General features: G+C 50.5%; 96 protein-coding genes, 2 tRNA genes and 1 pseudogene (1 of these 99 running past the window's edge). 46 read left to right on the top strand and 53 right to left on the bottom strand.

The annotated features are described in order from the left end of the window. The 3 genes from H6F94_RS05630 to H6F94_RS05620 form a co-directional block, all read left to right on the top strand. Nucleotides 1-2,405, top strand: partial view of a two-partner secretion domain-containing protein gene (locus H6F94_RS05630; protein WP_190801247.1) — the 3' portion only. It extends 97 nt beyond the left edge of the window; 2,405 of the gene's 2,502 nt are visible here — the last part of the coding sequence; its start codon lies off the left edge, out of view; the stop codon is at nucleotides 2,403-2,405. A 213-nt stretch (nucleotides 2,406-2,618) separates the two neighbouring features. Continuing rightward, nucleotides 2,619-5,822 (top strand): two-partner secretion domain-containing protein, encoded by a 3,204-nt coding sequence (locus tag H6F94_RS05625; RefSeq protein WP_190801246.1) that lies wholly within the window; start codon nucleotides 2,619-2,621, stop codon nucleotides 5,820-5,822. A 388-nt stretch (nucleotides 5,823-6,210) separates the two neighbouring features. After that, nucleotides 6,211-8,682, top strand: a complete 2,472-nt coding sequence (locus H6F94_RS05620; protein WP_313949228.1) for a CHAT domain-containing protein — start codon at nucleotides 6,211-6,213, stop codon at nucleotides 8,680-8,682. 533 nt (nucleotides 8,683-9,215) lie between these two features. Here H6F94_RS05620 and H6F94_RS05615 read toward each other — a convergent pair. Further along, nucleotides 9,216-9,755: an HAD-IIIA family hydrolase gene (locus H6F94_RS05615; protein ID WP_190801244.1), complete on the bottom strand. Its 540-nt coding sequence runs from the start codon at nucleotides 9,753-9,755 to the stop codon at nucleotides 9,216-9,218. Between the two features lie 456 nt (nucleotides 9,756-10,211). Here H6F94_RS05615 and H6F94_RS33490 point away from each other — a divergent pair, with 456 nt between their 5' ends. Beyond that, nucleotides 10,212-10,925, top strand: a complete 714-nt coding sequence (locus tag H6F94_RS33490; protein WP_190801243.1) for a pentapeptide repeat-containing protein — start codon at nucleotides 10,212-10,214, stop codon at nucleotides 10,923-10,925. Nucleotides 10,926-11,551: 626 nt separating this feature from the next. On the opposite strand, the gene H6F94_RS05605 is transcribed toward H6F94_RS33490, so the two are convergent. Further along, nucleotides 11,552-13,099, bottom strand: coding sequence for an FAD-dependent oxidoreductase (locus tag H6F94_RS05605; RefSeq protein ID WP_190801242.1), 1,548 nt, complete (start codon nucleotides 13,097-13,099; stop codon nucleotides 11,552-11,554). Nucleotides 13,100-13,505: 406 nt separating this feature from the next. On the opposite strand from H6F94_RS05605, the gene H6F94_RS05600 reads away from it, so the two are divergent. Both H6F94_RS05600 and H6F94_RS05595 read left to right on the top strand, forming a co-directional pair. Continuing rightward, a complete protein-coding gene (locus tag H6F94_RS05600; RefSeq protein WP_190801241.1) occupies nucleotides 13,506-14,399 on the top strand; it encodes an AraC family transcriptional regulator in 894 nt (297 codons plus the stop codon). Between the two features lie 161 nt (nucleotides 14,400-14,560). After that, nucleotides 14,561-15,133 carry a hypothetical protein gene (locus H6F94_RS05595; RefSeq protein ID WP_242041019.1) on the top strand — a complete coding sequence of 191 codons (573 nt, stop codon included), beginning with the start codon at nucleotides 14,561-14,563 and terminating at the stop codon, nucleotides 15,131-15,133. A gap of 364 nt (nucleotides 15,134-15,497) precedes the next feature. On the opposite strand, the gene H6F94_RS05590 is transcribed toward H6F94_RS05595, so the two are convergent. From H6F94_RS05590 to H6F94_RS05575, 4 genes are all read right to left on the bottom strand, one after another. Beyond that, on the bottom strand, nucleotides 15,498-15,845 hold the full coding sequence (locus H6F94_RS05590) for a hypothetical protein (RefSeq protein WP_190801240.1): 348 nt from the start codon (nucleotides 15,843-15,845) through the stop codon (nucleotides 15,498-15,500). Between the two features lie 114 nt (nucleotides 15,846-15,959). Beyond that, complete coding sequence (locus H6F94_RS05585; protein WP_190801239.1) at nucleotides 15,960-16,514, bottom strand: hypothetical protein; 555 nt, start codon at nucleotides 16,512-16,514, stop codon at nucleotides 15,960-15,962. Nucleotides 16,515-16,912: 398 nt separating this feature from the next. Then, a complete protein-coding gene (locus H6F94_RS05580; RefSeq protein ID WP_190801238.1) occupies nucleotides 16,913-17,278 on the bottom strand; it encodes a catalase family protein in 366 nt (121 codons plus the stop codon). Between the two features lie 483 nt (nucleotides 17,279-17,761). Continuing rightward, nucleotides 17,762-21,565: a two-partner secretion domain-containing protein gene (locus tag H6F94_RS05575; RefSeq protein ID WP_190801237.1), complete on the bottom strand. Its 3,804-nt coding sequence runs from the start codon at nucleotides 21,563-21,565 to the stop codon at nucleotides 17,762-17,764. A 663-nt stretch (nucleotides 21,566-22,228) separates the two neighbouring features. Between H6F94_RS05575 and H6F94_RS05570 the strand changes: the two genes are divergently transcribed. Together H6F94_RS05570 and H6F94_RS05565 are read left to right on the top strand one after the other, a co-directional pair. Then, nucleotides 22,229-23,572, top strand: a complete 1,344-nt coding sequence (locus tag H6F94_RS05570; protein ID WP_190801236.1) for a glycosyltransferase family 4 protein — start codon at nucleotides 22,229-22,231, stop codon at nucleotides 23,570-23,572. 41 nt (nucleotides 23,573-23,613) lie between these two features. Continuing rightward, a complete protein-coding gene (locus H6F94_RS05565; protein ID WP_190801235.1) occupies nucleotides 23,614-24,012 on the top strand; it encodes a hypothetical protein in 399 nt (132 codons plus the stop codon). A 104-nt stretch (nucleotides 24,013-24,116) separates the two neighbouring features. On the opposite strand, the gene H6F94_RS05560 is transcribed toward H6F94_RS05565, so the two are convergent. Next, nucleotides 24,117-24,362, bottom strand: coding sequence for a hypothetical protein (locus tag H6F94_RS05560; RefSeq protein WP_190801234.1), 246 nt, complete (start codon nucleotides 24,360-24,362; stop codon nucleotides 24,117-24,119). A 212-nt stretch (nucleotides 24,363-24,574) separates the two neighbouring features. Here H6F94_RS05560 and H6F94_RS05555 point away from each other — a divergent pair, with 212 nt between their 5' ends. The 3 genes from H6F94_RS05555 to H6F94_RS05545 all read left to right on the top strand — a co-directional run bounded on the left by H6F94_RS05555 (nucleotide 24,575) and on the right by H6F94_RS05545 (nucleotide 27,975). Continuing rightward, nucleotides 24,575-24,874 (top strand): hypothetical protein, encoded by a 300-nt coding sequence (locus H6F94_RS05555; protein ID WP_190801233.1) that lies wholly within the window; start codon nucleotides 24,575-24,577, stop codon nucleotides 24,872-24,874. A 71-nt stretch (nucleotides 24,875-24,945) separates the two neighbouring features. After that, nucleotides 24,946-25,152, top strand: coding sequence for a hypothetical protein (locus H6F94_RS05550; protein WP_190801232.1), 207 nt, complete (start codon nucleotides 24,946-24,948; stop codon nucleotides 25,150-25,152). Nucleotides 25,153-25,521: 369 nt separating this feature from the next. Continuing rightward, on the top strand, nucleotides 25,522-27,975 hold the full coding sequence (locus H6F94_RS05545; RefSeq protein ID WP_190801231.1) for a hybrid sensor histidine kinase/response regulator: 2,454 nt from the start codon (nucleotides 25,522-25,524) through the stop codon (nucleotides 27,973-27,975). A gap of 36 nt (nucleotides 27,976-28,011) precedes the next feature. Here the strand turns inward: H6F94_RS05545 and ppsA are convergent, their stop codons facing one another. Continuing rightward, nucleotides 28,012-30,537, bottom strand: coding sequence for a phosphoenolpyruvate synthase (ppsA, locus tag H6F94_RS05540; protein ID WP_190801230.1), 2,526 nt, complete (start codon nucleotides 30,535-30,537; stop codon nucleotides 28,012-28,014). Between the two features lie 496 nt (nucleotides 30,538-31,033). Between ppsA and ptsP the strand changes: the two genes are divergently transcribed. The 3 genes from ptsP (at nucleotide 31,034) to H6F94_RS05525 (ending at nucleotide 36,436) form a co-directional block, all read left to right on the top strand. Next, nucleotides 31,034-33,502: a phosphoenolpyruvate--protein phosphotransferase gene (gene ptsP, locus H6F94_RS05535; protein ID WP_190801229.1), complete on the top strand. Its 2,469-nt coding sequence runs from the start codon at nucleotides 31,034-31,036 to the stop codon at nucleotides 33,500-33,502. Between the two features lie 82 nt (nucleotides 33,503-33,584). After that, the gene (gene pfkB / locus H6F94_RS05530) at nucleotides 33,585-34,523 is read left to right on the top strand and encodes a 1-phosphofructokinase (protein ID WP_190801228.1); all 939 of its coding nucleotides are present in this window, start codon (nucleotides 33,585-33,587) and stop codon (nucleotides 34,521-34,523) included. 104 nt (nucleotides 34,524-34,627) lie between these two features. Further along, entirely contained in the window at nucleotides 34,628-36,436 is a 1,809-nt protein-coding gene (locus H6F94_RS05525; protein WP_199320229.1) for a PTS fructose-like transporter subunit IIB, read from the top strand. Here the strand turns inward: H6F94_RS05525 and H6F94_RS05520 are convergent. Continuing rightward, a complete protein-coding gene (locus H6F94_RS05520) occupies nucleotides 36,433-36,663 on the bottom strand; it encodes a hypothetical protein (RefSeq protein ID WP_190801227.1) in 231 nt (76 codons plus the stop codon). The genes H6F94_RS05525 and H6F94_RS05520 overlap by 4 nt on opposite strands. Before the next feature lie 811 nt (nucleotides 36,664-37,474). Between H6F94_RS05520 and H6F94_RS05515 the strand changes: the two genes are divergently transcribed. The 3 genes from H6F94_RS05515 (at nucleotide 37,475) to H6F94_RS05505 (ending at nucleotide 38,428) form a co-directional block, all read left to right on the top strand. Then, nucleotides 37,475-37,678, top strand: coding sequence for a DUF2949 domain-containing protein (locus H6F94_RS05515; RefSeq protein ID WP_190801226.1), 204 nt, complete (start codon nucleotides 37,475-37,477; stop codon nucleotides 37,676-37,678). 107 nt (nucleotides 37,679-37,785) lie between these two features. Next, entirely contained in the window at nucleotides 37,786-38,049 is a 264-nt protein-coding gene (locus H6F94_RS05510; protein ID WP_190801225.1) for a hypothetical protein, read from the top strand. Between the two features lie 232 nt (nucleotides 38,050-38,281). Beyond that, nucleotides 38,282-38,428, top strand: coding sequence for a MarC family protein (locus tag H6F94_RS05505; RefSeq protein ID WP_190801224.1), 147 nt, complete (start codon nucleotides 38,282-38,284; stop codon nucleotides 38,426-38,428). Nucleotides 38,429-38,447: 19 nt separating this feature from the next. Here the strand turns inward: H6F94_RS05505 and H6F94_RS05500 are convergent, their stop codons facing one another. The 12 genes from H6F94_RS05500 to rppA all read right to left on the bottom strand — a co-directional run bounded on the left by H6F94_RS05500 (nucleotide 38,448) and on the right by rppA (nucleotide 49,282). Beyond that, a complete protein-coding gene (locus tag H6F94_RS05500) occupies nucleotides 38,448-38,825 on the bottom strand; it encodes a hypothetical protein (RefSeq protein WP_190801223.1) in 378 nt (125 codons plus the stop codon). Nucleotides 38,826-38,838: 13 nt separating this feature from the next. Next, entirely contained in the window at nucleotides 38,839-39,885 is a 1,047-nt protein-coding gene (locus H6F94_RS05495; protein ID WP_190801222.1) for a ParM/StbA family protein, read from the bottom strand. Between the two features lie 396 nt (nucleotides 39,886-40,281). Next, a complete protein-coding gene (locus H6F94_RS05490) occupies nucleotides 40,282-41,016 on the bottom strand; it encodes a glutathione peroxidase (RefSeq protein WP_190801221.1) in 735 nt (244 codons plus the stop codon). Between the two features lie 107 nt (nucleotides 41,017-41,123). Further along, entirely contained in the window at nucleotides 41,124-42,617 is a 1,494-nt protein-coding gene (locus tag H6F94_RS05485) for an alpha/beta fold hydrolase (RefSeq protein ID WP_242041018.1), read from the bottom strand. Nucleotides 42,618-42,709: 92 nt separating this feature from the next. Beyond that, nucleotides 42,710-43,411 (bottom strand): J domain-containing protein, encoded by a 702-nt coding sequence (locus H6F94_RS05480; protein WP_190801220.1) that lies wholly within the window; start codon nucleotides 43,409-43,411, stop codon nucleotides 42,710-42,712. 85 nt (nucleotides 43,412-43,496) lie between these two features. Continuing rightward, entirely contained in the window at nucleotides 43,497-44,315 is an 819-nt protein-coding gene (locus H6F94_RS05475) for a trypsin-like peptidase domain-containing protein (RefSeq protein WP_190801219.1), read from the bottom strand. 29 nt (nucleotides 44,316-44,344) lie between these two features. Further along, the gene (locus H6F94_RS05470; RefSeq protein ID WP_199320228.1) at nucleotides 44,345-45,631 is read right to left on the bottom strand and encodes a M28 family peptidase; all 1,287 of its coding nucleotides are present in this window, start codon (nucleotides 45,629-45,631) and stop codon (nucleotides 44,345-44,347) included. 73 nt (nucleotides 45,632-45,704) lie between these two features. Then, nucleotides 45,705-45,941 carry a DUF2949 domain-containing protein gene (locus H6F94_RS05465; protein ID WP_190801218.1) on the bottom strand — a complete coding sequence of 79 codons (237 nt, stop codon included), beginning with the start codon at nucleotides 45,939-45,941 and terminating at the stop codon, nucleotides 45,705-45,707. Between the two features lie 156 nt (nucleotides 45,942-46,097). Then, nucleotides 46,098-46,589, bottom strand: coding sequence for a hypothetical protein (locus H6F94_RS05460; RefSeq protein ID WP_190801217.1), 492 nt, complete (start codon nucleotides 46,587-46,589; stop codon nucleotides 46,098-46,100). Beyond that, a complete protein-coding gene (locus H6F94_RS05455) occupies nucleotides 46,589-46,987 on the bottom strand; it encodes a DUF6152 family protein (RefSeq protein WP_190801216.1) in 399 nt (132 codons plus the stop codon). Before H6F94_RS05455 ends, H6F94_RS05460 begins: the two co-directional genes overlap by 1 nt. Nucleotides 46,988-47,240: 253 nt before the next feature. Beyond that, nucleotides 47,241-48,572, bottom strand: coding sequence for a sensor histidine kinase (locus H6F94_RS05450; protein WP_190801215.1), 1,332 nt, complete (start codon nucleotides 48,570-48,572; stop codon nucleotides 47,241-47,243). Between the two features lie 29 nt (nucleotides 48,573-48,601). Then, nucleotides 48,602-49,282 (bottom strand): two-component system response regulator RppA, encoded by a 681-nt coding sequence (gene rppA, locus H6F94_RS05445; RefSeq protein ID WP_190801214.1) that lies wholly within the window; start codon nucleotides 49,280-49,282, stop codon nucleotides 48,602-48,604. A 139-nt stretch (nucleotides 49,283-49,421) separates the two neighbouring features. Here rppA and H6F94_RS05440 point away from each other — a divergent pair, with 139 nt between their 5' ends. Further along, the gene (locus tag H6F94_RS05440) at nucleotides 49,422-49,820 is read left to right on the top strand and encodes a hypothetical protein (RefSeq protein WP_190801213.1); all 399 of its coding nucleotides are present in this window, start codon (nucleotides 49,422-49,424) and stop codon (nucleotides 49,818-49,820) included. Between the two features lie 93 nt (nucleotides 49,821-49,913). On the opposite strand, the gene H6F94_RS05435 is transcribed toward H6F94_RS05440, so the two are convergent. The 5 genes from H6F94_RS05435 to H6F94_RS05415 all read right to left on the bottom strand — a co-directional run bounded on the left by H6F94_RS05435 (nucleotide 49,914) and on the right by H6F94_RS05415 (nucleotide 55,540). After that, complete coding sequence (locus H6F94_RS05435; protein ID WP_190801212.1) at nucleotides 49,914-50,558, bottom strand: exopolysaccharide biosynthesis protein; 645 nt, start codon at nucleotides 50,556-50,558, stop codon at nucleotides 49,914-49,916. A 606-nt stretch (nucleotides 50,559-51,164) separates the two neighbouring features. Further along, nucleotides 51,165-51,329, bottom strand: coding sequence for a hypothetical protein (locus H6F94_RS05430; RefSeq protein WP_190801211.1), 165 nt, complete (start codon nucleotides 51,327-51,329; stop codon nucleotides 51,165-51,167). Between the two features lie 133 nt (nucleotides 51,330-51,462). Further along, on the bottom strand, nucleotides 51,463-52,692 hold the full coding sequence (locus tag H6F94_RS05425; protein ID WP_190801210.1) for a DUF790 family protein: 1,230 nt from the start codon (nucleotides 52,690-52,692) through the stop codon (nucleotides 51,463-51,465). 360 nt (nucleotides 52,693-53,052) lie between these two features. Next, complete coding sequence (locus H6F94_RS05420) at nucleotides 53,053-53,496, bottom strand: bactofilin family protein (protein WP_190801209.1); 444 nt, start codon at nucleotides 53,494-53,496, stop codon at nucleotides 53,053-53,055. Between the two features lie 127 nt (nucleotides 53,497-53,623). Next, a complete protein-coding gene (locus H6F94_RS05415; protein ID WP_190801208.1) occupies nucleotides 53,624-55,540 on the bottom strand; it encodes a WD40 repeat domain-containing serine/threonine-protein kinase in 1,917 nt (638 codons plus the stop codon). Between the two features lie 72 nt (nucleotides 55,541-55,612). On the opposite strand from H6F94_RS05415, the gene H6F94_RS32835 reads away from it, so the two are divergent. The 3 genes from H6F94_RS32835 (at nucleotide 55,613) to glgX (ending at nucleotide 58,681) form a co-directional block, all read left to right on the top strand. Further along, on the top strand, nucleotides 55,613-55,747 hold the full coding sequence (locus H6F94_RS32835) for a hypothetical protein (protein WP_277877998.1): 135 nt from the start codon (nucleotides 55,613-55,615) through the stop codon (nucleotides 55,745-55,747). Next, the gene (locus H6F94_RS05410; RefSeq protein ID WP_190801207.1) at nucleotides 55,747-55,920 is read left to right on the top strand and encodes a hypothetical protein; all 174 of its coding nucleotides are present in this window, start codon (nucleotides 55,747-55,749) and stop codon (nucleotides 55,918-55,920) included. Before H6F94_RS32835 ends, H6F94_RS05410 begins: the two co-directional genes overlap by 1 nt. Nucleotides 55,921-56,554: 634 nt before the next feature. Then, nucleotides 56,555-58,681 carry a glycogen debranching protein GlgX gene (gene glgX, locus H6F94_RS05405; RefSeq protein WP_190801206.1) on the top strand — a complete coding sequence of 709 codons (2,127 nt, stop codon included), beginning with the start codon at nucleotides 56,555-56,557 and terminating at the stop codon, nucleotides 58,679-58,681. A 157-nt stretch (nucleotides 58,682-58,838) separates the two neighbouring features. On the opposite strand, the gene H6F94_RS05400 is transcribed toward glgX, so the two are convergent. Beyond that, nucleotides 58,839-58,923: transfer RNA gene (locus tag H6F94_RS05400), tRNA-Ser, on the bottom strand. Nucleotides 58,924-59,049: 126 nt separating this feature from the next. Here H6F94_RS05400 and murD point away from each other — a divergent pair. Beyond that, nucleotides 59,050-60,429, top strand: coding sequence for a UDP-N-acetylmuramoyl-L-alanine--D-glutamate ligase (murD, locus tag H6F94_RS05395; RefSeq protein WP_190801205.1), 1,380 nt, complete (start codon nucleotides 59,050-59,052; stop codon nucleotides 60,427-60,429). Nucleotides 60,430-60,472: 43 nt separating this feature from the next. On the opposite strand, the gene H6F94_RS05390 is transcribed toward murD, so the two are convergent. The 4 genes from H6F94_RS05390 to H6F94_RS05375 all read right to left on the bottom strand — a co-directional run bounded on the left by H6F94_RS05390 (nucleotide 60,473) and on the right by H6F94_RS05375 (nucleotide 65,007). Then, nucleotides 60,473-61,516 (bottom strand): DnaJ C-terminal domain-containing protein, encoded by a 1,044-nt coding sequence (locus tag H6F94_RS05390; protein ID WP_190801204.1) that lies wholly within the window; start codon nucleotides 61,514-61,516, stop codon nucleotides 60,473-60,475. Between the two features lie 103 nt (nucleotides 61,517-61,619). Beyond that, entirely contained in the window at nucleotides 61,620-61,967 is a 348-nt protein-coding gene (locus H6F94_RS05385; RefSeq protein WP_396426418.1) for a DUF760 domain-containing protein, read from the bottom strand. A 236-nt stretch (nucleotides 61,968-62,203) separates the two neighbouring features. Next, nucleotides 62,204-64,624, bottom strand: a complete 2,421-nt coding sequence (locus H6F94_RS05380; RefSeq protein WP_199320227.1) for a glycoside hydrolase family 31 protein — start codon at nucleotides 64,622-64,624, stop codon at nucleotides 62,204-62,206. A 224-nt stretch (nucleotides 64,625-64,848) separates the two neighbouring features. Then, the gene (locus H6F94_RS05375; protein ID WP_190801202.1) at nucleotides 64,849-65,007 is read right to left on the bottom strand and encodes a hypothetical protein; all 159 of its coding nucleotides are present in this window, start codon (nucleotides 65,005-65,007) and stop codon (nucleotides 64,849-64,851) included. A 177-nt stretch (nucleotides 65,008-65,184) separates the two neighbouring features. Between H6F94_RS05375 and H6F94_RS05370 the strand changes: the two genes are divergently transcribed. Further along, nucleotides 65,185-66,654: a SpoIID/LytB domain-containing protein gene (locus H6F94_RS05370; protein ID WP_190801201.1), complete on the top strand. Its 1,470-nt coding sequence runs from the start codon at nucleotides 65,185-65,187 to the stop codon at nucleotides 66,652-66,654. Nucleotides 66,655-66,811: 157 nt separating this feature from the next. Then, on the top strand, nucleotides 66,812-67,249 hold the full coding sequence (locus tag H6F94_RS05365; RefSeq protein ID WP_190801200.1) for a hypothetical protein: 438 nt from the start codon (nucleotides 66,812-66,814) through the stop codon (nucleotides 67,247-67,249). 298 nt (nucleotides 67,250-67,547) lie between these two features. On the opposite strand, the gene H6F94_RS05360 is transcribed toward H6F94_RS05365, so the two are convergent. After that, nucleotides 67,548-67,826 (bottom strand): YiaA/YiaB family inner membrane protein, encoded by a 279-nt coding sequence (locus H6F94_RS05360; protein ID WP_190801199.1) that lies wholly within the window; start codon nucleotides 67,824-67,826, stop codon nucleotides 67,548-67,550. A gap of 448 nt (nucleotides 67,827-68,274) precedes the next feature. Here H6F94_RS05360 and atpD point away from each other — a divergent pair, with 448 nt between their 5' ends. Next, nucleotides 68,275-69,732 carry a F0F1 ATP synthase subunit beta gene (gene atpD, locus H6F94_RS05355; RefSeq protein WP_190801198.1) on the top strand — a complete coding sequence of 486 codons (1,458 nt, stop codon included), beginning with the start codon at nucleotides 68,275-68,277 and terminating at the stop codon, nucleotides 69,730-69,732. 1 nt (nucleotide 69,733) lies between these two features. Then, nucleotides 69,734-70,141: an ATP synthase F1 subunit epsilon gene (gene atpC, locus H6F94_RS05350; RefSeq protein ID WP_190801197.1), complete on the top strand. Its 408-nt coding sequence runs from the start codon at nucleotides 69,734-69,736 to the stop codon at nucleotides 70,139-70,141. 167 nt (nucleotides 70,142-70,308) lie between these two features. On the opposite strand, the gene hflX is transcribed toward atpC, so the two are convergent. From hflX to H6F94_RS05320, 6 genes are all read right to left on the bottom strand, one after another. After that, nucleotides 70,309-72,150: a GTPase HflX gene (hflX, locus tag H6F94_RS05345; RefSeq protein WP_190801196.1), complete on the bottom strand. Its 1,842-nt coding sequence runs from the start codon at nucleotides 72,148-72,150 to the stop codon at nucleotides 70,309-70,311. Between the two features lie 701 nt (nucleotides 72,151-72,851). Beyond that, nucleotides 72,852-75,755: a response regulator gene (locus tag H6F94_RS05340; RefSeq protein WP_190801195.1), complete on the bottom strand. Its 2,904-nt coding sequence runs from the start codon at nucleotides 75,753-75,755 to the stop codon at nucleotides 72,852-72,854. 192 nt (nucleotides 75,756-75,947) lie between these two features. Continuing rightward, on the bottom strand, nucleotides 75,948-78,794 hold the full coding sequence (locus H6F94_RS05335) for a hybrid sensor histidine kinase/response regulator (protein ID WP_190801194.1): 2,847 nt from the start codon (nucleotides 78,792-78,794) through the stop codon (nucleotides 75,948-75,950). 415 nt (nucleotides 78,795-79,209) lie between these two features. Next, nucleotides 79,210-80,289, bottom strand: a complete 1,080-nt coding sequence (rtcA, locus tag H6F94_RS05330) for an RNA 3'-terminal phosphate cyclase (RefSeq protein WP_190801193.1) — start codon at nucleotides 80,287-80,289, stop codon at nucleotides 79,210-79,212. Between the two features lie 25 nt (nucleotides 80,290-80,314). Then, on the bottom strand, nucleotides 80,315-81,766 hold the full coding sequence (locus H6F94_RS05325) for an RtcB family protein (RefSeq protein WP_190801192.1): 1,452 nt from the start codon (nucleotides 81,764-81,766) through the stop codon (nucleotides 80,315-80,317). Nucleotides 81,767-81,828: 62 nt separating this feature from the next. Continuing rightward, nucleotides 81,829-82,257 (bottom strand): archease, encoded by a 429-nt coding sequence (locus H6F94_RS05320; protein ID WP_190801191.1) that lies wholly within the window; start codon nucleotides 82,255-82,257, stop codon nucleotides 81,829-81,831. A gap of 409 nt (nucleotides 82,258-82,666) precedes the next feature. Between H6F94_RS05320 and H6F94_RS05315 the strand changes: the two genes are divergently transcribed. Together H6F94_RS05315 and H6F94_RS05310 are read left to right on the top strand one after the other, a co-directional pair. Then, on the top strand, nucleotides 82,667-83,356 hold the full coding sequence (locus tag H6F94_RS05315) for a class I SAM-dependent methyltransferase (protein WP_190801190.1): 690 nt from the start codon (nucleotides 82,667-82,669) through the stop codon (nucleotides 83,354-83,356). Between the two features lie 113 nt (nucleotides 83,357-83,469). After that, the gene (locus H6F94_RS05310; RefSeq protein ID WP_199320226.1) at nucleotides 83,470-83,688 is read left to right on the top strand and encodes a hypothetical protein; all 219 of its coding nucleotides are present in this window, start codon (nucleotides 83,470-83,472) and stop codon (nucleotides 83,686-83,688) included. Nucleotides 83,689-83,780: 92 nt separating this feature from the next. On the opposite strand, the gene H6F94_RS32145 is transcribed toward H6F94_RS05310, so the two are convergent. From H6F94_RS32145 to H6F94_RS05285, 7 genes are all read right to left on the bottom strand, one after another. After that, nucleotides 83,781-84,428 (bottom strand): hypothetical protein, encoded by a 648-nt coding sequence (locus H6F94_RS32145; protein WP_242041017.1) that lies wholly within the window; start codon nucleotides 84,426-84,428, stop codon nucleotides 83,781-83,783. Nucleotides 84,429-84,436: 8 nt separating this feature from the next. Beyond that, nucleotides 84,437-85,228, bottom strand: a complete 792-nt coding sequence (locus H6F94_RS32140) for a hypothetical protein (protein ID WP_242041016.1) — start codon at nucleotides 85,226-85,228, stop codon at nucleotides 84,437-84,439. A gap of 18 nt (nucleotides 85,229-85,246) precedes the next feature. Then, entirely contained in the window at nucleotides 85,247-85,708 is a 462-nt protein-coding gene (locus tag H6F94_RS32135) for a hypothetical protein (RefSeq protein ID WP_242041015.1), read from the bottom strand. A gap of 425 nt (nucleotides 85,709-86,133) precedes the next feature. After that, nucleotides 86,134-87,018: a TauD/TfdA dioxygenase family protein gene (locus H6F94_RS05300; RefSeq protein WP_190801189.1), complete on the bottom strand. Its 885-nt coding sequence runs from the start codon at nucleotides 87,016-87,018 to the stop codon at nucleotides 86,134-86,136. 50 nt (nucleotides 87,019-87,068) lie between these two features. Then, complete coding sequence (locus H6F94_RS05295; protein WP_190801188.1) at nucleotides 87,069-87,914, bottom strand: ABC transporter ATP-binding protein; 846 nt, start codon at nucleotides 87,912-87,914, stop codon at nucleotides 87,069-87,071. Between the two features lie 61 nt (nucleotides 87,915-87,975). Beyond that, complete coding sequence (locus H6F94_RS05290) at nucleotides 87,976-89,040, bottom strand: taurine ABC transporter substrate-binding protein (protein ID WP_190801187.1); 1,065 nt, start codon at nucleotides 89,038-89,040, stop codon at nucleotides 87,976-87,978. A gap of 71 nt (nucleotides 89,041-89,111) precedes the next feature. Further along, nucleotides 89,112-89,834 carry an ABC transporter permease subunit gene (locus H6F94_RS05285; protein WP_199320225.1) on the bottom strand — a complete coding sequence of 241 codons (723 nt, stop codon included), beginning with the start codon at nucleotides 89,832-89,834 and terminating at the stop codon, nucleotides 89,112-89,114. A 410-nt stretch (nucleotides 89,835-90,244) separates the two neighbouring features. On the opposite strand from H6F94_RS05285, the gene H6F94_RS05280 reads away from it, so the two are divergent. Continuing rightward, nucleotides 90,245-91,615: an amidohydrolase gene (locus H6F94_RS05280; protein ID WP_190801185.1), complete on the top strand. Its 1,371-nt coding sequence runs from the start codon at nucleotides 90,245-90,247 to the stop codon at nucleotides 91,613-91,615. 219 nt (nucleotides 91,616-91,834) lie between these two features. Here the strand turns inward: H6F94_RS05280 and H6F94_RS05275 are convergent. From H6F94_RS05275 to H6F94_RS05265, 3 genes are all read right to left on the bottom strand, one after another. Next, nucleotides 91,835-91,929 (bottom strand) — tRNA-Ser (locus H6F94_RS05275). Between the two features lie 337 nt (nucleotides 91,930-92,266). Continuing rightward, nucleotides 92,267-92,482, bottom strand: coding sequence for a hypothetical protein (locus H6F94_RS05270; protein WP_190801184.1), 216 nt, complete (start codon nucleotides 92,480-92,482; stop codon nucleotides 92,267-92,269). Next, the gene (locus tag H6F94_RS05265) at nucleotides 92,479-92,727 is read right to left on the bottom strand and encodes a hypothetical protein (protein WP_190801183.1); all 249 of its coding nucleotides are present in this window, start codon (nucleotides 92,725-92,727) and stop codon (nucleotides 92,479-92,481) included. Before H6F94_RS05265 ends, H6F94_RS05270 begins: the two co-directional genes overlap by 4 nt. 207 nt (nucleotides 92,728-92,934) lie before the next feature. Here H6F94_RS05265 and H6F94_RS05260 point away from each other — a divergent pair, with 207 nt between their 5' ends. Both H6F94_RS05260 and H6F94_RS05255 read left to right on the top strand, forming a co-directional pair. Further along, nucleotides 92,935-93,372: a hypothetical protein gene (locus H6F94_RS05260; RefSeq protein ID WP_190801182.1), complete on the top strand. Its 438-nt coding sequence runs from the start codon at nucleotides 92,935-92,937 to the stop codon at nucleotides 93,370-93,372. Between the two features lie 330 nt (nucleotides 93,373-93,702). Beyond that, complete coding sequence (locus H6F94_RS05255; RefSeq protein WP_190801181.1) at nucleotides 93,703-96,393, top strand: AAA family ATPase; 2,691 nt, start codon at nucleotides 93,703-93,705, stop codon at nucleotides 96,391-96,393. A gap of 278 nt (nucleotides 96,394-96,671) precedes the next feature. Here the strand turns inward: H6F94_RS05255 and H6F94_RS05250 are convergent, their stop codons facing one another. The 3 genes from H6F94_RS05250 to hsdR all read right to left on the bottom strand — a co-directional run bounded on the left by H6F94_RS05250 (nucleotide 96,672) and on the right by hsdR (nucleotide 102,381). Next, entirely contained in the window at nucleotides 96,672-98,381 is a 1,710-nt protein-coding gene (locus H6F94_RS05250; RefSeq protein WP_190801180.1) for a restriction endonuclease subunit S, read from the bottom strand. Between the two features lie 122 nt (nucleotides 98,382-98,503). Next, nucleotides 98,504-99,976, bottom strand: coding sequence for a type I restriction-modification system subunit M (locus H6F94_RS05245; protein WP_190801179.1), 1,473 nt, complete (start codon nucleotides 99,974-99,976; stop codon nucleotides 98,504-98,506). Nucleotides 99,977-100,032: 56 nt separating this feature from the next. After that, nucleotides 100,033-102,381 carry an EcoAI/FtnUII family type I restriction enzme subunit R gene (hsdR, locus tag H6F94_RS05240; protein WP_190801178.1) on the bottom strand — a complete coding sequence of 783 codons (2,349 nt, stop codon included), beginning with the start codon at nucleotides 102,379-102,381 and terminating at the stop codon, nucleotides 100,033-100,035. Nucleotides 102,382-102,553: 172 nt separating this feature from the next. Here hsdR and H6F94_RS33485 point away from each other — a divergent pair. The 10 genes and pseudogenes from H6F94_RS33485 to H6F94_RS05190 form a co-directional block, all read left to right on the top strand. After that, a pseudogene (locus H6F94_RS33485) lies at nucleotides 102,554-102,697 on the top strand (hypothetical protein); the annotation flags it as partial. Nucleotides 102,698-103,033: 336 nt separating this feature from the next. Further along, nucleotides 103,034-104,281 (top strand): ParA family protein, encoded by a 1,248-nt coding sequence (locus H6F94_RS05230; protein WP_190801177.1) that lies wholly within the window; start codon nucleotides 103,034-103,036, stop codon nucleotides 104,279-104,281. 293 nt (nucleotides 104,282-104,574) lie between these two features. Then, nucleotides 104,575-105,483, top strand: a complete 909-nt coding sequence (locus tag H6F94_RS05225; RefSeq protein ID WP_190801176.1) for a TIR domain-containing protein — start codon at nucleotides 104,575-104,577, stop codon at nucleotides 105,481-105,483. Between the two features lie 29 nt (nucleotides 105,484-105,512). After that, nucleotides 105,513-106,232 (top strand): adenylate/guanylate cyclase domain-containing protein, encoded by a 720-nt coding sequence (locus H6F94_RS05220; protein ID WP_190801175.1) that lies wholly within the window; start codon nucleotides 105,513-105,515, stop codon nucleotides 106,230-106,232. A gap of 137 nt (nucleotides 106,233-106,369) precedes the next feature. Beyond that, the gene (locus tag H6F94_RS05215) at nucleotides 106,370-106,756 is read left to right on the top strand and encodes a hypothetical protein (protein WP_190801174.1); all 387 of its coding nucleotides are present in this window, start codon (nucleotides 106,370-106,372) and stop codon (nucleotides 106,754-106,756) included. Nucleotides 106,757-106,764: 8 nt separating this feature from the next. Beyond that, on the top strand, nucleotides 106,765-107,130 hold the full coding sequence (locus tag H6F94_RS05210) for a hypothetical protein (protein ID WP_190801173.1): 366 nt from the start codon (nucleotides 106,765-106,767) through the stop codon (nucleotides 107,128-107,130). 10 nt (nucleotides 107,131-107,140) lie between these two features. Then, nucleotides 107,141-107,938, top strand: coding sequence for a LamG-like jellyroll fold domain-containing protein (locus H6F94_RS05205; protein WP_190801172.1), 798 nt, complete (start codon nucleotides 107,141-107,143; stop codon nucleotides 107,936-107,938). Nucleotides 107,939-108,031: 93 nt separating this feature from the next. Then, nucleotides 108,032-108,490 carry a hypothetical protein gene (locus tag H6F94_RS05200; RefSeq protein ID WP_190801171.1) on the top strand — a complete coding sequence of 153 codons (459 nt, stop codon included), beginning with the start codon at nucleotides 108,032-108,034 and terminating at the stop codon, nucleotides 108,488-108,490. Further along, the gene (locus H6F94_RS05195; protein WP_190801170.1) at nucleotides 108,490-110,775 is read left to right on the top strand and encodes a collagen-like protein; all 2,286 of its coding nucleotides are present in this window, start codon (nucleotides 108,490-108,492) and stop codon (nucleotides 110,773-110,775) included. The genes H6F94_RS05200 and H6F94_RS05195 overlap by 1 nt, the downstream gene beginning before the upstream one ends. After that, nucleotides 110,775-112,322 (top strand): hypothetical protein, encoded by a 1,548-nt coding sequence (locus tag H6F94_RS05190; protein ID WP_190801169.1) that lies wholly within the window; start codon nucleotides 110,775-110,777, stop codon nucleotides 112,320-112,322. The genes H6F94_RS05195 and H6F94_RS05190 overlap by 1 nt, the downstream gene beginning before the upstream one ends. Nucleotides 112,323-112,328: 6 nt before the next feature. Here H6F94_RS05190 and H6F94_RS05185 read toward each other — a convergent pair whose 3' ends face one another. After that, entirely contained in the window at nucleotides 112,329-112,607 is a 279-nt protein-coding gene (locus H6F94_RS05185) for a hypothetical protein (protein WP_190801168.1), read from the bottom strand. A gap of 226 nt (nucleotides 112,608-112,833) precedes the next feature. Here H6F94_RS05185 and H6F94_RS05180 point away from each other — a divergent pair, with 226 nt between their 5' ends. The 5 genes from H6F94_RS05180 to H6F94_RS05160 are packed head-to-tail and all read left to right on the top strand — an operon-like array spanning nucleotide 112,834 to nucleotide 114,827. Beyond that, entirely contained in the window at nucleotides 112,834-113,085 is a 252-nt protein-coding gene (locus H6F94_RS05180; protein WP_190801167.1) for a hypothetical protein, read from the top strand. Between the two features lie 31 nt (nucleotides 113,086-113,116). Then, on the top strand, nucleotides 113,117-113,791 hold the full coding sequence (locus tag H6F94_RS05175) for a hypothetical protein (RefSeq protein ID WP_190801166.1): 675 nt from the start codon (nucleotides 113,117-113,119) through the stop codon (nucleotides 113,789-113,791). Beyond that, nucleotides 113,757-114,023, top strand: coding sequence for a hypothetical protein (locus tag H6F94_RS05170; RefSeq protein ID WP_190801165.1), 267 nt, complete (start codon nucleotides 113,757-113,759; stop codon nucleotides 114,021-114,023). Before H6F94_RS05175 ends, H6F94_RS05170 begins: the two co-directional genes overlap by 35 nt. Further along, nucleotides 114,004-114,414 carry a hypothetical protein gene (locus H6F94_RS05165; RefSeq protein WP_190801164.1) on the top strand — a complete coding sequence of 137 codons (411 nt, stop codon included), beginning with the start codon at nucleotides 114,004-114,006 and terminating at the stop codon, nucleotides 114,412-114,414. Before H6F94_RS05170 ends, H6F94_RS05165 begins: the two co-directional genes overlap by 20 nt. Next, on the top strand, nucleotides 114,411-114,827 hold the full coding sequence (locus H6F94_RS05160; protein ID WP_190801163.1) for a hypothetical protein: 417 nt from the start codon (nucleotides 114,411-114,413) through the stop codon (nucleotides 114,825-114,827). The genes H6F94_RS05165 and H6F94_RS05160 overlap by 4 nt, the downstream gene beginning before the upstream one ends. 199 nt (nucleotides 114,828-115,026) lie before the next feature. On the opposite strand, the gene H6F94_RS05155 is transcribed toward H6F94_RS05160, so the two are convergent. Next, a partial coding sequence (locus H6F94_RS05155; protein ID WP_396426417.1) for a WD40 repeat domain-containing protein occupies nucleotides 115,027-115,343 on the bottom strand: 317 nt, incomplete at its 5' end.

Raw genomic sequence — 115,343 nt, 5'->3', positions numbered from 1 at the left:
ATACGCTGCTTGGGGGAGAGCGATCGCAAGTCACGGGCAATCTTAATTTCCAGATTAATGGCGGAGCAAGGCAGGGTGGCAATCTATTCCACAGCTTTAGACAGTTTTCTGTGCCGACTGGAGGCTCTGCCTACTTCAACAATGCACCCAGCATCACCACCATTTTCACTCGCGTCACAGGTGGGTTGATTTCTAATATTGATGGTTTGATTCGGGCAAATGGGGCGGCGAATCTGTTTTTGCTTAACCCGAATGGCATTTTGTTTGGTCCGAATGCCCGACTTAACATTGGTGGTTCGTTTGTAGCGACGACTGCCAACAGCATCAGCTTTGCCGATAATTTTCAGTACAGCGCCACGAATCCTCAAAGGACACCGTTGTTAACTGTTAGTGTTCCATCTGGGTTGCAGATGGGAGCAAATCCAGGTCCGATTGTGGTGCAGGGGAATGGATACGATTTATCCGTTACAGTGCCTATTTTTTCACCTCTGATTAGAGGTGGTAGTGGAGCAGGGTTGCAAGTGCCAGCCGCTCAGACCCTTGCTTTGATTGGTGGAGATATAGCCATTGATGGCGGCACGCTGACAGCAGAACAAGGGCGGATTGAGTTAGGTAGTGTGCGCGATGGGCAAGTGAACCTCAGTTCTACGACCTCTGGTTTTGCGTTTGATTATCAGGGAAGCCAACGCTTTGGTGATATTCGCCTCTCGCAACAGGCACTAGCCGATGCTAGTGGAGGTGGGTTGATTCAAGTACAGGGTAATAATGTATCGCTCACTGATGGCTCAATTCTTTTGATTCAGAACCAGGGGACTCAAGCAGGCGGGAGCGTCAGGGTTAATGCTGCACGGTCTTTAGAAGTGAGTGGAAGCAACGCAGATGTTGAATTTCGCGGCTTGGAAAGTGAAACTGTGGGAGTTGGACGTGGAGCAGATATTACAGTTTCAACTCAGCAGTTGATTGTACAGAATGGGGCGGCAGCCTTTGCTCGCTCCCACAGTTCTGGGGATGCTGGCAATATAACTGTAAATGCTTCTGATTCTGTTCAATTGACTGGAACTTCACCTACAAATCCTAGTGTAAGCAGCGCCATCAGTACTATTGCTTTCAGCTCTGGAGATGCAGGAGATGTCATCGTGTCAACACAGGAGATAACTGTTCTTGATGGAGGAGTCATCGCATCGCCAACTTTTGGAGTTGGTCGCAGCGGAGATATCACCGTCAATGTGCTCGACTCGATAAGACTGATTGGACAGGGTAATGTTTCCAATCCAAGTACTCTAGCTGCTACTACTAATAGTCCTGGAGATGCTGGTCAGATCACAGTCAATACTGCAAAGTTAGTGATTCAGGATGGGGGATCCCTTTCGACTTCTACTCTAGGAACTGGTCGTGCAGGTAATATCACTGTCAATGCCAGAGAGTCTGTCGAGATCAGTGGTCGCCCCCTCACACCTGGTGCACCCAGTGCAGTGAGGTCGGCTGCTGCGATTGCGCCTGAAGCCTTACGACAAGCTTTTGGATTACCTGATAGACCTAGTGGAAGTTCAGGTAGCTTGACCATTAACACGCCCCGTTTGAGCATCAGCAATGGGGCAAACGCCACTGTCAGTAATGAGGGAACTGGAAGTGCTGGCACTTTGCGGGTGAATGCCGACTCGATCGTTATCGACTGTGGTAGTGCGATTACTGCGGCTACTGCATCTGGAGAGGGAGGCAACCTTGACCTGAATGTAAAGGACGTTTTGTTGCTGCGAAGCAATAGTCAAATTACAACCTCGGCGGGTGGTACTGGCAATGGCGGCAACATGCGGATTGATGCAGGCTCGATTGTTGCTGTACCCACTGAAAATAGCGACATTCGTGCCAATTCTGTCAGCGCTCGTGGCGGTAGTGTCTTGATTAATACCTCTGGCATCTTCGGCATCCAGTTTCGTTCTCAAGACACGACTTCGAGCGACATCACCACTACCGGAGCCAGCTCTGCTGAGAGTGGCACCGTCCAACTCAATATCAATCAACTTGACCCCACCTCTGGCTTAGTCGAACTGTCCACCACTGTTGCTGATCCAGCTCGTTTCATTGCCCAAGGTTGTCCTGCTACGCAAGGTAACTCGTTTGTGATCACCGGTCGAGGGGGATTACCTCCCACCCCTGAGCAACAGTTGGATGATGATGCCGAGTGGCAAGACCGCCGTAGGCTAACCGTGGCTAGTCAGACTACTGGTGGAGAAGTCAGAAGTCAGGGCTCAGCAGTCAGGAGCCGAAAGTTAGATAGCCCAATCCTCGAAGCAACGGGCTGGCAGGTGAGTCCGACCGGAGAAGTCATCCTGGTTGCGGCCACCCCTGAGCCAATTGTGCAGAATCCATTGAACCAGTCAGGGGTTTGTAAAGGCAGGCAGTAAACCGCTTAAAGTGAAATTAACTCCCTTATCTTGCCTGCTTATCTTGCCTGGTGTAATTCTGATAATCCTTTTATCTTGTTGCTGTCTAGACGTTGATGCTGGGTCTATAGAAGTTTGAGAGAGGCAACTCAAACTAAGTAACTTGAAGTCCCTCCTTTAACTAAGCTCCAGCAACTATCCTGCCTGTACCACTCCAGGAGGCTAAGACAGCAAATGAACCACTGGCCTTTGCAAGCATGGTTTTTGACTGGTAGCACCCTGGGGGCGCTGCTCTGTACTCAACCTATCACTGCCCAAGTCGTGCCTGATAATACGCTGCCTGGGGGAGAGCGATCGCAAGTCACAGGTAATCCCAATTTTCAGATTGATGGCGGAGCAAGGCGGGGTAGCAACCTATTCCACAGCTTTCAGCAGTTTTCGGTGCCGACTGGCGGCTCTGCCTACTTCAACAATGCTGCTGGTATTCGAAACATTCTCACACGAGTCACAGGCGGGTCGATTTCTAATATTGATGGTTTGATTCGGGCAAATGGTGCTGCCAATCTGTTTCTGCTTAATCCCAATGGCATTATCTTTGGTCCCAATGCCTCGCTCAATATTGGCGGTTCCTTTATTGGCACGACTGCCAACAGCATTAACTTTGCTGATGGATTTCAGTACAGTGCCACGAATCCTCAAACTCCACCACTGTTGACAGTGAGCGTTCCAGTTGGCTTGCAGATGGGAACCAATCCAGGGCAAATTAGCCTTCAGGGGAATGGATACGATTTATCGGTTGCAGTGCCTTTTTTCTCCCCAATTGTCAGACGTAACAGTGCAGCAGGATTATGGGTGCCAGTCGGTCAAACCCTTGCCTTAATTGGCGGGGATATAGCCATTAATGGCGGTACTCTAACAGCAGAGCAAGGACGAATTGAATTGGGAAGCGTCCGGAGTGGGCAAGTCAGCCTTAGTGACGGCTTTGCCTTGAGCTACTCAGGAGCGCAGACCTTGGGCGACATTCATTTATCGCGGCAGGCATTAGCCGATGCGAGTGGTGGCGGTTCAATTCAGGTGCAGGGAAATCAAGTCTCGCTGGCAGACGGTTCAATTATGTTAATTCAAAACCAGGGAGCTCAGGCAGGGGGGAGCATTAGAGTGAATGCTGCTCAGTCTTTAAAACTAAGCGGGAGTAGCCCAGATGGTGGGACTTATGGCGGCTTAACCAGTGAAACTGTGGGAGTTGGACGTGGAGCAGATATTACAGTTTCAACTCAGCAGTTAATAGCACAACGTGGGGCGGCAACCCTTACCCGCTCCTACGGCTCTGGTGATGCTGGCAATGTAACTATAAGTGCTTCTGACTTTATCCAACTGATTGGGCGCTCACCTATAAATCGTGTTCTTGGCAGTGTTATCGGTAGCGGTTCGTTCAACTCTGGAGACGGAGGAGCAGTAACGGTATCAACAGGGCAATTAAGTGTTTTAAGAGGAGCAACGGTATCAACTGCCGCTTTTAGGAATGGCAACGCCGGCAATGTGACGGTGAACGCAACTAGGGCAGTAGAAGTAATAGGAGTGTCAGATCCCTCACTTCAAAGCGCTATAGCTTCTACCGCTGTCACTGCTGGAGTTGGAGATGCTGGGGAAGTCACTATCAACACGGCGAAGTTAGTGCTTCAGAACGGCAACATTAATTCTTCCACCGTAGGAACTGGAAATGGTGGCAGTGTCACGGTTAATGCCAGTGAGTATGTCGAGATCAGTGGTGCAGCCGAACCTGTATTCAGTTATATAGGTTCGGCTGCACCTGTTGTGGCTGAATCTGTACAACAAGCCTTTCAGCTACCTGATAGATCAAGCGGAAATTCTGGTAGCTTGACCATTAATACCCCTCGTTTGAGCATTAGTGATGGGGCAAATATCACTGTCAGCAATAATGGAACTGGAAATGCTGGCACATTGCGGGTGAACGCTAATTCAATTGTTGTAAATCGCGGTGGCTCGATTACTGCAGCTACTGTCTCTGGAGAGGGGGGCAACATCAACCTCAATGTGCGAGATTTTGTGCTGCTGCGAAACAATAGTTCGATTACCGCATCGGCAGCTGGCACAGGCAATGGCGGCAACATTCAGATTAATGCAAGTAGACTCTCACTTCTTGATGGCTCTCGACTCTTGGCTACGGTTTCTGGAGTTGGAGACGCAGGTGACATCACCGTGAGTGCCGATGCAGTGCAATTGAGCGGTGCGGCTCAACTGCGTACCAGCACCTCAAGCCGGGGTCAGGCAGGCAATATCACCATCAATACGCCCAACCTTCAGCTATCGGGAAGAACCAGTGGTCTATTTGCGGGCACGACCAGTACTGGAGATGCAGGTAACTTAACGATTCAACCGCGTGGCAGTGGGCAAGATGTGCGGGTAGAGCTCGACTCTGGTGCCCAAATCTCTGCCTCTACCGCCAGCAGTGGTCGGGGTGGCAGGCTCACCATTACGGCTCCTGAGTCCATCACCCTCACTGGCAATGGCTCCATCATCTCTGCTGAAACAAGCGGTGAAGGAGTAGGCGGTAACTTAACGCTGCAAGCAGGAGACCTCAACATCCAAAATCAGGCAGAAGTGAGCGTCAGCAGTGTGGGTACAGGCAGTGCTGGTTCCTTGTTTGTGGAGGCCAATCGCATCTTCCTCAACAACCAGGGCAGAGTTCGGGCTGACACTTCAGGCGGTGGCGGCAATATCAACCTGCGCTCTGGGGACATCATCTTGCGTCGTGGCAGTAACATCACAACTAATGCGACGGGCATCAACATTCCCGGGGGCGACATTGCGATTGATACCCGTTTTCTGGTGGCAGTTCCTAACGAGGACAGCAACATTAGTGCTGATTCTGAGGACTTTCGCGGCGGCAATGTCAGCATCAATGCCTTCGCAATCTTTGGTCTTCAGTCCCGTCTTAGCCCTACTGACTTCAGCGACATTACCGCGACTGGAGCCAACTCTGCTTTAAGTGGCACTGTTAATGTCACCACTGCCGGTATCGACCCCACTTCGGGTTTAGTGGAATTATCGACTGACCTGGTAGACCCATCAGGGTTGATTGCTCAAGCCTGTCCTGCCAACCAGGGCAACTCGTTTGTGGTCACGGGTCGAGGGGGATTACCTCCCACGCCTGAGCAACAGTTAGACGATGATTCTGAGTGGCAGGACCGACGCAGGCTAACCGTGGCTCAGCAGACCAATCCGGCCAGAGAAATCAGAAGCCAAAAGTTGGATGGCAGCACTCAGACTCTACGCCCAACTGCTGACATGCCCATCATCGAAGCAACCGGTTGGCAGGTGGGGCCGACCGGAGAAGTCATCCTGGTTGCGGCCACCCCTGAGCCAACCATGCAGAATATGCTGAATCAGTCCGTTATCTGCAAAGGTAGGCAGTAAACTACCTAAAGTAAAATCAACTCACTGATCTGGCCTAGTCGTAATTCTGCAAAACTTGAGTTTGAGATAACGATAAGCACTAGACCGAGAAGACATCCACTGGTATCAGCACTGTAAGTAGCCGCACAAGCAGATGAGTGAGCGTCACCGGAACAGGCGAATCAATCAGGGAAAGCCCATAATGCATCGCCTCTTTTCTAAGAGAGGATGGCTCCGATTCTTTTGCTTCGCTTTGTTGGGGCTCCTTATTACCATTGGCCTTAATGCAAAGATTGCGGTTGCAATCGATGGACCTGACAACTCGGCTAGGACTGAGAATAGAGAGCAACCGACAAACGCTACATCAAACTCCCTTCAACCCTCCGCAACTTCTCCTGCGGCTCAACTCGTGCAGCAGGCAGAAAACCGCTATCAGGCAGGGCAAATTTCAGAAGCGGCTGCCCTTTGGCAACAGGCCGCGGCTCGTTACGAGCGCGAAGGTGATCGCCTCAATCAGGCACTCGTTCTCAGTTTCCTCGGCAATGCCTTTGAAGACCTCGGACAATGGACCCAAGCGAATGGCGCCATCGAGCAGGCAATCTTACTGCTAAACGCTCAAAATCTAGCATCCAATCCAGATGCCTCATCAGTTCTTGCCCAAGTTCTCACTACTCAAGGAAAGCTGCAACTGGCTCAAGGTAAAGCATCAGAAGCGTTGGAAACCTGGCAGCAGGCTGAGACTGCTTACCGAAAAGCAGAAGATACCAGTGGTATATTGGGCAGCCAGATCAACCAAGCAAGGGCTTTACAATCAGAAGGACTTTACAGACGATCTACAGCTCTTCTCACACAGGTAGAAAAGTTCCTACAAGACCAGCCCGATTCACGGCTTAAGGTAACAGGCTTGAGAAATCTGGGCAAGATTCTGAGGTTGGTTGGCAATCTGGCTCAATCTCGTACTGTCTTGCAGCAGAGCTTGACGATTGCCGAAAAACTCCGAGACGAAACACCTCAATCTGCATCAGATCTTAGCGGTATTTTGTTTAGCCTAGGCAACACTACTCGTGCCCAAGAAGAAACCGATAAGGCCCTAGCGTTCTACCAGCAGGCAGCAACTACCGCTCCCTCATTAACAGCAAAAACTCAAGTTCAACTTGTTCAGTTAAGCCTACTGGTTGAAGCCGATAGGCGAGCAGAAGCCCAACGTTTGTTGCCTCAAATTCAAGCCCAGCTTGTCGAGTTACCTCCGGGTCGATTGGCAGCTTACGCTCGAATTAATCTGGCTCAAAGCTTAACGAAGATGAAAAGCAGGGGCTGGGAAGCTATGTCTCCCAATCTTCTCACCACCTCAGCTAAGGAGCTAGCTACTGCTGTTCAGCAGGTTCGGGCTTTAGGTGATCGTCGTGCCGAATCCCATGCCCTGGGCACCCTAGGCGGCCTTTATGAGACTACCCACCAGTGGGACAACGCTAAAACCCTGACTCAACAAGCTCTCAGCTTGGCTCAGTCGATTGATGCACCCGATATCGCTTATCAGTGGCAGTGGCAGCTAGGACGGATTTTCTGTAGAGGCACTCAGCCCTGCTCTGCCACCGGCAACCAGCAAAATGCAACCTTTGCATATTCAGAGGCCGTTAAGACGCTGCAATCCCTGCGCAGCGACCTGGTCGCCGTTAACCAAGATGTGCAATTCTCATTTCGAGAAAGCGTTGAACCTGTCTACCGGCAGTTCGTGGAACTGTTGTTGCAATCTGAAAGCAGTGCCCCCAGTCAGGAAAGCCTTAGGCAAGCTCGGGAGGGCATTGAAGCATTGCAGTTGGCAGAACTCGACAACTTCTTCCGAGAAGCTTGTGTGAATGCTCGTCCTGTAAAAATTGATGAGATTGATCCTAAAGCGGCCGTTGTCTACCCGATTATCCTGCCCAACCAGTTCTCTGTGATTGTGTCCTTGCCCAATCAGCCTTTGCACTATCACAAGTCGTCTCTTAACCAGGCGGAAGTAGAGCAACTCCTCACCCAAACGCGTCAATCTCTGAGACCTACTGCCTTTGCAAAAGATTGGTTGCCCCTTGCTCAACAGATCTATGATCTGCTCCTGCGACCTGTAGAGGCTGAGTTAGCAGCAAGTAACATCAAAACGCTCGTGTTTGTACCAGATGGATTGCTCCGCAGTCTGCCAATGTCAGTGCTCCATGATCGCCAGCAGTATCTGATTGAAAAGTACAGCGTTGTACTAACCCCCGGCCTGCAACTACTTCAACCTCAACCACTTGAACGCCTGAACCTCAATGGATTACTAGCGGGGCTGAGTCAAGCACGGGAGGGTTTTTCGGCTTTGCCTAATGTTGTAGCTGAAATCAACCAAATTGAAGCAGAAATCCCGGCTCAAGTGCTTCTCAATGGCTCATTTACTAATCAAGCCTTTCAGAACCAGATCGATTCCACTCCGTCACCAATCGTTCATTTGGCAACGCATGGACAGTTTAGTTCCAACGCTGACGATACTTTTATCTTGGCCTGGGATGGACGCATCAACGTTAAACAATTGGACCAACTGCTCCGCTCTAGAGAGGGTAAACTCAATCCAATCGAATTGCTGGTACTCAGTGCCTGTCAAACGGCAACAGGCGATAAGCGGTCTGCCTTGGGCATGGCAGGAGTGGCTGTACGCTCCGGCGCACGAAGCACTCTTGCCTCGTTATGGTCAGTTAGCGATCGTTCTACATCATTGCTCATGATTAACTTTTATCGTGAGTTGGGTCAGCCTGGCATTACGAAAGCCGAAGCCCTCCGTCGTGCTCAGGTGGCTTTGTTGCAAGAAGACGATTACGCAGCCCCCTATTACTGGGCACCGTTTGTTCTCTTAGGAAATTGGCTGTAATAGAGTTGTTGCAGGCCAAAAACAACTCCTGAGTTGTTGAGCAACAGGTCTACTGCCCAGGTGAGTTTGCTTTTCCACAACAGTGGCGCTGATAGTGACGTGGAAGTTGTGAGCTCACCGATGACTGCGATTGCCATTGGACTGCGGACTTCTGTGCTAGCGCCAAGGCCTAGGCACCAGACCAATCAGCAAGACAATACCAATGAGCGCGAACAAGCCAAGTTCTTTATGGGTTCTTAGCAAGCTCAAAATCGCGCCACCAATAGAAAAAGGTAGTGGCACCCTGATCGTTTACATGCTCCTAAGTTTTAGACAAAAGAAGTCATGTTACTAGAAAGCCTTGGGAAAACAACCTAAGACTCTCACCTAGCAGTCAGAATTAATTGAGGGCGGCTAGGCCGAGGGCTACAGATCTGAATTAGGCGGCTCCACCACTTGATTTGCTCTCTGAGAGCCGCTGGCGAGATCCTCATTAAAATAGTCGTCCTGCTGGCCCTGATTGACATGGTTTTTTCACGGAGCATTTGAGTTAGTTATGGTGTAGTCTCCTCCAGTTTTAAACTCGTTGCCTCTTGATGTTGCTCAATCCAGTTCGATGCCCATTGAAACCTCACCCCTACCCTATGAGCTGCTTGTTCATCTTCAGTTCGGTCACCCACATATACTGAAGTAGCTGGGCTGTGGTGATGCTTTGCCATTGCCAGTTGCAGCATGCCTGCCCCAGGCTTACGGTATTGCCCTGACCACTGAGTTTTGCTCAGGTTGTGTGCATTGTGTAACGTTACCCGAAAACATTTCTTGCCCGCAAAGTCTGGACAAAAATAGATCTCGCGCAGCATAGGCAAAAGATGAAGGGTGTGTTGCTGCTCCTGAATGCAAGCTTGCATCGATTTGTACCCAGCTTCTACTCCACCTTGATTAGTGATGCCCACAATCATCCAGTCGTCGTTGTAAGCACTCAGTGCCACATTGACGCCTTCAATTAGACCTTGGTCTTTGGGGTGCTGAATGTGAATTTGCCCGCTTAGGGGTTTCCGAACTGTGCCATCAAGATCAACCATCAGTAGACTCATTGTCTCTGCCTTTCCCTGGAAGCTGATTTGAATCTGTGCTTATTGTTATTAACTATGAACTTAACAACACCACCACAGAAATTTCAGCCTACTTCCGATAGTGATCAAGAGAATCCACCAGCAGTATGACCTTGCTGCCTCATCGAATGCTACTCAGAGTGCATCAGCAACCATAAAGTGTAATCGTTGTCACCCCAGAGGCACTTGCGTATTAATGCAGTTCCTTAGGGTTGGAGTATCAATTTGTTCGGCACCTGTAATTAAACTCAGGTAGCAGACGAGTTCAAGGTGCTCGACCTGAGATTGCCCTTCTACAATCATGAGATCCAAAGGGAAGGCTGGAGAGGCCTCTACCCACTGATGATCTTGCCATTCAGGCTGCTTTATCCATCTTTAAGGGCTACCCGAAGGCGCTGAGCGATTCTAGGGTAGAGTGAGCGCTTCCTCCCCTGAGCTATGAAAGACGTGCTGCAAATAAGGTTTTCTGAACTGCTCAATCGACTAACAGGTGCGAAGCTTGAGTCGGACCGCACACCCCACCTTCTGTTGTTTGATTCCACAGTTGCCGCCTCTGAAGTTGCCTTAATGCTCGGCGGGCAGTGGGATGGCTGCAATGGAGTGAGCTTGGGATCTGTTGACAAAGTCGCTGTTGACACCGCGGCTGCTTTGATGGAAGCTTCCTGGTGTGCTAGCGGGGAGGCAAGAACCCTGCTGATTAGATTGACGACAGATGAGCTATTGAGGCGGTATGCAGCGGGCGAGAGAAATTTCAGCAACGCTAACTTGAGGTCCGCAAGGCTAAGTCAGTGCTCTTTGGTTGGGGTGAATTTGAGCTACGCCAAGCTCGGTTGGGCCAACCTTAGCCAAGCTTGTTTGAGAGGAGCTGACTTAACGGCAGCAGACCTGAGTGAGGCCTGCTTGAGTGGCGCCTATTTGCATCAAGCATGCTTAACGAGGACGAACCTGAGCCGTAGTAATTTCAGTGAAGCTGACCTAAGCGGAGCAGATTTAAGCAAGGCCACCTTAAGTGGGGCTTTGCTCGAGAAGACCAATTTGAGCGGGGCTAATCTTAGCTTTGCTGACCTGAGAGGGATAAGGCTTGATGAAGCTATCCTGAGTGGAGCCAACCTAACTGGAGCCAAACTAACACAGGGACAGTTGCTCTCTTAAGATCTAGTTACCTAGGCAAGTCTGCTGAAAATAAAATGCTTAGGTAATATTAGCAACTGCGAGTAGTCGATCCAGACAAGCATTATCAGCGACCACTGTAGTGACGGCCCACTCTAGCACCGCGTCTGAACTTTTGTGATTCCCTTGATTCGTAGCTCTCTTTTAGAGAACTTGGTCTTACACCATCGGAATCTTCAACTTCAGAGAGGCTAGAGAGAGGCTGTTCGTACCCTTTCTAGGGTGAGGGTATGAGTGGGAGTCGTCCCGAATAGAGGCAGAACTTGGACCTGACAGCCCTACCTACTCCTCGGCGTCGAGATGGTGTTTGGGTAAAGCTTAGGCTGTGAGAGCCGTGAAACCTAGCATTAACAGTTGTGAGATTTATCAGAGAGGATGCTTGTTTCGTTTGCCCCTACCCTGCTAGTAATCAGGTTGAAATCTGTTCCGAGCAGTTTTCTGTTTGTTATGACCAACACACATTTGAGAAACAAATAGTAGGCCCAAATCCCCAACTTCTTGATTGAGTTCAATTAATAGTGATGAAGGGTCTCAACTTAGAAGTTGGGGATCTGCTGGGCATCACGCAATTGCTTCTGACGCTCTCAGCACTACCTTAATCTGTAGTGTTATTTTGTCGAGCTGACATTAGCAGGACTCAACCCTTTGATCGCTGGTGCATTCAAAACTTCGCCTTCCGCACTAAAGCGCGAGCCGTGACAGGGGCAATCAAAGGATTTTTCAGAAGAGTTCCAGGCTACGATGCAGCCTAAGTGTGGGCAGACTGCCGAACACTCATGTAGTTCACCGGCTTCGTCGCGGTAAGCAGCGACTTTTGTGAGCCCGCGTCGGACGATAGCCCCTGTGCCTGGAGTTAACTGCTCAGCATGATCAATGTCACCCCCTGTGACCCAGTCTTTGTACTGAGCTGCAACATTCAGCCCTTCTGTGATTAGGTCGGAAGCAGCACCTACGGGCACCCGTCCTGGATTGTACAAGTCTTTCCAAGGATTCTCGTGCCCCAGAATTAGATCGGTCAGGAGCATTCCGGCGATTGTGCCGTGAGTCATACCCATGCCCGAATCGCCTGTTGCGATGTAGACATTCTCTGCCTGGTCAGGGCTTTGCCCAATGTATGCCAGCCCATCCGCTGATTCCATCACCTCACCAGACCAGCTAAATTCAATACTTTCCACCATTGGAAACCGCTCTTTTGTCCAGGTTTCTAGTGCAGCATAACGCGCATCAGCATCGTTTGCCTGCCCGGTTTTATGGTCTTCTCCTCCCACAATTAGCAAGTCGTAAGTTTGCCCATCCGCCTGCATTGTTTGTAAGCGGACGTAGTGGTAGGGGTCGAGTGTATCCCAATATAGGCCTTTGGCAATCGAACCGCTTGGCACCTTCGCTGCAATCACATAGGTCTGATAAGGGGCCTGCTTCAAGTGTGTAAAGATGCGGTCATTGATGGGAGAGTTGGTTGCAATCACGAGTGCATTAGCGGTGACCACTAACCCTTCCCTCGTCTGCACCTGAGCTGGAGAACCGCCCTTCACCTCACTGATGTGCGTATGGGTGTAGATGCGTCCGCCGAGACGGGTGATCGCTTCTGCCAGCCCTGCCATGTATTTCTGTGGGTCAAACTGGGCTTGTTGAGGAAAACGTAAGCAAGGCCCCGTATCAAAGCTGGTGATGGGCGACCGCGCTAGCTTTTCTACAGGCGTTAAACCTGCTCGATGGGTCGCTGCCAACTCTTTGTCTAATTCTTTGGCTTCATCCAGTGTGGCAGCAAACAAATAGCCATCCAGACGCTCAAAATCGCAGTCGATTTTCTCAGTAGTGACAATAGATTCGACGCGGGCAATCGCTGCGGTAAAACTGTCAGCGACTAACTTTGCCGCTTCCTGATCATGGATATCCTCAATCTCATAATAGCGATCATCTAGGGCTGTCGAGATGTGGGCTGTTGTCCGAACCGTTTGGCCACCGCCAATTTCTCTGCCCTCTAACACCACTACAGACTTCTTCTGCTTAGCCAACAGATATGCGGTGGTTAATCCTGCAATCCCCGCCCCAACCACACAAACATCAGCATGAAGGGTTTCTGCTAAGGACGGTCGCTCAGGGACTGTTGCCGTTTTCATCCAAACCGAAGTACTTTGTCCAGAGTCTTTACGCATCACTTCTCGGCCTTGTTATTTCCGGTCTCTAAGAATCTTTACATAAATTTACAAATATCATGTTCTCTCGAAAGAAGGAGAGATCGGCAAGAGAGCCTTGCAATAGATAGCTAAGGCGAATTATTGAGTATCTTCTGCTTTGTTAGAGTGGGTAGCAGCGAAGCTTCAATTCAGCGCTTTTACCCCTTTTTTAAGTTGTCTTTTATTCAGCTTGAGACCAAGAAGGATTTATAGCACTCAATTACACCATCCTGGTTTTTCTATCTCGTTGGTCTCCTAGTAGTTATGAGGTTACCGAGAAGATTTCTATCAGGAAAGTCGGGTGGCGTGGTGTGATAAAGCAACTCAAGCGATTAACATTAAACTCTAAAGATTAACGATACTTGCTTCTTCTGCTATGACAACAATGGATAGACTGCCGCAGGTTGATATGACTAGACACACCCACCCTGCACTGGCTGATTGTCCAATCTTGTCGAGTAAACGATCAGGGTGGAATGGTATATTTTTCGAACATTATGACCATCCTGCTTATGAAAGCCCAGAGCATCAGTGGACGCAGCACATCATTGGTATTACAGGGCGCGGTGGACATCCGGTTAAGTCAGAACATCGGTTGAAGGGTCAGCTCCAGAACCTTTACTGCAAACCGGGTGAAATGCTGTTTATCCCTGCGGGGATTCGGTACTCATCAAATTGGCTCCAGGCAGGTGAGTTTTCCTTGCTTGGCTTTTCCCACAAGTTCTTTGAGCAAATCGCCTATGAATCAGTCCAAGTGAAACAGGTCGAACTAATTCCGCACATTGGCATTAGTGATCCGTTCGTGCAGCAAATCGGGCTTGCTTTAAAAGATGATGTTGAGGCAAAGCATCCTGTAGGTCGAATATTTGGTGAGTCTTTAGCGACTGGTCTAGTGATTCATCTACTCAAGCAGTACTCAGTTTGGCAACCTCAGCCATCTTCTGGCAAGACAGGCCATTTATCTGAGCAGCAGTTGCGGCAAGTATTCGATTACATTCATACTCATCTCCATCAAGACATTGCCTTGTCAGATATTGCTAGTGTACTAAGCCTGAGCCAATATCACTTCTGCCGTCTATTTAAACAAGCAACCGGCGCTACTCCACATCAGTATTTGACCCCGTGCCGAATTTCTCAAGCAAAACGGCTGTTGTCAACGACTAAACTGACCATTACCGAAGTTGCCTTTGAAGTAGGTTTAACCAATCACAGTTCATTTACCAGGCTTTTTCGCCAATATGTTGGTGTGACACCCAAGGTGTTTAGAGTGTCGCAATAGAGATTGCGGCAAGATCTGCACAGTTTGAGCAAATTTGGTCAAGCTCCTAATGGAGGGCATTGCTAAACTCAGCGCATTCCCATACAGAGAAACAATCTACAGAAACATCTGTACTGTCTCTTCGTATGGTAATTCATGACGCCAACCACAAGGAGTATTCAATGACAACACTCGAAGCAGGCGAAAAGACACCAACACCTGACACAAAGCAAAAAAATAAGAAGCTATTTAAACTTAGCCTTCAGCAAAAGAACTGGATTTTGTCGTTTCACATCGGATTTGCAGCACTCTGGACTGGAGCGGTCCTGAGCATGTTCCTCATTGCCCTCAGAAACAAGGATACAACTGACTCTGACGTTCTCTTTGCGCTCAATTCAGCGATTAATCTACTCGATGATTTTATTGTGATTCCTGCTGCAATTGGCTCAGTGATTACAGCCACGCTACTTTGCTGGCAGACTAACTACGGTTTTTTCAAATTCTATTGGGTAATCACAAAATGGATTCTAACCACTGGGCTGATTGTTTTCGGTACCTTTTGGTTGTTTCCCTGGGGGAATGCTGCTGAACGCATCGCATCAACAGAGGGATTGGATGCATTCAAGAATCCTGTCTACTTGTTTGATGCAAAAGGGGTGCTAATCGGCTCATTAATTCAAATTTCATTTCTCTTTGTTATTATCGGTATTTCTGCGCTAAAGCCGTGGGGAAAGCGCAAGGAAAAGAATCATTAGTATTGCAAGGGATTGCTTTTCTATTGTCTGAGCAATTTAACTAGGTAGCTGAATTAATCTAGGATAACTTCTGATTGTGTTGCCAACGCCTAGTTTCTCAAGAAATTCTAATTGTTAATTTGGCAAAATCAGTCAATTGGGCTTGCGAGTGAAGTCTAGCTAGGCAACAGGAGTAAAAAGGGCAGGAACAGATAAAATGCCTGCCCTAGATGTTTGCTCTCTTCGACATTTGCCTTAAAGTGGTAGCTAAATGTCACCACTTGATACTCTGCTCCCACCCTGTTTTGTTCTTCTGACAGCTAGATTCAAGGGAGGAGTCTATTTGATCAGTGCCCTAATTGGCATTGATCGCACAGCACCGCTTCTATGCAGAAGGACGGCAGGTCATGACCCCTTCTCTCGGTGTGTTGGCATTGGAATTACTACCCATCGCTTGAACTGTTATCGCTGGCTCATAGCCGGGATAACAGCGTACCAGGACAGTATCTTCGGATCGGGTCACGTACAGAACATAAACTGGTTTACCTCCTAACACCGCAGGTACGAGATTAGGGGGAAGGGGGGCCGTTGCAACAATTGTTGGCTGGTCAGGAAAGTGTATATCTGAGGTTTCAGATAGAGCAGGTTTTGCCTCAAAGGACTGCAAACAGACCAATACTAACGCTGTAATAAAGACCAGCACGACAGACAATTTAGCGGATACTTTGAACATGGTTTAGACTCTACCTTTTTTACTTGTGTAATTGAGATTGCACGCGAAAGATGAAAGCTTGTTGCTGAGATAGCTGTGATTTTCATCCTGCTAATGCACAAGTTCTGCAACGAGCTAATTAACCTGAGTAATATTCGCCGAGTGCAGATGCCATCTACGCTGCTCTGAAGTTGAGCCAGGAATATCATTGACTCGTCGCAAAATATAGCTACCGCGAAATCGTTGCCGAGTTCCATTCGTGGTGATGGCTGTAATGGTAACCGGAATCTGAATGTAGACGGACCCTGCTGCTCCGTCTAGCCTATCGGCTTCTCCAACCTCTACAGCAGTGGATGCGGTGCTGGCAAAACCCTGCCGGAATTGCTCAAATGACTGCTGGCCAGCAGCAGTATCTCGCTCCCAAGCTGAGTAGGCCTGTTGATAGTCTCGACGATTGATCGCACTGTAATAGTCACGAATGACTTGGACTGCTTCCTGTTGCAGCTTCTTAGCACTGGCAGCACTTTGTGAGAGAGAAACTGGCGGTGAGGTCGAACCGGAAGTGCTTTGAGTAGCAGATGTTGGCGGCAGTGTCGGGCTGGACGCGACCAAGGAACTTGCAGTTGATGGGGTATGCGCGAACGATGGTTGTGATTTGGCGGAGGCATCGCAGGCTGTTAGGACGGCCACAAGCAGCGCTCCTCCAACAACCATACAGTGCCGTTTCAACCAGATACCGAAAGAAAAATTGATCATTGAAAAAGATGTCTCCTTATAGAGCTGCTTTAGCTTCAGTGGTTAAAATTCATTGAGAGAAGTCATACGGCCTTCTCTGGTTGCTGAATCATTTTCAATAGTCCACCTGTTGCCTAGTAGGTGTGTACATTGCAGTGAAATTTGAATCTCTGACTTCGTATCTGGATTGCCCGCTTCGAGCAACAGCCACAGTAGTGTCTAGGTCTGCTGTCAGGCAGTTGGCAACTACACAGCTTGCTGAACCGGCACCAATGACAATTACGACTAAATCTGACACTTCCGAGATATTACTTCCGCCAACAACTCATGACGGAAGTAGTTTGCAAGAAGGATTATTCAGGATTGTCCAAGACTGAACTATAGGCTTGCGGCTTCTCACCCTCTACCTGTAGGAGTTTGATAGCGAGTGCGCGCACATCAGGATCAAGATCCGACTTGATCCTACCGCGCTTCTCCACTGAGGAAGCATTGGAGAACCTCGCCCAAATTGGATAGGTCTTAGGCTGGGCAAAGATACCCACCTTTAATGCTTCAGGAATACTGTCCTCAACCTTGAATTCTCCCCAAACTAAGCCGTGACTTTTAGGATGGTCTTTTCGCAGGTCCGGACCCTTCTCGGCTTGAACGTTGAGATCAATGTCCAGGATGGTATCAGTCGCCGCTTCCTGAGCAACAGCGGACAGATTAGATGGGCTCATGGCTCAACTCCTTCAGGGTTAACTTTAGAACTTACGAAAATGAGGTTTGCAGGTGGGCTTCTAAAAACCACAGCTCTCTGCCAATACCCTACGAAATCTCAATAAAGAAACCGTTGGTCTCCATATCATCCAGCCCATTTGTCTGGCCAATATTTTTACGGAGGCCAATATTCTTGCGGAGAAATTCAGCTTAAATCACTAAATGATCGGCAAGCGCAGCAATATAAGCCACGACATAAACCGCATCAAAGGGGTATTCAGGCAGTTCCAATCTCTCAGCAGCAATTCGGACAGCTTCCAGCGCTTCTCCCCTGAACGAACTATGCCCATTCTTCAGTGTTTGCCTAAATTGAACCAGGCAAGTTATGGCAGATAAATCCTAAGTTAAGTTCAACTTAAGCATCCCAATCACTCAGTAGCTTTGATGCCACTGCAAAAGACTAGATGCCACCAGACTAGTGAGTTAATTCCACTTTAGGCGATCTACTGTCTGCTTTTGCAGGTAACAGGTTGATTCAGCCTATTCTGCACTGTTGGCTCAGGGGTGGTAGCAACTAGGACGACCTCTCCGGTCGGACTCATCTGCCAGCCCGTTGCTTCGGTGATGGGCTTATCAGCATCCGGGTGTAGGGTCTGGGCGCTACCATCCAACTTTTGGCTCCCGACTTCTCTAGCCGGATTGGTCTGCTGAGCCACGGTTAGCCTGCGTCGGTCCTGCCACTCAGAATCATCGTCTAACTGTTGTTCTGGTGTAGGCGGTAATCCCCCTCGACCGGTGACCACAAACGAGTTGCCCTGGTCGGCAGGACAGCCTTGAGCAATCAACCCTGATGGGTCTACTAGGTCAGTCGATAATTCCACTAGACCCGAAGTTGGGTCGATACCGGCAGTGGTGACATTAACAGTGCCACTTAAAGCAGAGTTGGCTCCAGTCGCGGTGATGTCGCTGAAGTCAGTAGGGCTAAGACGGGACTGAAGACCAAAGATCGCAAAGGCATTGATGCTGACATTGCCGCCGCGAAAGTCCTCAGAGTCAGCACTAATGTTGCTGTCTTCGTTAGGAACCGCCACTAGAAATTGAGTATCAATCGCAATGTCGCCCCCGGGAATATTGCTGCCCGTGGCATTGGTTGTGATGTTACTGCCACGACGCAAAATGATATCCCCAGAACGCAGGTTGATATTGCCCCCACCGCCTGAAGTGTCTGCCCGAACTCTGCCCTGGTTGTTGAGGAAAATGCGATTGGCCTCCACGAACAAGGAGCCTGCCGGTCCCGTGCTCGAACTGCTAACGCTCACTTCCGCCTGGTTTTGAAGGTTGAGGGTGCCGGTTGTCAGCCTTAAATTGCCCCCTGCGCCTCTGCCCTCCGTCCCAGCAGCAATGATCGAACCATTGCCAGTGAGCGTAATAGACTCCGGGGCAGTAATGGTCAGCTGTCCTCCCCGCCCACTGCTGGAAGTGGAGGCAGAGATTTGTGCCCCGCCTTGCAGGTTCACCCGCACCCTTTGGCCGTTGCCTCGGGGCTGGATGGTGAGATTGCCGGCATTGGCAGCAGTGGTGGTCTGAGCAAATAGACCACTGGCCGCACCCGAGAGTTGGATATCAGGAGCACTCACCCTGATGTCTCCTGCCCGTCCACTTCCAGAGGTGCTAGTAATGAGTCGAGCTCCCTCTTGAACGGTGAAGCGTCCGGTCGTGATTTGGATATTGCCACCACGCCCGGTGGAGTTCGGCTCAGTGTTGGCGAAAAAACCGCTAGCGGGACCTGTTTCAATGATGGCGTTGGCCACTAAGGGATCGATGGGATTGGGAAACTTGGCTAAGCGAACGGTGTAAGTCGGGTCGCTGCCTGCAATCATGATTTGCTCTGCTGCATTGACGGTGATCGTGCCCGCTTGTCCCCGTCTGAAGGTGGTGGTGATGAGTTGTCCACCGTTGACAGCCTCAAAGGTGCGGGTGGTATTGACAGTGATGTCTCCCCCCTGCCCATCGCCTCGGCTGCGGGCGCTCAAGGCAGCTCCGTCGGCAATGCGAAAGGTCTGAGTCTGAAGGGTAATATCGCCTGCATTGCCAGCGGTATCGCTACTAGTAAACAAGCCACTGGGCAAGCCACTGCTGGGAACACTGCCAGAGATATCGACTCTATCCGCCTGGATGTCGAGATTACCTGCATCTGCCTGACCTTGAGTGCTGGCTTTGAGCAGACCGCCATTGTTCAGCACTAGAGAGCCCGCATTGATGCGAAGGTTGCCGCCAGAAGCGCTCCCTCCGGGCTGCACCCCTAGGGTAATGCGGCTCGATTCTCCCGTTGGTGCCGCCCTGCCGCCACCACTAAGCAGGAGGGTGCCTTGGACATCGAGATTGATATTGCCCCCTCGTCCTTGTCCATTGGTATCGGCAGCGATAGCACCATCCCCGATGAGAGACAGGGAGCCAGCGCTGAGGTTGATGGTGCCCCCATTGCCCACGCCGGTCTCTCCTACCGTAGCGAAGATGCCAGTACCCCCCCTAGCGATGCCTTCTATCAAGACGGCATCGCGGACAGTAATGTTGATATTGCCCGCACTTCCTTTCGCCAAGGTGTTAGCACTCAGTGCTGCCCCGTTAGTCAACCTCAGAGAACCTGCCGTGATGCTCAGGTCGCCCCCCTCCCCCACCGCGCCCTCGACCACCCCGGTGAGGACACCACTAGGCGCGTCATTGATGCCTGCTCCATCAAAGACGGCGGCATCGCGAACCATAATGTTGACATTCCCCGCTCTTCCCTGTCCGTAGGTGAGAGCATTCAATTGCCCTCCACTAGTCACCGAGAGGGAGCCCGTTGAGATCGTTATATTCCCAGCATCTCCTTGTCCAGCCGTCCTGGAAAGCAATAGAGCACCCCCTGTGACAGAAAGCGACCCTGATGTGATGTTGATACTGCTAGCGTTACCAACACCAGCTGCTTGCACGGCAGTCACTAAAACACTCCTAAAACCATTACTGATACCATCCACAAGAACGGTATCGCGGGTAGTGATGTTTACACTACCTGCGTCTCCTTGTCCAGCCGTGGCGGAACCTACTTGAGAACCTCTTACGAGAGAAAGCGACCCTGATGTGATATTGATACTGCCAGCGTTACCAACACCAGTTGGTCCCACGGTATTGAAGACAGCAATGTCATCGAAAGAGACGGTGTCGCGAGCACTGATATTTACATTGCCTGCATTCCCCCATCCAAAAGTGCTGGAACTCAGTTGAGCGCCCTCTGTAAGAGAAAGTAATCCTGTTGTGATGTCGATGTTACCGGCATTACCCGTACTTCCAGCCTGCACACCGTTGCTGATTGCGCTGCTATTAGTTAGGTTTATTGCTTCTGTTGCATTGAGCTGAATGTCTCCTGCTTGCGCACCAGCAAAGCCTAACCTGTCGTTGATTCCCGCTCGAAGTCTACTTGCCTCACTCAGGGATAAGTTTCGAGCTGTGATGGTAATACTCCCGCCACCCCCAGCAAGAACGTTTACTTGAGCACTGTTGTTGAGGGAAACATCTGCTCGCGCCACACTATCTGGAAAACTCAACTGCCAATCACTCGACGTTTCACTCAGCCCTACGTTTCCCTGTCCGGCAACAGCACCCAACTCCACTCGGCTACCCGGGCTCACGATTTGCCCGCCTTCTAATCGGACATCACCACCCACTAGCAATAGGCTCTGTCCCGCTGGCACCTGCAGCCCGATTCCATTGTTTGCGGTCGAGCGATTGACGATCGATTGTGCTGCTAGTTGGTTGAAAAACAAGGCATTAGGACTGACGTTCAGGAGTTGATTGGGCAGAGGTTGCGTTGCATTACTACTGAACAATTCGCCATTGGGAAAGCCGATTTCATTGGCAGTCGTGCCCACAAAGGAACCGCCAATATTGAGTGACGCATTGGGACCAAACAGAATGCCATTGGGATTGAGTAAAAACAGGTTGGCTGTGCCATTGGCTCGAATCAAGCCATCAATATTCGAGGCTGACCCACCTGTAACGCGAGTGAAAATGGTGGTGATGGTGGGGGCGTTGTTAAAGTAGGCAGACCCTCCTGTAGGGACAGAAAACTGCTGAAAGCTGTGGAATAAATTGCCACCCCGCTTTGCCCCGCCATCAATCTGAAAATTGGGATTGCCCGTGACTTGTGAGCGCTCTCCGCCAGGCAGCGTATTATCAGGCACGACTTGAGCGGCGATGGGTTGGGCACAAAGTAAAGCACCCAGGGTGCTACCAGTCAAAAACCATACGCTCGAAGGCCACTGGTTCATTTCGCTGTCTTAGCCCCTGTAGTGATACAGACAGGATATAACTACTTTGGGCTTAGTTATAGAGACAGTGCTGATGTGTGATTGGAAGTTTACCCTTAACGATTTTTTAATTGAGTTTGGTAATCGCTTTTCTGCTTAGCTTTTATTCTTGATCCAATATGCAAAGGTTCAAGCAGGCTTGATCTACCCTTAGCTTAGGCTGTACCTCGCGACAAAGCTGAGGCCACAATCTCGTTAGTCTGAGTTGCCTGATCGCTGTATTTTGGAAGCTTAGGCTTACTTATTGTTAGGGCTTGTGGCTCTCATCTGGAAATTTCTGCATTCGTATAGAGTCTTGAATACCTTTGTATTACTCTAGCTGAGACGGGGGATTAGGGAGACTGCAGCTGGCTACGCTTTGTGGATGCACCATCCCTGCTCCTACCCCAAGTTTAGGGATTGCTGCTTGACCTCAAGGCGTCCAGGTATCTGTTACCTGGATCCAAGTAGGAAATACCTAGGATACAACTTTTCGGCTGCGCACTTTAGCCTACTGGTTGACAGAAATGGGAAATGAGAGTGCGTACACTTTTGTTTACACACTCTGTACTTGTGCTGAGGAGCCCCCTCGGCCCAAGTACAGAGTGATCTGTTCAATCAAGGTGTCAACTAAAGGTGTCAAGCATGCTTAGTCGCAGCAGACAGGCGATCGCCCTCATCTCTGATCACGGCGACCCCGCAGCCGAAATTGGCAAAGAAGAGGCTGGTGGACAGAACGTTTACGTTCGCCGAGCTGGAGAGGCTCTTGCTGCTTTGGGTTGGCAAGTCGATATGTTCACGCGTAAGGTCAATCCGAACGATGCCGCGATTGTGCAGCATTCCCCGCACTGCCGGACCATTCGCTTGGTAGCGGGTCCGGAGCAGTTCATTCCACGCGATGCGCTATTTGAGTACATGCCCCAATTTGTGGAGGCGTTTCAAGCTTTCCAAGCCAAGCAAGGCGCCTATTATCCACTTGTACATACGCACTACTGGCTCTCGGCTTGGATCGGTTTGCAACTGCGGGAGTTGAACAATGTCCAGCTCATTCACACCTATCACTCATTAGGGGCTGTGAAGTATTTATCTGTGGCTTCCCCATCGAACGCAGAGATACGTCTAAGTGTCGAGAAACAGATTTTAGAGCAAGCGGATTGTGTAGTAGCAACCAGTCCACAGGAACAAGAACATCTGCGGACGTTGGTTTCCCAAACGGGCTGTGTGAAGGTTATTCCCTGCGGCACAGATGTGGATAACTTCCAGGTTGTGACTCAAGCTGAAGCTCGGACGAAATTGGGGTTAAATCTCAATGAGCAGATTGTGTTTTATGTCGGACGCTTTGACCCCCGCAAAGGGATTGAAACCCTGGTTCGTGCTTGTGCTTTATCTAAGGCCCGCAATCAAGGCAAACTTCGTCTAGTCATTGCGGGTGGCAGTAGCCCTGGCCAAGCAGATGGTCTAGAACGGGCGCGTATTAAACAGATTGTGCAAGCGGAGGGTCTGATAGAACAGACCCTTTTTGTTGGGCGTTTGGGCCATGATCAACTGCCGCTCTATTACGCAGCAGCGGATGTATGTGTGGTGCCAAGTCACTATGAGCCGTTTGGATTAGTGGCAATCGAGGCTATGGCCTGCGGCACGCCAGTGGTGGCTTCTAATGTGGGCGGGCTGCAATTTACAGTCGTCCCAGAAGAGACCGGGCTATTGGCACCGCCGCAGGATGCTGAGGCGTTTTCTATCGCAATTGATCGCATCCTGGCCGACCAGAAATGGGCTAGCCTCTTGGGCAGTCAGGCAGCAGCACGGGTGCGGGAGCAGTTTAGCTGGTGTGGCGTTGCGGCTCAATTGAGCGAACTTTACCGATGCTTACTCGCTCGGTCGATCATGCATGATTTACCCCGTCGTAGCCCTTGGCCATCCGGTTCTGTTAAGGCTCACCTGTCAAGGTCTACAAAGGTGGCCCCTGCGAAAATGCTAGGTCGAGCCTAGTTCCCTGATCCAGAGGGATTAATATAAGGTCCAGGGTTGGAGTGACCAACCTTCCCTTCAACCCTGCTCAACAACAAACACAGTTTTCAGAACTATCAAGCAATATGTCCAGCAGTGCGGCACATCGAGCTAAGCAGAAAAGTTCTGCGCTCATTCGTGTGATCAAATTTCTAGACTCCGAGTGGTTTTTGGGGCAGGCTGCTCGATGGTCAGCATTAGCTCTGCAATTTGGCACAGGTCCAGTACTCATTGTTCGCGGCTTCACAACGAGTACTGGCATGCCTCTGCTCATGACTCTGCCAACCGTGTGTGTGTTCCTATTTCGTAGCCGTTACTCCTGGAAAAAGGGGTTGTTAACCGTGAACTCTGAGCTAGTCGGTCTTCTGGTCTGGGGAACCTTATTAGTTCAATCATTTGTTTTCAAAGGCGGTTTATTTTAATGAATTTCAACCAACCCATAGCGAACAGGGAGAATGATGAATAATTTGGTTTTAGTCATTGAAGTGATATCCAGAAAGCCTATGCTACAGGAGCCAGTTCTTCCTTAGTCAAGCCGACGGATCCTGCTATCTTGATTGAAATGGTACAGCCCCTTTACCTGTACTGGCTTTCCTTCAGCAAGGTGCCACAGGATCCCCAAAATATCCATTTCGATATATTCTACTGATTGAAAGGCTTGTGACTGTCTAGCAGCTTTGCGAGAGCTAAAACCAATGGCTGCTAAAGCGACCAAGCCTTTCAATTCTAGAATTTTTATGGTTGGAAAAAGAGCAAGAGATAGCCTATCCAAACCGTGCAGGCTCTAAATAAGTTTGGTTTTCTTTACTCTCAGAAATATTCTTGAGAGTAACTGATTCTGAGATTTTAATGTAAATTCATGAAACTATCGTAAAGTTTTGAGCTTTGCTGCGTCGTGTTTAGATGTATATGACAACGTAAAGCCTTAAGCATAGAAAAGTTACCTGAGTTCATCTATAGAGCTCCATAAGCAAAAGGAGACTGATGAAAGGAATCACGTTACTGCGAGAGGAAGTTAGGGCTCTCCAAGGCAACTTAGAACAGCTTTATTCCCAATGGGAAACGCTCATTCAAGAACCTCTACCCTGCATCGGCAATTCGGAGCAGAGAGTCCAGTTAAGGCCAATGATCTTTGCCAAAGCTTTAGGCAGAATGGCCTTGCTGGAGAAGTTAAACAAGTCTATCGCATCTCTCGAAGCCAGCCTTTTAGACAAGCAGTCTGAGCTAGCCCAAGCTCAGGATGAGCTGGCAAGTGTTTCAGGTAATCACGCTGGCAAAGCCTAGCTGAAGCCAGTACGCTTGCTCAAAGTGACAGCGGTTATCAATGATTTTGTGTTGAAGGAGGAATTGTTTTCATGTCAGAAGAATCGTCTGATTTATGTGGATTTCTCAAAAACCTAGTGGAGACTCACGGTCTGTCCCGAGCCGTGACGCAGCTATCCTGGCTCTACTCAGATAAGCTAATCGAGTGCCCTCAGCTGACTAGTGGTAACTTGTGTCCCATGCATTTATTGGTCTTAGAAACTAACCTCAATAATCAGGGCTCTAGCGAGGGTCGCTAAGCTTGTAAGGATCAGCCGAGTGTTGCCTGCTTAAACTAAAGGGCTAGCAGGCTCAAGTGTAAATCTCTAGAGCCTGCTACGCCTTGTTAACCCTCTTGCTTATAGCCATCTCCTTATAGCTATCCAAGTCTCTACCACTCATGCTTTTATTCTGAGAGGAAATTAAGAAGGGGTACATTGGCCTGACGCAATTTAGCAAGCTCACTTTAATCCAGAAGACTTTACTTGACAGCCCATCTGGAACTGCTCCTGATGATCAGCTTGTCGATCGACCTGAACTTAGAAATATTAAGAAATGCATCAGTTTTTTATCCCTGATTGATATCATTACAGGACGGTAACGTCCAATGGTTCGAGAGACCTAGAGATATGAGTCGCGGGAAAGCCAAAAAAGGCAAGCAAGAGGCTCAGCGGGGGCTTACCCAGGAAGCGCTGCTCAACCGGATGACTAACCGCATTCGTCAGTCTCTAGAATTGCAGGAAATCTTGACGGCCACAGTCGTTGAGATCCGCTCCTTTTTGCAGACGGACCGGGTTCAAATCTATCGGTTTCGAGCTGATGGCAGTGGTGAGGTCATTGCGCAATCTGCGAATCAGGAGCGTTTGCCCTCGTTGATGGGCTTGAGTTTTCCTGCTGATGATATTCCTCCGATCTCCCGAGAGCTGTTCGTCAAAGCTCGTCAACGGGTCATTGTCGATGTTCAAGCGCAACTCAGCATCATTAGTCATCTCGATTCTCCAGAAACTGGTGAAACTCTGGTGGTCGAGGACGTTCGTTACTGCCCCGCCGACCCTTGCCATCTCGAATACCTGGCAGCCATGGGGGTTCAGTCATGTCTGGTTGTGCCCATCCTGTATCACAAGCAGCTTTGGGGATTACTAATTTCCCATCACTCTAGGACCCGAGAGTATTCAGAACGGGAGCTTCAAATTGTTCAACTGCTGGCAAATCAGGTCTCAATTGCGATTTCCCAATCCAAGCTACTGAGTCAGGCACGAGAGCAGGCCCGCCAGGAAGCCACGATTAGCAAAATTGCCACCCTCCTGCATGCCTCTACTAAACTCCAGGAAGTTCTCCCAGTTGTTCTGCGGGAAACGGTGCAAGCGCTAGAGGGCACCAGTGGCAGACTTTATATCACCGCTGATGGTCTAAGTCAGATCAGTAGGCTCTACACCTATGGGCAACAGCCAATTCCCCAGCCCGAGACGGAAAATGAACTGATCGAAGACAGCGTTTGCTGGCAGCGATTTATGCATTTGAGCAGGGTATTGGGACAAGAGCAGCTCCTGTGGAGTCAGCCGGTTAACGATAGGGAAACCTTATCTCTGCAAGCAGTTAATGACCTTTACCATGAGCCTGAACTCCGTGCTCTGGGGCCAGCCTTTGCGCCGACTGAAATCCGAGGTCTACTCAGTGTTCCCTTGCAATACCGACAGAAACTGCTGGGATACCTGAGCATTTTTCGCAACGAAATTGAGGTTGAGACTCTGTGGGCTGGCCATCGAGATAGTGACGAGCGTCAACGGCTGCCACGCCGCTCCTTTGAAGCCTGGCGAGAACTCAAACGGGGCCAATCTCAGGAATGGACAAATGACGAAATCGAACTGGCACAAGCGCTGAGCAATCACCTAACCACTGCGTTGATGCAGAAGCGGCAAGAGCTGGAGAAGCAGAAGATGGAGGAGGAGCTGATTAAGGCGAGAAAGCTTGAATCGATAGGCATTCTAGCGGGTGGAATCGCTCATGACTTCAACAACATTTTGACGATTATTCTAGGCAATGTTTCCCTTGCCCAAATGGATGCTCATCCTGATAGTCAGATCTATGCCAGATTAACGGAGGCTAGGAAAGCATCGCAGCGAGCGAAGGACTTAACCCAGCAATTGCTGACTTTTTCAAAGGGTGGAGCACCTATTAAAAAGACAGCCTCGATTGCAGAGTTAATTAAGGATACTCTCGGGTTTGGCTTGAGAGGCTCAAATGTGAAATGTGAGCTTTCTATTGCAGAGGACCTCTGGCCAGTTGAGATGGATGAAGGCCAGATCAGCCAGGTGCTTAATAACCTAATTATCAACGCTAATCAGGCGATGCCTGACGGCGGAACTGTGCAGGTTAAGGTAGAAAATATAGAGCTTGAAGAAGAGAGTTTTCTACCTTTAGCAGGGGGGCAATATGTCAAGATCTCAATTCAAGATCAGGGGATTGGCATTCCTGAAGAACATCTTTCAAAAATTTTCGATCCCTACTTTACAACTAAACAAAAAGGTAGTGGCTTAGGTTTATCAACTTCTTACTCGATCATCAAAAACCACGGCGGCTTGATCGACGTAGAGTCTGAACTAGAAGTTGGTACTGAGTTCTGTATTTATCTCCCGGCCTCACAAAATCAGATTCTGGCTGAGGCAGAGGAGGAAAAAAACTCTACTGCTGGCAAAGGCAAAATCTTGGTAATGGATGATGAAGAAAAGGTGAGGGAGATTGCTGGCAAAATGCTCACTCACTTTGGCTATGACGTAGGTTTTGCTAAAGATGGATTAGAGGCAGTTGAACTCTACAAAAAAGCCAAAAAAGCCGACCAGCCCTTCGATGCTGTGATCATGGACTTAACCGTACCCGGAGGAGTAGGAGGCAAGGAAGCTATTAAGAAGTTGCTGAGATTTGACCCAGGCGTGAAAGCAATTGTTTCCAGTGGATATTCGAATGATCCACTGGTTGCTCAATTTCAACAGTATGGTTTTAGAGGGCTTCTGGCGAAGCCCTACGAGATCGAAAAGCTGCATGAGGTTCTCAGCAAAATTCTCACGGAAGACAAGAATAGCTGAGGATTTGCATCCAGTGCTCTCAGAAGAAAATTAGTGTCAAGAAGACTGGTCGAGAGCTGCTTCGGTCTTGGCAATTGCGAGTCGGGCCTTCAAGACTGAATCGGGATTCAGACTAATTGAATCGATACCTTGCTCGACTAAAAATCCTGCAAATTCAGGATAGTCACTGGGAGCCTGACCACAGATTCCAATCTTGCGATTGAACTGTTTTGCACAGGCAATCACTCGCTGTAGCTTGCGTTTTACCGCTTCGTCACGTTCATCAAATAGATGAGAAACCAGGGCAGAGTCCCGATCGAGGCCCAGGGTTAATTGGGTCAGATCATTGGAGCCAATCGAGAAGCCATCAAATATTTCGCTAAAGCGGTCGGCCAACTCAACGTTGCTGGGTAATTCGCACATGACGTAGACTTGCAAGCCGTTCTCGCCCTGTACTAGTCCGTGTTTTGCCATTTCTGCTAAGACTTTGCGTCCTTCAGCAGGTGTGCGGCAGAAGGGAATCATGGGAATCACATTAGTTAAACCCATCTCCTCCCGAACTCGTTTGAAGGCTTTGCACTCCAGGCCAAAGGCATCTCGATATTTGGGGTCGTAGTAGCGGGAGGCTCCCCGCCAGCCGATCATCGGATTTTCTTCTTCTGGCTCAAACTCTCTTCCCCCCAGCAGGTTAGCGTATTCGTTGCTCTTGAGATCTGACATGCGAACGATGACTGGCTTTGGATAGAACGCAGCCGCTAAGATGCCAATTCCTGACGCTAACTTATCAACAAAGTAGGTGGGTAAATCCTCGTACTGAGCGGTCAACTGGCTGATTTCCCACTTCGCTGCTTTGTCCTTAAGAGTGTCAAAATGCAGTAATGCTAAGGGGTGAACTTTGATGTGGTTGGCAATAATAAACTCGGTTCGCGCTAAGCCGACACCATCATTCGGCAGCAGCGACAACCTAAATGCCTCCTGGGGATTGCCAACATTCATTAATACCTGGGTGCGGGTGCGGGGCAAATTGCCTAATTCAAGTTCCTCGATCTCAAACGTCAATAGACCGTCGTAAACATACCCTTCTTCCCCTTCAGCGCAGGAGACAGTAACCTCCTGATCATCTCTCAAAATATCGGTCGCATTGTCACAACCCACTAGGGCAGGAATGCCTAATTCTCGGGCAATAATCGCAGCGTGGCAGGTGCGTCCACCCTGGTTGGTGATCACGGCACTCGCTCTCTTCATAATCGGTTCCCAATCAGGGTCAGTGCGAGTCGTTACCAGCACTTCTCCCTCTTGAAACTCATCCAACTTACGAACATCGACAATGGTTCGGACTCTACCCTGACCAATCATTTCGCCCACTGCCCGACCGGTGAGCAGCGGTTGAGAGTGTTTCGTGCCTGTGAGTCTATAAGTCTTGAGAATGTTGTTGGTCTTCTGAGAATGGATAGTCTCAGGCCGAGCTTGCACAATAAACAATTCGCCAGTTGCCCCATCTTTTGCCCACTCGATGTCCATTGGGCTATAAGCTTCTCGAACTCTGGAATAATGATCCTCAATGATGCAGGTCCATTCCGCAAGCTTGAGAATTTCATCATCGTTGAGGGCATATCGGGCCTGCTCTGCTTTAGAAACTAGAACGTTTGACGTCGGCTTGCTGCCACCGATGTCATAGGTCATTTTGATTTTTTTGCTGCCCAGTCGCTTTTCTAGGATGGGACGAAAGCCTTGCTTGAGCGTGGGTTTGAAGACAATATACTCGTCAGGGTTCACCACTCCTTGCACGACATTTTCACCCAAGCCATAGGCTGCAGTCACCAGAGCCGCGTTTTTGAACCCAGTTTCGGTATCGATCGAGAACATCACGCCAGAGGAGGCTAGGTCAGAGCGCACCATTTTCTGTACCCCGACCGAAAGCGCAATCTCGAAATGATCGAAGCCTTTGATCGTGCGATAAGAAATAGCCCGATCGGTAAATAGGGAAGCAAAGCACATGTGGCAAGCTTCCAACACGCTATTGATGCCGTTTATATTGAGGTAGCTTTCCTGTTGTCCGGCAAAGCTGGCATCGGGCAGGTCTTCTGCTGTTGCACTGGAGCGAACAGCTACATCGACACCACTGTGTCGGCTTATACAGGCTTGCAATTCGTCCCCGACTAAGCGGTCGCACAGGTCTACGTTGACTCCATAACGTTGGGACAACTGCACATAGGCGTTAAGGATGGCCTCTTCTAAATCGGCTGGAAAAGGTGTGTCCAGAATTAAGGTTCGCGCTTGTCGCCCCCGTTCTCGTAAGTTGTTGACATTTTCAACGTCTAGCTCTGCCAATAAGCGCTGCAAACGCGCTTTTAGGCCTGCTGATTCTATGAAGTAACGGAACGCGTGAGAAGTGGTTGCAAAGCCCGTGGGAACGTTTACACCTTGGGGGGAGAGCTGCCGAATCATCTCTCCCAGCGATGCATTTTTACCTCCCACTAAGGGCACATCGACGATGCCTACTTGCTCAAACCAGAGCACCAGCGCTTTCTCTTTAAGTTCTTGATTTAAAAGAGGAATGTCTAGTTTTTTGGAAGTAAACATCTCACTTTCTCCTGTTAGTATGATTCAATGGCTCGCATTATTTGAGATGCGACAACAAAGATGAAGACAAGCTCCAAAACCGAACTTCTTTAAACTGGCTTGCGAGATTTTGTCTCGCAAACAGAGTGCTCAGAAGTTATTCAAAAAAACTATCAACGCATACAAGCCTTAGATCAGCGAGTCTAACTCACCTCCTAGGCTGGCATGTATTAAGACTTCTTAAGCTTTGCCCTAGTCTATCAACTGGCTCGCCGTTATTTGATCTTTGCTGATCTTACAAAAGATTAAACGAGCTAAAAAATTCAATCTTTAGCTCCTACCATGAATTTATATACCAATTCCATCCTTTCTCGATCCCCTAGAATTAAAGTCCTCTTTCTCTCGAGATCTGGCCTTTTACTTGCCAGACCAGGCTAGAAGCAGACTTCAGCCTTTGCAAAGCTTTTGCAGGATTGCGAAGGCGGGTTTTGACGTTCGTAATTAGTTTTGAAATGACATGATGAATCTGAACAAGGGCAATATCAAGCTTAAGGCAGAGGCAGTCAACAAAGCTGATGCTATACGTCAGGCCGGTACCCTGCTAGTTGAAAACGGCAACATGAAGACGGAATACATCACTAGCATGATGGAAAGGGAAAAGGTTGCTCATACCTATTTGGGCAACGGGATTGCCATTCCTCATGGCTTACCCAAAGACCGGAATTTAATCGCGCAAACTGGTATCTCAGTGGTGCAAATTCCGGCTGGGGTAGAGTGGAATCCTGGAGAGCGGGTTCATCTAGTCGTCGGCATTGCCGCTAAGTCAGATGAGCATATCGAAATTCTCTCTAATCTCACCCATATTTTGGATGATGAGGCAACCGTTCAACGTTTGTCTAGAACTACCAACCCAGACGATATTATCAACTGCCTGGTTAACCCAACCAGTAATGACAATAACGGCAAAGCTTTAGCGAACTTAGAAAATACTGAGTCTGACTTTGCCAAGTTTGTAGATGTAGCGATTCAGGGCAATACAGGTTTGCATGCTCGCCCAGCCACGGTTTTAATCAATCTGGCTAAGGAGTTTGAGTCAGAGATTCGAGTGCGTTACCGAAACCAGACAGCGAATGCGAAAAGCTTGGTCTCGCTGCTGAAACTGGGTGTTGAAGGCGGTCAAACGATTCGCCTGATGGCGCAGGGAGCCGATGCCGATCAAGCGCTGCAAACTCTGAAACGTGAAGTCGAATCAGGTTTGGGTGATGAAGCGGAGGAGATTTCAGCTGTCAGCTTAGGACGAAGGCTGGAGTTTGAATCCGCAGCAATACCGGGCATTGCAGCTTCACCGGGCTTGGCAATTGGACCGGTCTTTCAACTTAAGCGGGGCAAGGTTGTGTTTGAGGCTGTGGCCAAAGACCCAGCAGCCGAGGAAACTCGCCTACGTCAGGCGGTAGAAACGGCCAAAGCACAGTTGCGCGAACTCTACGAGGATGTGAAGGCGCGTTCTGGTACGGGCAAAGCCTCAATTTTTCTGGCGCATCAGGAATTTTTGGATGATCCAGAACTGGTGGCAGGGGCAAGGGCGCAGTTGCAGGACCATCGCAGTGCTGCTTGGGCTTGGCAGCAGGCCTACGAACAACGGGCTCAAACCCTAGAACAGCTTAAAGATCCTTTATTAGCCGGCCGGGCAACCGATCTGCGCGACGTGGGGCGGCGCGTGCTGCGGCTGCTAGCAGACAAGGTGGAAGATGAGCTGACCTTACCCGAATACCCCGTGATTCTGATTGCGGAGGATTTGACACCATCGGACACAGCGAGTCTAAATCCGCAGTTGACCTTGGGCTTTTGCACAGCCTACGGTGGCCCCACCTCGCATAGCGCAATTATTGCCCGCTCCTTGGATATCCCAGCCATTGTTGGTGCAGGTCCTGCGATCCTCAACTTGGCTGATGGGACCGCCTGTATCCTCGACGGCGAAAGTGGAGGGCTCTATCCCCATCCCTCGCAGGCTGATCTAGAGACTGCCAAAACGGCGCAGCAGGATTTGCAGGCTATTCGGGAAGCAGAAAAGTTGGCGTGCTACCAACCTGCGCTGATGACCGACGGGCATCGGGTAGAGGTGGTTGCCAACATTGGCGCAGCTGCTGAAGCAGAACAAGCCGTGAATGCGGGGGCAGAGGGGATCGGGCTGTTGAGAACCGAGTTTCTGTTCCTGAATCGCTCGGAGCCGCCCTCGGAGGAGGAGCAGTTCGCGGCCTACAGCCAGATGACCCAAGCCCTCAACGGCTTGCCTCTAATTATCCGAACCCTAGATATCGGTGGCGATAAAGCGGTTCCCTATCTTAATTTGCCAGCAGAAGAAAATCCTTTTTTGGGAATCCGAGGCATTCGGCTTTGCTTGCAACGTCCAGACTTGTTTAAGCCTCAACTGCGCGCGATTTTTCGAGTTGCTCACACTGGTTCGGTCAAGATCATGTTCCCGATGATCGCTACGCTTGAAGATTTACAGGCTGCCAAGACAATTGCTGAGGAAGTTCGTTTAGAAATTGGCGCGGAGCCTATAGAAATCGGCATGATGATCGAAGTGCCTTCTGCGGTGTTGATGGCGCCTGAGTTTGCTCAAGAAGTCGATTTCTTCTCAGTTGGCACTAACGATTTGACTCAGTACACTCTGGCCATGGATCGGGGCCATCCCGCCTTAGCTAAACAGGCTGATGGCCTGCATCCGGCGATTCTACGGCTAATTGATCAAACGGTTCGAGCTGCAAATGGGGCCGGTAAGTGGGTTGGTGTCTGCGGCGGCATTGCCGGTGATCCTAAAGGGGCAGCTATCTTGGCAGGGCTCGGCGTCAGCGAGTTAAGCATCAGCATTCCTAGCGTGGCGGCGGTTAAGGCGAAACTACGCAGCCTCTCCCTTGGGCAAACGCAAGTATTAGCGAAACGCGCTTTGCAATGTCGCAATGCGCAGGAAGTTCGTGCCCTGTAGGCCAATCCTGCGAGATGTGTTCTGCACAGCATCGCTTTGCTGAAGCAACGGCGTCGCGATCTCGCATTAAAAGAAGAGAATCATGAGTCCCAAAATTGCCACAATTACCCTAAACCCAGCTATTGATCAGACGGCTTCGATTGCCAATTTCAGAGCTGGCGAAGTCAATCGGGTGGAATGGGAACAGGCCGATCCCGGCGGTAAAGGTGTAAATGTCGCCTCATTTTTGACAGGTTTTGAGTTCTCAGTCACGGTCTCGGGTTTCCTGGGCAAGGACAACGCAGAACTGTTCCAAAGCTTCTTCGCTCAAAAAGGTATCCAAAACCGATTTATTGCCATCCCTGGCAAAACTCGGGTCAATGTCAAAATCATTGATGCCGCACAAAATCAAGTTACAGATATTAACTTCCCGGGGCAAGCTGCGAGCGTCAATGACGTGGCTATGCTGCAACAAATCATTGATGAGTTGGTAGCTGATCATGATTGGTTTGTGCTATCTGGCAGTATCCCGGCTGGGCTGCCTACTAGCATTTATGGGGAGCTTGTAGCTCGACTGAAAGCGCAAGGCAAAACTGTGGTTCTAGATGCCAGTGGTGAAAGTTTTCGCCAAGCCATTCCGTTTGCACCCTATGCGATCAAACCCAACCTTGATGAGTTGCAAGAGTTATTTGGCAAGGCATTAGAGACCGAGGAGGCGATTGCCCAAGCTGCTCAAGACCTTTTGGCCAAAGGCATCCAGTGCGTTGTCGTGTCGATGGGGGCGAGAGGGGCGATTTTTGCGGAAGCAACTGAAGCCGTGGTGGCTCGTCCTCCCCAAATCGAAGTGGTCAGCACGGTGGGCGCAGGCGATGCGATGGTTTCGGGCTTGGTCACCGGCAAGCTTCGGGGGTTGGCTCTTGCAGATTGCGCGCGGCTGGCAACTGCTTTTTCGATGGGCGCGTTGAGCCAAGTCGGACCTCGATTACCTCCCAGAGAAACCATTGAGTCTTTTATGAATAAGGTCAGCGTGAAAACGCTGTAGCGCTATTCTCTGACCTTTTTGGCACTGCTTTGATGCTCTCGCTGACCAACAGAAAAAACCTTAACTCTACAACCGAATCAAATTGACAATTACTGACAACCATCATGAACTCTATTAAAAAAATTGTGGCAGTTACGGCTTGCCCTACTGGCATTGCCCATACGTTCATGGCAGCCGAAGCCCTTAGAAAAACGGCTCAAGTGATGGGCTATGACATCAAGGTAGAAACCCAAGGATCAGAAGGTGTCAAAACGCCGCTTTCAGCGGCAGATATCGCAGAGGCCGATCTGGCGATTATTGGCGCGGATATCCATGTAGATGCGTCCCGGTTCTCTGGTAAACCAGTCTATGCAACCTCAACCAGTCAGGCAATTCGTAACACCAAAGCCGTGATTGAAGAGGCGATTGCTGAGGCTGATCAGGAGAGGCAAGAAGACAGCGAACCCCTCGTTCCCACGCCTGAAGATCCGCCAATCCCTGTTCCGTCAGCGGCCCCTACTAGCACAGTCAAACACTTGGTGGGCATCACCTCCTGTCCCACTGGTATTGCTCATACCTTTATGGCAGCGGAGGCATTACGCAAAGCGGCGGTTGAACTCGGCCACGAGATTAAAGTAGAAACGCAAGGTTCGGTGGGGGCCAAAAATCAGCTAACTGCCGAAGAAATTGCTCAGGCCGATGCTGTGGTTATCGCTGCTGATACCCACGTAGACTTATCTCGCTTTGGTGGCAAGCGGCTCTATCAAACCTCCACCAAGCAAGCCTTGAAATCTGGAAAAGCGGTAATCGACTCAGCTCTGACCATGCCAGCTCCAGAAGCGCAAAGCACCAACGGGCAGGGAGGCTATTTACAGTCGGTCCAGCAGGTAAAAACAGAACAGTCAGCAAAGCGCTCCAGTCCCTACAAGCATCTCCTGACCGGAGTTTCCTACATGCTGCCTGTGATTGTTGCCGGGGGCTTAATTATTGCCCTATCTTTTGTCTTTGGCCTGAAGCCTGAACCTGGCAGCTTTGGTGATGCTCTGCTTCAGATTGGGGGCAAGTCTGCCTTTGCCTTGATTGTGCCGGTTCTGTCTGGTTTCATTGCTTTTTCCATTGCTGACCGTCCTGGTTTAGCACCCGGTCTGATTGGCGGCATGCTGGCGTCCAATCTAGGCATGGGTTTTCTGGGCGGTATCGTGGCTGGCTTTCTGGCGGGCTATATTGCTCTATTTGTGCGCGATAAAGTCAACGTGCCAGCCAACTTTGAAGGACTGAAGCCGGTCTTGATCATTCCCCTGCTCTCAACCTTAGCGGTTGGGCTGCTGTTGGTTTACGTGTTTGGCGCACCCGTCAAAGCCATTCTGGATGGTATGACGGCCTTTTTGCAGAGCATGGGGCAAACCAACGCCGTTATTCTGGGCTTGATTCTGGGCGGCATGATGGCGGTAGATATGGGAGGTCCGGTTAACAAAGCGGCTTATACCTTCGCCGTGGGACTCCTTGCCAGTAACGTTACTCAGCCGATGGCAGCGGTGATGGCAGCGGGTATGACGCCTCCCTTGGGAATGGCCCTGGCAACCCTGATGGCAAAACGCCAATTTACGCAAGAAGAACGAGAAGCGGGTAGAGTCGCAACCGTGCTGGGGATTTCCTTTATTACTGAGGGCGCTATTCCCTTCGCGGCCAAAGACCCAATTCGGGTGTTACCTGCTTGCGTTGCTGGTTCGGCAGTCGCTGGGGGGCTGTCGATGTTGTTCGGTTGTAGCTTGCGTGCCCCTCATGGCGGCATTTTCGTGTTGGCAATTCCGAATGCTGTAAGTCAAGGTGGGCTCTATGTGGTCGCAATCGCAATAGGCACCCTGGTAACAGGTCTCACGATGACCCAACTCAAGCGTTGGCAACCGAAAGCGGCGAAGCATCAGCCCGTTTAAAGGGCTAAGGCGTTGAAACGGGTTGTGGGACGCCGCCGGGTGTGACGTAGGGTGATTAAATTCTCCAGGGCTTGCACGGTTTCGTGACCTAACCCCCACTGGCTAGTAGTGCCGTTGCTAAATATCAGCTTCACTTGCAAAGTGCGAGCAGGAAGTTGAGAAATTGCACCGGTCAGCTGAGAAATATCAAACCGGCTGCTGCCAATACTACAGATTGCAGCCGGCACCTAGGTTGCTGCAGCATAGCTAAGATAGTCTCCCCAAGATGCGGCGACAGCATCTATCGATTGAAATGAGGCCATTGCCGATCTTCTGCAGACACCCCTTGCTTGGGAGCGGTAGTCTTGAGAGACTTTTCCATCTGGATGTGTGTTAGAGATTGGGAGGTAAGATGTTTAGTACCTTGTGGTTGAACAGTGGAAAGATAGTACCCCTCATTCTTGCCAAGACCCCGCACTGTGTACTGGGAATCGGAAGGGCCAATAGGGTTTGAGTTGGGCAGAGCCGGAGCTGGTTTTGCCGCTTTTGCCGCAGAGGCTAGGGTCAGACTTAGTAGCGCAGCGAGAGTCAGGGTTTTTAGTAATAAGCGCATTGGACTACTCCTAATAAGGATTGGGATCTGAACCGGTGAGGTTACCTTCCCCAAGAACTATGCTCAGTTTTCCTCTTCTTAGAAGCTTTGAACAGCTAAGATAAGCCATTTAGAAAACAACTTGATTTCTTGCCAAACCAATAGCCAAACGACATTGGCTGCTAGGGTATTCTTCAAAAAATTGTCGCTTTTAAGTTTCCTTTGTTGAAGCCAATCGGTTCACTCCAAGCGGGTCTCGCCTGTTCTTGTGACAGATCAACTGAGTTGAGTGACTGCTTTTGGCTTAGTTTCGGCTGGGTAGTGCTTAAGTTGAATTTTAAATTACGGCCTTACTGGCAGATCTTGCCTGTTCTCAAGGCTGTTGTAGCTCAATACTGAGTCCAGTGGTTTCCAGCGCTGCTTTCAGCTTTATAGAGAACGACCAGTATTCGTAAGAGGGTTTAATAATGATTCTGCAAAACAGCAAAACTCAGCTCGTCAACTTTCTACGGCAAAACTTGGCGCTGTCAGAAGACTCACTCAACTTAGCCCTGCGCCTTTCGGAGCAAGACCCTGGTCCCTTGCCCATGATTCTTTGGCAGTACGGTTTGGTCTCACTTCAACAGCTTGAGCAGATTTTTGACTGGTTGGAGCACTACACTCACGCCTAACCCAAGCCTGATTAGTAATAGAGCCGAGTCATTGACAGGCGTCCCTTACAAAATACTCGCTAACCCCTCAGATTCATCCTCAGATTCATAATTTTAGGAGAAAGACCATGAGCATACGTGTCAATAAAGCCTTGTATGCAACCGCTCTCAGTCTGGGATTGGCAGGGACGACCCTGATAACAGTTCAGCCAGCCGAAGCCTACTCTCGTAGTAATGTTGAGCTTCACCTCCATCCAGGAACTGCTGTTCAAGCGGACAGTGCTGCCAGCACATTAGGCGGGGCCGTCGCTGGAGTTGCAACGGGTAACATTACTGCCTCTCGGATCGTGATCATGCAGTCGGGTGTGCCGATTACGCTTTATGGCCGCTAAAGCGATCCCTTGGATGTCCTAAAGCTGTAATACCAATTCTCTAAATGAGAGCTACCAATCAAAACCCCACCGCCTACGGCTCCTCCCCTTAGCAGGGGGAGGTTGGGAGGGGTCGGTGTGTAGCGATTAAAAAGTGAGTTGGTATAAGTAGCATCTCAGCTCAAACTGGTTGCGGTGAGGTGCTACTTAACCGTACAGGTGCAGGTCTCATTCTCAGACAAGACCTACTGGGTTGTTCAAAGCTGGTAAAACAGACCTAGATATTGCCACCCGAATTCTAGGCCTGTTACTGGCTGCAGTTGGGGTTCAGTTTATGCTCAATGGCATTGCTGGTGCCACCAGCCACTTGATTAATCCTGCAATTACGGGCAACGGGTAAGAGCAAACCACGCCAAACATTAACGCAAAGCGTCAAGTCCTCGGCTGAATTTACTAAGTCTGCGCACTGGCGCTTCCTCCACCGGCGGCGGTGGTTCTGCAATCGGTTGTAGCGCAACAGGTTGTAGAGCAGCAGGCTGTACGGTCTGTACAGTAGACCCAGAGCCGGGTCCTGGCGCTGTCAGTACGGTTCGCCCTGAGCGAATCGCTTCCTCAAATGCCCTTTGATCCCGCTCTGCTCGCTCCCCGTATAAGTCAATCAGCCGCTCAATTGCCAGATTCATGCTGCTGACTTTGAACGCTTTTTTCAAGCTTTGCAGTTGCTCTTTGTAATTATCTTCAATCAGCAGCTTCAGCTTTTTCGTGGATTTTTGATTCGGTTCTAATGTGCCTGTCATGTTTCCAATCCCCCTAACCAACCTTGCGTAGCGGCGTGGCTCCTACGCCAGCAAAAGCTCCATACAGAGCCAAACCTCGGATATTGACATATTCAGGCTGATCTAAAATCACCCAGCCTTCGTTCACAGCGGCAATTTGCCGCATATGATTGGCGCCACCACCAAACAGGTAAATAGTTTCGACCAGCTCGATGCAGTGATCCCAATAGCGCAGCGCATCATCGACAGCGTTGATCATCCAACCACTGCGTAAAGCATCGTATTGAGCCTTGAAATCCACGCGTCGGAAGGTAGAACCAATCGCGTAAGTGCCACCCTTAATCGCTTCGAGAATCTGCTCGGGCTTGGCATGGCGATTGCCCAGAGCCTCGATAATTGCTGGGTTGCGAGCAATGTCTTCGGCAATGCGGCCTACACCTCGGCGCTCAACTACAAAACTGGTGCCCTGATAAATCTCACCGTTCGGCTTGACAACCATGCCTTGAATCGTGCCGGCACCTACGTCCAAATAGGCATTGTAAGAATCCGGCAGCAACAGATCCATTTGCTTGGTGTAGATGTATCCAGGAAATGCTTCAGGAACTACCACCAGATTCTTGATCAGTAGCTTGAATACTTTGCCGTTGCGACTGAGCTTGAAGTGCTTGCCCACGATCTGCTCGCGCAGCAATGCTTTGCCCGACTCATCTTTAGTGTCGAGCATCTGGAGTACTAGACAATCGATCGTGATTTCTGCGCCTTCCTCGCCATCGATCGTGGCAAGGGCCAGAATTGGGTAATAGGGCGTTTTATCGGGTGCCTTGAATGTGGCTCTGGCGTTGGGATATTCGTAAGCCTTGCGACCGACCACCACGTTGCGGCCATTGAGTTGCTCACAGTCGGATTCGAGGACTTGTAAGTAGACCGAGCCACCGAGGTCGCCCGTAACTCGCTCCCCGGGAATGATGTCAGCAGCCACTGAAGGCATTGCCTGAACTTCGTGATTGCCGGGTGGAATCCACTTCAGAGTACCGTTGCCAAGGTCTGCAGGGTAAAGGCTGATGTGCTTTTTAAGTGCCATAGGTCCCCAGGGAGGGTTAAACGAGAGTAAATCTGTGACTAAGTAATACTAATGTACTACTCCTGGGGCGGTCAAGTTGCCCTTTTGAGGGAAATTTTTTGGACACTCTCGAATTTTGGTGGCTTGGCTGAGCTAGCTCAGCCAAGCCGACGCTGGACCGTTTGGCCTGAAATCCCCTGATAGGGATAGAAACAGACGATTTCATGAGACCAGTTCATGAGGCCAGAAATTTAGGCCCGGAAAGTACCTCATTAAGGGCTGAGGAGCTGGAAAATCGTCCGCTCACCTCCGGTCCAGCAGCTTTCGCAAGAAACATGGTGTCGATTGCAAGTGCGCCGATTTTAAGAAAAGTAGGTCTTTCTTGAGGCAGCACTCCCAGTTAAACTTAGGTTTAACCTAGGCCGTTTTGAGATAGTTGGCCAAAGCTTCAGAATCGCCAATCAAGCGGCCATCAATAAAAACTTGGGGAACTGTTGTTGCTCCGGTAACCGCCTTGAGCGAGCGAGAAGTTGCATTCTCGCCTAAGGTGATTTCTTCGTAATTCAGTCCGTGCTCGGTCAGCATTTCCTTAGCTCGGGCGCAGAAGGGGCAGCCCACCTTGGTAAACAGGGAAACGCACTTCGGTTTCGAAGCCTGGGGATTAATGTGTTTGAGCATGGTTTGCGCATCTGAGACCTTGAAAGGGTCGCCGGGTTCATCAGGTTCAATAAACATTTTGTCAATCAGACCATCTTTCACCAGCATTGAGTAGCGCCAAGAGCGCTTGCCCAACCCCAGATCTGCTTTATCCACCAACATGCCCATACCATCCGTGAACTCGCCATTGCCATCGGGCATCATGGTGATGTTTTCTGCTTCTTGATCCTTTGCCCATTCATTCATTACAAAGGGATCGTTAACCGAAAGGCAGATAATTTCATCTACACCATTTTCCTTAAAGGTTTTAGCCAGCTCGTTGTAACCCGGTAGGTGTGTGGAGGAGCAGGTTGGAGTGAATGCCCCTGGCAACGCGAAAACAATGACGTTTTTACCCGTAAATAATTCATCTGTGGTCACGTCTTGCCATTGACCATTTTGGCGAGTACGAAAAGTGACTTTGGGAACTCTTTGGCCTTCACGGCTAGACACCATCAGTCTGACTCCTTGGCTATGAATTTCACTCTGAACTTCTCGGCGAGCTGTAAAGATTACCAATCGCAGCTTCCGAAATCTGCTTGCTGTGACGCGATTCCACCTAGTCAAGACGCTAGGGGAAAGACGGCAGCCAAAACCCAGCCGAAGAACAGGGCACTGCCCAAAGCGTAACTCCAAGCATCCCGGAGCAAGGCTGCGATCCAAACAAACATAGCCATCAACAGTGGAAATAACGGCAGCAACAGGTAAATAAAGCCCAATTGAGGCAGTAATTGAGTCAGCCAACCAAAGCCCACCACTAACACCACACTTTGCGCCAGCCACCACAGCAGACGCTCCGCCCCTCCAGCATGACGTTGGGCTAAGCCTGAGGCAAGGAACCAAGGCACACAGGCTACCGCGAGCAGGGGCCATAGGCGTAGCCGTCCTGCTAAGAGCCACCATTGCAGCCAAACTTCTTGTGCCATCACCCCAAAGGCAAGCCAAAGTAACCCGAACAGCACAGCGCCCACACCGAGGGCTGGCAGCGTGGGTCGGGGTAGGCGAAATAGGCTCGCCAGCCAGACCAGGCCAGCTACCAGAAACCAGAGACCGACAGCACCGCCGACCTGCACGCCTCCCAAACTCTCGAGTTGGATGCTACGGCTGAGCAACAGCAGCGCTCCACCGGCCAACAGAGGCGATAGCAGCAACCCACCCCAGCGTCTGAGGCGACTGCTTGTCACTTTGCTCTCAGGGACAATGGCCGTCAGGGTTGGTGCGAGGGCGCTGAGGCATAGCAACCAGGCCAGCAAATGCAGCCCATACCAGAGAAAGCGCCGGTCGATATAGGGCTGCATGGTAGCCTGGGCCGAGCGTAGCAGGTTAAAGGTCTGGTCGAGCCAGTTAAGCGCAGCCTGATGACTGATAGGCCGCAGGAGGATGGTGATGTGCTCAGCTTTAGGGATCAGCACAAAGGTCCGCCCCCGTCCCCCGGCTAAGTCGTTGTTTTCGCCACCCGCTGCCGCTAGCAGTCGTTGAGCATTGGCAACGAAACCCTGCTCCCAACTTCCGGCTTGCAGCATCAGATTGCGAGGGGTTTCGGGTGTGACTGCCGCACCTGTAGGGGAGATTGCAACCGTTGCTGCGAAGCGAGCTGGGTCTTGAATCGCCGCAGACATCACCGCACCACTGCCCATTGAATGGCCAAGGAGGGCTAGACGTTTGGGATCAACTTCGGGCTGCTCCAGGAGGGCAGCATAGGCGGTATCAAGATTTCTCTGGAGCGAAAGACGTTCTAGAGCAGCTGTGTTAGCACCGTGACCATCGAAGTCCCATAGCATCACTGCATAGCCAGACCGGGCCAGGGTGTAACCGTAGCCCAGCATTAACTGCTTGGAGCCAGCATAGCCATGCGCAATCAGAACCCCTGGTGCTTGGCTCGCCTGCTGCAGTGCCAGATACAGCATCGGCACGCCATCGTGCTCTAGGGAACGCACATTTAAGCCTGTGCGTGCAGCCAGCAGTCCCCACCAGGAAAGGGCAATCAGCAGAAGTGACAGGAGTAGCAGCAACCAGCGAGGTTGCGGCAGGCTAGCTTGACTCCAACGTGGGCTCAAAGGGGTATCCCCAGGGGCGAAACGGACTGAACCCACTTATAGCCCTAGAAGGGCCAGCCCCAGACCATTTAGCCTTAGACAGCTACGTAGGTCTACAGCCTCAGTTGGCGTTCGATGCGTCTGTAGTCTCGTTCAACCTCAGACCAGAGCTTCTGGTTGCGCGGGTCAGCTTGCAACGCTTTTTTGAGATAGACCCGCGCCTGCTCATAGCGCTTGCGGTCCAGGAGCTTTCTGCCCCAACCGTGGTAAGCCAGCCCCTGCCCTTGCTGAACTTCTGGATCGTCTTTAAAGCGATAGGCTAAGTCTTCGGCCAACTCAATAGCCTGCTGCCATTTACCCCGTTGCAGCAAACGCTGGAGCTGATTCAACTGTCGTCGCTTCCATTCGTTCTCCAATTGACTGGTCTGTGGAGAATGACTGGTTGGAGTTCGTTGTTCGGGATTGTGGATATGAAAGCGCACCTCGGTAGAAGCCGCAGTGGGTACTGATGCTCCTGCTGAGGGTGTTGTGGGTGCCGGGGAGGTTGAGACGGATGGACTGGTCCCGCTAGGGGGATGACCTTGTGACCGCTGCTGAAAAGCTGTGAGGAGAGCCTGATAAGCCAAGGCGACCTGCTTGAAGTGCGCTTCGGCAGTTGGATCACCCGGATTGACATCCGGGTGATATTGACGAGCCAGCTGCCGATAGGCGGACTTGATGTCTTGTTCTGTAGCTTCGTTGGTCAGGCCTAGCGTTCGATAACAGGCAGCCAGGTCAGAGGGTTCCATCACTTGAGTTCGTCTTTGAGAATCCATCTGTTTGCTAAACTAATCCAGTCAAGCTGGGTTTGGCTATTGATTGGCTTTGAGTTTCTAACTCTGAGTTTCTAAGTTTGAATCTCTAGCTTTGCGCCGCTAATTGGCTGGCGATTTGTTGAACTCGATTAATCGGCACGGCAAAGCCTAAACCCTGCGCTCGACCGATAATTGCCGTGTTCATGCCAATCACTTGGCCCTGTTGATTCAACAAAGGACCACCAGAGTTACCAGGGTTAATCGCGGCATCAGTCTGGATAAAATCAATCTGTCGATTACGGGCACCCACGTCTTGGCTGGAACGGTCAGTGGCACTGATGATGCCTGCGGTCACTGTGTTGTCTAAACCTAGGGGATTGCCAATAGCAATCGCCCACTCACCGGGGCGCAGATCTGCCGAATTGCCAAGTGTAACTGCGGGCAAATTAGCCGCTTCAATCTTAATGACGGCGACATCAGTTCGTTCATCCTCGCCCAAAACTCGTCCGTTGAAGTTCCGGCCATCCTTGAGTGTGACGGTTACGCGGTCGGCTCCGTCCACAACATGGGCACTGGTCAAAACCAGGCCATCCGGTTGGACAATAAAGCCAGAGCCAATTCCCCGCATCACGCGATTTCTAGAGGCTGTTGGTCTTCCTAGATTTCTAGAAGAATCAATCCGAACGACTGCGGGGCCAGTTTTCTCCACAGCATCAGCGATGAAATTGGCCTCTGTATTAGGTCCTAGAGCTGCCGCTGGATTACCAGTCAACTCAGGTAGTAAGCGAGCTGTTGGGGAATGAATAGGGAGCTGGATCGGTAGCGTTTGGGTCGGCAAATTCTGGGCGCCCCAAAAACCGCCAACAGCACCTAATAAAATTAGCGATAAGTAACTTGCTGACTTCCGGGCAAAAAGGAGAAACATAGTTATTTTTTAGAGAATTGGAATCAGGATTAAATTTGGGAACGAACAGAATCAGGAGCCAATAGTTGCTTGACTACTCCAAGCCCAATTCGGGCTGTTTCGTTAAGCAAACGGGAATCAACGACTCGGTCATTTGGGCTGTGATAATTGGGGTCTTGCCCCCGGTAAAAGAAGATAACCGGTACATCAGCTGCTGCAAACGAAGCGTGATCGCTACCGCCGTTGGCATCAAACGTGGAAATTTTCGGGTCAATGGCTTTGGCTAACGCTGTCAGTTCTGAATTGCCGCCCACCCGAAGGCCGTCATTCACCCCCACCATGTCGAAGTTCAGCATCCCCTTCAGGCCAGTCAAGAACTGGGGTCCGGCGGTTTTCACAAAGGCTTTAGAGCCATGCAAGCCGTCTTCTTCGCCATCAAAGGCGACAAACCAGGCCTGACGGGCCAGAGGCGTATCCTTCAACTGGCGAGCGATCTCCAGGACAACTGCCGTGCCTGAGGCATTGTCATTGGCACCGGGTGAGCCCTGCACTGAGTCGTAGTGGCCGCCGAGCACAACACTGGGGCGGTCCACTCCCTCTAAGTGCGCGATCACATTGCGCCCGGTGACAGTTCCTTGACGAGTATTCACGTTCAGGTCCACTGACAGCCGTTGGCGACGGGCTTGCTCTAGCAATGGACCGCCGCGCTCCCCCGATAGCGTCAGTGCGGGGATTCTGCTTTCACCCCCCACTGCGCCGAGCAGTTGGCCTGGTTCATTGTTGATGATGATCAGACTGACGGCTCCGGCAGCCGCTGCGTTCTGCACCTTCTCCGAAAAGCGAATCTCGCCACGCCGCACAATTGCAACTGCCCCTCGAACATCAACCGCAGCGAAGTCGGCAGGGCGTCCCAGATTGGGGACGGCAACAAGTGGGGCTGTGATTCTGCCAGAGGTAGAACCATTCAGGGCTCGCGCCTCAATCGTCGTCCCACCAATGTTTAAACTTGAGCCCAAATCTTGAAACTTTGAATAAGTAAAGGTTTGAACCTCAGTGACATAACCCGCTCTGCGATACGCCTCTACCAGGTAGCTGCTGGCCTGGGCCGTTGCTGGAGTTCCCGCTACGCGTGGGCCGAGGGCTACTAAAGCTTGAGCGGTTGCGTAAGGGTCGCCAGGCTCAGCAGGTGCGGTAACAGGTTGTTGGGCAGGGGTAGAGGCAGGGGCGGGGGCAATGGCTGGGGTCTGCGCACCGACTCGGCTGAGATCGCCTTCACAAGCGGCAGACATTGCAACCAAAGCTATAGCGGCAGCAGCCCGCCACGGACTTGCAACCATACTGCGATTTGACTGAGGCTTAGTTCTGACAGGGGTAATTCTAAATTTCTGCTCGATCACGTTGCTTTGATTTTTAACTTATTGGGACGGTAACGGGCTGACCAATATCTTCGTGCTCGCTCATTTCGAGCCAGTCAAAAATCTTCTCAAGCTGCTCTAAAGAGACCAGGCCGTACTGCCAAAGAATCATCGATAGAGGACCAGGATCCTGCTCCCAATGCCGCAAGGCTAATGCGATGGATGAAGGTGGAAGTGTCAGTTCCTGTTGCAGAAAACTGACGAGCTGAGCCTTGCTTCTACTCAATTCCATACTAAACATTCAACTCTTGGGTTGGGTTCTTGAACGGACTCTCGAAGTCAGGCAAAACTTGGACCGCAGAGCTGAGCAATCCGCTCAGGTTCTGACTCGTCTCTGAGTTGCTTCTGGATCACTTTCGAATCATTTGGGTCATTTAGATATAGATGATTAGACATAGGCAATCATGCGTCCACAGATGATGACCCCCGTCCACAGAATCAGAGAAAGCCCAGCAATAATCTGAACTATGGTTGGCACTCGGATTCCTCGGTTCCAGCGTTTGACAGATCTGAAAGGGCCAGCATGGAAGCTAGCTGCATTAATCCCTGCTCCAGTCATCAGGAGCAGTTTCCAGCGAAAGGCAGGATTGACTGCTATCTCAGTGGCATCGACTGCGAACAGGAGCAGCCCTGAAAGCACGGCAATGCCGAAGCTGAGGTAAGCCCAAGGTAACAGGAACTGTACAAGATCCGTCACTAACAGGTGATGGGAAAACCCAAGCAGACGGAGATCGAACATGGTCACCGTTCCGAACAGGATTGCCAGTGCCAAAATGTGCACAGTTTCAACCAGGGGATAGAGCCAGATCCAGTCGCGAATCACAGTGGCTAGAACACTGTTCTCCAACCAAGACCAGTCTGTGGCCGCAGGCAGCTCCATTAGCGCAACTCCACCGTCTGGTTGCTGAGCACAATCTGCTCTGCCCGCATTTCGTTGGCCTCGCTGCGGTGGGGATAGCCAACGATTCGTACAGTCTGGCCGACTCGCAGGGCATTCTGGGGCAAACCTCGACGTTGCATACGAGCAGGCGGGGCCAAAACCGCACGCCACACTTTACCGGCAGCTTCAACTTGAATAACCGTGTGTGGATTGGCATAGCCCACACTGCGAATTTGCCCTGTGAGGTTTAGAGTCTGCTGATTGTTGTACTCGCTCCAGCCGTGGTGCGCACTGGCTCGTTCCGCTTCAATCGTGACCAGGGCTGCGATTGCAATTACAGCCATCACGATCTGCATCAGCCTTTGCTTGAGCGCGTTCTTGAGTCCCTGCTTGAGCATGTCCCTGATCTCCTTCGGAAAGTAAATGTAGGAGTTGTGGATCGTCCCAGATGGTCTTGCTGGGCGGGCTTAGCGCGCCTGCACTGTCTGTTCACCCAAAGTCAGTGTGGATCTCAATCGCTTAAGCTTCCGACCGAACATCATCTGCGCCCCTGGAAGTTCTGCATCCTGAAGAACCGCGAGATTAAACCAACCGCTCTTGTCTTGCTATCCCAAGTTTGAACGGTAAATATGACAGAAAAGTGTCAGCAGCCTAAACGCCCAATTGACGCCCAATGACAGGGCCTGGCTTAAGAGGCAACTCGATTTGAAAAATTGCTCCCTGCCCAACTGTGCTAGTTGCGCTGATCCGCCCCCGATGCGCTTGGGCGATTTGCTGCGCAATTGATAATCCCAAGCCAAAACCCCCGGTCTGCCGGGAACGGGCTGTATCAACTCGATAAAACCGTTCAAAGACATGGGGTAAATCAGTGGCTGGAATGCCAATGCCATTGTCTTCGATTTGAATAATTGCCTTCTGTGCTTGGCTCAAAAGCCGCAAATGAACCGTGCCACCGGAAGCCGTATATTTGAAGGCATTACTCAGCAAATTGACCACAGCCTGTCGCAATAGATCTGGATCAGCTTTTAAGCTCAAGGGTTGCACCGGTAGGTGACTGATCAGTTGTAAGCCTTGTTCCTTGGCGAGAGTCCCTTGGTCTTCTACCACTCGCTGGATTAAGTTGACTAGATCAACACTTTTTAGGCGTTCGGGGGCCAGGGCTCCTTCATGACGCGCCAGAAACAGTAAGTGATCGATCAAGCCACTCATTGACTTGGTAATCCCGACAATATTCTCCAAGCGCAAACGCTGCTGTGAACTATCATGGGCGGGCGACAGTAGCCCGACCTGAGCATTGCTCAGAATCGCCGCAAGGGGAGCGCGTAATTCATGGGAAGCATCGGCTGTAAATTGTTGCAGTTGCTCATAGGAACGCCGGATGGGCCGCATCGCCACTCCTCCCAAAAACCAGCCAGCCAAGCCAATAATGCCCAGAGTGATCGGCACTCCGAGTCCTAAAAATAGCCGAACCTGATCGAGCCGTTCCCGTAGTGTCAGAAGCGGTGCTGCTACTTGCAAATAACCGATCAACAAATTGTTCTGAAATACTGGTAGCGTCACTTGTCGCAGCCAGGCTTTTGAGGCATTGAGCTTGTCTGGATCTTTGCCTAAATAATTAGGTTTTATGGTTTTAAATCCTGATGTACCTTGCAGTCTTATCGGCGCTGGCGCACCAATAAACTGCACCAGATAGCCCGCTTGGTTATACCAGCGAACGTAGGCAAGTTTGCTGTTGAGAGCTAGCGCATTATTATTGTTCCCTAGGAAGGGAACCTCTTCCAAATCGACCTGCCACCGTCCCTGTTGAAAACGATAGCGAGCTTTCGCTGCAATCGCTTGGCTGCCGTCGTATAAATTCTGATCAAAAGCTTGACGCTGTTCTTCAACTGCCAGCGAATAAATCACGCCCGCAAAGACAATTAGAATACTGCCCATTGAGAGAGCAAACCAATAAGCCAGAGTGCGGCGACTACGCTTAAACATAAACAGTCTGAGGGTTGGCTGAGAGGTGCTTAGGCGTGCTCTGGGGCATTGAGCCGATACCCCATGCCATAAACCGTTTCTAACCAATCTTTGGCACCAACTGCTTGTAGGCGTTGCCGGAGGCGCCGAACTAGCGTAGTTACTGCATTGCTTTCGGGCTCGGTTCCCCATGACCACAGGGCTTGCTCAATCTGCTCACGCGATAGAACCTGACGCGGATGACGCATGAGATACTCCATGAGCTGGAACTCCCGAACCGACAGTTGGACTTCGACTTGCTGCCGCTCCAGGAGCAGACGGGGCAGGTGCAGATTTAAGTCGGCAGTGCTGAGCATATCTCCCTGCCACAGGGGCGAACGCCGTCCGAGGGCTCGGACCCGTGCTAGGAGCTCAATGACATCCACTGGTTTCACCAGATAATCGTCAGCGCCCGCGTCTAGCCCCGTGACTTTGTCCGCAGTCGTATCTTTGGCAGTGAGCATCAGCACGGGAGCCGTTCTACTAGATTGTCGGTATTGGTGACACAGACTAACCCCGCTGACTTTAGGGAGCATCCAGTCCAAGATCAGTAAGTCATAGTCCTTCTGCGACAGAAGCCATTGGGCTGTCTCTCCATCTTCAACCGCATCAACAATGTGGCCTGCTTGTGACAGGGCTGCCTGGAGAGGCTCCAATTGCGCTGGGTCGTCTTCCACCAGGAGGATTACCATATATATCAGCTATATCAGAAAGGTCCATTCCTGCAACGGTTTTTACCCAATCCTAATGTGCTCGTAATCTGCTCATGATTTGGGCAAGCCGCCAGTATCGTGATTGGCCTAAACCGGATTCACTGATCTTGAGATCTAAATGCTGAGATTCAAACGTCTACCAGCCCTGCCCTCTTTAGGATTAGAGTTTTGGCTGCCTTTGCCCTTGCTGGGCTTGGCCTTCTGGTTGGGTTGTGGCCTGGTGACCGACCAGTTGTTGAGCCAGGGCTATAAGACTGAAGGGGCTCGACTCCAGGCTAATGCACAACCTCAGGTACAACCCGCTCGCTTAGTGCTTGCGATTAGAGCAGCAATCAGCACCCGCGAAGGCTTGTCTAGAGTGAGAGTCAAAACGGCTAACTCCGCCTTGAAAGAGCTGGAATTCGAATTTCCGTTTACAGAATTGGATCAAGTTGAGACAGCAATCGCACGTGAATTAGGGCTATCTCTACAAGAGGTCAGAACCCTGGTGCGATATCAGATCGTGAATGGTAATTAATCCCAAAATTGATCCCAAACAGTGACAATTAGCGCGAATAACTGTAGAAGCAGTGCCAGGGTTGGATCGTGATTCAGCCTCAAGTACAGCAACCTAACCTGGCAGCTTAGCCAGCAGTTTGGCCAAGAGTGCTTTGCCCGCTGGCACGAGGGTGGAGATAGCTCCTACTAGAACGGCAAGGAGTACACAGGAACTGAGCACACCGACAACGATTAGTGCGCCGTCCCCCTCAATCATGCCGAGGCTGATTAGCAAGATGGCAATAGCTGGCAACATATTAGCAAACGGAATTGGCAAAGCAATCACAATTGCCAGGACAAGCAACAGCAGTCCAAGCAACCTCTCTGCTCCAGGCGTAGTTGCAAAGCGCCAGCGAGGCTGAACCAGTCGCTCAATCTTCTCAAGGTAATGTAAGCCTTTATTGATAATCTTTTCAAACTGAACTCGTTTGAAAGAGCGGTTTGCAATCCAACCGGGCAACCAGGGTTTTGAAAAGCCTAAAATTAGTTGTGCTGAGACTAACATCAGCGGAATCCCAAAAATCGCTGATACACCAGCAATTGGTAGGGGTAGAGCCTCCGGCAGTGAACAAACTAGCAGGGTAGGCCCAAAAGCGCGGCTTCCCATACTTTGAAATAGGTCCCTAAGCCGAATAGAGTCTCCCCTGTGCTGTTGCAGAAACCGTCGTAGTAACCTGGAGGTTTGCAGAGTTCGTGGCGGACTAGAGGTAACAGACATGAGGTTTAAACGAGAGAGCAGGAAAATAGCCTAGGACCGTAGATTTTGATGTAGGTTTTGATGCAGTGATGCAATCTTGCAAGTTTGAGGGGCTAGGACAAGCGAGCAGAAGCCGCTCTAAAAAGCCTCGTGCCCACTTAACCCGTCACCTTATCAATTGCCTTTCCCAATTATTGGTTTTAGATAAGCTTAATATCAATATTTTTCGAGCTAACACTGCCAATTGAGTGATTTACCTCCTATCCTGTTTGCATCATTAGGCAGATGCATCGAGCCGATGAAACCTTGAAGGCTAGATGATTCTAGCTCTTCAGTACAGCTATCCAGTAAAATGCGAAGATTTTTAGACCGTTGACAAGCAGGATAAGGAGCATTACTAGCAAGCTCAACTAGTGAGGCGAGTAGTGCTCCTATCCCCTTGGGTATACACCCATGATTCTAATCCAGTTAGTGGCGTAACTTTGGACAGCCGGTTAAGCAAGCAATACCATTACTGGAATGCTAAAAGCCCCCCGACCTTCTTAGCCGAGCGCTGTTTCTATAGACTGATGTCGGTTTGTTAACTGGGGTAAGAGCCGGATTAAGAGGCTGCTGTATCTATTGTATCTATCGCTGAGGATGATGAGAACCTCTAGGACTGGTCGTGTCGCTAGTCGCTCCTGATGGGAGGGTAGCTTCAGTTCCATCACTGGAATCTAACTGTAGTGCCCAGAAGATACGCTCAGCAGGGTTTTTGATGGCTTGAGGGGCTTCGTTTCTGTGTGTGTTCATGTGACTTACCTGGAGTGTGTGCAGTAAAACTGGGGTGCAGCTCCAGCGAGCATCTCCCATATTTGTAGCTTATCATACAAATAAGTATTTCTGCTCACTGTATAGTTTCAGATTGCTTGATTTTGTCCCTGGCCTAGATAGCCTCTGACTGGGGCAATTGTCCAAGCACCTGAAGCACGCTGCGTGCACTGACCTCAGTGGAGTACCAAACTACAGGGCAGGGTAGCTGTTCCAGCAATGGTGCAAACTCGCGAAACTTGCGCGAAATGGCCAGAATCAGGGCTGGATGGGGAGAGCGCAGTAGCTTACTGTACTTGCGCTCGAAGTACGCCTGATTGAAGTAGCCGACGATCTCTAAGCTCACTCGTGATGGGTTCGCAGTTGGGTTCTCCAAGACAAAATCGGGGATGAGGACAGTGCTGCCCAAATCAATGACCTCTAGCTCCCGTAGCATGCTCCAAGGCGTGTCAAGTTTGGCCCATGCGTTAGCAAAGGCTAGTTCTACAGGGCTGTCGTAATTATTGGGCGGTAAGTAGTGGCTATAAGACGGAAACTGGCTGGGGCTACTGGTCCAGGTGAAGCTTTTGCCTTTGTGCTCTAGGCTGGCACTGAAACTCCAATCTTGAATGTGAGGCAGCGCGGGCAGCAGTTGGGCGAGATCGGCGCCATAGTGGGTGCTGGCTCTGTGTAGCGAAATAGGCCCATCCAGGCTGATCTCGTAGCCCAACTCCGGATTGCCGCGCACATCGTGCATCAGACGCAGGCGTTTGATGTGCTTGAACAGGTATTTGACTTGAAAGGGCTCTGTGCGCCGCAGCGTAATTGTCAGGCGTCGTGCCCAGTAGAGTAGACCCTGAGCTTGAGCCAGATTGTAACGGCTGAGGACGGCTTCGGGGGTAGGCACCTCAAAGGACTGGAGAATTTTGCGGTCGGCCAGATCGGCATAAAGGCTATGTTCAATCTCCGCAGGCGTGCAGCCCCACTCTGAAGCAATTTGCAGCAACAAATGACTCCGCGACTCAAGGTTGAGCGGGTGTAGAACTGCCGCTCTTTCAAAGACTTCTTTGCGCACCTCTTGGGGGCTGAGCGGCGATTGCATCTCGGCATCGATATACTCTTTGCCAATCAGGTGGACTAAACCCTGCCAGCGCTTATCTTCTACGCCCACTTTCTGTTGGCGCAAGGTGTTGAGGGCTTTGTAAGCTTCACTCTGTGGCTGGCCAATGTATTGCGCAAAAGTCTCCAGAATCAAGCGCACATCACGGGCTGCCTGCTTAGTTTCTGGCCCTGGTGCAACCAAGCGGGGCCGAACCGTACCGCCTGCATAAAACGGATTGAAGAAGATGTGAGGCTTGCGCAACATAGTCAGGCTGTATTCAAAGCTGTCTCAGCGAGCATTGATCTCAGCCTAACGTCTCTGGAAATTGTAAGTTCAACGCAACTGAAACAATGATCAAAGCCAATGCTCAAAACAAACCAAGCCACCGAATTATTGGCCCTCGGTGGCTGAGTTCGTACAAGATCATGGCCACTAGCAAAATAGACAGGAGCGGCGTGAGCAGGTCTTGGTTTTAACCTAGACTCACCTCAGCGAATTACAAAGCTCGCTTTCAGGCAGCAAAAGCTGTTGCACTTAGCAAGACATGATAAAGGCCTGCTGGTAGCTTAGAGCCACTGAAGGAATAAACGAATAAAGATCGGCAGACAGCCAGGAATGGCCTGCCTAGGATTCTTGACCGTGAACTTCTGTCATAGGGCTAGCCTCTCGTTGCGGCAGAGCTGGCACTTCTAAGGTCAGGCCATTACCGGGACCAACACTGGGTGTTTCACCAGGGTTCATCTGAGAGCGACCGGCAAAGATAGCTCCTGATTGAATGTCCAACGCCTGAGTCTCGACGTCGCCGAGCAGTTTGCCGCTCTTGAGGATTTCGACCCGTTTCGCCTGCACAAAGGCCCTGAGCTTGCCTGAAATGCGCACAATATCTGCTCGGACGATCTGACCCTCAACCTCTCCACTAGGCAAAATTTCTAGTAGGCCATCGACATCAATGTCTGCCCGGACGATGCCCTGAATTTGCACAGTGCCTTTGGCTCTGAGCTCGCCCGTCAGTTCCGTTACTTCGCTAATAACGGTGCAGGATTCTCGCTTGCGGAAAAACCAAAACATGCTGACGTACTGTGCCTCACGAGCTCAGGTTGACTCGGCTACCAGTGTAACTCCTGCCTTTCCTGCGTCTAGCCTGCATAAACACTTAGCGACGACTCGCTGGACTGTTGCCAAGGCCATGACCTTCTCAAGGCTGCCAAATCCGAATGGTCTTGTCTTGAGCCCCACTGATCAAGGTCCGGCCCACGGGGCTGAATACTACTGAGCGGATTAAGCTGGTGTGCCCAGTGAGGCTGCTTAGCCGCCTGCCAGTCTGTAAATTCCAAAGATCGATGGCGGGTCCGCCGCTACTGGCCAGGGTTTGTCCATCAGGACTAAAGGCGACCGAGGCAATCTCGCCTGACTGACTAGGCAAGAGGTGGAGGCGTTTGCCCAAGCGCAGGCCCCAGATTTCGATACTGGTTCCACTACTGCTGGCTAGGAGTTGACCATCGGGGCTAAAGGCTAATGACACGATGCCGCCCACCTGCGCAGAGCGGCTGTGCAGGAGCTTACCCGTTTGAGCGTGCCGGAATTCAACCGTGCCATCTAGACTACCGACCGCAAGCAATCGCCCATCGGGACTGATGGCAATGGAGCGAATTGATTCTGAGCCGCCTGCAAAGGCCGCAACTGAACGGCCCGTCAACACAGCCCACAGCTTGATTTCGGTGCCACTGCTACTTAGTAGGGTCTGACCTTTGGGGTCAAAAGCGACAGAGTGAATTGGGCCAAACCGGCCATCCAGAGTGTGGATCAAGTCCCCGGTGGCTAGATTCCAAAGCTTGATAGTGCGGTCATGACTGCCACTAGCGAGCAGTTTGCCATCAGAGCTAATCGTGAGTGAGGTGACCCGCTCTCGATGATCGCTCAGAGTTTGCAGCTGCTCCCCTGTGTTCAAGTTCCAAAGCTTGACCGTGCGGTCGTAGCCGCCACTGGCGAGGATCTCTCCGTCGGGACTCACTGCCAAAGCTCTAACCGAGCCTAAATGTCCCAGCAGAGAGCGGCGAAACTGAGCGTTTTGCCAGGGATGGAGTAGGGCCAGGGTAGGCAGAAAACTGGCAATGGCGTTGGGGCGAGAAGGGGTTGAACGGCGGGATGGTGTGGAATCGCGAGAGTCGACGGATTGGGCCGAGCGATTGAGTGGGGGGCGTTGGGGGGGAGGAGAGCCAGAAGAGGCAAACGCTGTCGATTCGGAGCCGTTCGCCGTCACTTCTGCTAAACAACGCATAACCTCCTCTGCCGTTTGAGGCCGTCGACCCGGAAAAGGTTCCATCAGGTAGTCGACTAGACCGGCTAAGGCTTTAGAGATTTGAGGGGCACTGTCTCGCCAGTTAAGCCGACCCGTACGTGGATCAGTGTCGAAGTTAGTGGGGTGTTGGCCGGTTAGCAGGTGAACAAAGGTGCGTCCAAGGGCAAAGAAATCAGACTGCAGCACCGCTCGTCCCTCTGCCTGCTCGGGAGGTGTATAACCAGCAGAAACAATGACTGTGCCAGTCTCATCCCCTTTTTGTCTTTGTAGATAAGTCTCCGTAATTTCTCGAACTGCGCCGAAATCAACCAAGACCATTTGCCCATCGGGCCTGAGCATGATGTTGGGTGGTTTGATGTCGCGGTGAAATAGCTCTTGGTGATGTAACTGGTTGAGAATGTCTAGTAACTGCTTCAACCAGAGGATGGCTTGGTCTTGCAGGATGGGCTGGTCTGCGCGACTTCTCAGCCAACTGCGTAGGTTCTGGCCCTCAATTTTTTCCATTACCAAGCAATGCAGCAGCTCTTGCTCCTGCCGCGCCCAGGTAAAGTAACCATCTGGCTCTACTTTAGGAATGCCAGGATGATTTAGACGGATCAAAACCTCAGCTTCTCGCTGAAATAGGGCAACCACTTTTTGACGATTCTTAGACTCTTGAAAGCGATCCAGAGTCAGAATCTTCAAAACCTTGGCCTTAGAAGTCCGGCCTCCAGAGGGGCCTTTATCCTTGACCTCGAATGTCTGGCCGAAGCCACCTTTGCCTAGCGACCGGACAATCTGATAGCGGTCTTGCAACACCGTACCTGACTCCATTGAGGTCACCTCAAGCTGCACGTTTAAAACTGCCGAATTGCAGGAGATAGACCTGCCATCCGCTCACCGGGCGTGCGAATTTGCCTCACGCCAGAAGTAGAAGCCCTCAACGTAATTCTGCTGGATGCAGCCCCTGCCAAGCTGAAGCATGGCTCAGTTGCCACTCGACGGACTACTCGATTGGGCAGAGTTAGGCAACCCTGGTGATGTCCCTGCCTCATGCGTCGGAGCAATTCGCGATCACCCTTGTCTTTGTTGTGATTTTGCCTGACTGGACCAATTGGCTACTGCACGGAACCATTTCATATTTTCCAGGGGCAGTAGACAATGACGTGCTACCCAACACCTTATCAGGCGAGAGATTGCTCCGTCTACGGTGAGAGGTCCATCAGGGCTGTGACCACTACCTAAAAGTCCTGGATTTAGCTTCACTAAGCTTGTCCAAGGCAAATGTCAATGGACAAGTCCAAATGATGGTTGTCTCTGTATTGTATCTGTTAGTTGGGTTGACTACAGCTTCAAAAGCTAGCTCTAGAATGAGAACTTTACAGCTGGAGTAGATTAGAGAGCCTAAGAATTATAAGAGAATTTATATATATCAGATGCAGCAATATTCACAGAGAGGTTATTCAAAGTAAGGGTTTAAGCCCCCCAAAAGATGGGCAAGTGCTCTAATATTGGCTAGCGTTGTCTATACCTTATCTCCACACTTGATACTTTTAACTGTAGGGCTCCTGCTGCTTAGTGCCCCTATTAGATTGCTACACAGACTAAACCCTCGGGTTCTGCCCTCCTGTTGCCAACCCGACAGGCTTGCAGGAAGCTGTACTGAGAGAGGCTTGGTGTTGATCCTCACAGGCTAAATTGGCTCGGACACGTTGCCAGGAAATCAAGAGCTTTGCAAGATTCAATGAATGTGGAGCAAGTGGAGTGCCATCAGAAACTTTTGTGCCAAGTAGCGCAGGACCGAAGCGTAATGTCAGTAACAACCGCCTTTTACATTAAAAGTCATCCATGTACGTAGCACTTTGGCCTGGTAACGTTTACCCCCTGGGAGCCACCTGGGATGGCAAGGGAACCAACTTCGCTTTGTTCTCAGAAAATGCAACTGGGGTTGAACTTTGTCTGTTTGATAAGCAGGGTGATGAAATACGCTTAGCCCTCACAGAGGTGAACAACTTTGTCTGGCATGGATATGTACCAGGGGTAGGGCCTGGTCAGCGCTATGGTTTTCGTGTGCATGGTCCCTGGTCCCCAGAAACAGGGCATCGCTTCAACGCCAATAAACTTCTGATTGATCCCTATGCCAAAGCGCTCGATGGTGAAATTGGCAATGGACCTGAAATTTCCGCCTATGATTTGGCTGATCCAGAAAAAGATTTATCTTTCTCTGAGACTGATGACGCCCATTTAGTCCCCAAAGCGGTTGTGATTGATCCAACCTTTGATTGGGGAGATGATAAACTGCTACGAACTCCTTGGCATGAAACGATCATCTACGAAGCCCATGTCAAAGGGTTCACTAAGTTAAACCCCGATATCCCTAAGGAACTGCGGGGTACTTACGCTGGGCTAGCCCATCCAGCCGTGATTAGGCACTTGCAATCTCTAGGCATTACAGCGATTGAATTGATGCCCGTCCACCACTTTTTATCCCGCCCCGGCTATTTAGTAGACAAGGGTTTGAGCAATTATTGGGGTTACGATTCAATTAACTATTTTGCTCCCTATTCTGGCTACAGTGCTAGCGGTTCTTTGGGGCAGCAGGTCATTGAATTCAAGAAAATGGTGAAGGCCCTGCACTTCGCTGGTATTGAAGTCATTTTAGATGTTGTCTACAACCACACAGGGGAAGGCAATCATTTAGGGCCAAACCTATCTTTGCGCGGCATTGACAATGCTACCTACTACCGTTTGGTTGAAGATAATCCACGCTACTACATGGACTTTACGGGTTGTGGCAATTCTCTAAATGTGCAACATGCCCAAGTCCTGAAGTTAATCATGGATAGCCTGCGCTACTGGGTTTTGGAGATGCACGTCGATGGCTTCCGCTTTGATCTAGCTTCGGCTTTGGCCCGAGAGCTCTATGAGGTGGATAGCCTGGCGGCTTTCTTTGACATCATTCATCAAGACCCAGTTTTAGATAATGTGAAACTCATTGCCGAACCCTGGGATATTGGCGAAGGAGGCTATCAGGTCGGCAATTTTCCGCTGCTGTGGTCTGAGTGGAATGGCAAATATCGAGATACAGTAAGGGACTTTTGGCGGGGGGAAGATCAGACTCTAGGCGAGTTTGCATATCGGTTTACAGGTAGCTCGGATCTATACCAATCTAATGGACGCCGACCCCATGCCAGCATCAATTTTCTCACTGCCCACGATGGCTTCACTCTGAATGATTTGGTCAGTTATAACGAGAAGCATAATGAGGCCAATGGCGAAGAAAGTCGGGATGGTGAAAGCCACAATCGCTCCTGGAATTGTGGTGCTGAGGGTGAGACCGATGAACCCGAGATTTTGCAGTTGCGGGAGCAGCAGCGACGAAATTTTTTGGTGACTTTGATGCTGTCCCAAGGCGTACCAATGTTACTCTCGGGCGATGAGATGGGGCGCTCACAGCAGGGTAACAATAATGCTTACTGTCAGGATAACGAAATCTCCTGGCTCAATTGGGAGTTACCGGATGCTAATGAAGACCTGCTCAATTTCAGCCGCCAGCTAATCTACTTCCGCCATCAGCATCCTGTGTTTCGACGGCGGCGTTGGTTTCAGGGGCGAGCCATTCATGGTTCTGGCGTTATCGATATCAGCTGGTTCAATCCTGACGGTAGTGAGATGACCGATGAACAATGGACTATTGGTTTTGCCAAAGCTGTTGGTGTGTTTTTAAATGGGGAAGCAATGCAAACGCCTGGACCGCGCGGTGAACGCATCATCGATGAAAGCTTTCTGCTGTTCTTCAATGCTCACTACGACGTGATTGAATTTAGCCTACCTGTTGGGTTAGAAGACCGGGAGTGGTCTACAGTCATTGATACAAAAGAGCCCCGCTTCCTAAAGACCGGACGTTCCTATACCGGTACTCAGCAGGTGCCAGTGACAGCCCGATCATTGCTCCTGTTGCGTCGCTTAGGTTAGTCCCTTGAGCCCTGTTTAATCCGCCCAATTTATTCTGATTTGCTTCTGGCTTCTATAAGTTCATCAGACACCGTAGGGGCTTGGCATCGCCAAGCCCCTACTATCACAGAGATTACCAAGCCCCTAACATAGGCGTTGCAGGTATTGCAGTTGGGGACGGAGAGGGGGGGATTCGAACCCCCGATGGCTTGCACCATACCTGATTTCGAGTCAGGCGCATTCGACCACTCTGCCACCTCTCCAGGGGCTCATGCGGGCTGAACCAGTTTAGCATTAGGTCGAAGCAAAGGCCTTTGGGGTTGCAAATTAGGGCACCGGAGAGCGTACAGTAATTTCACCAAGTTCTCGTTACGCTTCCCGCCGTGCCCATGTCTAGTGCTCACATCATCGGCCTCGGGGCCTCCGGTCTCGCTGCCGCTCGTCTTCTTCATATGCAGGGCTGGCAGGTTAGTGTAAGTGACCGGGGCAAGGGCGAGGTACTCAACGCGAGAGCGGCTGAGCTGGCGCCGTTAGGAATCGAAGCGCATCTCAATGCTGACTTCAACCCCGACACCTGGACTGAGCCTTTGCCCCAAATGCTGGTCGTGAGCCCTGGCGTGCCCTGGGATCGGGCAGGCTTGATGCGAGCGCGAGAATTAGGCATTGAAACCATTGGGGAGGTTGAGCTGGCTTGGCGCTACCTCCACCGCATCCCCTGGATTGGCATCACGGGGACCAACGGCAAAACGACGACGACAGCACTGACTGCTGCGATTTTCCAAGCTGCGGGCCACGACGCACCAGCCTGTGGCAATATCGGCTATCCCCTCTGTGAGCTGGCCTACTCAGTGGCGACAACCGGACGTAGCCCTGACTGGATTGTGGCTGAGCTGAGCAGCTACCAGATCGAGAGCGCTCCCAGTGTTGCTCCTTACATCGGCATCTGGACGACCTTTACGCCTGATCACCTTAGTCGCCACGGCACTCTAGAACGCTACAGCCAAATCAAAGCGCATCTAGTAGAAAACTCGCAGCACATTGTTCTCAACGGGAATGATGATTTCCTGGCGGAGCACGGACCTGTTCGTTGGCCCTCAGCTTACTGGGTCAGTACCGAAGGTCCTAGCCATCTACCTGCGCCGAAAGGGTTCTATATCCGGGATGGCTGGGTGATGGATCATCGGGATCGGGTGGCTCAGCCGATTGTGCCCACTAGTTTCCTCAAGATGCCGGGTCAGCACAACCGGGCCAACCTGCTAATGGCAGTGGCCGCCGCCCGGTTGGCGGGTATTCAACCCGATGCCATTGCCCATGCCGTAGAGCAGTTTCCTGGGTTGCCGCACCGCTTGGAACGCATCTGCACATGGCGCGGTATCGACTTTATCAATGACAGTAAAGCTACCAACTATGATGCCGCGCTGGTTGGGCTGAGCGCGGTTACGGCACCCGTAATTCTGATCGCAGGGGGTGAGCCGAAGGTTGGCAGTGATGATGCATGGTTGCAGGCGATCCAGCGTAAGGTTGCTACCGTGCTGCTAATCGGCGCAGCTTCACCTCAGTTTGCCCAACGCTTAGCAGCAGTAGGCTACAACCAGGTCGAAATGGTTGAAACTCTGGACCGGGCAGTTCTCCGAGCAGCGGAACTCGCTCAGGCTTACAAGGATGCTGTGGTGCTGTTCTCACCAGCCTGCGCCAGCTTCGACCAGTATCGCAACTTCGAGCAGCGCGGCGACCACTTCCGCCAACTGTGCTTAGAGTTCTGCGCTTAAGAATTGCGTTTAGGTCATGCGCTTAAAGAAGCAGGCGCCAGAGCTAGAGCTTGATGTCTTTGAGCTGAGCACGCGGGTCAAAACTACGATTGCTGCGAATTTTCTCGTAGCACTCCCGCTCTAGAGGGCTAAGTTCTTTGGGCGGCACAATCTGAAGTTTGACAATTTGGTCACTGCGCCCGCCTTTGGGTTTCGGCCAACCCTTACCGCGCAACCGGAGAGACTGTCCAGAGCGTACACCCACTGGGATGGTCATTGTGACGCTACCATCGACAGTAGGTACTGGAATCTGCCCTCCCAAAACGGCTTCATCGGGTGAGAGCGGCAGTTCACAGAAAATATCTTCTCCCTCAAATTGAAAGAAGGGATGAGCCTGGACTTCTGTAATCAGGTATAGGTCTCCACGCTGTTGCGTTAGCGGGTTGAACGGGCCTTTGCCTTTGAGCCGAATGCGCCTGCCCGGTCGGACGCCAGCGGGAATACGAACATCCAGGGATTCACCCTCCAATTGCAACCGCTTTTGAACGCCGTGGAAGGCTTCAGATAGGCTGAGCGTAATTGCTGCCTCGGCATCAGAAGTAGGGGGCGCTTGGGTTTGGAAGCCACTACCACCAAATCCGCCTCCCCCAAACAGGTCTTCAAAACCGCCAAAGCCGCCACCGGCAGCGCCCGAACCACCAGGCCCAGTGCGATAGTAGACACGGCGTCCAGAGCCAGCTCCAGCCCCCGGTCCAGCGCTAGCATTGCCAAAACGGCCTAGCAGTTCGTTGATGAACTCATCAAAGCTGCCATATTGACCAAAATCATAACCGCCGAAGTCGACCCCAGTACCGGGTACACCGCCCTCACCGGCATGCTTCCAATACTGACCGAACTGGTCGTACTTCTGGCGCTTTTCGGAGTCAGAAAGAACTTCGTAGGCTTCGTTGATCTCTTTGAAACGAGCCTCGGCCTGTTGGTCGCCAGGATTAACGTCGGGGTGATACTGACGGGCCAATTTGCGGTAGACACGCTTAAGTTCTTCTTGATTGGCGTCTTTGCTCACGCCCAGTACTGCGTAATAGTCTTTGAAGTCAGTTGCTGCCATCCGCTCGCTCCTTCCCGCGCCCGTTTGTTTACCTGCCTGTGCTAATCCTGCAAATCATCAAAGTTCAACTGTTTGGCTCGATTGAGCCGACTAATTATGCCTCTTACGCCTCAGTTGACTCGGAGTCGATCAAAGCTAACTGATGATCCAATGCCATCCGCTGCTCCATACTGCGCAAGAAGTAGCCAGTGAACATGGCAGACGCAAGCAGAGATGCTAAGTGCTCTCGATCGGTTGTAATTTCAACCTGAAATCCTTCGGGTGGCAACATGCCCAGTAAACCCCGAACGTTGCGCAACACGGCTTCTCGGACTTCGGGGCTAGCCGAATTGCCAACACTGGCTAGCACTTCGGGTGATTGCTGCTGCATGTACTGAAGCAGAGGATTGGTGGATTCCTGCGTAGCATCGCCACCTGGAAGACCAGCGGCATTCGAATTAAAGTTCATCATCGCTCTGCTAGCTCGCTTACTAAAATTTGTATACTCTTATTGTGGCATTCTGGTGCTCTCAGGCCCACTTTAAGACAGTCTAGATAACCGAACTGTTTCAGGGCGGACTAGCGCACTGTCAGCATCTGTTTTAGTTTGAGCCTGTAGTTTGAACACTCCTTAGAACAAGCGGACTTAGAACAAGCTGAATAACCAGCAAATTCGCCGCACTGCCTTTACTGTCTATTCTGAATTCTTCAGCCTAAAGTGAAGCGAACGTGTTGGAATTTCTTGACCTCAATCATGGCTTCCTGAAGCGTGATTTGCTCCCCGTCGACCCAAGCTTGTTGCAGTTCCACGCCATGCACATGCAACTGAATTCTAGGGTAAGGAAATGCGTAATCGCCTTGCTCTTGCCAATGCAATTCTAAAGTGTCGGCGTCACGCTGTAGGTGGAACCGGTCAAGTCGTGACTCAGCATAACCATCGCCAGCATCGAGATATAACTGGCTCTCACTGCTACCTTGGACGGGTGGGTAGAGATGGAGCGTGAGCTGTTGACGTTCCTGGTCCTCCATTGGCAGAACTGTGCCAGCTTTTACCAATAGAGGAAGCTGGGATAGCGGCGCTGCCAGTTCAACGCTTCCGGGACCCTCTACAGGTGCACCGTCCCAGAGGCTATACCAACGCCCTTGCGGTAGAACAACTTGCCGGGAATGCGCGCCCTCTTCAAACACTGGACAAACCAATAGCGCCTCACCCAGCAAGAAGGCGTCGTCTACACCCCAGAGAGCGGGGTCAGTCGAGTCAGCCCAGAATACTGGGCGTACTGGCGGATGACCTTTTTGGCTAGCCTCCCAGGAGAGCGTGTAGAAATAGGGCAGTAGGCGATAGCGCAAGAGCAAGAGCTGGCGAATAATTGTGAAATAAGGCTCGCCGTAGGTCCAGGGCGTTCGGTTCTCGACGTTGTTCGACGAGTGGGTGCGGCAGAAGGTGAGGAAGGTGGACATCTGAAACCAGCGCAAATAGAGCTCAGCACTGGGATTGCCCTGAAACCCACCGATGTCTGGGCCACTATAGGGGATGCCGGAAAGACCTAAGCCAACCACTGTGGCCACGGTTTGGCGCAGAGCCGCCCACGTACATTCAATGTCGCCGGTCCAGGTCCAGGCGTAGCGTTGAAGCCCTGCCCAACCTGCCCGTGAGACGATGAAGGGTCGTTGCTGGGGCCGATAGGTGCTAAGGCTCTCGTAGCCCGCTTTGGCTTGCATCAAGCCGTAGACGTTGTGCGCCTCTCGGTGGTCGCCACCCCGACCCTCCATGAAGTGCTGGGTTGGCTTAGGTAAAGAGCGGTCGCCCCAGAGAATGAAGGCTGCCGGTTCGTTCATGTCGTGCCAGAAACCGGTCACGCCGACATCCAGGAGATATTCATACTGTCGGCCCCACCACTTACGCACTTTGGGATTAGTGAAATCGGGAAACACACACCAACCTGGCCAAACTGGACCCACCACCAGATCGCCGTTGGGGAATCTGCAAAATGCCTCTAGAATTTGACCTTCTAAAAAGAGATTGCTCTGACGGCTGTACTTAACTCCAGGATTAAGAATGGCAATGAATTTCACGCCTTGCTCGTCCAATTCTTGCGTAAAACTGGCAAGTTTGGGAAAGCGTTCTGGGTCGATTGTGAAAGCGCGATAACCGGTTTGACAGTCGATATCTAGGTGAATAGCGCTCAAAGGTACCTGACGAGCTTGAAACGCTTGAGCCTCTTCGCGGATTGCCTGTTCGGTGCGATAGCCCCAGTGCGATTGGTGATAGCCTAATGCCCAACGCGGTGGCAGCGGCGAACGACCGGTTAGCTCTGTATAGCGCTCTATCAGTTGAGGCGGAGAGCCAGCCGTAAAGTAGTAACGAAGTGAGCCCCCTAAAAAGTCAGCTGTGGCAACATCCTCAAACTTAAAATAAGCCTCAAAAGTGTTTTCATAAAAGACTAGATAGCCCCCTTGCTGATGTAACCCTAAGTAGATGGGAATGCAAATATACATAGGGTCTGCACCTGGCCCATACATGCCAGCCGCATCGTAATTCCACATGCGAAATGTTTTGGCTTGGTCGGTGACCTCTCCCTTCTCGGTTGTCTCTTTAGCCAGACGTAAATTTAGAGGAGCTGCCCGCTCACCTAAGCCGTAAATCTGCTCTTCTGGGCGCAATTGAGCGCGATGGATCCAACCTTCATCTTTGCGCTGCGGCGGCAATTCTTGCCGTAGAATCTGTCCAGCTGCATCAGTGAATCGCAAACTGCCATCTACCCCAACTTTGATGCTCAAAGCCGTCGCGCCAGTGCTGGCACCATCACTCGCTCCAACACTGGCAATTGTCCAGCTATCGCCAGTTTCCTCTAGGGTTGTTTCCAGTTGCGGCCAGTCTTGGCGAGCGATGGCATAGGGAATGGGAGGAATACCCGGTTTCCAATCAATTTGAACAAAGTCTTCAGTGAGAAAATTAATCTCTAACTCCGCTTGTTCAAAGTAGAAATGGGCGCCTCTAGCAGATGCTTCAGTCCGAATTAACTTGCCTGGATTATCAAAGGCTTCTGAACTGGGAGGAGCGGTAATTTCTCGTTCTACACGGTCTCGTTTAATCGAATAGAGAAGTGCTTTGGGAGCAAAACTCATATAGAACAGTGAGCCGAGAAAAAATTTCCATCTCAGCGAGAGTTGCTTCAAGAGAGTCATATCACATCCGTTCGCTTAGACCTGCAATTTGCGACTGGCTGAGTGCTCTCCCAGCAGAGAACCTTTACACTGTTTACAAATTCCACTCTTTAAAGGCATCAACCGCAGGTAAGATTTCGATTGTTGAGCGTAGGAGCTTGACCACAACAAAACTAGAGTACTAGCTAGAAAGTTGATGAAAATGCTGAGTATTCAATAGAAACCGAGATCAATCTTTGATTAATCTTTTCTACCATTTCAATACTCAATTCACAGAAAAACAGAAAAGAGGTTGGAGCTTCAGGTGAGGCAGCTCCGCCACCTGAAGCATCCGTTGCTTGCAATGACTTTCTCCCACTGTCCTCAGCCCTAGGGCTGAGGACAGTGGGAGGGCACCGTGGCATCTTCAGTGGGGCTGCCGGGGAAAGAGTTGCCCGTGGCAAAAACACCCTTTCTTTCATTAAGCTAGCCAAGGTGCGATTGCTGGATAGGTGACCTCTACGATGAGCCGGAGAAGCAACTTGTCCCGACCTAGATCCGAACCCACAGCTCAATCGAAGCAGTCTTTGGATAACAACTCAAAAAAATTCTCACCCAAGCTGTTCAGGCTGTCATCTAAACTGCTGAAACCACAGGTGATCCTGTTGCTGGGCATGACCCTGGGTGGTTTTTGGGGTCTAATTTCAGTCAGTCAAGCCTTGCTACAAACGGAGGCGAACCCATCGCCAGTGGCCTCGCCCTTAGCTTCTGCTGAGCCTAGCGTTTTGCCACCGCTCAATCGCCCGCCAGTGCAAATCCCGCAGGTACCTCAACCCGCGTCTACAGCCAAAGCAGAAGCATCTAAGCCGCCAGCGAAGCTACCTCAGCGCCAAGCTGTCCAGTCGATCAAGGTCAACAGCAATGCCGATGTAGGGTTGCAGATGAGGGTTGCCCTTGCCAGCGGAGTTCCCTCCCTGGTCATCGGCAGCTCGACCCAGGCCACGGTCACGAACCTTCAAGGCAAAGCGATTGGTCAATTGCCCGCAATGCAGGGGACCTGGACCCAGGCTGAGCGGCAAACCTTGCGGGTCGGAGACTGGCAAGGACTGAATGCCGTTTGGATTGATCCCTCAGCCGATGGCAGTCTCTACGTTGGCGAGCGCTGGTATCGGGGTCGGCTGCTGCTATTGGTTCAAGGCAATGGCGTATTAGCGGTCAACTATGTCAACCTGCGCGATTACCTTTATGGAGTGGTGGGTTCAGAAATGCCAGCAAGTTGGCCTCTGGAAGCCCTAAAAGCTCAAGCAATCGCAGCTCGCTCCTATGCCCTGCTTCGTCGTGAAAGGGCAGGTGACCTCTACGATCTAGGTCCAACTGAGGCTGATCAGGTTTACGGAGGTTTGCAAGCTGAGTACAACACTACGCACCAGGCTGTCCGAGAGACTGCGGGCTTAGTGCTAACCTACCGTGGGGAAGTTGCAGAAGCCGTTTACTCCGCTAGTTCTGGCGGACATACTGAGTCTGCCCAAGATATTTGGGGTAACAATTTCCCCTACCTTCGCGGGGTTCCGGACTTTGATACGGTCGCTCCCAATTTCCAATGGACCAAAACCTATTCGCAGCAGGATTTGCAACGTCGCTTGGGGGGAGTGGGGGAAGTGATTAGCCTTACCCCAGTCAAGACTTTGGCTTCAGGTCGAGTTGTGAGTGTGAAGTTGGTGGGAGAGCGGGGCAGCAAGGTGATGAGTGCCAGTGCTGTGCGTCAAGCTTTAGACCTGCCAAGTACGCTATTCCGAGTGATGCCGCAGGCAGATGAGGAGATGGGCGATATTAAGGGCAGATCTGCTCCCAGCGTGCCACCCGTGTTGCAAGTGGTGGGGCGGGGCAATGGTCACGCTGTAGGCATGAGCCAATGGGGGGCCTATGCTTTAGCGAGCCGTGGCTACAACTACCAGCAAATCTTAGGCTACTACTACCGCGGAGCCGCTCTCAGCCAAGTGCAAGGATACTGAACACCGGGAACAAATCAGCCGGTTCTACAGTCATTGCTCTTTAGGACGGAGGGTCAAAAGTTCCACTGGTTTTAAATGGTCTCAAACCGTGGGTTCTTTGAAATGCTGGTTCTAAGCTCTCGTCTAACTTGACGGTCGTCATTGGAGGGGCGTAACAGTGTTCAGTCGTACAACTTACTTGCTCATGTTGGTGAGCGCCTCTGCCACCATTGGCTTGGCTGCCGGTCCGGCTTCAGCTGCAGGTGGTGGTCAAGCTCGCCCCGATAACTATCCCAGCCGGGAAGGGCGTAGCGATCGCTACGATGGCTACCGCGACCGTGACCGGGGAGATTTTCGTCGGGATCTCGACCGTCTATGTCGAGGTATAGACCGTGGCGAGCGGGAGCGTAGCCGCTTGTGTGAAAACCGCGATGTTAATTGGGATCGAGACAGAGACAGGGATAGAGACCGAGATCGCGACCGAGACTGGGAGAGAGAGCAAGAACGCCGACGCGAAGAGGCCCGAGATCGGGATCGGGATCGAGAGCAGGAACGTCGCCGAGATCGGGATCGAAACCAGGAGCGCAATCAGGAGCGGGACGACTGGATCCGTTAGTACTCGTCCGCTAGCCTGCAATGCTACGACACAGGTGTCATATTTAATATGTCTGACACCAGGTTTTAAACATACACAGAGGGGAGAGTTATCAACATTAACTCTCCCCTCTGTTGGTATATCCTCAGACGGGCTTAATCCTACACTCTGCTTTTTCCAACGAGTTCAAAGACTGGTCAGAAAACAACCAAGCCCCTACTTCCTTTTCACTGAACTCTAACAAAGGCTAATAAGCGCAAATACTTTGAGACCTTGAGTGGCTAGGCTTAACAACTGCCAGAATTCTTTGTTTCTAAATTCACTTTAAAGGATGGTGATCAGTCAGTAGTCTCTCAACTCTGGCTTCATCAATGCGAGCCGCTAGTCGTTTGGCTTCATAAGCATCTCTGGAAGTTTTGGCCAAGCTAAACGTAGAGCCAACCGAAAAGGTTAATCCCATACCCATAAAGCCTTTGATCCAACCATCCACTGGCAGGTTTGCAATGCCAACAGAAGTAAAGGTAATTGAAATCATAAACGCTGCCCAAACTTGGATAATCCAAGCAGGGTTTTCCATTTGAGGACCTAGTTTTTGCATCTTCCCTCCAGCCCCAACCGAGCTAAGCTTGAGCGTTACTGTAGCGATTCTCTGATCGAACTAGGCGACAGTGGAGGCCAGTCTGTGAGGCGTCACAGTTTTACCAGTCTAGTTTTAGCGGTTTAGGAGTTCCCCTAAACTGTCATAGCAGCTAGCAGCTACTCCCGAACTCGTCCCAACCTGCAATTGACCCAACCTGTAGGTAGTCAACAAGTGGTCAACGCATCGATATCGTTGGAGTCACTAAAAGTCACTTAGAGCCTTCAGAGACCAATGGAGCTGGTTATCGGGTGCTTGCCGGGTGGTTAGTGGGTAGTTGCCGACGTCCGGCAATCCTCAGTAAAGAAAATTCACCCTAGTCACCGTTGGTGGTACCTTGAGAGATGGCATTTTCGCCGTAATGGCCACCCCACAGAGTCTGCCAGCAGTAGGAGAGAAGGTTTCAAGCATGGTCAGCACTGCAGAAAAGACAAGCACTGGTTACATCACTCAAATCATCGGTCCTGTCATTGATGCCGAGTTCCCGAACGGCAAGATGCCCGAGATCTACAACGCCCTGAAAGTCACTGGTAAAACCGCTGCTGGCGAGGATCTGGCCGTGACCTGCGAGGTTCAGCAGCTCTTGGGCGACAACCAGGTCCGAGCGGTGGCGATGAGCACCACCGACGGTTTGGTGCGCGGCATGGAAGTTTTTGACACGGGAGCGGCGATCTCTGTACCCGTTGGCGCTGGAACCCTAGGGCGCATCTTCAACGTTCTGGGTGAGCCAGTAGACGAACTAGGTCCCGTTAACACTGAGGAAACTTCTCCAATTCACCGGGATGCTCCCAGCTTCACCAGCCTGGAGACCAAGCCCTCGATTTTTGAGACGGGCATCAAGGTCATTGACCTGCTAGCTCCCTATCGTCGAGGCGGTAAGGTGGGTCTGTTTGGTGGTGCGGGCGTGGGCAAGACCGTGCTGATCCAAGAACTGATCAACAACATTGCTAAGCAGCACGGCGGTGTGTCGGTGTTTGGTGGTGTAGGTGAGCGCACCCGCGAGGGCAATGACCTCTACAACGAATTCAAAGAGTCAGGCGTAATTAACGCTGAAAACATCGGTGAGTCCAAAGTGGCTCTGGTTTACGGTCAGATGAACGAGCCGCCCGGAGCCCGCATGCGTGTGGGTCTGAGCGCTCTGACGATGGCTGAGTACTTCCGCGATGTCAACAAGCAGGACGTGCTGCTGTTCATCGACAACATCTTCCGCTTTGTGCAAGCCGGTTCTGAAGTGTCTGCACTACTAGGCCGGATGCCCTCTGCGGTAGGTTATCAGCCAACTTTGGGGACCGAGATGGGCGACTTGCAAGAGCGCATCACCTCCACCACCGAAGGCTCAATCACCTCGATCCAAGCGGTCTATGTACCTGCGGACGACTTGACTGACCCCGCTCCGGCAACTACCTTCGCTCACTTGGACGCCACGACGGTGTTGTCTCGCGGTCTAGCAGCCAAGGGCATTTACCCAGCGGTCGACCCTCTAGACTCAACCTCAACGATGCTCCAACCCGCAGTCGTGGGTGCTGATCACTACACCTGTGCTCGTGCAGTACAGCAGACCCTCCAGCGCTATAAGGAGCTGCAGGATATCATCGCCATTCTGGGCTTGGACGAACTCTCCGAAGACGATAAGGTCACGGTGGCTCGTGCTCGTAAAATTGAGCGCTTCCTGTCCCAGCCTTTCTTCGTGGCTGAAGTATTTACCGGTTCTCCTGGTAAGTACGTCACCACCAAGGAAACGATTGACGGCTTCAACAAGATCCTGTCGGGCGAACTCGATGATCTGCCTGAGCAAGCCTTCTATCTGGTGGGCAACATCGAAGAAGCGATCGCCAAAGCCGAAAAACTGAAGGCGGAGACCAAGTAAGATGGCTCTCACTATACGGGTAATTTCTCCCGGCAGTACCGTCTGGGATTCTGAAGCCGAAGAAGTGATTCTGCCCAGTACTACCGGTCAGCTTGGTGTGCTCACGGGCCACGCCCCCATGCTCACTGCCTTAGACACAGGCGTGATGCGAGTGCGCCAAGACAAGAACTGGGTTTCTATCGCAATCAACGGCGGCTTTGCTGAGGTTGAAGAGAACGAAGTCATCGTTCTAGTCAATGGTGGCGAACGTGGGGACCGCATCGATGCTGATGAAGCACGGGTGGCGCTCTCAGAGGCCGAGGCGCGTGCTGGCGCTAAGAGTGGCGACCGGCAGGAGCAATTCCAAGCCGATCAAGCTCTCAAGCGTGCTCGCGCTCGTTACCAGGCTGCTAAAGGCACCACCGCCTAAGTGCTCAGTAGGTGCGATAAGCGTTAGTCTCAGCAGATAGCAGCTCAATAACAAAACCCGGCTTGGAGAAGTTCCAAGCCGGGTTTTGTTATTGGTTATCTAGTGTTATCAGAAGTGTTATCGGGGTTCTAGGCTTAAACCAGACCTAACTCATTAACTCATAGCCTTCACAGAGAGCTGTCAGGGAGACCTGTAGGGGAATCTATAGAGTCCGGCTCAGTCATGCTTCTATCATCAGTTTTTATCTTTGACCAATCTGCACCCTCTGGTTGTGAGTCTGTCTGTCCTGATATTTTGGGTTTGTCTTTCCTCGTATTGTCCTTTGCTAGGCGAGCCAAAGCGGCATAAACCTCATCTAATCCCTGCCGCTGAATAGCAGAGACAAAGACTGCATTTTTGAACTCGCTGCGGACTTGATCGAGTTCCCTACTAGGAACTCGATCGATTTTGTTAAACACTAACAAACTGGGACCGGGCTGAATTGGCAACTCACCTAGCAACTTTTTCACTGACTCAACGTGACTTTGCCAGTCAGGGTAGGACAGATCTACAACATGCAGCAGAGCATCTGCTTCGGAGACTTCTTCTAACGTGGCTCTAAAGGCATTGACGAGGGGGGGAGGCAATTCATGGATAAAGCCCACAGTGTCGGTCAGTAGAATGGTCTCGCCTTCAGGCAGTCTAAGCCGTCGGGTTGTGGGGTCAAGCGTGGCGAAGAGTCGGTCAGCAGTGTAAACCTCTGACTGCGTGAGCACATTCAGGAGGGTCGACTTGCCCGCATTGGTGTAGCCCACCAAGGCAATTGTCGGTACCTCTTGATGTTGGCGCTGCTGTCGTAGGCGGGAGCGATGGGCTTGCAGGTCATCTACCTGGTGTTGTAGCCGGGTAATGCGGCCTTGAATAGTTCGCCGTTCGGTTTCTAGTTGCGTTTCACCAGGGCCACGGGTGCCAATACCACCGCCTAAGCGGGATAGGGTTGCCCCACGTCCTGCCAGCCGTGGCATCATGTAGGCCAATTGAGCGAGCTCAACTTGAAGCTTGCCAGCCTGAGACTGAGCACGCTGCGCAAAGATGTCGAGAATCACCTCAGCCCGGTCAACTACGCGCACACCAATGCGCTCTTCCAAGTTGCGCACTTGGGATGGGGAAATCTGCCGGTCGAACACCACTAGATTCGCGCCTAGGGTGCGAGCAGTAAGAGCAATTTCCTGGACCTTGCCTTCACCCACGACGGTTTTTGGATCAAGACGGTCGCGCTTCTGCTGAACAACTGCCAATACTTGCCCACCAGCGCTCTCGACCAACCGTTGCAACTCAGCTAACGAGTACTGAAACTGCTGTTCGTTGTGCCGGTCTGTGAGCAAACCTACCAAGAGAGCCCGATCGTTATTAGTAGCGATTTCTTGGGCTGTACTGTGTTCGTGCTGAAAGTTAGCTTCTAGTTCCTCCACCCAAGCGGGAAAATCAAGTTTAGAGAGGGCATCTAAGCTTTGGGCTGGCGATACGTGCCAGTAAGCGGGGGCTTCAGTCTCACCTGGGTCCGCTTGAGGAATGGGGTAAGACAGGTAGGTACTGCCTACATAGCCAGTCGCGCCGCCACCGCGCCGCTCAAAGCCCTGCCCAGTTACAGACAGCAGCACGAGAGCATCTAGGCGTTGCAACACCATTGCAGTCAGATCGGCTGTGCTGGGAGGAGCATCTTTCAACTGAGTGGCCAAGCAGCGAATCCCACTCAGCCGTTCGGCGCTCTGGCGAGGTAACTCTAGAGGTGGGATCTGAGTTTGATTGGGAGTGCCCACCCCCACTCGCACCACCTGACCACGGCGATTGACGTAAACGCAAAGCGGTTGCTGGAGCTCGTTGCTACTCGCCCCTAATCGTTGGGCAAACTCAGCAGTGACTAGAGAGTCACCAGGGAGACGCTGTGTGTATAGTTTCTGGAGTGTTTTAAGCTGGTTGGCCTTGAGCCCCGATGTATTACCGTAAATAGTCTCAGTTGCATTGGCCATAATCGAATCAGTAGAGGGGTGTAAACAAGATTTTTTTGTAACGGACGGACCGAGAATTTGCAAGAAGTGGCCTGAGATTTATTTCAAACCCAAAAACGTTTGGAAAGGAAGAAAAAACTGGCAAGAACCCACGCTATTCTGAATTGGATGCTATTACATCCTGGCATATAAGCAGCTAGTAAGCACAAAAAATATAGATTTTTGAAATCTAGATGTAATATTTTGTTGCTTCCTCTATCTGGGGGGATAGGCACCAGTGAAGCAGAGCTATGAAGTACGGTCAAATAGATTTTGATATCAACAAATTAATGCCAGCCAATTCTGAAGAAAGTAAATGCAAAAACTAATGCAAAAAAAACCTGGCAAGAACTTACCAGGAATGGTGTACTGAGTTAGAGCAAGCGCCTGCTAACCTCTCGATTAGCGTTCAGGAGCACATGATTTTTACTTTAGGGCTAATGCGATACGATTTTGCCTCTCAATGGGTGGGAAGTCGTGTTAAGTTGCTTTGTACCGGCTAATACAAAATAAGAGTTGTTCTTGTATGAATCTGGATGAAACTCTCGTGCTGTATGTGAGTGATGTGTCAAGTGATGTATGCAAAAGTAGGTGATAGCTTTGAGGCGGCCTTGATGCTGAAATTAGCTCTATCCTATCAAGCTATTACGGGCAAAAAGAAAACAGGCTGAATGCTAAACCTATTAACGGGAAGCATACTGCGAGAGAGACTGAATTAAGTCTTCTAAATGGACAGGCTTGCTAATGTAGCCATTCATGCCTGCCTCTAGACACAACTCTCGGTCTCCCTGCATGGCATTGGCAGTCATGGCAATAATCCAGGGGCGTGAGGAGGGCGACCATTCCTGGCAGAGGTGGCGAGTCGCGGTTAAACCGTCCATCTCTGGCATCTGCACGTCCATGAACACTACATCGTAGGACTGGCGGCGTAGGGCTTCAAGGACCTCTAGTCCATTCGCTACAACATCAGCCTGATATCCCAATCGCTTCAACAGATGTAGGGCAACTTTCTGGTTCACCACATTGTCCTCAGCTATTAGGATCCGGAGCGGTTGCTCAGCTGCAAGCTGTGGAATGGGCTGAGGAGAGATGGGGCAAGCTGGCCTTCTTGGCACCGAGCCCCCGCCTAAGACAGTAACCAAGATGTTATAAAGCTGTGATTGTTTAATTGGCTTGTTAAGAAAGGCTGCAAACTCAACTTGGGCTGCTTGAGAATCAACCTCTAGTCTGCCTATAGACGTGAGCATGACCAAGGGTAGATCTTGACAGCCAGACAGTTGACGAATGGCTATTGCCAGAGCCAAACCGTCCATCTGCGGCATCTGCATATCTAGAATGGCGAGGTCGAACCGTTGCCCTTGGCTAAGGCAAGCTAGAGCCTCAGGACCAGACTCAACAGCATGCGTGATCATGCCCCATAACTGACCTTGTAGGGTGAGAATCTGTCGGTTTGTGGCGTTATCATCCACAATCAGTAATCGCTGACCGTCTAAGCAGGACTCGTTACCAGAACGCTCAGTAGATTCAGTGGATAAGGTATTGGGCGCTGACCTGGCAACGATGGTGAAGTAAAAAGTGGACCCCTGACCGACCTGGCTCTCAACCCACATTTTGCCACCCATTAGCTCACACAATTGCTTACTAATGGCAAGCCCTAAACCAGTGCCTCCATATTGGCGAGTCATTGAGGAATCAACTTGGCTAAAGGACTTAAACAGGCGATCCATGCGCTTCAGGGGTATGCCAATGCCAGTATCCTTAACGGCAAATTGGAGCTCATAAGTGGGCGATGGGTAAGGCTCGGAGCTGTTCGCTTCTGCGAGTCTTTGGGCAGTGACTGAAACCAGAACTTCTCCGATGTCTGTAAACTTGACCGCATTGCTGAGCAGGTTCACTAGAATTTGGCGCAGTCGCGTGACATCCCCTACAAATGTGTTTGGAGTCTGTAATTCGATTAAGTAAGCTACTTCTAAGCCTTTTTCTGTGGCTTTGTGAGCTAGCAAGTCAAGAGCTTCCTCCAGGCAAGTTCGTAGCTCAAATGGTTGCTCTTCTAAGTCCAGCTTCCCAGATTCAATTTTGGAGAAATCCAAGATGTCATTGATGATTGTGAGTAGAGCATCGCTACTACTGCGAATGGTTTCAACGAAATCCTGTTGCTGAGAGGTTAGCTCAGTCTCGCCTAGCAAGCCAGTCATGCCAATAATGCCGTTCATGGGAGTCCGAATCTCGTGGCTCATGTTCGCCAAAAACTCGCTTTTGACTCGGGTTGCACTCAGGGCAGCATCGCGAGCTTTTTCTAAATCGATAACGGCTTGCTTGCGCTCGGTAATGTCGCGCACAATAACGAGAACTTCGTCTTCGCCGCTGACTACAATTCGGGCTTCCTCATAGCGAATATTTCCGTCTACAATTAGCTGAAACTCATAAATTTGTGTTTTGCCGGTCGCCAGGGCTCTCCCCACATAATCCATGCGTTGCTGGGCAATTTCTAGCGGCATGCTATCGTACACATTCTGGCCGACCATGTTCGGGCTAGCCATCAAAGTTTTGAAGTCTTTGGATGGCCTAAAATCAAGATAGGTTCCGTCCCTAGTCATCCGCATCATTAAGTCTGGTAATGCCTCTAGTAGCGCTCGGTTATTGGCCTCGCTTCTACGCAGGGCTTCCTCTGTGCGCTTACGCTCAGTGATATCAATAGCAACGCCTAATACGGCGGATGTTTCTGTCCCCGTTAAAAAGAAAGGAATTTTCGTGCTTTCAAGAATATGAACATTGCCCTGGCGATCTTTGATGATTGGCTCAGAAACATGTTTATGCTGTCCATCACGGATTACCTGTAAATCCTCTTCACGAAACTGGCGAGCTTCCTCCTCAGATTGAACAAAATCAACGTCTCGCTTGCCTAATAGGTTCTCAACAGAAGTACCATAAATATCTGCTACGGCCTGATTGGCTAGAATAAACTCGCCGTCTTGGTTCTTAGCAAAGATAAAATGAGGCACCAGGTCAATAACTTGGCGGAGTTGTCTTTCTTTTTCTTGTAATGCCTTTTCTTGTTGTTGCAGCCTTTCTAGATATTGTTGAGTCTTCGTTTGCTGCTGCTGAAGCTTGTGGTTAGTTAGCTCCACAATTTTGGATTGAGCCAAGAGCAAAACTTGAAAATCAATCAAACGCAGGCTTTGATCTTCGGCAACAATTGCAATAGGTTCGTAAATAGTATCCGCAGGACGCCCAAGCGCTATGCGGACAGCCTCGTCAACTTTGCAATGACTGGGTAGTTGTAGCGGCTGAAACTTAAACCCGTTCAGACCCTGGTCTAAAACAGTCTGAATAGGGCGATTCATGTAAAGCTCTAGGCTATGACGACGGCTCATGCACTCGAAAAATTTCTGCCTAGAAATCATGCCTCTCAGCTCAGAGCCATCAACGACAAAAATTCCTGGGAGTTCTGGCCGTTGTTCAAACTCTGTCGCAACCATTTGTCCCAAGGCTGAGAATTGGATCTGGCAGTCGTGGAAGGGGATTTCTGCCAAACTTGATTCAGCTGTCAGTCGGCTAAGGTTCAGATGATGTGGAACCTGGGTCATTGGGGCTGGCAGTTGAGGCTTCATCGACCTAATTTAACGCCTGCTATTGGCTACCTCAGGATGCCCGTGTAGCCTGTTAAGCTAACCCTCTACAAGTTCTGTCTCTGCCAACCTCGCTGCTGAACTCATCGCCTCAGGTGCGACCAGTTCCGAGTTGGCTTGTATTTATCTCCTTAACCTAGATTAAATTTACTAAGTTAAACTGGTCCGTCCTGCTAAATGGGCGATAACAATAGCTAGTTCTTGGGGATTAATCGGTTTGGGAATGTGAGTTTGAAAGCCTGCGAGTAGGGCGCGAGTCCGATCTTCGGCTTTAGCATAGGCTGTAAGGGCCGCAGCTGGTGTGAGCCGGTCTTGCCCAGCCTCAAGAGTTCTGATTTTGCGAATGAGTGCATAGCCATCTTCAACAGGCATGCCGATATCAGATAGCAAAATGTCGGGCTTAGAGTGCTGAAAGGCAGCTAGTGCCTCAACGCTCGAAGCAACCGCTGTGACCTGAGCACCGTACTGCTCTAGCACTGTGCTTAGTAGATCTCGGGCGTCTGCTTCGTCATCGACGACTAAGATCCGCAGGTCAGTGAGCCAAACCGACTCTGCGATTTCGGGTGACTTGGGTTCTGAGGCTGCTGGCTCCTCAGGAATTGACAGGCGCGGCAAGCGGACTGTGAAGGTAGCCCCCTGTCCTTCGCCAGGGCTCTCGACCTCAACACTGCCGCCGTGCAGTTCAACTAAATGACGAACAATGGCTAGCCCCAATCCTAAGCCACCATATAGCCTTGTAGCTGCGCTATCGGCCTGACGAAAGCGCTCAAAGACGTAGGGTAAAAAGTTGGCCCGGATGCCCATGCCCGTGTCTCGGACCCAGATTCGAGCAGAGGTTGGATCACTGGCTAAGCCAATCTCAATCCGTCCACCTGCAGGAGTGAATTTGACCGCATTAGACAGAAGATTCCATACAACCTGTTGTAGGCGATTAGCATCACCTGACACCAAGCTTTCTCGACCCTTCAGAACTGGAGCAATGTCAATAGCCTTGACCTTAGCAGCGGGGCGCACTGTCTCAATTGCTGCCTCCAGCACAGGTCCTAGGCTGACTGGCCGCAGTTCAAGGCTCAGCTGACCTCGAATGATGCGCGAAACATCTAGAAGATCGTCAATTAGTTGAGTCTGGATACGGGCATTGCGCTCGATGGTTTCGAGTGCCCTTGTTGTTGTAGCCGCATCAAGCGTCCCTCGGCGCAGCAGTTGGGCCCAACCGAGGATGCCATTGAGAGGGGTACGAATTTCGTGGGAGAGAATTGAAAGAAACTCATCCTTCAACCGGTTTGCTGCCTGCGCATCTGCTCGAGTTCGCCGTTCTGCTTCATAGAGCCGAGCTCGTTCAATTGCCTGGGCACATTGCTGGGCCAAGGCCAGCACCAACGTGCGGTCATCTTCACTGAAGACCTGAACTTCAGTAAAGCTCAAGCTGAGGCCCCCGACAGAACGCCCCTCGACCATCAGAGGCACTGAAACCCAGGCACCGTAGTTATAACGGCTGTAGGCTTCTCGCAAGTGGGGATAGCGCTCGACTCTAGCAGTCGTCGACTCGGTCCAGGCAGGCTTACCCGTCCGTACCGCTTCTGCGAGCGGCAGAGGCGCATCAATGGAAAAAGAGCGCCAGCTTTGTATGAGATTGTCCTCGTAGCCGACTGCTCGGACAATCTCTAGTTCAGTGCCGCTTTCGTTGAGCAGCGCAACCAGGGCTGAAGTCGCCCCCAGCGCAGCCATACCCTGATCGACAATCACTGCTGCCACTTGCTCGGGTGTGAGCGACTCTGATAACGCTGCTGTCACGGTTTGTAGCCGAACCGTTCGGGCCGCCGCTTGCTCCGCTGCCTGTCGTGCTTGCTGGGCCTCACGATAGAGGCGAGCATTATCGACCGCCAGAGCAGCCCGATGCGCCAAATCTTGGACAAGGGCTAAGTCTTCTGCCCGATAAAGACGGCCAGACTGCCCCAGAACGAAGGTAAGCATCCCCAGCGTGCGCCCTCGGGCTAGGAGTGGCACGGTCATGCTCGATTTAGTACCGAGCGCTTGCACGAGCTGCACGTAATATGCGTCGTAAACGGGGATTGACCAAGCAGAGGCTGGAATCTCTGGGTAAAAAATTGGTTTGCCAGTGCGCAAAACCTCTAGGACTGGATGATCACTGTCAGGGTCAAGCGGATAGCGCTGACGAAGTTCTTGCAGGATTACTTGCTTGGCTGGATCGACATGGCTGGCTCCTAGGCGGCAAATCTGACCATCTTCCTCAACCACATCAACGACGCACCAGTCAGCAAGCGCCGGTACAGCCAGCTCGGCAATACTTCTGAGGGTGGTCTGATAGTCAAGAGATGATGCTAAAACTTGGCTGGCTTCAGCCAGAAATGTTGCTTGCTGCTGGGCTGCTTCTGCTTCTACCCGAGCTGTTTGAGCTTGGAGCAATTGAGCCTGTGGGCTCTCGGTCCGTTGGCGCTCACTGATATCGCTGTTAAGGCTCAGCAAAAATAGTGGTTCACCCGTAGCATCACAAACTGCTTTTGCAGTCAACTCAATCGAGACGGCTGACCCATCCTTGTGTAAGCAAGCAACTTCGCGGCAATCAGTCTCTTGGTGTTGAATTTGCTGAAGGATCTCAGCGGTTATCGTATTTTGGACCGACGGCTGCTGCAGAAAGCTAATCGGTTGACCCATTGCTTCACTAGCGGTATAGCCAAAGATCTGCTCAGCTTTACCCAGCCATTTCTGAATCTTGCCTGTTAAATCAGTTAGCAAAATGGCATCTGGCATCTGCTCCAGCGCCACGTCCGAAAAACGCAAAGGCTCTTCATCCTGCTGCAAGCTTTCAGCCTCAGCCAAAGCTGCTCGTTCAGGCGCGATCAGGGGTTGGGCAACGCTAATTTCCTGTGAAGACCAAGCAAGCTCAAGACTCGGCATCAGAACCTTACTCTCAGCGCTTGGCTCAGGCTTGGACGGTTCAATTGGCATACCCTGATGCTGAGCTACGGCACTCATTGAGTTTCTTAAACTATCTTAATATGAACCCGCTTTTACTTCCTACTTTAGATACTGAAGCAGAACCGGCAGGAATTGCATTTTTAATAATCTCTGAATAAATAGCGTAAAACTCTCTGTCAATAGATAGATATGAAAATATTCCAAGATGTTGTATATGCCTGGGTGATAGCCTAGCTGCTGTCCTGAGAATAGAACGCAAAGTACATTACGAGAGGAACGATTAACGATTGAGTAGGCTTTATCGTCAGGTTTTTTCTGAGTCTTCTAAAGTTGAAAAACCTAAAGCCTGCAAGGCAAAGTTTGAGACCTACAAGCGAATTGTTAAAAGATTAACTAGCAATACTAGGTGATTTGAATTTTAAGTGCGAGCCAAATTACAGAGAATCCAAAGGCTTCCCTAAGAGGCGCTGACTCAGAATTTTTGCCCTTGAAGCGTGACTGTACCCGACTGGCCTTCGCTGGAACTGATTTGAACATGAGCTAGACCAAACTGTTCGAGTACCCAGGCGTTGGTGGTGAGATGACGGCTGATTCGCTCAACCGAAAACTGAGATTGACCGTCAACTAAGGCTAGGGGGAGCAACAATTGATCTGCTAAATGCTCTTCAAGGGCTGCTCCAGAATGATAGTGAGCTAAAAGCGTGGAAATCGCCTCTTCAGCGACCAATTCAGATGCCTTACCAATGGCTCCCATGCTGCTGAATCCGGCATAGCTATGTTCGTACTTTGCAGTTAGGAATAGACCTGTGCCAGGACAAGCGGCTCGCAATCGTTTGGGGACAAGTTGGGCAGGAAGCCCTGCTTCCGCAAGCAACGTGCGAGCCCGGTCCACCATCCGTTGAGGAATGTGGGCCGGCAGATTCGCTGCCAACGCCTGTCCCTCAACTGCTTGCAGCTTGCCACGTTCATATAGCGTTAATGGACTGAGCTGCTGTTGCCAGTGTGGGCCGAGCCCCTGAATGGTTGCTTGAACTTCGCCTTGGCCTACTGGATACCAGCCAGTTTGATGCAGCTCTAGGGTTGCCTGCACACCGATTTGCTCGAGCATGGGTAGCCAAACCTGGCGCGCGTAGTCGAAAGGTGGGCTCCAAGCAATATGAGTGCCGCCCCGAACCGCCACTGTTGACGCGCCTGCCGCCAAAGCTAGAGGCAGCAAAACAGTCTGCACAATCGGTGTGACAGCACCAGCACTGCCACCTTGGCGAGCCTCCATCACGTCAAAACAATAGTGACCCGGTTGGGGCAATTTCTGTGGCTCAAACTTAATGGTTTGCGAGCCCAGGTGATCCCCCTCAACCTTGGCCGCACAGAGGGCTGCGACTGCCCTGACGGTAGTCAGATGTTGGGCGGCGAGCCCTGGATTGCCACGACCCGCCCGGGCATTCTCGATGCGGATAGGCTGACCCGAGATTGCCGACAGGCTGAGCGAAGTGCGTAAAATCTGACCACCGCCCTCGCCGTGGGAACCGTCGATCACTAACGGTTTTGCCATATCAACTACTCCCGTTCAAACCGGCTCATCCCTTAATGACAGCAACTGGCCGCAGTCGCGCCACTGGCCGGGCAATGCCTGCTTTGCTAACTACATTGACGACACGGTTGACATCTTTATAAGCCTGGGGCGCTTCCTCCGCTAAGCCGGGTAGCGAACCGGCCCGCACCCGGATGCCCTCTCGCTCCAACTGCCCCCGTAAACGCTCCCCCTGGACTTCGCGCTTAGCTTTGGCTCGGCTCATCACTCGTCCTGCCCCGTGGCAACTGGAGCCAAAAGAGAGTTCCATGCTGGCTGCTGTTCCGAGCAGGACCCAACTTGCTGTCCCCATCGAGCCAGGGACTAACACTGGTTGTCCTAGCGCTTGATATTCTGGTGGCAAACCAGCAGAGCCAGGACCAAAGGCTCGGGTTGCGCCTTTACGATGGACGCAGACGGTAACTTCCTCGCCATTGACCACGTGCGTTTCAATTTTGCCCATGTTATGGGTGATGTCGTAGACCTGGCTAAGCGAGGTGGATTTTAAAGATTTACCCAACACATTCTGAAAACTCTGACGCGCTTTCCAAGCTAGAGTTTGACGATTGGCAAAGGCAAAGTTAGCAGCACATTTCATTGCTGCTAAATAGGCTTGTCCTTCTGGAGAGTCAATTGGGGCACACACCAATTCTCGATCTGGCAAGTTAATGCCGTGCTGCACAACGGACCACTGAAAGTCCTGCACATAATCAGTACAGACTTGATGGCCGAAGCCGCGAGAACCACAGTGGATCTGCACGGCTAAACAGCCTTCGAGCAGACCCATGACATCGGCTGCTTCGAGATCGATTACCTCTTCGACGACATCCACTTCCAGAAAATGATTGCCTGAGCCTAATGAACCCAATTGGCCTTTGCCTCGGGCTTTCGCTCGCTGGCTGACCTTGCTGGGATCCGCCCCCTCTAAACAGCCTGACTCTTCAGTGCGGTCTAGGTCTTCAGGCTCGGCGTAGCCCTGAGCTAGGGCCCACCGTGCTCCCTGCACACATACTTGTTCAAATTCGTGAGCCGAGAGCGATAAGGTACCCTTTTCCCCGGTTCCGGTAGGACAGTTTTTGTAAAGGGCATTGGCTAAATCCCCTAAATGAGATTTGACGGCTCGATACTCAATTTCGGAACCCAATACACGCACGCCACAGTTGATGTCGTAGCCAATTGCTCCCGGCGAAATAATGCCGCCTGGGACTCGTGTTGCCATCACACCGCCAATGGGCATCCCATAGCCTTGATGCACATCAGGCATGACCACCACTTGTCCAACCAGTCCTGGCAGACGGGCTACATTGATTGCTTGATTGATCGATAGGTCAGCTAGGGCATTCTCTAGAATTTCTGCATCAGCAAACACCCAAACTGGCACCGTCATCTCCGGGTGAAAACTGGTGGGAATTTCCCATAAATAATCGTTGATTTTTTTGAAATCTTTTTGGCTAACCATTGCTTTTTATCCCCCAAACTCTTCTGGCTGTTGCTTCCAGGCTGTTTCTTTAAATGACGAGATCAAACATCGAGCACTAATGTCGCTTCCAAACCAGTTTCGGTTTTGTCAATAGATAGATTGCTATAAGTCACTGCCTTAATCACTTTGGACCAGTTCTGAACTGGGGCACCACTGGCTTGAATCTGAAAGTTTTCTGCGTTCAGAGCAGAGATCTCGAAGTGATCAAACCCTAAGCCTTCACATTCGCCCAGATAGAGCAGCTCATTCAACCAAGCAACTAGAAGACTTTCGTAGTCCGTGCCTCGCAAGTGAATCTCACGCTCAATTCGCGGTTCTGAAACCAGATGGGTGTCTGCTAGCTGATAAAGAGCCTGAGCCGCTTGGATGAATAACTCTTCAGGATTAGGGGCCCAAACCCGATAGGACCAATCCGCAGTGTGATCAATTTCTGTAAAGCCGGCTGGTTGAGAAGATTGAGAAACGTCCACTGGCTTCTGGGCTTAGATTGGTCAGCATTGATCAGACATAGCAAGCTAAAAATTCCGCTCCCACTACCTCTAGGCAGAGGTCGGTGCAGCTGAGACTGTACTTTACACAACGGAGCTTAGACTTTCTTTAGCCTTGACTTAAGATTGCTCGAAGGAATTGTATGAATGTAAAAGTCATTTGTGGTGATGGTCACTATCAAACTTTGAGCAGCAGTGACAACAGTCTCTAAAAAGAGGTTAAGCTGAGGTTAAAACTTGAGGATGCTATACCCTATTCAGTCTCAAATCAGTTTGATAGATTGACTCTTGAGAGCTCGACTCGTTGCTCGTGATGCAATGTAACTACTGTCCCATTCTCAGAGCAGTTGAGGTCGAGGTTGTAGAAGCCGAGAGTGATGGAGAAAAAACAATGGGAGATGACATTCTTCGAGAACAGCTTGCTTATTACCGCGCCCGAGCTAGCGAATATGACGACTGGTTCTACCGATTTGGGCGCTACGACTACGGGCATCAGTTGAATGAGCTCTGGTCCAATGAAGTGGCAATTGTAAAGAGGGCGCTACGTCAGATAAATAAGGTTGAGCAGATCTTGGAATTGGCCTGCGGGACCGGCATTTGGACTCAGGAATTGCTGAGCTTGGGTGAGCAAATCACGGCCATTGATGCTTCTTATGAAATGATTGCGATTAATCAACGGAAGCTAGATTCACCTAAGGTGGCCTATCAACAGCTAGATTTATTCTCGTGGGAGCCAGAGAAGCAATACGATCTAGTCTTTTTTGCCTTTTGGCTTTCCCATGTGCCACCGACCTTGCTCGACTCGTTCTTGGCAAAAGTGTATTGCTCGACTCGTACAGGAGGACAGATATTCATCGTTGACTCTCGCTTTGCAGAAACATCTAGCGCCAAGGATCACATTCTCAAGGATGATGGCAGCCTTTATAAAATCCGAAAGTTAAACAATGGTCAAGAATTTAAAGTCATCAAGGTGTTCTACCAACCTGATGATCTTCGAGACAAGCTTACAGAGGCAGGCTTCCAGGCAGATGTAAGAGGGACAGAGAATTACTTCGTCTACGCTCAAGGACGAAGATTGTGATTGGGCCGAATGTCTGATACAAACCATATCTTTCTAGAAAGAACTGACAATCCTACCGCCATGAGGTAGATTGACTAGTCTATTCAGTAACAGGTCAGGCAGGATGCAAATTTATGGAGCTAGAAGCATCATTGCGCAAGCCGGAAGACATTCAAGAGGGGGACAAAGTTCAAGTAATCTGCCCAAACTATCTAGCAGGTCAAGTAGGTGTCGTACTCTGCCGAGAGGTGCGCTCGGATGGACGGCCTAGTAAGCGTTGGCTCATTCAACTTGAGGGTGAAGATATTCTAGTCTCTTTATGTCCTGAGGAGCTCCAAATACTAAGCCATTGAGTGAGTCATTGAGTAAGCCATTGATGCATTCTCGTTGTGCCACTAGCTCAATATTATTGACTCCTCGTTACTTTGCATCCTGCACTTCTTGGCTATCCACCCACATGGATCCCGGGACGTCGCTTGGGATCCTTTTCAGCCTTGCGGAGCACTTCGCGGGTGACCACAGCAATATCACCCTCCCCAAATAAGATAAAGCGCAGTAAGTATTGGATCGGGTTACCTTCAACCCAGCCGAAATAGGCATGTGGGAGCTTACCCGTTTGATCCCGAAGATAAAGCAGTAGGGTAGCAATCGTGTTGGGTACTGCCGCACTCTTAGCCTGTAGGATACGATAGCTACCGACTTCCACCCCTTTCACTCTAATAATGTTTGCAAATTCCGAGGCGTCATGAACCTGAACTTCCAGAAATAGAACTGGATCGGTGGGTGGAATATGATTGTCCTCACAGACCTCTTGCTCTTTCGAACAATACTCCTGCGCATTACCCTCATTTCTACGATTCGCAATCAGGCGAATTGTACCCTGACTTTCTTCGGTAATGAAGCGACGAGCAGTTTCGTCAATTTCGATCCGCTCTACTCGGAGTTCGGTCGAAAGCCACACACGTGAGATCAGAGAGGTGACGACAATTGTGCCTATAAAGAGAGCTGCAATCCGGATTCCCTCAGGCCTCTCAATGATATTGACAATCGTTGTGTATAGAAACAGCAGGGTAATTAGGCTAAAGGCAACCACTCCGCGTTTTATCTGTGGTGTCTAGCCGATAAAGTGACAGCAAAAGCCGCTGAACTCATGAGTATCAACACCCCAGTTGCGTAAGCCCCGCCTTGAGCTTCCACGTTAGCTCTAAAGAGAATAGTGACTGCAAAGGCAATCGCGATGTACACCAAGACCAGAGGCCGTGTTGCCCGTGCCCAGTTTGGAGCCATACCATAGCGCGGCAAGTAGCGGGGCACAATATTGAGGAGTCCGGCCATTGCTGATGCGCCTGCAAACCACAAAATAGCAATGGTGCTCAGGTCATAAACGTTTCCAAAGGCGTTGCCTAAATATAGGTGAGCTAGATAGGCGAGAGCCCGTCCATTTGCTGCACCCCCGTATTGAAATTCTGGGCCTGGAATTAATAGAGTCGTGACAAAGCTGCTGGTAATTAAAAAGAAGCTCATGATCACAGCTGCGGTAGTGAGCAGCTTATGAGTATTATAAATGCGCCCCTTAGGCTGCCCAGGAGTGTCACTGCTACTACCTTGTACCAGGGGCATAACAGCTACGCCAGTCTCAAAACCTGACAGGCCTAGTGCCAGTTTTGGAAATAGTAAGGCAGCTACACCAAGCATGAGTAGGGGGTTAGAATGCCTTGCGAAAAGCGCAGTCTGCCAGTTAGCAACCACTATCGGGTTATTTAAGATCTGATAGAATCCAACGCCAATCGTCACGAGATTTAGCATCAGATAAACCGTAACTAAGAAGACTGCAAGACCAATTGCTTCTCGGAAACCTCTTAGGAAAACGGCACCCAACAGTGTCACTAACACGAGGGTAATACCAACCGTTTAGTGCTCAAGAAAACCGGGTACAAGCGGATTTTCGACGATGTGAGCGGTGGCATCAGCCGCCGAGAGGGTGATGGTGATAACGAAGTCGGTTGCCACAAAGCCAAGTAGGCAGAGTACCAGGAGCTTGCCTTGCCACCAGGGAAGCAAACGTTCAAGCATGGCGATTGACCCTTCCCCATTAGGACTTCTGGCTGCAATGCGCCGGTAGATCGGCAGGGCACCAAACAAGGTCAGCAGGGCTAGAATGAATGTCGCAATTGGAGAGAATTCCCCTGCTGCTAATGCGGCGATACCAGGCTGGTAGCCAAGAGTGGAGAAATAGTCGACCCCAGTTAGGCACATAACCTGCCACCACGCATGTTTGCGCTGCCGTCCTTCCTTCTCAGCTCGGTCTTCTTCAAGCAGCCAACTTATGAGCTGCTTGCTAGGCCGACTGACTGAGGTGAGCGGCTTGTCCATACCAATGCAACTCCTGGTGTGTCAATGTATATAGGCACATCTGTAGCTTGAGTAGGCTCTAGAGGCGATATCGCCAGCATAAAATGGTTTAGCCTTGGGAAGGTTAAGTTCTTCAGGCAAGCTTCAGAACTCAGTTCCTTGGCTCGTGCAATCAGCTACATGAGCAGCCAGGAACCCAACAATAAAGGAAAGAGATCAGACCCTTTCCTCCGCCCAAAGCATTGGATTGTGTATGAACAGGTCATCGCTCAGATCGGGGCGACTTGAGCAGAGCTTAATTTGAAAGTGTATAAATTTGCTTTCAGATAGAGCGCTGAAGCCCCCTGCTCGAACTAGCGCAATTAGTTGAGCACAGGTAGTTAAAACGCAAAAATGTTCTTAAGCAATTTGCTTAAGAACACAAGTTTTATAAGCTCGCTTTAGTCCTAAAAAGGGCGACTACCGGCAAGACTCACTCGCTTCATGACTCGCCTCGCAGTTTGCTCGAAGGCAGGACGATAGTGCAAGGTACACTGGTTATCCCAGTAGACGATATCGCCAACCGACCAGCGATGGTTGTAGTAAAACTGAGGTTGGCTAATATGCTTTCTTAAACGCTCAATTAACTCAGCACCTGTCTTGGCCTCCATGCCGACTACTTCCACCTCATAAGCGCGGTCAAGGTAGAGAACTTTTCTGCCACTCTCAGGATGAGTGCGAACCAGGGGATGAGAAAATAAGGTTTGATTCAGTGTTTTGCAAGGGGATTTTTCAGAATGATAGGTAGCAGTGACGTTGCCGCTTTCTTCATCCTCTAAAAAGGGATTGTAGGTAATCAACTGCAAGTTAGCAATTTCTTCTTTAGTCCCTGCATCTAGCTCCTCATAGGCCTTGATCAAGTTCGCCCATTGTGTGTCTCCACCGCGCTCAGGCACCTCCAAAGCGTATAGCAGAGAGCCACTAGAAGGCCGAGGAGCCCACTGGTGGTCAGTATGGGGCAGGAGTTCTACATTGTCTAACAGTGCCCCGCCTGATCCGTACTCAGGTGCAGCATTTGCAATCGTGACTACTAAAGGTGGATTCCCGGGTTTCGATCCCAAAACCGGCACATTCTCAGGTGGCACAAAAACATCACCAAAGTAAGTCGCAAACTCTAACAGTTGTGCTTCTGATAGCGTCTGATGTTTAAAGATGAGAATGTGATGATCACGCAATGCCTGCTTCAGCCGCAGTATAATCTCCGATGAAACTGGGCGACTGGTATCTAAATCTGTAACAATGGCCCCTAGTGCTCCTCCGGTCGGGATGATGGTTAATTCTGCTGCGGTCATAGATATGAAAAGTTATGACGTGAGTAAGGTTTCGACGTGAGCGATGACTATTAAACAACTGCAACGCTAGCTCGCTGAGGCTCATGAATGCTGGCCACTAAATGCTCTCTCAGGTCCACAAACTCTCTAGTCGAGCGCAACTGAGCTGCAGACTCGGTTCCTAGCTGGCGAGCAAAAGGATTGACAATGTCCTGAACAATGCGGCCTGGATGAGCGTGCATCACGATAATGCGAGTGGCTAAAAGCAAAGCCTCCTCGACGTCGTGAGTAATGAAAAAGATGGTTTTGTGGGTTCGTTCCCAAATTCCTTTCAACTGAATCTGCATAGACTCACGAGTCAACGCATCCAAAGCACCAAAAGGCTCGTCCATTAAGATCAATCTCGGATCGGCTGCCAAAGTGCGAGCGATTGCTGCCCGCTGCAACATCCCCCCAGACAATTGATGAGGCAGCAGTTTAGCTGCGTGAGTTAGCCCCACCATATCTAGGTAATAGGACACTCGTTGCTTTCGCTCTAGTTTTGTGCTGCCTCTCATTTTGGGGCCAAATTCTACATTCTTGGCGATTGTTGACCAGGGAAATAAGTTGGGTCGTTGAAACACAACTCCTACCTTTGGATCTGGCTTGGTATGAGCTTTGCCCTCAACGGTCACAGACCCATTGGTTGGACGTTGATAGCCTGCCAATATTCGTAGCAATGTAGTTTTGCCACAGCCAGATGAACCTAGAACACAGACAAAATCGTCTGGTTTAAGTTCCAGGTTGATCTTCTGAAGGACTTCAACCTGACTACTGCCCGAGCCATAAATGAGGTCGATTCCCGTAAGGTGAGCGACTGCATCACCCCCAACTGAGCTATTGGCTGTAGTAATGTTTCTAGAGGGATGGATATTCATAGTTATTCTGCTGGGGGAATTGCCAAATGATGCGTTTTGAAGCCATCGGTCAGCAAGTTTGTTAGTAGAAAATGTGCTTTTGAACAGTCTCCAGATCAGGAGCTGAGGGAATTGCTTTTTGCGCCACCATAAAGTCGGCGGAGTCTTTGAGAAGTTTGGCAACTGCTCCCGGTTTATCGGTAGTTCCTAAATATTTGGAATCTGTCTGTTCAGCAGCATCGAACCAAGTGTATTGCTTGATCTGGGACAAGCTTTCCTCGGGGCTAAGTCCCAACTCGGGAGCAATTGCTTTGGCTGCTGCTTGTGGGTCCTGACGATAAAGCTTGACTGCCTGGTCCAACATTGCCACGTACTGTCTCACGACCTCAGGGTACTGCTGGGCAAATTCTCGACGCACGACTGCAACATCGAAAGTTGCGTAACCTCGCTTAGCCAAATCACCGGAGGTTGCTAGGACTCGGCCCCCATCTTGCTCCATCTTTGACAAACCGGGTTGCCAGAGATACCCTCCATCAATATCGCCCCGTTGCCAAGCCGCCAACATATCCGGCGGTACCATATCTAGAACGGTTACCTCATTTGGGCTAATTCCTTCTAGCTTCAATAGCGACAATAGGGAAAAGTGGCTAGTTGAACTGAAGGGCACAGCAATTCTTTTGCCACGGATATCTGCCACTGTTTTGATGTCTGGCTTTACAACTAGTGCCTCTGAGGTACCCGTCAAATCGTAGATATAGAAGACATCGTAAGGAATATTGCGAGAAAGTCCAACCGAGGCTGCGACAGAACCAAGTACGCCAAAATCAATTCCTTTTGCAGCCAATGCGGTGTTCACATCCCGGCCAGCATCAAACTGCACGTACTGAACTTCTGAATTGGCAAATGTTTGCTTTGCTAGACCGAGCCCCTTGGCTAGCAAATCTGGTCCCGCATAAACCTGATACCCAACCCGAATCTTAGCTGGAGCTTGCCCTGATCCAGAAGCTGCGGTGGTATCCGAAGATCCAGGCGTACCGGAGGATGAATTAGCAGTGATCTGTGAGGCACTTTGAGCACAACTTGAGGCAACAAACGGTAGGCTCAAGCCCATCAAACCAAACAAAACGTTTCTTCGCTTCAACTGCATCTTTTAGAACACCTGTGAGTCTGATCTGAGCCGGACAAAAGTCAATAAGGATAGAAATTTAATCAACAACTTTAGGAGTCGTGACCAATCCAGGGGATTTGAGAATGTTGCACCCAACGAATACAGGCATCAATAAGTACAGCGATGATGCCCATGATGATGATGCCAACGAAAATTACGTCACTTCGTAAGAACTTGCTGGCATCCAACACCATCCATCCGATTCCAGAAACTGCTGCAACCATCTCTGCAGCTACCAGGGTGGAATAGGTAACTCCAATAGCAGTCCGTAATCCTGTAAATAGCTCAGGTAAGCAAGAGGGAAAAACAACGTAGATAAAAATTTGCCAGTTAGAAGCGCCTAAGGAGCGAGCCCCATTAATTCGGTCCTGGGGGATGCGCTGAACCCCAGAAATTACGGCAATAAAGAGAGGCGCAAACGCTGCAAGAAACAGCAGGGCGATCTTAGACGCATTCTCAATACCGAGCCAAATAACCAATAGGGTGTAATAGGCTAGGGGCGGTAGCGGTCGGTAAAATTCAATCCACGGATCAAGTGCAGCCCGAACCTTGCTGGAAACCCCACTCAGCATGCCTAAAGGTACAGCAGTCACTATGGCTAGAAGCAGAGCTACCAGCAAGCGATACATACTCTGGTAGATGTGAAAAGCGAGAGAACTGCCTTTATACCCGTCCCTTAAAATCTCCAAAAAAGCAGCCCAAACAGCAATGGGCGATGGCAAAAATAAGGGATCAACCCAGTTTAGAGACGTGACAACTAGCCAAATAGCCAATCCAATCAAAACGGACGTTAAGGAAATGAGCCGCTCTGAGTTGAAAAGCCGTTTAAGCCAAACATTGGGAAGAGAGTAAAGGTTGCTCTCTCTTTGACTAGAGCCCTGCTGTTGTGTCTTCAGAACCATGATCAGTAGAGTTCAGGAACTACTCGAAGGCTCAGTAGCCGTAGCGTTGCAAATCGCATCATGACGATATCACGGCTTCCCGATAGGGTTTTAGGGGTTTACAAAACTTAAGGCTTAATGGCTGCAAGTGAGTCATGCCAGCCTCCCTGCAGTCATTAAGTCGTTAGGGTAAAGAGATTCCCACCCTGGTATTTAGGGCTTATAACTGGCTCAGGTTGCCGAGCAAATGACTTCCGACCAAAGGCAACTGCGGTAAAAACCAAATTTAGGAAGGCAACCCGATGAGTAAACGCCTTTTACTGCTGAATGCAGGTGTCGTCACAATGAACGCCCAGCGCCATCAATACAACGATGGTGCAGTGCTGATTGCGGATGATCGGATTGTCAAAATCGGCCCTAGCCGTGAACTGGTCAACGAAATTGATGGAGAAACTGAACCCATCGACTTAAGGGGCCACTGGATCCTGCCCGGTTTAATCAACACTCACGTCCATACGTCTCAACAACTCGGGCGGGGCCTTGCCGATGATGTGGACCTGTTAACCTGGCTGCACAAGCGGGTTTGGCCCTACGAGAGTAACTTGAGCGAGGAAGACAGCTACGTCAGCACTCTTCTGTGTGGAATCGAGCAAATTCGGAGTGGTGTCACTTGCTTTGCTGAGGCCGGAGGACAGTTTGTAAACAGCATGGGACGGGGTGTGGCCGAACTGGGATTACGCGGCATCCTCACTCGTTCAACCATGGACATGGGTGAGGGGCTACCTAGCCAATGGCAAGAAGATACCAACGCCGTCTTGGACGTACAGATCGCCAACTACGACCGCTGGCATGGTAAAGCAAATGGCCGAATTCGGGTTTGGTTTGGTCTGCGAACCATCTTTAACAACTCCGATGAGTTGATCGTGCGCACCAAAAAGCTAGCAGATTCCTACGGAGCTGGCATTCATATGCACGTTGCAGAATTGCGAGAAGAAAATGAGTTTGCCCAAGCCACGCGGGGAGCGGCAACGGTAACGCATCTGGATAAATTGGGTGTATTGGACAAAAATTTCCTAGCTGTTCATTCTGTCTGGCTCACTGAAGATGAAATTCAACTATTCGCGAAGCGTAATGTGAAAGTTTCGCACAATCCAGCAGCAGCGACCCGAGTCTTAGGATTCGCCAAAATTCCCGAAATGATTGATGCCGGAATCTGTGTTGCTTTGGGGACTGATGGCGCACCCACTAGCAACCGCATGACCCTAATCGACGACATGTGGCTAGCCTCGCTCATTCACAAAGGACGGCTACTAGATCCAATGGTCATGCCTGCCGAACAAATCCTAGCGATGGTGACCTGTGATGGCGCTAAGGCTTTGCTGTGGGAAGACGAAATTGGTAGTTTGGAAGTGGGGAAAAAAGCAGATTTGGTTGTCGTGAACCCCAATACTGCCACCATGCTACCGATGCACGACCCAATTGCTAATCTGGTCTATGCCATGCGTGAGCACAACGTTGAAAGTGTAATGTGCAATGGTCGTTGGCTCATGCGCGATCACAAAATTTTGACCGTGAACGAAGCAGAAGTTTTGAAAGAAGCTGTCCAGCGAGCAAAAGCGATTAGCCAAAGAGCTGGCATTGAGATTCCTAATCGTTTCAATATCCTGGACTAAAGATTTACAGCAATCCTATGAACAACTTAGGAGTAGTCTCTTATACTCGTACCGGTAATAGATTCCGTTCTAAAGACAAAATCTACCAGGTTTTCATGTATTACAGCTTTCATAGACAAAAGATATTTATCACAGACTCAGTATTGCTTCCTCTGAATTAAATGAGAGAGCATAGAGGACACAAAGTGCCTTAACTTTTCAGTGTCAACTACACTTACATGGACACAACTGGACTCGAACCAGTGACCCCCACGATGTCAACGTGGCCATAAACGCCTGGAAACACCTACGGACAAGGCTTTCAACGTATTTCCTCCTTGAACTCATACCAGTTTCATACCAATAAGCCTTGAAATATAGCTTTAGAGTTTCAGTGTTTTTGCGCATGTTAATACTTCAATTAATAGTTTTATGATTTAATCTGTGAATAGGTTTCTGTGTATCCACGGATGAATTTTTAGACTGCGTTTCCGGTTCGGAGGCTCGGGGAGATTTGATTGGTTACAAGTTCATACCAAATCTGTGCCTGTTACAGGGTTGCTGGGTAGCGACTTAATAGAAGGCCTCAGTTTGAACCCGATCCGCGACTTCCAGCAGAGGGGCTGAAAGTTTCGCTGCTGGGTCAGAGCAGCTCATCAGGCGGTTTGCTGCTTATAGGTCGTGTGCCTCCTGAGCATCCCAAACCACGATGAAGTCAGCTTGGGGCACGGTTTGCCGAAGGATTTGGAGATGTCCATCTGCATCGCTGCGCTTGCGGAATCGGCCAACAGTTACCCGCTGCATTTTTGGCAATAGTCTCACCAATGCCCAAGGGTTGAGCCTCTTCTGTTCAAGCTCGCTTTTCTGTTCAAGGTCATTTGCGTTCATGGGTTTGTCTCCAAGGCGTTTTGAATAAGGGTCCAAAGGGCTTGATGCTCTGGGCTGCTGTCGTTGGGCAGCAGTGCCCACTCTTCGACCGGTCGGGGTAGCCAGATCAGCAAGTAGTGAGCTGAGCCATCGGGTCTGTTGATCTCCCAAGCTGACTGCTGGGTGAGTTTGTGGATGTCGTAGCCGTGGGCTTGTAGAGCCGACAGGATTGCGACTGCTGCCCTGTAAATGGGCCAGTTGGTCATAGGCATCTCGCTCTGATGAATAGAAAAGTGATGGCCGCTGATCTCTGGGATCCGGCCACCTTTGCAGAAGCAGGTTTTAGAGCTTCTGCAGGCTGTGGTTAGGGCAGAGCCCTTAAAAGATTAGATATATAATCTTTGGCTGTCAGGCTAGCATTAGATATATAATATGTAAAGTTGATCTTTGATATTTTTTGTATAGGTAATGTGATGAAACCCAGAAATGGCCAGGAAAACGAAGCACGGGGCGCACGGGGAAAACAAGAAGGGCGTTTACCTGTTGATGACCCCAACGGCGCTCGGGTATCTAGACGAATGGGCAGCATCGGTAAATCTGAGCCGGAGCGAACTGGTGGAGAGGCTCGCACGGGGCGAAGTTCCCCCAATGAGCGAGCGAGTGAAGGCGAAGAAGCCAGCACTCGAAGACTTAGACCTCGAACTCATGGGAAAACCTTGCGGAGTCTGATCGAGGACTGCAACGATCAGCTCTCCGATGCCCAAGAAGATTTGCAGCGACTGAACAGGCGTATCGAGCGTCTACAGCGTCGCCGTGAAGAATATCAAGCCGTGCTCAAGGATTGGGAGCAGGTCATTCGGCTAATTGCAGCTGTACCTGAGTCTGAGAATGAGACTGATGGTGAATCCTGAAGCTTCTATAATTTCGGCTTTTGGGTTCAAGTTGGCAGGGTCCGATTCAGGGATTCCACGGACCCTATACATCTGTTTCCACTCCTATCATTTTGGAGTTGCGGCGCTCTGTCCGCAGCTGCCAGCTATCAAGGCCAGAGCGCTCGCAACTTGCTCACCATCGTTGATAGGAGCGTTTTGATCATGGCATGCCCCTCACGTGAATTCGTACATACCCAACGGCTGAAACCTAGGCTCTCTTCACTGCCTAGGTTTCAGTGTTTTTCTGGCTGCTTCTAAAGCTAAAAGCGCTCGGGTTCGAGCGCTAGTACAGACATTCTTAGGGTGATTATGACTTATCTTTCTTCCTCCCCAACAGGGGAGCAATTCGACATTCGCAAACATCTTGAACTGCCCAAACCCCAGAGCCGAAATGGTTGGGTGAACGTGCCTTGTCCAAGCTGCCAATCTGATCACAAGCCTAAGCGGCCAAGCTTGCGAGTAGAAACATCCACAGGAGCCTACAAATGCTTCAAAGGCTGCGCAACAGAGCACATTCGAGAATCGCTAGGATCTCCTAAAGACCGAGCTATTCCCACAGCTCTGACTCATCACATAACCGCATCTGCACCAGCTAAGCGGGTTACGATTGCTCCCCAACAAGTGAAGGAAGCGCAGCAGCGGTTGTTAGGTCAGGGCCTAGTTGCTGAAGCAGCTCGGACTTGGCTAGAGCGCAGGGGTATTACGGTCGAGATGATCAAGGCTTACCGTCTAGGCCTAGTGCGGAAGCGCTGCGGTCGAGATGGCCCAATGCTCTGGGCGATTGCGCTTCACATCCCAGCTGATCGCGATGGCACTGCTTATTATCAGAAGTCGCGGCTCGCCCCTTGGCTGCCTGAATCAGAGCAACCGCCGGAGTACATGCCCTGGAGTCAATACGGGGTGCCACCGGTGGTCTACTTCACCTGGAAGCCTACGGCTGCAACTGTGACTTGGCTCTGTGAAGGTGAGTGGGATGCCTACCTGCTGGGTTGGGCAGTGCGAGAGCACATCGCTGGTGAGTCAGTTGCTGTAGCTACCTTCACTAGTGGCTGTGGAACGGTGCCGCCAACCGAGGAACTAGAGCGATTGCCAGGCCGAGTGGTAACGTTCTACGACCGCAACGACGCACCCCATCCTAAGACTGGACTGCAACCAGGCGAGGAAGGAGCAAAGAAAGTTGCTTTGGCTTTAGGTGAGCGGGGTTGGATAGCGCAGGTGCCTTGGCGCGAGAAGTTCTCACACGTTCAAGGCTGGGACGTTAGCAATGCGCTCAATGCTGGCTTTGGGGTTGGGGAGTTTCAGGAAGCAGCTGAGCAGTGTGTCCAGCCAGAGCCCAAGGCAACCTCAGCTTCAGCTAGCCCTACACCAGTGCAGAATCCGCTGAGAGCTTGGTTGGTGACCAATGACCAGTTGCTAGCTAGGGCAGCAAACTATGTTGACTGGCTGGTTCCCGATCTGCTGCCCTCTAACGAGCTGTTTCTATTGGCCACCGCTCCTAGAGGTGGTAAATCGCTGATGGGCATGACCTTGGCTCATGCTGTGGGCACAGGTCAGAAGTTTCTCGATCGACCCACGACTCAAGGCCCTGTTCTGTACGTCAACCTTGAGGACTCAGAGATCAAAATCAAGGAGCGCGAGCTCGCCCAGGGATGGGGAGCGGGCTTACCTATTTACTGGCTCAACAAATTCAAGCTCAGCCAGTTGCCTTATCTAATTGAGCTGGCTGAGGAAATTCAGCCCCGTCTGATCGTCCTTGACACGCTTAGCCGCGTTCGCGACGACTCAATCTCCGAGTCCTCAGCAGAGATGTCGCGAGCGTTGGAACCTCTACAAGAGTTGGCGAGCTACCTACCAGCGACCATCCTGCTAATTCACCACACTGCCAAGGTGAACGTCAGCAACGCGAGCGAGCTGGATGTGTTCGAGACAATTCGAGGTAGCAGCGCCATTCGGGCCACTTGTCGAGGGACCTGGATTCTAGGCACTGAGGGCGACACTCATCGACTGTTCGTTGAACACGGCTACGGCAAACTCGACTTACAAATCCGGCTGAATCCAGACACGCTAACTTGGCGGTTGCTCGGGCAGTGGAAGCCTGCTGTCAACCGGGACCAGCGCGAGCGCGTTCTGGATTACCTCAACGAGTTTGGCTCGGGCACTGTGGAGCAGATCGCCATCGCCTGCCAGTTGCCGATCAAATCGGCTGCAACAGTTTTAGGACGGCTGCAAGCTGACGACCTAATCAGCAAGCAGGGAGGTCGTAGAGGAACGCCAGCAACCTATCACCGCAGTCGCCTAGTTGGAGAATCGTTGGAGAAAGAGGGGCCTCAAACCCGCACGGCTACAAGGCCAGTTGGAGAAATTGGAGAATTGTTGGAGAAAGCAAAGACAGACACAGCAAGCGATTCAGGCGTTGCTCCAACAAAAAACAACATTTTTTCCTCTAGTGATCCTCAGATCAGCGATCAGCCTAATGCAAACTGTCATATCAGTACACCCGTGTTCACTGATCTTCGTACCGCTGATCTCACCCACCCACCGCAAAAGGCCCAACCAGTTGGAGAAACGGCTGAAACGCAGACAGGGCAAGGAGAAGTTTCTCCAACTGTTTCTCCAACTTTCTCCAATTGCTCCAATAAAACGCCCAAAAATGAGTTGAGCGAGCAGCTTAACGATCAGCAACTGTCACAAGAGGCTGCTGATCTCACTTTCGCCAACTCTGATCAGCGTGATCAGCCACCTCTACCCATGACCAAACGTCGTAGAGCCGTAGCGCTGCGCAAAGGTGATGTGTGTCGCTACAAACGCAATGCGCCTGCTGGAGCAATTGCTGTCACCTGTCGAGGTAAAGACCTGACCGTACTAGACACCAGGCGAAACGAGCAAGGGGAATATGAAGCACTGGTGCGAGCTGAGAGCTGGGGGCTTGGGGTGGAATACTGGATTTCCTGCGGGTATTTGGAGAGGCAAGCGCAGAAGAATCTAAAGGTCAGCAACTGAACTGCTGCTTGTGCTGTAGGCCAGTGTAGAGATGCGCTGGCCTTCATGCATTGCTCTAGACGATAGCTTTGAGCGCTTCTTTAGATGTAATGAATGTCTTCTGGGTGCCGAAAGATGCGCGGTGGTCGTATATCCAGGTAAATGCGAAGCAACTAACGATCGCTAGGCTGATTGATGAGGCTGGACATTCAGCTTCCCTATATCTGTATCTGGGCTTTTAGCAAGATAGTGCTTGCCGTTTACAGAGTGGCAATGATTGTCTGCTTAACCTACTGGTGTCAAATTGCTAGTTGGCTTATAGCGGATGCAGCTAAGGCTTCTGCTCGTTGCTGACTCTGGCACAAACTTTCTTCAAGCCGATCACACATCTGCATCAGTTCATCCACTTTGGCGACAATCCGTTTCTGTTCAGCAAGTGGTGGAAAAGGAATCGGAAGGCTACCAACTTGAGGTTGACTAACAGAAGCTTGGCCAGAAGCTTGTTTTGCCACATTGAAGAATAGTTTTCTAGAACTTCCATTTAATAAAACCAAATTGATATAGTGAGGAAACGTAACGCTAGGAATAAGCCTGACACGGATGTTCATTGCCTCATAAACCATAGGCTCGTTAACTACATCTACAATCGCAGACTTACCAACTAATTCTCTACTATTAACTCTGTTAACAACTATATCCCCATAAGCTAATTGATAAGTAGAATACTCTTCATTGGTGACATTAATTCTCTTTAACTGATCAAGAAGCAAATGACCATTTTGAATATTGAACATTCTAATACTTGCTATACCTTCATCTGAATAGAAGCTGGCAGGCTTGTACAAACCATTTGCCATAGAACTAGATAACTCTCTTAATCTTAGCCATTTCCAGCTTTTGGGGAGTTCATAGAAAGTAAAGTAGCTATCATTAATAGTGTCTGCTACATAGTCTTTTTCACTAGGCTTATACTTTGGTTGATACTGTTCTGCTTTTATAAGCAGAGCATCTATATTTTCATCATCTATACTTTGAGAAACAAGTTTTCCCCGCATAGCCAATTGCAAAACTGATCGCCGCAAATCATCCACATCTTCGGGCTTTTGGCTGAGAGTCTGCCAGTTATCGCGAACAATCGCCCATCCCTTCTTCAACTCCTCATCCGTTTCGGCCTTCATGAGAGAATTAATCGCACTTCCCCTCAGTTTTTGCCGCAGGTTGTCTCGCGTTTGCTTGGCAGCTTGAAGGCGATCGCACAACGCCATCAACTCATCTACCTTCTTAATAATTCGCTTCTGCTCAGCTATAGACGGAAGGGGAATAGGGCAACTAATAACATCCTTCAAGTATAAAGCTTTAACGGCCGTAGCTCCAGACATTCTTTGAAGTAGAGTTCGCGTGGATTCCTTAGACAAGTAATGCTTTAAATATTCACCAAGAATTGCCTCTGAAGGCTTAATAAGTATTACACTTCCCATCAAGCAAAAGAGATCTATGGTGTCAACTATGGCAGTTCGCCCTATTGTGCCTCGGCTACAAATTAATACATCACCAAATTCTGGATCACAACGCAACCTGGATTTCTGAGCATCTTTGGCGGAGATATACTGAATATTATTGAAGGATAAACCCTGCTCAAGAACATTTTTTGCTGTTAATAAGGGCACGCCAGAAGATGCTTTATTAGGAGAGAGATGCTCACCATCAGTTATCTTTAAAGCAATATCCTGCAGCCTAACCCAAGTCCAGCTCGATGGAATCTCAAAACTGACCTCAGTATCCTTAATGTCAGGGAACTGCACATCCCTTCTGAGCTTTTTCCCTTCAACTAATTTCTCTTTTTTTAATTTGACCTGCTTCAATATTTTTTCTAAAGGTTCATCTTCTAAATTTTGAGGGGCTAACTTTCCCCTCACTGCCAGATCGAGGATGAGAGATCGCAGTTTTGGGATACCGTTGGGAGCTTCAGCGATCGTATCGAAGTTTGCTAGAAAGGTTTGGAGATCCATTGCGCTTATTTATCTCGTGCAGACCACGCACCCGACACGAGCATGAATAATCCACCTGCAAAAATGGCGATTGCCAACGCTGCCGTGATCCTATCCATCCAATTCAATGTTTCCATGCGTCCTTATCCTGCTGATTGCTCTAAACACGCTTGCAATGCTGTCTTTAATGCCAGTCGCGCTTGGTCTGCTGTTGCTGCTGCTTCCTGATATTGCGCCAGCAGCAACAGCGGGTCTTCGTGGCTAGCTCCTACCGCATTTGGGTTCTTGATGTCCAGGTTGTATCCATTAGCGGCGATCGTTTCCACCGACACCTTCCAGGCATACTCGGTTTCCTCGCGGTTGTTCCACCAGGCTTTTTCCGTCTCAAACTCCTCAATCCGCATCGGCTTTGTCTTGTTGTAAGACTTTGCCCCTGGCGGGTAGGGATGCTCGTAATACCAGACCTCAGTCGTGGGCTTGCCCTTCGTGAAAAACAGGATGTTGGTGCGAATGCTGGTGTAGGGGCTAAACACACCATTCGGCAGTCGGACGATCGTATGTAGATTGCAGTTCCGCAGCAGCTTTTCTTTAACGCGAGTCTTGATGCCCTCGCCAAACAACGTGCCATCGGGAAGGACGATTGCCGCTCTGCCGCTATCCTTCAGCAGCTCCATCACCAGCACTAGAAACAGGTCTGCCGTTTCCCGCGTCTGAAACTCAGTCGGAAAGCCCCGCTCAATTCCATCCTCCTCCATGCCACCAAAGGGAGGGTTCGTCACCACAACCTCCACCTGATCCTCGCGCCCATAGTCTCTCAGCGGCTTGCGGAGCGTATTATCGTGGCGCACGTTCGTCGGCACCTCAATGCCATGCACCATCATGTTGGTGACACAAAGCAGGTGTGGCAGTTGCTTCTTCTCCACACCAAAAACGCTTCGCTTTGCCAGTTCCAACTCCTTCGTCGATTTTGCCTGCTGCTTCAAATGTTCGTAAGCACAAGTCAAAAAGCCTCCCGTGCCACAGGCCGGGTCAAGCACCTTCTCGCCCAGTTGCGGATTCACCATGTCCACCGCAAACTGAGTCACGGCACGAGGTGTATAAAACTCACCTGCATTTCCGGCACTCTGGAGGTCTTTAAGAATCTGTTCGTAGAGATCGCCAAACAGATTGCGAGTTTTCGACTGGTTAAAGTCAATGCTCTCGTTAATCTTGTCTACTACCTGTCGCAGCAGCGTGCCCGACTTCATGTAGTTGTAGGCATCCTCAAATACGCTCCGCAGCAATAACGCCCGCTCCTGAGCAATACCCTCCAAGTCCTTGCCATCGAGTGCCTTCAGCTGGGGGAATAACTGCCCATCGATCAGCTTCAGCAGGTCATCTCCAGTTGGCGCACGTTTACCCAGCTTGGTGCTGTCTGCCCACTCATCCCACCGCAAATCCGACGGAATCGGAGAATCATAGTCATCCTGGTTGATCTCTAACTCCGTGTCCTGGTCGCTGAAGATTTTGTAAAACAGCATCCAGCCCAACTGTCCAATGCGCTGGGCATCGCCATCTACCCCTACATCTTTTCGCATGATGTCTTGGATAGATTTGATGGTGGCACTCAGCGACATACCGATGTTCTCTCACTCAAACTAAAAGACAGTTGTACCCTAGTTAGGTAAAAGCCTCAAGCGCCCTGGTCTTCGTACAGCAGTTGCTCTAGCTCTTGAATCGCGGCTTGATACTGCTTCTTGCCGCCAAAACTTTTAACTAACTCCACCGGAGTTCCCAGTTTCGCAAACGGGTCAAGCTGCAAAACGGTTTTGTCTTCGATCGACACAACCCCCTGATCCGCGTACTTATCCAGCAAAGCAACTAAGACTGCACGAGCCATTTCACCGTACTTCGCAAACATATCCTGTTTACGAACCTTTTCAGCCCGTTCCTTGCGGGTCAGAGGTGGGCGATCAAACGCCACATGGCAGATTAAGTCGAAGAGGTCATAATCCTTACCAACCATGCCCTCCAAAGCTTCTAAAATCACTCCATGCGCTTTCAACTCATCGAGAATCGCTTGCTTGCGATCGGCTTTATTCCACTTATTAAGGAAGCTATCTAGAGACTGATATGTCTCATTCACCGTGCGGCGGGTATAGTCCTTCAGCGATTCGGTTGTGAGTTTGCCATCCTTGTCGTAATAGCTTACTCGCTCCTTCGCAACCTGGAACTCCTGACGACCCACCTGATACTTAATTCGCTCTCCCTTATCTCCTCCGTCTTCTTCATCTCCCCCATCCGTTTTCCCTTCTCGATCGGGATCAGATGATTGGCCTCCCTTGCCAAAATCCTCGTCCTGCATTGGCGGACCATCCCAATCCTGGTCTTCAAAAAGCTGAGTTGCCCCTCGAAAATCAATAATCGTGAAGAAATTTTTGTCGTAATCCGGGCGAAGACGAGTGCCCCGACCGATAATCTGCTTAAACTCCGTCATCGACTGGATGCGCTGATCTAACACAATCACATGACAGGTCTGAGCATCCACCCCCGTTGTCATCAGCTTAGAGGTTGTAGCAATCACCGGATACGTTTCTTTAGGGTTGATGAAGTTGTCGAGTTGTGCTTTGCCCTCCTTCTCATCGCCCGTAATTCGCATGACATAACGGTGATCTTTTTGGATCAATTCCCGGTTGAGTGTGACGTTGGCGATCGCTCCCCTCATCCGTTCTGCGTGGTCAATATCCTCACAAAAAACAATTGTTTTTCGCATTGGATCGCCATCATGGAGAAACTGGGTGACATACTCCGCCACTCGTTGAGTTCGTTGGTCAAACACAACCGTGCGATCGTAGTCCCTCAGGTTGTAGTCTCGCTCCTCAATCAGTTGACCCTGGTCATCGTACTCTCCTGATTCTGGAGTCCAGCCTTCTAGGTCTTTATCTAGGTCAACTTGAATCCGGCGAAACGGAGCAAGAAAGCCGTCTTCAATCCCCTGTTTCAGAGAGTACTTGAAGATAGGCACGCCGAAGTAGTCAATATTCGAGACGTACTTGGTTTCTTTGGGCGTGGCGGTCAAGCCCACCTGAATCGCATCTGAAAAGTAATCAAGCACCTGCCGCCAATTAGAATCATCTGCCGCACTGCCCCGGTGACACTCGTCAATCACCACCAGATCGAAGAAATCGCGATCGAACTTTTCATAAAGGTTGTCTCGCTCCTCATTGCCGATAATCGACTGATACAGCCCCAGATAGATCTCGTAAGAGGTATTGATCCGCCCAGTCTCATCCACCAGCCTGCGATCAAGCTTGGTCATTACCTCCCCAAAGGGACGAAAGTCATTCACGATCGTCTGATCCACCAGGGCATTGCGATCCGCAAGGAATAAAATCCGCCTCGAAACCTTCGTCTTCCACAATCGCCAGATAATGTTGAAAACCGTGTAAGTTTTGCCTGCTCCAGTTGCCATCACCAGCAAACACCGCTTTTGACCACGAGCGATCGCCTCAACGGTGCGATTGACTGCAAGCTGCTGATAGTAGCGAGGTTCCTTCCCCCCAATCTCAATGAAATAGGAAGAAGTCAGCAAATCTTCGCTAGCGTTTTGCAGGTTTTTCCACTGCTTATATCGCTCCCACAGCTCATCAGGCGATGGAAACGCATCCAACCCGATCTGCTGCTCAACCTGGCTATAAGTGCCACTTCTGTCATGAAATAAAAAGGCATCTCCATTAGAAGAAAAGACAAACGGAACCTGTAGAGCAGCCGCATAGCGCAAAGCTTGCTGGATCCCTGCTCCAACGCTACGGTTATTGTCCTTCGCCTCAATCACTGCAATCGGCTGGTTCGATTGGTAGAACAGCAGATAGTCCGCGAACTTCCTGTCTCCCCGGACTGTCATCTGACCTCGAACAATCATTTGACCGTCTGTGAAGTAATACTCTCGGCGAACCTGGCTCTTTTTCCAACCTGCCTCATAGAGTGCAGGAGTAATGTAGCGATCGCAGATATCGGCTTCACTCAGGTCTTTTTTGCTCATAGCCGAACGGGTTTAGCCTCAGCACATATTGCTAAAATATTCCCAGAAATCCAGCCATGTCAGCATATTAGTTAGAATTTCATGGTTCTGATGGGTGATGATTGAAGATTTAGTAAATGTCTAGCTTCGTAGTGCCACTATTAATTGGACAGAATGAAAAGCTGTAGGAGCCAAACTCCGCGCCATCATCAAACGTCTACTTCGGAAATATGGCTATCTACCTGATAAGCAAGAGAAAGCAAATCAGGAGTTATTAAACAAGCCAAAACCCTCTGTAAAGATTGGTCTGCATAGCATTCCCTGGTCTAGAAACTGAAATCGATAACTCTCAACAACAATTGCCTACTGTCATGCGGGCTTCACGGTAGGGCAAGGAGCTAGATGCAGGTGTACTACAAGCCCTGGCCCAAATTTGGACTAGCACATCCTTCGACCTGACGTACTACAGCGTAATCTTCAGGGGATATAGGAGCCTCAAACACGCATTCCAGCGTTGACCTATTGCAGTCTTCGCAATTAGTTGTCCAGTAGCTGAGGCAGCCTCAGTTGCAAGCCTGTGAACGCTGTTCACAAATTCCTTGACAATTTTGTGAACAGCGTTCACACTTATTGAAGGTGTTATCCATCTGATTACAGCTTCTTATAGAGGTCGATGCATAATGACGATTTGATTGGGCTATATGAAATAGCCCAACTAGCAAGTGTTAGTCCTGCTGCTGTAGGAAATTGGAGAACGAGATATGCTGATTTTCCAATGCCTGTAAGGCAATTACAGTCAGGGCCAGTGTTCCAGTGCAGGCAAATTCTGCACTGGCTTAGAAAAAAGGAAGGTTCAATGGCAAAAGTGATCGCGCTATTCAATAATAAAGGTGGCGTTGGCAAAACGACGACGCTTTGGAATTTAGCGACATCATTAGCAGAGCAAGATAAGGCAGTATTAGTGATTGACTTCGATCCTCAGTGCAATTTATCTATTGCTGCATTGGGAGATGAGGAGTTTTCACAGTATCTAGAGAGTTCTCAGGAGTTACCTTACGGCAAGACAATACGAGCTTTTGCTTTGCCATACATTCAGCAAAATGCTCCGGGAAAGCCACATATTGCTAAACCCAAGCGTGGTCCTTTAAACGGGAAACTTGATATTGTACCTGGTGATTTCTGGCTTAATAATTTTTCTGACATTTTGAACGTGGGGACTGATGTAATTGGAGGAGCAGGTTTATATCGTTTCTTAATGCCATCAAGCTTAATCAACTCAGTAGAGAGAGAATTTGGCAAACAGTACGATTTCGTGCTGATAGATCTACCGCCGTCCTTTAACACTCTTGTCAGAGCGGCTTTGTACTCCTCAGATTATTTTCTTGTTCCGTGTACGCCTGATTTATTTTCTGCATACTGTGTAGGTCTAATTGGACAGGTTTTGCCTAGATTTATAGAAGACTGGGAGCAAGGTAAAGCTCGCTACCTTCAATCCAATTCGTACGACCAAATAATACCTCACAAGGGACAGCCGAAATTTGGCGGTTGGATTTTTAATGGATTTGACACTAGAAAAAAAGTTGGTTCAAAACAGGTCTCAAAAACAGGTGCAGATCAAGCTCAATTTGCGAAAGTGAGGTTTTCTATTAATAATGAGTTGATCCCCAAATTAAAAAGCATTAAAGCATATTCTGCTATTCCAGATTTTATCGGCCCAGAACCTGTTGCAAGTATCGAAGACTTGAATGTAATGGCACCCGATAGCATTGTTCAGAACATCCCGATCAAATACCTGCCACAAGCAAAACCAACACGCGATAATGTTAAGAGTAGAACATGGGCGCGAGATCAGACTACTCTGATGAAGAAAATGGATGCACAGTATGATAAGCTAGCTAGCTTTATAATCCAGAATTTTTAAGTTAAAACCTCAATTCTCTTTGCCTATTAGCAAACGGCCCTTGTACTTTGTAACCCTTGGCAGACGATTTTAATTCTTGGCTAAAAAGTCTAGATTGAATGAAGTTAAGGAGTCTCGATGTGGGGTTTAAATTAGCTCCGTCGTGTGTAAAGGAGAAGAGATGTATGGTGAAAGAGGTTGTAGGCCCTGGCCTGCAGAACAGGTATCGGAACTGAAGCTTAGAAATTTAGAAGTACACTTCAACACCTCACTGCCTCGAATGGGTTAAAGAATATCCCCCATAGGAGATAAACGTGCTAAGCCGTTTCAAGGGCGAAGATGGTACCCGTCGATTAATAACAGCAATTTGCAAACAGAACATTGTACAGGATGATGAATCACTTGCAATAGTCCTTTCTTCTGTGAGTGAGTTGCAACAATTTGAAATCGGCCAAGATATTATAACGCAGGGAGATATTGATTCCGAGATATATCTCATACTCACGGGAAAGGTGTGTGTTCTTATCAATGGACGTCTGGTCGCTTGTAGAGGCTCAGGGTGTCACATCGGAGAGATGGCTTTAATTGACCCAACAGCGAGGCGAAGCGCAACCAATCGAGCAGTCGAGCAGACAGTTGTTGCAAAAATCACTGAGCCTGCTTTCACTACTTTGGCCAACAGCTTTCCTAAACTTTGGCGACGGCTTGCATTAGAGCTAGCTGAGCGGCTACGCGAGCGTAGTAAATATGTTACCCAACCTAATCCACAACCAATCATCTTTATTGGCTCGTCGGCAGAAACACTTAACATTGCACGAGAAATTCAAACTGGCTTATCCCACGACAATCTGTTAACTAACGTTTGGACAGATGGCATCTTTCAAGCCTCTCGTTCCACAATTGAGGATCTCACAAGGATTGTAGAAGTTTCAGATTTTGCAGTTCTTGTGTTAGGTCATGACGATGCTATAGTCAGTCGCGGCCTAGAAAGAGCAGCTCCACGCGATAACGTAGTATTTGAGCTTGGTCTATTTATGGGTGCTTTAGGACGTGCGAGAACAATCATAGTTAAAGCTCGCGGCGTAGATATAAAGATTCCTTCTGATCTTCTAGGTATCACAATATTGAGTTATGCTCCAGGCGATTTAAATACGCTACAAGCTCGTGTAGCACCAATCTGTAACGAGATTCGGAAGGTTGTAGCTATACATGGCTCTAAGTAACCAATGTATCAATGGAAAAGGTGAACTGAGTGGCACTGATAGATGATCTAGCCTTAGATGTTAATATCACCCTCAACCAAGAATGGAATATCCGTGGTGGTATAGTTGTCCCTAGGACTAAAAATGTTACTTTAACAGGTGGTGCTGTCAGACTCAATGCAACGATGCTTTATGCAGATCTCGCAGATTCAACTGAATTGGCAATGCAGCAAGATCGTCGAGTATCAGCTAAGGTATTTAAGAGCTTTCTAAGGTGTACATCGAGAATCATCAGAGCACGAGGTGGTAGCATCCGTAGCTTTGATGGCGATCGAGTTATGGGAGTTTTCCTAGGCCGCTCTAAAAATTTTTCAGCTGTAAAGTGCGCGTTCAACATCAACTATGCCTTTTTGAACATCATTAAACCTAAACTTGAGGCTAAATATTCTAGCCTTAGCAGAGGGACGTTTAAACTCGCTCAATGTGTTGGGATAGACACAAGTAAGGTTTTAGTAGTTCGAAGTGGTATTCAAGACAACAATGATTTAGTGTGGGTAGGACGTGCTCCAAACGTTGCTGCTAAACTGAGTGGTATTCGAAACAGCCCATACCATACATACATTACGAAAGAGGTATTTGATTCATTAGATGAAGGCTTTAAATATAGTAAGACGAAGAATAAAAAGAAATTAATGTGGGAGCCTAGGGCATGGAAAGAAGTTTCAGGCGTAAATTTAGTTTACAGATCCAATTGGTCTTGGAGGCCATAGAGCACGAATGCGAGAGAGAATAAGAGCTAATCACTTTCATCAAGAGAAAACTCCATCACCTTCAAGTCAATTGATGAATGCAGCAATTAGGTTTACACAGCTCAACTGGGCTACCCTAAGGGCATTTGGAAACGCATATGGCTCGTTTCACATACTCCGAGCTGTTTGGATCTAGCTTCAGCCAAGATGCAAATAGCTTTACTGTTCAAAAAGCAAATCTAGTTAACGTCGGCTTTACCCCTACAGGCCACAACACAGCAGAGCAGTTGCTTACCGCTCTGCTGCTGCGTTTTCTTACCTATCAAGAGGGACATCTGACCAGCGAGTCAGGCGAGCCCATCATCAATGAGTTAGGCGAGCCTCTCACCTTCGCAAATCAGAAGAACTGGTCAAAAATCCAAGGGTTTTACTGGGCCTATACTGTGGCGATTGAGAAAAAAGTGCCTTACTCTATGCATACGCTTATCCTTAACCTCCTGTTGCCTTCTACGGTTGAGCACCTATCACCCGAGCTTTTCAAATAGGGGCAATCATGGCGGAGAAAACAGTCACTGAGTTCTTTGGTGCAGGTTTCACTCAGACTAATAACGCATTCACAATCGCCAAAGCAGACTTGCAAACAAAGCTTGCAGCTGCGGGTTATACCTACACGCCAGGCGCAACAGACACCGCTGAAGAATTGTTTGTTGCACTGGTGCTTTTAGGCTTGGTGGAATTTAGCGAGGCTAGCCGGGCAATCGACCCAGCGACGAGAAATGTGGTGGTTGTGCATGACCCCACTTTTAACTATTCGATTGTCTCGGAGAACAGCCGGGTCTACAGCCGCCACGATATCGAGGTGCGCTTGCTGAAAGAGACCAGCGTTCCCATGATGTCGCCCGACACCTACGCGAACTAGAGGTGGGCAAATGCAGGTTCATGAGTTGCCACCTAAAGAGAAAGCATCGGCTGGAGATTTGATTCCCATTGAAGATGAAGCAACAGGCGTCCTCCATCACATCCGTAAGGAGTTCCTCGGTGGGAGTGGAGGGGGTGTTGATTTTGAAGCCATTAGGCAAGACTATAAAGCACAAGTTTTGCTCGATTATCCCGACTATTACTTTCGCCTGAGTGAAACAGATGGAATGGTAGCGCTGGATAGTTCTGGCTACGACCGGCACGGAGCCTATGAGAACGTCACGCTAGGAGTACCTGGCTTACTAGACACGGATGACGATGGCGCAGCCTCTTTTAATGGTGTGGATTCAAGAATCGTTGTGCCACGCTTTTACAACCGTGAGGATGCAACGATAGAGGCCTGGGTACAACTTAAAGCCCCCAGCGTTCAGGGCTCAATCGTGCATCTGGGCGCGAGAATCGATGGTTATGGTTTTGGTGTTGGCAATGGCAGCAACTATGACCAGGCTGGTGATTATTTCACAGGCATTTCCGAGTATGTGGACTGGCTGCCTACCTATCAACCGCTAGGCCAAACAAAGCATCATGTCGTGATTACTCGACAATTTGAAGACTTCTTTCTCTACTTGGATGGGAGATGTGTCTTCAAAAGAACTTTGCGTTACATCCCGCCTACTGGCCCGATTTTGATTGGAGCAGGGCCAGGCGTGCGCCACCTCAAGGCTGTAATTGATGAAGTCGCGATCTACAGCACGGCTCTACCAGCTAATCGAATCAATGCACACTACAAAGCAGGCAAAGGGCTTTAATCGATGGCGATTTGTGCCGGGAAAGAGAGGGCAAAAGTTACGGTGAATTTGCCAACGGGCGCTAAGGTAAAGCTTGAGATTTCCCCTACTCCTGTGAGTTGGGATACAGAACGCAAACTTCTAGAGAAAGGATTGAAGGAGGATGTTCGTTATAAGATTGTCTGTCTGAATCGAGAGCATCAGTATGGTGATGCAGCCCGGATTAATATCCGAGGTCCGGTACGCATCATCAAACTAGTATTAGAAGGCATTAGTGGTCGAGAGTGGGGCTGTTACTACACCGGCAAAGATGGACCAAGCGACTTTTTTGCTGGTAATGCTAACGACAATAACCCGCAATCCTGTAAGGTCTTGCCGATGGATCCGAATGACGATCCAGATGTTTATCAGTGCCGTTTGCATATTCGAGATAAAAACGGCATCGTGTGGAGTTCAGACTACTACGACACTTGCCCTACGGCTGAAGGCACTTGTGATGACGATTGCCCGGAGGGTTGTGTCAAATGCCCATCCCCTTACTATCCCGGATATTGCTGTAAGAGGTGTAAATAATGCCCAGTTGCTGCGAGCCAATCGACGAGGAACGCATCATCGCCAAAGCCGTTGCCAGAGCTAAGGCTGAGCTTTATCCTGATATCCGTAAGGCAATTACTCTGGCAGAAGCTGCAAAGGCTTTGGCTCAGCTTGCAAAGGCTTTAGCAGAGCAAGCGTTGAGTGTTGCAGAGCAAGCATTAAGGCGATTGTCTGAGCTGTTTAATCTGATTGCTGCTTTGCTGTCTCTGCCTGCTAGGGTTACAGCTCTAGAGGAGCGGGTAGCTGGGCTAGAGCGCGAAATTAGCAGGATACTTGGCATCCTGTTTAAGCTGCAATCAAGGGTGGATCGTTTAGAGGGTGACATCAAAGGTTTGCAGGGTGATGTGGCTCGCTTGGTGCGAGATTTAAGGGATTTAGCGACTTTAGTGCAGAAGTTGATTGGCCGCATCAATGAAGTAGACGCCAAAGCTTCAAGAGCGCTAGCACTAGCCCTGAATCTAAAAATAGAAATCAATGGATTAATTCGGCGAGTCGCTGAAATTTTGAAAGCGATTGCAGAGATTTTGAAAGCGCTTTCAAAGCTTAGAGGCAGTGGTAGAGGCCGTGACGGTAGAAATGGCCGCGATGGTCGGAACGGCACCAATGGCCGCAATGGGCGCGACGCGAAGCCTGCAAGAAACGGGCGGGATGGCAGGAACGGGCGCGACGCGAAGCCTGCGAGTAATGGGCGGGATGGCAAAGACGGTCGTGACGCGAAACCGGCGCGTGATGGTAAGGACGGCAAGCCAGGTAAGAACGGCAAGGATGGCGTAGGCATTAGCGGCAGACCTGGCAGAGATGCCAAGCCTGCGAGGAACGGGCGGGATGGCAAAGATGGCAAGGATGGCGATCCAGGGCCAGTCCCCACGTTGTCAATATCTTCAGTTCGCACCACCACCGGTAACACCGCAGCTGTAGCTATCGCGAAAACCGGAAAGACTAGCTATGCGTTCTCATTCACAATCCCCGCAGCCAGAGCAGGCGTAGGAGGCGGTATGGACGTTTCAGACCTCAAAGTAACGGTCTTTAAGGCCTGCAAAGGCGCTGAATTCGAGACAGAGGAACAGACCGTCAAAATCATCAAAGGAACAGATACTTCTGCTGCTTTGAACTTTGCGCAAATTTTGGAGCTGCGCAAACTGGGCTGTAGAATCGAGCGCATTTACAAAGTATTGGGGGGTGATAGTTGGGGAACGGAAGACCAACTTAAGCTGAAGAAAAACTTTGAGGCTGAGCTAAAAACAGCCGCAGAGGTTCAGTACACCGAGGAAAAGGGTGAGGAGAAAATCAACGAGGTTGAGACGCATAACCTGTTGGAGTACCTCAAGAACTTAGCTGCAGCTCCCTATCATCGTGCAGGCTATGGCGTTTTCCCGGCAGAGGTACCCGAAACGTTGCTCGATAAAGAGGACGATAAAACTGATGGCATCTGGGGAAAATACAGCCCAACTAATACTAAAAAGCTGCCCAGCTTAGCAGAACTCCTGGCCTGGCAGATTGAGCAATTTGATGCTGTTATTGGGCGCTTCCAAACCAAGATCGAGATTGAGGATGCTGACTATGTGAAAGAGGGAAATCAGCCAACAAAGGTGATTATTCCCAACATCGCTGAAGCGCTCACCGAAATCATTGCTCTATTGATTCAATTACAGGCGAACAGCGAAGTGCATACCAACTTAGGCTTGCGCAACTTGATCCAAACGGGTGCCGTGGCTCAAACCTCAGCCCAAGCCCTACTGTACACTCGGGCAAACTCTGAATATCTCGGTTATGAGGGTGAGGATAAACAAACAGAAATCCCGTTAACCTTCACAGTTCCAGCGGTCGATGCCAATGATCTGAATAAGAACGACCTCGCCAAGATTCTGAAGGAATCTAAGCAGAAAATCAAAGCCTTTCACCTGAAGCAGGAACGCACACTCAAAGATGATTTGCTTGATTTGGTACAAGCGGCTGCAATTATCAGAGCCGCCTTCTGGCAGAAGCTAGATCCCAAACAACCGATGGGGGCGCAAATCCTCGACATCTTGAAGCGAGCGGTCAAGTTCTCAGACACTGAGCCCAAGTCGGATGATGACGGGGCAAAATCCAAATTCAGCACCTTTCTGGAGCAAGCAGAAACCGGCTTCACCACGACCTCAGGCATCACCGATACACAGCACCCCTACGGTCGTAATTACGAGCGCCGACCGCAGATCAAGGAAATTGGCAACACTAGCGATAAACCGCCAGCGGATGAGACGCCGAGCGGAGGATCGCGCTAATGGCTCTAGCGTTGAAGCTGCTCAAGAGTGAGCTACCCGGCAAGCTCATCAAGAACACGGTAGGCACTCGTAACCTAGCCTCTCGGGGCTCAGAGGGCGGCTTCAATGTGCTGGGTTTCCTGGGTCGAGCTGCTCGCCTGCTGACCTCAGGTCTCTCGCTGCTGTTTGGCATCGGCGCGTTTACCCTGACCAGTTTGTGGGGGCTGTTCACTTCCACGGTGCAGTACATCTGGCAATTCAACTGGAACACCACAGACCCCTCCATTGATGCCCAGATGAAAAACCTCTGGGATAGCTTTGGGGGCCTGCTAGGTGGGCTCGCGGGAAATGCCGTGGGCTGGTTGAGCTGTGGGATTCTGCCCGGCGCGGTGATCTTCTCCTTCAATGCTCCGATGGGTGCTTATGTACTCAAGGAGGTGGGCGAAGAAGCGATGGAGGAGTTCATCGGCAATTTGCAAGTGGTGGTGCAGTCAGGGCTGAGAAGTGCAGTTCAAGCTGGGATCCTGTGGCTCTACAAGAATGTGCGGCGGTGGTTGAAACAGCCTGGCAATAAGTTTGGCCTGGCCCTGTTTGGCGGGGATGCCGAGAAACTCGCGAAGTGGGGCGAGCAAAACTCGCAGCCCTGGAGCTTTGCCCAGGCGTTCGAGAACAAAATCGAGTCGATCGATAACCAGTTTGTGCAGAACTTTGTCGAGGAATTCTTCGACGAGGCCTTCGATGCTTGTGTCGAGGCAGGTTATGTCGTAGCAGGCTCGATTGAGTCTTACCTAGCCACGCAGCGCATGGTGCAAGAGCAGGCCTTGGGCAAAGCTCGCACCGTGGAGATCCAACCTGACCGCACTGTCGAAAACGAGCGCTTGGTGCTCAGTGGACCCGAGCAACTCCTCAAGCCTGCGCTGGTGCAGACGCTGACACAATACCAGCTACTAGAGAACCGTGATGTCGGCGCAATTGTCGGAGCTCCCCTGGTCGAGGCGGTCAAAGGCGCAGCGATGGCCCGCAAGCTGCTTGTCACCTTCTACTCGGTCAAGACACCACCCTGGAAAGCCCGCGACGGTAAAGAGCTGATCCGAGCCACCTACAGCATCCCTGACGTGAAGCGCTCGATTAGCTGGGAACAGGTCAAACTCGCTTGCGGTGGCCTCAACGGCTACCTCTGGGGCCGCTTCCGAGCAACAGCACAGCTGAGTAATGGTCGGCAGATGCAGGTTTACGGCGGTAGTGAGACTGACGCTGAAGACCGGCTCAAGGCCCTGTTGGCCCTGTCCGAGGCTACTCTGCAGACCCTGACTATTGCTGAGGAGAAGAAAGAGGGCAGACGGGCGAGCAATACGCGGCTGTACAAGGAGAGCATCCGGGTCTACCCTGCCTTCTTCACAGTAATCAACCAGGCCAAGCTGCTGAACCCCAAAGCGCAGACGCCAGGAGCCAGAGGCTTGGTGAGAGGCGATGTGGTCAGAAACCAAGCCCGTATCCTGCTATGGCCTGAGCACGAGCCGCCGGATGTGGCTGAAACCCTCACCGAGCTGTTCAAGGACACGGTGTAAGCCTGGCTAGACGTAGATCTGCAGGGCCAAATCGCGCTCGTGGTGAATCTGTTCACGGCTGACCTCCGAGCCGTACAGCTGAGACAGACGCTCATAGCGTTCCTCATAGAGCTGCTCAATCACCGCCTCAACTGATTGGTTCAGCTCCTCACACAGGCGAGCGAGCAGTCGCCTACGAGGTCGGTAGTAGTAATTGCGATAGGCTCGACGCCCCACCTGATAGTGGCGTTTGATCAGGGAGCGGCGGCTCCGAGTCGAGAGGCGAGCGTACAGCTCATCGTTCATAAGCTTCAGCCATTGAAAAAGATCCGTAGGCCTACGGAGGAGCCCTCTACTGGCTTAGTTTAGCCAATGTGCAATTAAACAAACCCTTAGGGTTTAAGCGTTGCATTCTATTCTCCTTAAGCGTTAAATCGAGCTTAGCAGAGGGTTTAAAATCTCCGAGAATCCCGCTTGACAAGCCCGTTTTATCGGGATTAGCGTAAGGCTGTTGTTGAGCAGCTAGCTGTCAATGGCTTTTTTAAATACAGGGGAAAACTCTGAGCTAAAGAGCAAGAGCGTAGAGGCTGCTCTAATCGAAGTCGCGACTTTAGCCAGCCTCAAGAGTAAGGGAGGAGCACCTGAGAACATCAAGACTAGAGCGCATATCAGCGTCCAAGTTCAGGAGAACGATTGGATTCACATCGACGCTTTCTTACCGATTAAAGCGTCAGTCGGACCAACGGGCGGATTGGAATTTGTAGCGATTGATTTTTTGCAGTGAGTTAATTCGTTCATTTAGGAGATAGCCTCAAATGGCTCCCACACAAAGAGGAAAGAAGCGCGACCAGGTTACGGGTGTGCTGGTTAACGCAAACCTGTGTTATGTTTTCACGACCAAAGATTTAGCAGCACTATCGGGCATCAGCCCTGCAGACTTAACGGCTCAGTTAGGGCACATTGCAGAAGCGCAATTAGCCGCGACCGCGCAACCGAAAGTGGTCGGTGCCAACGCTCCCAAACCGCCTCGGGTCAGCAAGCGGTTAACTACGGGAGCCGTGGCTGCTGCTCAAGGTAGTGTCAGCACCTACTGCGCTTACAACAAGCTGGGTACGGCTCGCTCTGCCGGATGGCGGCTCGCCAAAGCAGGTAACAGCGTCGCCATCCGCAGCTCGGGCAAGACCGTAACTGCTGTGGTAGAGGTGGATGGGGTTTTGTACTGCTGGCCGATGAACTCAGCTGACTTCGACCAGTACAACGATGAGCTAGGGCTGAAGCTGCCCAGCACAGTCACCACAGCCGCTGAACGCAACCGCTGTGTGAGAGGTGCTCGCTTCCCCCAGCCAGGCCGGATCTCGCTTCGCCTAGACACCGGCTCTGTGTTCAGCAGCTTCTACGACTCCGATAACCCGCCGACCACTGGCGAGTGGTTCAATGCCACCCAGCCGTTGCTCTATGGCAACACACCGGCTGCAGCTGGAGGTGGCTAGAGGCGTGCTGATCCTGCCAGGGCACCCGTTGTTCAACGCAACCTTGGGGGCAACCCTGCCCCCCGGCTGGCAACAAACCGCAGCTGTGGGCAACGAAGCGCTGTTTGTGGTCAGGCCCGGTTTAAGCGGTCTTTTCACCCCAGCCACGCCTCATGAGTGGCGCGATTACCTCGAAGGCGGCGAGTACGAAGCTCGCTTAGAGGAGCTGGGCGATGACTTACCTGACGGATGACTTTGGGGACTGGCTACAGTTGGGCGTAGTTAGACCCATCGAGTCTGGCTGGACTGCCTTTCCCACTGCTGGCTTCAGCGAGACCTCCACCCTGCGCGTCACCTACCTGATCCCGCCCCTGCCGAGAGCGATGTCTCTGCGGAGCTTTGCCTGGTTGCGGGCAGATTATGGCCTGGGGGGACCGGCGCAAGTTACCCAGAGCATCCGCTTGTACCCTAAGCCCGAGAAGCAGCTCATCGTCTTCCCCCATCCTCCCGACTACCTGCAGCGCAACCTCTATAGGCGCTTTTTTGAGGTGCGCAAAAGCCGTCGCTCTTACCGCCTCGGCCTAACTCCAGATGTGAACTGGCAGATCCAGCTTGAAGAGTTGACCAAAGGCCCTAACCCATGAGCGCACAGGATTTAATCGCTTTGCTAATTGGCTTGGGCACAGTTGGGGGAATGGTGGTTGGTGTTACCAACTTCCTGAGTCATAAGTTCAGTAGCTTACGCGAGGAACTGCTAATTAACCGCACCAAAGTTGCTGAAGGGGTTGATGAAATCAAAGGTAAGCTTGAGCGCTCTATCTTGGATTTGGACACTCGCTTAAGACTGCACATCAACGAGTTCGACAACAAAGTCGATACGTTAGAGTATCGAATCCATGCTTTAGATGAGAAGATTGAGCATCGGACCAAGCGTTTTACAGATGAACTTGCCAAGGAAAGAGAGCGGTTGATCGAGAAAATTAATCAACTGGAGGGATTCTTAGAGCGAACGCAGCAATATAGACGGCGTTCTGCAAATTCCTCTAAGGAAGATTAGAGACAGAGAGGAACATCTCAGGATTACTCAAGCTTGTCAGTAGTGCTTGTAGATTTAGAGCACAGGCAGAGTAAGAGAAAATACCGTTGCTAGTACTATAAAGCAGTTATAGTGAGCTAGTATGGGGGCGAATAAGCTAATTCAGGGCTGGGGAGTTCTTCCCAAGGGGGCTCCCCTTCATAGCCAGTAGGCTTCACTACTACTGTCCGCCGATCCCATCACAGAGTTGGCGATCCTCTCGATTGACCGTTGAATTGCTCTTCAAGTAGTCCTTTACCCAATTACAAGCACGTACTGTCAGCTCATCTAATTCCTCAATCTCCCATAGTTTTGCAGTGCCATCGTCGAATCCACCGGTTGCTAACTGCTGGCCATCGGGGCTGAAATCGATGCTAGTGACATGGCCTGTGGGATGCTTAAACTGAGCTAACTGTTTACCCTTCAAGTCCCACAAGCGAGCTGTGCCATCGTCGAATCCACCGGTTGCTAACTGCTGGCCATCGGGGCTGAAATCGA

Origin of the sequence: Leptolyngbya sp. FACHB-261 (assembly GCF_014696065.1) — a bacterium.
Taxonomy (GTDB): Bacteria; Cyanobacteriota; Cyanobacteriia; order FACHB-261; family FACHB-261; genus FACHB-261.
The sequence above is the reverse complement of the archived record's forward strand: the minus strand, read 5'-3'. Positions and strand labels throughout refer to the sequence as shown.

Bases quoted from the DNA above. Each gene is read 5' to 3' on its own strand.
- H6F94_RS05625 (WP_190801246.1), top strand. From the start codon at position 2,619: ATGAACCACTGGCCTTTGCAAGCATGGTTTTTGACTGGTAGCACCCTG.
- H6F94_RS05615 (WP_190801244.1), bottom strand. From the start codon at position 9,755: ATGAGTCTACTGATGGTTGATCTTGATGGCACAGTTCGGAAACCCCTA.
- H6F94_RS33490 (WP_190801243.1), top strand. From the start codon at position 10,212: ATGAAAGACGTGCTGCAAATAAGGTTTTCTGAACTGCTCAATCGACTA.
- H6F94_RS05605 (WP_190801242.1), bottom strand. From the start codon at position 13,099: ATGCGTAAAGACTCTGGACAAAGTACTTCGGTTTGGATGAAAACGGCA.
- H6F94_RS05600 (WP_190801241.1), top strand. From the start codon at position 13,506: ATGGATAGACTGCCGCAGGTTGATATGACTAGACACACCCACCCTGCA.
- H6F94_RS05595 (WP_242041019.1), top strand. From the start codon at position 14,561: ATGACAACACTCGAAGCAGGCGAAAAGACACCAACACCTGACACAAAG.
- H6F94_RS05590 (WP_190801240.1), bottom strand. From the start codon at position 15,845: ATGTTCAAAGTATCCGCTAAATTGTCTGTCGTGCTGGTCTTTATTACA.
- H6F94_RS05580 (WP_190801238.1), bottom strand. From the start codon at position 17,278: ATGAGCCCATCTAATCTGTCCGCTGTTGCTCAGGAAGCGGCGACTGAT.
- H6F94_RS05575 (WP_190801237.1), bottom strand. From the start codon at position 21,565: ATGAACCAGTGGCCTTCGAGCGTATGGTTTTTGACTGGTAGCACCCTG.
- H6F94_RS05570 (WP_190801236.1), top strand. From the start codon at position 22,229: ATGCTTAGTCGCAGCAGACAGGCGATCGCCCTCATCTCTGATCACGGC.
- H6F94_RS05555 (WP_190801233.1), top strand. From the start codon at position 24,575: ATGAAAGGAATCACGTTACTGCGAGAGGAAGTTAGGGCTCTCCAAGGC.
- H6F94_RS05550 (WP_190801232.1), top strand. From the start codon at position 24,946: ATGTCAGAAGAATCGTCTGATTTATGTGGATTTCTCAAAAACCTAGTG.
- H6F94_RS05545 (WP_190801231.1), top strand. From the start codon at position 25,522: ATGAGTCGCGGGAAAGCCAAAAAAGGCAAGCAAGAGGCTCAGCGGGGG.
- ppsA (WP_190801230.1), bottom strand. From the start codon at position 30,537: ATGTTTACTTCCAAAAAACTAGACATTCCTCTTTTAAATCAAGAACTT.
- ptsP (WP_190801229.1), top strand. From the start codon at position 31,034: ATGATGAATCTGAACAAGGGCAATATCAAGCTTAAGGCAGAGGCAGTC.
- pfkB (WP_190801228.1), top strand. From the start codon at position 33,585: ATGAGTCCCAAAATTGCCACAATTACCCTAAACCCAGCTATTGATCAG.
- H6F94_RS05525 (WP_199320229.1), top strand. From the start codon at position 34,628: ATGAACTCTATTAAAAAAATTGTGGCAGTTACGGCTTGCCCTACTGGC.
- H6F94_RS05515 (WP_190801226.1), top strand. From the start codon at position 37,475: ATGATTCTGCAAAACAGCAAAACTCAGCTCGTCAACTTTCTACGGCAA.
- H6F94_RS05510 (WP_190801225.1), top strand. From the start codon at position 37,786: ATGAGCATACGTGTCAATAAAGCCTTGTATGCAACCGCTCTCAGTCTG.
- H6F94_RS05500 (WP_190801223.1), bottom strand. From the start codon at position 38,825: ATGACAGGCACATTAGAACCGAATCAAAAATCCACGAAAAAGCTGAAG.
- H6F94_RS05495 (WP_190801222.1), bottom strand. From the start codon at position 39,885: ATGGCACTTAAAAAGCACATCAGCCTTTACCCTGCAGACCTTGGCAAC.
- H6F94_RS05490 (WP_190801221.1), bottom strand. From the start codon at position 41,016: ATGGTGTCTAGCCGTGAAGGCCAAAGAGTTCCCAAAGTCACTTTTCGT.
- H6F94_RS05480 (WP_190801220.1), bottom strand. From the start codon at position 43,411: ATGGATTCTCAAAGACGAACTCAAGTGATGGAACCCTCTGACCTGGCT.
- H6F94_RS05475 (WP_190801219.1), bottom strand. From the start codon at position 44,315: ATGTTTCTCCTTTTTGCCCGGAAGTCAGCAAGTTACTTATCGCTAATT.
- H6F94_RS05470 (WP_199320228.1), bottom strand. From the start codon at position 45,631: ATGGTTGCAAGTCCGTGGCGGGCTGCTGCCGCTATAGCTTTGGTTGCA.
- H6F94_RS05465 (WP_190801218.1), bottom strand. From the start codon at position 45,941: ATGGAATTGAGTAGAAGCAAGGCTCAGCTCGTCAGTTTTCTGCAACAG.
- H6F94_RS05460 (WP_190801217.1), bottom strand. From the start codon at position 46,589: ATGGAGCTGCCTGCGGCCACAGACTGGTCTTGGTTGGAGAACAGTGTT.
- H6F94_RS05455 (WP_190801216.1), bottom strand. From the start codon at position 46,987: ATGCTCAAGCAGGGACTCAAGAACGCGCTCAAGCAAAGGCTGATGCAG.
- H6F94_RS05450 (WP_190801215.1), bottom strand. From the start codon at position 48,572: ATGTTTAAGCGTAGTCGCCGCACTCTGGCTTATTGGTTTGCTCTCTCA.
- rppA (WP_190801214.1), bottom strand. From the start codon at position 49,282: ATGGTAATCCTCCTGGTGGAAGACGACCCAGCGCAATTGGAGCCTCTC.
- H6F94_RS05440 (WP_190801213.1), top strand. From the start codon at position 49,422: ATGCTGAGATTCAAACGTCTACCAGCCCTGCCCTCTTTAGGATTAGAG.
- H6F94_RS05435 (WP_190801212.1), bottom strand. From the start codon at position 50,558: ATGTCTGTTACCTCTAGTCCGCCACGAACTCTGCAAACCTCCAGGTTA.
- H6F94_RS05430 (WP_190801211.1), bottom strand. From the start codon at position 51,329: ATGAACACACACAGAAACGAAGCCCCTCAAGCCATCAAAAACCCTGCT.
- H6F94_RS05425 (WP_190801210.1), bottom strand. From the start codon at position 52,692: ATGTTGCGCAAGCCTCACATCTTCTTCAATCCGTTTTATGCAGGCGGT.
- H6F94_RS05420 (WP_190801209.1), bottom strand. From the start codon at position 53,496: ATGTTTTGGTTTTTCCGCAAGCGAGAATCCTGCACCGTTATTAGCGAA.
- H6F94_RS05415 (WP_190801208.1), bottom strand. From the start codon at position 55,540: ATGGAGTCAGGTACGGTGTTGCAAGACCGCTATCAGATTGTCCGGTCG.
- H6F94_RS05410 (WP_190801207.1), top strand. From the start codon at position 55,747: ATGTCCCTGCCTCATGCGTCGGAGCAATTCGCGATCACCCTTGTCTTT.
- glgX (WP_190801206.1), top strand. From the start codon at position 56,555: ATGTACGTAGCACTTTGGCCTGGTAACGTTTACCCCCTGGGAGCCACC.
- murD (WP_190801205.1), top strand. From the start codon at position 59,050: ATGTCTAGTGCTCACATCATCGGCCTCGGGGCCTCCGGTCTCGCTGCC.
- H6F94_RS05390 (WP_190801204.1), bottom strand. From the start codon at position 61,516: ATGGCAGCAACTGACTTCAAAGACTATTACGCAGTACTGGGCGTGAGC.
- H6F94_RS05385 (WP_396426418.1), bottom strand. From the start codon at position 61,967: ATGATGAACTTTAATTCGAATGCCGCTGGTCTTCCAGGTGGCGATGCT.
- H6F94_RS05380 (WP_199320227.1), bottom strand. From the start codon at position 64,624: ATGAGTTTTGCTCCCAAAGCACTTCTCTATTCGATTAAACGAGACCGT.
- H6F94_RS05360 (WP_190801199.1), bottom strand. From the start codon at position 67,826: ATGCAAAAACTAGGTCCTCAAATGGAAAACCCTGCTTGGATTATCCAA.
- atpD (WP_190801198.1), top strand. From the start codon at position 68,275: ATGGTCAGCACTGCAGAAAAGACAAGCACTGGTTACATCACTCAAATC.
- atpC (WP_190801197.1), top strand. From the start codon at position 69,734: ATGGCTCTCACTATACGGGTAATTTCTCCCGGCAGTACCGTCTGGGAT.
- hflX (WP_190801196.1), bottom strand. From the start codon at position 72,150: ATGGCCAATGCAACTGAGACTATTTACGGTAATACATCGGGGCTCAAG.
- H6F94_RS05340 (WP_190801195.1), bottom strand. From the start codon at position 75,755: ATGACCCAGGTTCCACATCATCTGAACCTTAGCCGACTGACAGCTGAA.
- H6F94_RS05335 (WP_190801194.1), bottom strand. From the start codon at position 78,794: ATGAGTGCCGTAGCTCAGCATCAGGGTATGCCAATTGAACCGTCCAAG.
- rtcA (WP_190801193.1), bottom strand. From the start codon at position 80,289: ATGGCAAAACCGTTAGTGATCGACGGTTCCCACGGCGAGGGCGGTGGT.
- H6F94_RS05325 (WP_190801192.1), bottom strand. From the start codon at position 81,766: ATGGTTAGCCAAAAAGATTTCAAAAAAATCAACGATTATTTATGGGAA.
- H6F94_RS05315 (WP_190801190.1), top strand. From the start codon at position 82,667: ATGGGAGATGACATTCTTCGAGAACAGCTTGCTTATTACCGCGCCCGA.
- H6F94_RS05310 (WP_199320226.1), top strand. From the start codon at position 83,470: ATGGAGCTAGAAGCATCATTGCGCAAGCCGGAAGACATTCAAGAGGGG.
- H6F94_RS32135 (WP_242041015.1), bottom strand. From the start codon at position 85,708: ATGGACAAGCCGCTCACCTCAGTCAGTCGGCCTAGCAAGCAGCTCATA.
- H6F94_RS05300 (WP_190801189.1), bottom strand. From the start codon at position 87,018: ATGACCGCAGCAGAATTAACCATCATCCCGACCGGAGGAGCACTAGGG.
- H6F94_RS05295 (WP_190801188.1), bottom strand. From the start codon at position 87,914: ATGAATATCCATCCCTCTAGAAACATTACTACAGCCAATAGCTCAGTT.
- H6F94_RS05290 (WP_190801187.1), bottom strand. From the start codon at position 89,040: ATGCAGTTGAAGCGAAGAAACGTTTTGTTTGGTTTGATGGGCTTGAGC.
- H6F94_RS05280 (WP_190801185.1), top strand. From the start codon at position 90,245: ATGAGTAAACGCCTTTTACTGCTGAATGCAGGTGTCGTCACAATGAAC.
- H6F94_RS05270 (WP_190801184.1), bottom strand. From the start codon at position 92,482: ATGAACGCAAATGACCTTGAACAGAAAAGCGAGCTTGAACAGAAGAGG.
- H6F94_RS05265 (WP_190801183.1), bottom strand. From the start codon at position 92,727: ATGACCAACTGGCCCATTTACAGGGCAGCAGTCGCAATCCTGTCGGCT.
- H6F94_RS05260 (WP_190801182.1), top strand. From the start codon at position 92,935: ATGAAACCCAGAAATGGCCAGGAAAACGAAGCACGGGGCGCACGGGGA.
- H6F94_RS05255 (WP_190801181.1), top strand. From the start codon at position 93,703: ATGACTTATCTTTCTTCCTCCCCAACAGGGGAGCAATTCGACATTCGC.
- H6F94_RS05250 (WP_190801180.1), bottom strand. From the start codon at position 98,381: ATGGATCTCCAAACCTTTCTAGCAAACTTCGATACGATCGCTGAAGCT.
- H6F94_RS05245 (WP_190801179.1), bottom strand. From the start codon at position 99,976: ATGTCGCTGAGTGCCACCATCAAATCTATCCAAGACATCATGCGAAAA.
- hsdR (WP_190801178.1), bottom strand. From the start codon at position 102,381: ATGAGCAAAAAAGACCTGAGTGAAGCCGATATCTGCGATCGCTACATT.
- H6F94_RS05230 (WP_190801177.1), top strand. From the start codon at position 103,034: ATGCATAATGACGATTTGATTGGGCTATATGAAATAGCCCAACTAGCA.
- H6F94_RS05215 (WP_190801174.1), top strand. From the start codon at position 106,370: ATGGCTCGTTTCACATACTCCGAGCTGTTTGGATCTAGCTTCAGCCAA.
- H6F94_RS05210 (WP_190801173.1), top strand. From the start codon at position 106,765: ATGGCGGAGAAAACAGTCACTGAGTTCTTTGGTGCAGGTTTCACTCAG.
- H6F94_RS05205 (WP_190801172.1), top strand. From the start codon at position 107,141: ATGCAGGTTCATGAGTTGCCACCTAAAGAGAAAGCATCGGCTGGAGAT.
- H6F94_RS05195 (WP_190801170.1), top strand. From the start codon at position 108,490: ATGCCCAGTTGCTGCGAGCCAATCGACGAGGAACGCATCATCGCCAAA.
- H6F94_RS05190 (WP_190801169.1), top strand. From the start codon at position 110,775: ATGGCTCTAGCGTTGAAGCTGCTCAAGAGTGAGCTACCCGGCAAGCTC.
- H6F94_RS05185 (WP_190801168.1), bottom strand. From the start codon at position 112,607: ATGAACGATGAGCTGTACGCTCGCCTCTCGACTCGGAGCCGCCGCTCC.
- H6F94_RS05180 (WP_190801167.1), top strand. From the start codon at position 112,834: ATGGCTTTTTTAAATACAGGGGAAAACTCTGAGCTAAAGAGCAAGAGC.
- H6F94_RS05175 (WP_190801166.1), top strand. From the start codon at position 113,117: ATGGCTCCCACACAAAGAGGAAAGAAGCGCGACCAGGTTACGGGTGTG.
- H6F94_RS05170 (WP_190801165.1), top strand. From the start codon at position 113,757: ATGGCAACACACCGGCTGCAGCTGGAGGTGGCTAGAGGCGTGCTGATC.
- H6F94_RS05165 (WP_190801164.1), top strand. From the start codon at position 114,004: ATGACTTACCTGACGGATGACTTTGGGGACTGGCTACAGTTGGGCGTA.
- H6F94_RS05160 (WP_190801163.1), top strand. From the start codon at position 114,411: ATGAGCGCACAGGATTTAATCGCTTTGCTAATTGGCTTGGGCACAGTT.